The 109,747-nt window shown below is 69.9% G+C and carries 122 protein-coding genes, 5 tRNA genes, 1 pseudogene and 1 riboswitch (1 of these 129 only partly in view); of the genes and pseudogenes, 18 read left to right on the top strand and 110 right to left on the bottom strand.

Annotated features, from left to right (window positions below; translation table 11 throughout):
* Together AB0C12_RS25310 and AB0C12_RS25305 are read left to right on the top strand one after the other, a co-directional pair.
* Positions 1 to 1,895 carry the 3' portion of a hypothetical protein gene (locus AB0C12_RS25310; protein WP_360551861.1) on the top strand. Its footprint begins 85 nt before the window's first position, so the window shows 1,895 of its 1,980 coding nt (coding positions 86–1,980); the start codon falls outside the window, past its left edge; its stop codon occupies positions 1,893 to 1,895.
* Positions 1,896 to 2,030: 135 nt separating this feature from the next.
* Entirely contained in the window at positions 2,031 to 2,471 is a 441-nt protein-coding gene (locus AB0C12_RS25305) for a ribonuclease domain-containing protein (RefSeq protein WP_360551859.1), read from the top strand.
* A 30-nt stretch (positions 2,472 to 2,501) separates the two neighbouring features.
* Here AB0C12_RS25305 and thiC read toward each other — a convergent pair whose 3' ends face one another.
* The 9 genes from thiC to AB0C12_RS25260 form a co-directional block, all read right to left on the bottom strand.
* Complete coding sequence (gene thiC / locus AB0C12_RS25300; protein WP_360551857.1) at positions 2,502 to 4,082, bottom strand: phosphomethylpyrimidine synthase ThiC; 1,581 nt, start codon at positions 4,080 to 4,082, stop codon at positions 2,502 to 2,504.
* Positions 4,083 to 4,164: 82 nt separating this feature from the next.
* Entirely contained in the window at positions 4,165 to 4,932 is a 768-nt protein-coding gene (thiD, locus tag AB0C12_RS25295; RefSeq protein ID WP_360551855.1) for a bifunctional hydroxymethylpyrimidine kinase/phosphomethylpyrimidine kinase, read from the bottom strand.
* Complete coding sequence (locus AB0C12_RS25290; RefSeq protein WP_360551853.1) at positions 4,929 to 5,513, bottom strand: thiamine phosphate synthase; 585 nt, start codon at positions 5,511 to 5,513, stop codon at positions 4,929 to 4,931. The genes thiD and AB0C12_RS25290 overlap by 4 nt, the downstream gene beginning before the upstream one ends.
* A complete protein-coding gene (locus tag AB0C12_RS25285) occupies positions 5,507 to 6,247 on the bottom strand; it encodes a thiazole synthase (protein WP_360551851.1) in 741 nt (246 codons plus the stop codon). The genes AB0C12_RS25290 and AB0C12_RS25285 overlap by 7 nt, the downstream gene beginning before the upstream one ends.
* 1 nt (position 6,248) lies before the next feature.
* Entirely contained in the window at positions 6,249 to 6,446 is a 198-nt protein-coding gene (gene thiS / locus AB0C12_RS25280) for a sulfur carrier protein ThiS (RefSeq protein WP_360551849.1), read from the bottom strand.
* Positions 6,443 to 7,480: a glycine oxidase ThiO gene (gene thiO, locus AB0C12_RS25275; RefSeq protein ID WP_360551847.1), complete on the bottom strand. Its 1,038-nt coding sequence runs from the start codon at positions 7,478 to 7,480 to the stop codon at positions 6,443 to 6,445. The genes thiS and thiO overlap by 4 nt, the downstream gene beginning before the upstream one ends.
* Positions 7,477 to 8,121: a thiamine phosphate synthase gene (gene thiE / locus AB0C12_RS25270; RefSeq protein ID WP_360551845.1), complete on the bottom strand. Its 645-nt coding sequence runs from the start codon at positions 8,119 to 8,121 to the stop codon at positions 7,477 to 7,479. The genes thiO and thiE overlap by 4 nt, the downstream gene beginning before the upstream one ends.
* Positions 8,115 to 8,226: riboswitch (TPP riboswitch) on the bottom strand. It overlaps the preceding gene by 7 nt.
* A gap of 120 nt (positions 8,227 to 8,346) precedes the next feature.
* Positions 8,347 to 10,002 carry an ATP-binding cassette domain-containing protein gene (locus AB0C12_RS25265; RefSeq protein WP_360551843.1) on the bottom strand — a complete coding sequence of 552 codons (1,656 nt, stop codon included), beginning with the start codon at positions 10,000 to 10,002 and terminating at the stop codon, positions 8,347 to 8,349.
* 31 nt (positions 10,003 to 10,033) lie between these two features.
* Positions 10,034 to 10,648: a methyltransferase gene (locus AB0C12_RS25260; RefSeq protein ID WP_360551841.1), complete on the bottom strand. Its 615-nt coding sequence runs from the start codon at positions 10,646 to 10,648 to the stop codon at positions 10,034 to 10,036.
* A gap of 108 nt (positions 10,649 to 10,756) precedes the next feature.
* Here AB0C12_RS25260 and AB0C12_RS25255 point away from each other — a divergent pair, with 108 nt between their 5' ends.
* A complete protein-coding gene (locus AB0C12_RS25255) occupies positions 10,757 to 12,304 on the top strand; it encodes a hypothetical protein (protein ID WP_360551839.1) in 1,548 nt (515 codons plus the stop codon).
* Here the strand turns inward: AB0C12_RS25255 and truA are convergent.
* The 57 genes from truA to AB0C12_RS24970 all read right to left on the bottom strand — a co-directional run bounded on the left by truA (position 12,287) and on the right by AB0C12_RS24970 (position 54,720).
* Positions 12,287 to 13,108: a tRNA pseudouridine(38-40) synthase TruA gene (gene truA, locus AB0C12_RS25250; protein WP_360551837.1), complete on the bottom strand. Its 822-nt coding sequence runs from the start codon at positions 13,106 to 13,108 to the stop codon at positions 12,287 to 12,289. The two genes, AB0C12_RS25255 and truA, sit on opposite strands and share 18 nt — an antisense overlap.
* A gap of 102 nt (positions 13,109 to 13,210) precedes the next feature.
* On the bottom strand, positions 13,211 to 13,789 hold the full coding sequence (gene rplQ, locus AB0C12_RS25245) for a 50S ribosomal protein L17 (protein WP_360551835.1): 579 nt from the start codon (positions 13,787 to 13,789) through the stop codon (positions 13,211 to 13,213).
* Positions 13,790 to 13,854: 65 nt separating this feature from the next.
* Positions 13,855 to 14,877: a DNA-directed RNA polymerase subunit alpha gene (locus AB0C12_RS25240; protein WP_023358222.1), complete on the bottom strand. Its 1,023-nt coding sequence runs from the start codon at positions 14,875 to 14,877 to the stop codon at positions 13,855 to 13,857.
* Between the two features lie 96 nt (positions 14,878 to 14,973).
* Positions 14,974 to 15,600, bottom strand: a complete 627-nt coding sequence (gene rpsD / locus AB0C12_RS25235; RefSeq protein WP_203776576.1) for a 30S ribosomal protein S4 — start codon at positions 15,598 to 15,600, stop codon at positions 14,974 to 14,976.
* A 15-nt stretch (positions 15,601 to 15,615) separates the two neighbouring features.
* The gene (gene rpsK, locus AB0C12_RS25230; RefSeq protein WP_015619020.1) at positions 15,616 to 16,023 is read right to left on the bottom strand and encodes a 30S ribosomal protein S11; all 408 of its coding nucleotides are present in this window, start codon (positions 16,021 to 16,023) and stop codon (positions 15,616 to 15,618) included.
* 17 nt (positions 16,024 to 16,040) lie between these two features.
* Positions 16,041 to 16,421, bottom strand: coding sequence for a 30S ribosomal protein S13 (rpsM, locus tag AB0C12_RS25225; RefSeq protein WP_203776578.1), 381 nt, complete (start codon positions 16,419 to 16,421; stop codon positions 16,041 to 16,043).
* Between the two features lie 169 nt (positions 16,422 to 16,590).
* Complete coding sequence (gene rpmJ, locus AB0C12_RS25220) at positions 16,591 to 16,707, bottom strand: 50S ribosomal protein L36 (RefSeq protein WP_015619018.1); 117 nt, start codon at positions 16,705 to 16,707, stop codon at positions 16,591 to 16,593.
* Positions 16,708 to 16,759: 52 nt separating this feature from the next.
* A complete protein-coding gene (gene infA / locus AB0C12_RS25215) occupies positions 16,760 to 16,981 on the bottom strand; it encodes a translation initiation factor IF-1 (protein WP_007073013.1) in 222 nt (73 codons plus the stop codon).
* Positions 16,982 to 17,198: 217 nt separating this feature from the next.
* The gene (locus tag AB0C12_RS25210; protein WP_360551832.1) at positions 17,199 to 17,780 is read right to left on the bottom strand and encodes a DUF1707 domain-containing protein; all 582 of its coding nucleotides are present in this window, start codon (positions 17,778 to 17,780) and stop codon (positions 17,199 to 17,201) included.
* A 36-nt stretch (positions 17,781 to 17,816) separates the two neighbouring features.
* Positions 17,817 to 18,251 (bottom strand): DUF1707 domain-containing protein, encoded by a 435-nt coding sequence (locus AB0C12_RS25205; protein ID WP_360551830.1) that lies wholly within the window; start codon positions 18,249 to 18,251, stop codon positions 17,817 to 17,819.
* 7 nt (positions 18,252 to 18,258) lie between these two features.
* Positions 18,259 to 19,113, bottom strand: coding sequence for a type I methionyl aminopeptidase (gene map, locus AB0C12_RS25200; RefSeq protein WP_360551828.1), 855 nt, complete (start codon positions 19,111 to 19,113; stop codon positions 18,259 to 18,261).
* A gap of 2 nt (positions 19,114 to 19,115) precedes the next feature.
* Complete coding sequence (locus AB0C12_RS25195) at positions 19,116 to 19,769, bottom strand: adenylate kinase (RefSeq protein WP_125804098.1); 654 nt, start codon at positions 19,767 to 19,769, stop codon at positions 19,116 to 19,118.
* A gap of 74 nt (positions 19,770 to 19,843) precedes the next feature.
* Positions 19,844 to 21,190 carry a preprotein translocase subunit SecY gene (secY, locus tag AB0C12_RS25190; RefSeq protein ID WP_360551826.1) on the bottom strand — a complete coding sequence of 449 codons (1,347 nt, stop codon included), beginning with the start codon at positions 21,188 to 21,190 and terminating at the stop codon, positions 19,844 to 19,846.
* Positions 21,191 to 21,465: 275 nt separating this feature from the next.
* Positions 21,466 to 21,915 (bottom strand): 50S ribosomal protein L15, encoded by a 450-nt coding sequence (rplO, locus tag AB0C12_RS25185; protein ID WP_212987318.1) that lies wholly within the window; start codon positions 21,913 to 21,915, stop codon positions 21,466 to 21,468.
* Positions 21,915 to 22,097, bottom strand: coding sequence for a 50S ribosomal protein L30 (gene rpmD, locus AB0C12_RS25180; protein WP_203776584.1), 183 nt, complete (start codon positions 22,095 to 22,097; stop codon positions 21,915 to 21,917). Before rpmD ends, rplO begins: the two co-directional genes overlap by 1 nt.
* A complete protein-coding gene (gene rpsE / locus AB0C12_RS25175) occupies positions 22,097 to 22,717 on the bottom strand; it encodes a 30S ribosomal protein S5 (RefSeq protein ID WP_125811511.1) in 621 nt (206 codons plus the stop codon). The genes rpmD and rpsE overlap by 1 nt, the downstream gene beginning before the upstream one ends.
* A gap of 12 nt (positions 22,718 to 22,729) precedes the next feature.
* The gene (rplR, locus tag AB0C12_RS25170) at positions 22,730 to 23,113 is read right to left on the bottom strand and encodes a 50S ribosomal protein L18 (RefSeq protein ID WP_360551984.1); all 384 of its coding nucleotides are present in this window, start codon (positions 23,111 to 23,113) and stop codon (positions 22,730 to 22,732) included.
* A gap of 8 nt (positions 23,114 to 23,121) precedes the next feature.
* A complete protein-coding gene (rplF, locus tag AB0C12_RS25165) occupies positions 23,122 to 23,664 on the bottom strand; it encodes a 50S ribosomal protein L6 (RefSeq protein ID WP_360551822.1) in 543 nt (180 codons plus the stop codon).
* A gap of 13 nt (positions 23,665 to 23,677) precedes the next feature.
* Positions 23,678 to 24,085 carry a 30S ribosomal protein S8 gene (rpsH, locus tag AB0C12_RS25160; protein ID WP_203776587.1) on the bottom strand — a complete coding sequence of 136 codons (408 nt, stop codon included), beginning with the start codon at positions 24,083 to 24,085 and terminating at the stop codon, positions 23,678 to 23,680.
* A gap of 73 nt (positions 24,086 to 24,158) precedes the next feature.
* Positions 24,159 to 24,344, bottom strand: coding sequence for a type Z 30S ribosomal protein S14 (locus AB0C12_RS25155; RefSeq protein WP_014440734.1), 186 nt, complete (start codon positions 24,342 to 24,344; stop codon positions 24,159 to 24,161).
* Between the two features lie 2 nt (positions 24,345 to 24,346).
* On the bottom strand, positions 24,347 to 24,916 hold the full coding sequence (gene rplE / locus AB0C12_RS25150; protein WP_360551820.1) for a 50S ribosomal protein L5: 570 nt from the start codon (positions 24,914 to 24,916) through the stop codon (positions 24,347 to 24,349).
* On the bottom strand, positions 24,916 to 25,236 hold the full coding sequence (gene rplX / locus AB0C12_RS25145) for a 50S ribosomal protein L24 (RefSeq protein WP_212987499.1): 321 nt from the start codon (positions 25,234 to 25,236) through the stop codon (positions 24,916 to 24,918). The genes rplE and rplX overlap by 1 nt, the downstream gene beginning before the upstream one ends.
* Complete coding sequence (gene rplN, locus AB0C12_RS25140; RefSeq protein ID WP_360551818.1) at positions 25,233 to 25,601, bottom strand: 50S ribosomal protein L14; 369 nt, start codon at positions 25,599 to 25,601, stop codon at positions 25,233 to 25,235. The genes rplX and rplN overlap by 4 nt, the downstream gene beginning before the upstream one ends.
* 105 nt (positions 25,602 to 25,706) lie before the next feature.
* Positions 25,707 to 25,982 carry a 30S ribosomal protein S17 gene (gene rpsQ / locus AB0C12_RS25135; RefSeq protein ID WP_360551816.1) on the bottom strand — a complete coding sequence of 92 codons (276 nt, stop codon included), beginning with the start codon at positions 25,980 to 25,982 and terminating at the stop codon, positions 25,707 to 25,709.
* Positions 25,979 to 26,215 (bottom strand): 50S ribosomal protein L29, encoded by a 237-nt coding sequence (gene rpmC, locus AB0C12_RS25130; RefSeq protein ID WP_212987325.1) that lies wholly within the window; start codon positions 26,213 to 26,215, stop codon positions 25,979 to 25,981. The genes rpsQ and rpmC overlap by 4 nt, the downstream gene beginning before the upstream one ends.
* Positions 26,215 to 26,640: a 50S ribosomal protein L16 gene (gene rplP / locus AB0C12_RS25125; protein ID WP_360551813.1), complete on the bottom strand. Its 426-nt coding sequence runs from the start codon at positions 26,638 to 26,640 to the stop codon at positions 26,215 to 26,217. Before rplP ends, rpmC begins: the two co-directional genes overlap by 1 nt.
* A gap of 3 nt (positions 26,641 to 26,643) precedes the next feature.
* Entirely contained in the window at positions 26,644 to 27,498 is an 855-nt protein-coding gene (gene rpsC, locus AB0C12_RS25120; protein ID WP_360551810.1) for a 30S ribosomal protein S3, read from the bottom strand.
* On the bottom strand, positions 27,498 to 27,974 hold the full coding sequence (gene rplV, locus AB0C12_RS25115; RefSeq protein WP_360551808.1) for a 50S ribosomal protein L22: 477 nt from the start codon (positions 27,972 to 27,974) through the stop codon (positions 27,498 to 27,500). Before rplV ends, rpsC begins: the two co-directional genes overlap by 1 nt.
* Before the next feature lie 31 nt (positions 27,975 to 28,005).
* On the bottom strand, positions 28,006 to 28,287 hold the full coding sequence (rpsS, locus tag AB0C12_RS25110) for a 30S ribosomal protein S19 (protein WP_020513590.1): 282 nt from the start codon (positions 28,285 to 28,287) through the stop codon (positions 28,006 to 28,008).
* A 13-nt stretch (positions 28,288 to 28,300) separates the two neighbouring features.
* Positions 28,301 to 29,140: a 50S ribosomal protein L2 gene (gene rplB, locus AB0C12_RS25105; RefSeq protein ID WP_212987329.1), complete on the bottom strand. Its 840-nt coding sequence runs from the start codon at positions 29,138 to 29,140 to the stop codon at positions 28,301 to 28,303.
* A 14-nt stretch (positions 29,141 to 29,154) separates the two neighbouring features.
* Positions 29,155 to 29,457, bottom strand: a complete 303-nt coding sequence (rplW, locus tag AB0C12_RS25100) for a 50S ribosomal protein L23 (RefSeq protein WP_203776595.1) — start codon at positions 29,455 to 29,457, stop codon at positions 29,155 to 29,157.
* Entirely contained in the window at positions 29,454 to 30,104 is a 651-nt protein-coding gene (rplD, locus tag AB0C12_RS25095; protein ID WP_360551805.1) for a 50S ribosomal protein L4, read from the bottom strand. The genes rplW and rplD overlap by 4 nt, the downstream gene beginning before the upstream one ends.
* Positions 30,101 to 30,754 carry a 50S ribosomal protein L3 gene (gene rplC, locus AB0C12_RS25090; protein WP_360551803.1) on the bottom strand — a complete coding sequence of 218 codons (654 nt, stop codon included), beginning with the start codon at positions 30,752 to 30,754 and terminating at the stop codon, positions 30,101 to 30,103. Before rplC ends, rplD begins: the two co-directional genes overlap by 4 nt.
* 11 nt (positions 30,755 to 30,765) lie before the next feature.
* Entirely contained in the window at positions 30,766 to 31,074 is a 309-nt protein-coding gene (gene rpsJ / locus AB0C12_RS25085) for a 30S ribosomal protein S10 (RefSeq protein ID WP_097322778.1), read from the bottom strand.
* Between the two features lie 369 nt (positions 31,075 to 31,443).
* Positions 31,444 to 32,637 (bottom strand): elongation factor Tu, encoded by a 1,194-nt coding sequence (gene tuf / locus AB0C12_RS25080; protein ID WP_212987332.1) that lies wholly within the window; start codon positions 32,635 to 32,637, stop codon positions 31,444 to 31,446.
* A gap of 127 nt (positions 32,638 to 32,764) precedes the next feature.
* Positions 32,765 to 34,861: an elongation factor G gene (fusA, locus tag AB0C12_RS25075; protein WP_360551801.1), complete on the bottom strand. Its 2,097-nt coding sequence runs from the start codon at positions 34,859 to 34,861 to the stop codon at positions 32,765 to 32,767.
* A 90-nt stretch (positions 34,862 to 34,951) separates the two neighbouring features.
* Positions 34,952 to 35,422 (bottom strand): 30S ribosomal protein S7, encoded by a 471-nt coding sequence (gene rpsG, locus AB0C12_RS25070; protein ID WP_125812313.1) that lies wholly within the window; start codon positions 35,420 to 35,422, stop codon positions 34,952 to 34,954.
* 1 nt (position 35,423) lies between these two features.
* Entirely contained in the window at positions 35,424 to 35,798 is a 375-nt protein-coding gene (gene rpsL, locus AB0C12_RS25065) for a 30S ribosomal protein S12 (protein ID WP_014440718.1), read from the bottom strand.
* A gap of 389 nt (positions 35,799 to 36,187) precedes the next feature.
* Positions 36,188 to 36,682, bottom strand: a complete 495-nt coding sequence (locus AB0C12_RS25060) for a hypothetical protein (protein WP_360551798.1) — start codon at positions 36,680 to 36,682, stop codon at positions 36,188 to 36,190.
* An 89-nt stretch (positions 36,683 to 36,771) separates the two neighbouring features.
* Positions 36,772 to 37,086 carry a hypothetical protein gene (locus AB0C12_RS25055; RefSeq protein WP_360551981.1) on the bottom strand — a complete coding sequence of 105 codons (315 nt, stop codon included), beginning with the start codon at positions 37,084 to 37,086 and terminating at the stop codon, positions 36,772 to 36,774.
* Positions 37,087 to 37,196: 110 nt separating this feature from the next.
* A complete protein-coding gene (locus AB0C12_RS25050; RefSeq protein ID WP_360551796.1) occupies positions 37,197 to 41,087 on the bottom strand; it encodes a DNA-directed RNA polymerase subunit beta' in 3,891 nt (1,296 codons plus the stop codon).
* 108 nt (positions 41,088 to 41,195) lie between these two features.
* The gene (locus AB0C12_RS25045) at positions 41,196 to 44,636 is read right to left on the bottom strand and encodes a DNA-directed RNA polymerase subunit beta (protein WP_360551794.1); all 3,441 of its coding nucleotides are present in this window, start codon (positions 44,634 to 44,636) and stop codon (positions 41,196 to 41,198) included.
* Positions 44,637 to 45,248: 612 nt separating this feature from the next.
* Positions 45,249 to 45,632: a 50S ribosomal protein L7/L12 gene (rplL, locus tag AB0C12_RS25040; protein ID WP_203776602.1), complete on the bottom strand. Its 384-nt coding sequence runs from the start codon at positions 45,630 to 45,632 to the stop codon at positions 45,249 to 45,251.
* A 57-nt stretch (positions 45,633 to 45,689) separates the two neighbouring features.
* Positions 45,690 to 46,235 carry a 50S ribosomal protein L10 gene (rplJ, locus tag AB0C12_RS25035; protein WP_360551791.1) on the bottom strand — a complete coding sequence of 182 codons (546 nt, stop codon included), beginning with the start codon at positions 46,233 to 46,235 and terminating at the stop codon, positions 45,690 to 45,692.
* A 273-nt stretch (positions 46,236 to 46,508) separates the two neighbouring features.
* Positions 46,509 to 47,210, bottom strand: a complete 702-nt coding sequence (locus tag AB0C12_RS25030) for a hypothetical protein (RefSeq protein WP_360551789.1) — start codon at positions 47,208 to 47,210, stop codon at positions 46,509 to 46,511.
* Complete coding sequence (locus AB0C12_RS25025; protein ID WP_360551787.1) at positions 47,207 to 48,160, bottom strand: ABC transporter ATP-binding protein; 954 nt, start codon at positions 48,158 to 48,160, stop codon at positions 47,207 to 47,209. The genes AB0C12_RS25030 and AB0C12_RS25025 overlap by 4 nt, the downstream gene beginning before the upstream one ends.
* Positions 48,161 to 48,222: 62 nt before the next feature.
* Positions 48,223 to 48,939: a 50S ribosomal protein L1 gene (gene rplA, locus AB0C12_RS25020; protein WP_360551785.1), complete on the bottom strand. Its 717-nt coding sequence runs from the start codon at positions 48,937 to 48,939 to the stop codon at positions 48,223 to 48,225.
* A 70-nt stretch (positions 48,940 to 49,009) separates the two neighbouring features.
* Positions 49,010 to 49,738, bottom strand: coding sequence for a transcription termination/antitermination protein NusG (nusG, locus tag AB0C12_RS25015; protein ID WP_360551783.1), 729 nt, complete (start codon positions 49,736 to 49,738; stop codon positions 49,010 to 49,012).
* Between the two features lie 27 nt (positions 49,739 to 49,765).
* Positions 49,766 to 50,128 carry a preprotein translocase subunit SecE gene (gene secE, locus AB0C12_RS25010; protein ID WP_360551781.1) on the bottom strand — a complete coding sequence of 121 codons (363 nt, stop codon included), beginning with the start codon at positions 50,126 to 50,128 and terminating at the stop codon, positions 49,766 to 49,768.
* Positions 50,129 to 50,254: 126 nt separating this feature from the next.
* A tRNA-Trp gene (locus AB0C12_RS25005) sits at positions 50,255 to 50,327 on the bottom strand.
* A 97-nt stretch (positions 50,328 to 50,424) separates the two neighbouring features.
* The gene (locus AB0C12_RS25000) at positions 50,425 to 50,820 is read right to left on the bottom strand and encodes a MaoC family dehydratase (RefSeq protein WP_360551779.1); all 396 of its coding nucleotides are present in this window, start codon (positions 50,818 to 50,820) and stop codon (positions 50,425 to 50,427) included.
* A gap of 2 nt (positions 50,821 to 50,822) precedes the next feature.
* Entirely contained in the window at positions 50,823 to 51,269 is a 447-nt protein-coding gene (locus AB0C12_RS24995) for a MaoC family dehydratase N-terminal domain-containing protein (RefSeq protein ID WP_360551777.1), read from the bottom strand.
* 87 nt (positions 51,270 to 51,356) lie between these two features.
* On the bottom strand, positions 51,357 to 51,524 hold the full coding sequence (gene rpmG / locus AB0C12_RS24990; protein ID WP_015618978.1) for a 50S ribosomal protein L33: 168 nt from the start codon (positions 51,522 to 51,524) through the stop codon (positions 51,357 to 51,359).
* A 128-nt stretch (positions 51,525 to 51,652) separates the two neighbouring features.
* Positions 51,653 to 51,725 (bottom strand) — tRNA-Met (locus AB0C12_RS24985).
* 61 nt (positions 51,726 to 51,786) lie between these two features.
* Positions 51,787 to 51,862, bottom strand: a tRNA-Thr gene (locus AB0C12_RS24980).
* Positions 51,863 to 51,964: 102 nt separating this feature from the next.
* Positions 51,965 to 54,493 carry an EAL domain-containing protein gene (locus AB0C12_RS24975; RefSeq protein WP_360551774.1) on the bottom strand — a complete coding sequence of 843 codons (2,529 nt, stop codon included), beginning with the start codon at positions 54,491 to 54,493 and terminating at the stop codon, positions 51,965 to 51,967.
* A gap of 68 nt (positions 54,494 to 54,561) precedes the next feature.
* The gene (locus tag AB0C12_RS24970; protein WP_360551772.1) at positions 54,562 to 54,720 is read right to left on the bottom strand and encodes a hypothetical protein; all 159 of its coding nucleotides are present in this window, start codon (positions 54,718 to 54,720) and stop codon (positions 54,562 to 54,564) included.
* Positions 54,721 to 54,979: 259 nt separating this feature from the next.
* Between AB0C12_RS24970 and AB0C12_RS24965 the strand changes: the two genes are divergently transcribed.
* Complete coding sequence (locus tag AB0C12_RS24965) at positions 54,980 to 55,375, top strand: hypothetical protein (RefSeq protein WP_360551770.1); 396 nt, start codon at positions 54,980 to 54,982, stop codon at positions 55,373 to 55,375.
* 55 nt (positions 55,376 to 55,430) lie between these two features.
* Here AB0C12_RS24965 and AB0C12_RS24960 read toward each other — a convergent pair whose 3' ends face one another.
* Genes AB0C12_RS24960 through AB0C12_RS24950 form a run of 3 tightly spaced genes read right to left on the bottom strand, consistent with a single transcriptional unit; the run spans position 55,431 to position 57,088 of the window.
* On the bottom strand, positions 55,431 to 56,246 hold the full coding sequence (locus AB0C12_RS24960; protein ID WP_360551768.1) for a sulfurtransferase: 816 nt from the start codon (positions 56,244 to 56,246) through the stop codon (positions 55,431 to 55,433).
* A gap of 8 nt (positions 56,247 to 56,254) precedes the next feature.
* Positions 56,255 to 56,563: a hypothetical protein gene (locus AB0C12_RS24955; RefSeq protein WP_360551766.1), complete on the bottom strand. Its 309-nt coding sequence runs from the start codon at positions 56,561 to 56,563 to the stop codon at positions 56,255 to 56,257.
* Between the two features lie 30 nt (positions 56,564 to 56,593).
* Positions 56,594 to 57,088 carry a YajQ family cyclic di-GMP-binding protein gene (locus AB0C12_RS24950; protein ID WP_360551764.1) on the bottom strand — a complete coding sequence of 165 codons (495 nt, stop codon included), beginning with the start codon at positions 57,086 to 57,088 and terminating at the stop codon, positions 56,594 to 56,596.
* A gap of 149 nt (positions 57,089 to 57,237) precedes the next feature.
* Between AB0C12_RS24950 and AB0C12_RS24945 the strand changes: the two genes are divergently transcribed.
* Positions 57,238 to 57,318, top strand: a tRNA-Tyr gene (locus AB0C12_RS24945).
* Positions 57,319 to 57,505: 187 nt separating this feature from the next.
* Here AB0C12_RS24945 and AB0C12_RS24940 read toward each other — a convergent pair.
* The 5 genes from AB0C12_RS24940 to AB0C12_RS24920 all read right to left on the bottom strand — a co-directional run bounded on the left by AB0C12_RS24940 (position 57,506) and on the right by AB0C12_RS24920 (position 62,977).
* Entirely contained in the window at positions 57,506 to 58,024 is a 519-nt protein-coding gene (locus AB0C12_RS24940) for a hypothetical protein (protein WP_360551762.1), read from the bottom strand.
* A gap of 318 nt (positions 58,025 to 58,342) precedes the next feature.
* Positions 58,343 to 58,840 (bottom strand): hypothetical protein, encoded by a 498-nt coding sequence (locus AB0C12_RS24935; protein ID WP_360551760.1) that lies wholly within the window; start codon positions 58,838 to 58,840, stop codon positions 58,343 to 58,345.
* 14 nt (positions 58,841 to 58,854) lie between these two features.
* Positions 58,855 to 59,817, bottom strand: coding sequence for a hypothetical protein (locus AB0C12_RS24930; protein WP_360551758.1), 963 nt, complete (start codon positions 59,815 to 59,817; stop codon positions 58,855 to 58,857).
* Positions 59,818 to 60,614: 797 nt separating this feature from the next.
* Entirely contained in the window at positions 60,615 to 61,001 is a 387-nt protein-coding gene (locus AB0C12_RS24925) for a hypothetical protein (RefSeq protein ID WP_360551756.1), read from the bottom strand.
* The gene (locus AB0C12_RS24920; RefSeq protein WP_360551754.1) at positions 60,998 to 62,977 is read right to left on the bottom strand and encodes a hypothetical protein; all 1,980 of its coding nucleotides are present in this window, start codon (positions 62,975 to 62,977) and stop codon (positions 60,998 to 61,000) included. Before AB0C12_RS24920 ends, AB0C12_RS24925 begins: the two co-directional genes overlap by 4 nt.
* 444 nt (positions 62,978 to 63,421) lie before the next feature.
* Between AB0C12_RS24920 and AB0C12_RS24915 the strand changes: the two genes are divergently transcribed.
* The 6 genes from AB0C12_RS24915 to AB0C12_RS24890 all read left to right on the top strand — a co-directional run bounded on the left by AB0C12_RS24915 (position 63,422) and on the right by AB0C12_RS24890 (position 66,905).
* Positions 63,422 to 63,613, top strand: coding sequence for a hypothetical protein (locus AB0C12_RS24915; protein ID WP_360551752.1), 192 nt, complete (start codon positions 63,422 to 63,424; stop codon positions 63,611 to 63,613).
* Between the two features lie 105 nt (positions 63,614 to 63,718).
* Positions 63,719 to 63,797 (top strand) — tRNA-Tyr (locus tag AB0C12_RS24910).
* Positions 63,798 to 63,995: 198 nt separating this feature from the next.
* On the top strand, positions 63,996 to 64,553 hold the full coding sequence (locus AB0C12_RS24905; protein ID WP_360551750.1) for a hypothetical protein: 558 nt from the start codon (positions 63,996 to 63,998) through the stop codon (positions 64,551 to 64,553).
* A gap of 543 nt (positions 64,554 to 65,096) precedes the next feature.
* Positions 65,097 to 65,894, top strand: a complete 798-nt coding sequence (locus tag AB0C12_RS24900; RefSeq protein WP_360551748.1) for an ATP-binding protein — start codon at positions 65,097 to 65,099, stop codon at positions 65,892 to 65,894.
* Complete coding sequence (locus AB0C12_RS24895) at positions 65,887 to 66,480, top strand: STAS domain-containing protein (RefSeq protein ID WP_360551746.1); 594 nt, start codon at positions 65,887 to 65,889, stop codon at positions 66,478 to 66,480. Before AB0C12_RS24900 ends, AB0C12_RS24895 begins: the two co-directional genes overlap by 8 nt.
* A 74-nt stretch (positions 66,481 to 66,554) precedes the next feature.
* A complete protein-coding gene (locus AB0C12_RS24890) occupies positions 66,555 to 66,905 on the top strand; it encodes a YciI family protein (RefSeq protein ID WP_360551744.1) in 351 nt (116 codons plus the stop codon).
* Here the strand turns inward: AB0C12_RS24890 and AB0C12_RS24885 are convergent.
* From AB0C12_RS24885 to AB0C12_RS24850, 8 genes are all read right to left on the bottom strand, one after another.
* Entirely contained in the window at positions 66,859 to 68,106 is a 1,248-nt protein-coding gene (locus AB0C12_RS24885; RefSeq protein WP_360551742.1) for a DUF6596 domain-containing protein, read from the bottom strand. The genes AB0C12_RS24890 and AB0C12_RS24885 overlap by 47 nt on opposite strands.
* Positions 68,107 to 68,184: 78 nt before the next feature.
* Positions 68,185 to 68,337 (bottom strand): hypothetical protein, encoded by a 153-nt coding sequence (locus AB0C12_RS24880; RefSeq protein ID WP_360551740.1) that lies wholly within the window; start codon positions 68,335 to 68,337, stop codon positions 68,185 to 68,187.
* Entirely contained in the window at positions 68,337 to 68,999 is a 663-nt protein-coding gene (locus tag AB0C12_RS24875; protein WP_360551738.1) for an MOSC domain-containing protein, read from the bottom strand. The genes AB0C12_RS24880 and AB0C12_RS24875 overlap by 1 nt, the downstream gene beginning before the upstream one ends.
* Positions 68,996 to 69,820, bottom strand: coding sequence for a GNAT family N-acetyltransferase (locus tag AB0C12_RS24870; RefSeq protein ID WP_360551736.1), 825 nt, complete (start codon positions 69,818 to 69,820; stop codon positions 68,996 to 68,998). Before AB0C12_RS24870 ends, AB0C12_RS24875 begins: the two co-directional genes overlap by 4 nt.
* Positions 69,821 to 69,857: 37 nt before the next feature.
* Positions 69,858 to 70,874 carry an LLM class flavin-dependent oxidoreductase gene (locus tag AB0C12_RS24865; RefSeq protein ID WP_360551734.1) on the bottom strand — a complete coding sequence of 339 codons (1,017 nt, stop codon included), beginning with the start codon at positions 70,872 to 70,874 and terminating at the stop codon, positions 69,858 to 69,860.
* On the bottom strand, positions 70,871 to 71,461 hold the full coding sequence (locus AB0C12_RS24860) for a TetR family transcriptional regulator (protein WP_360551732.1): 591 nt from the start codon (positions 71,459 to 71,461) through the stop codon (positions 70,871 to 70,873). The genes AB0C12_RS24865 and AB0C12_RS24860 overlap by 4 nt, the downstream gene beginning before the upstream one ends.
* Positions 71,462 to 71,534: 73 nt before the next feature.
* A complete protein-coding gene (locus tag AB0C12_RS24855) occupies positions 71,535 to 71,999 on the bottom strand; it encodes a DUF1707 domain-containing protein (RefSeq protein WP_360551730.1) in 465 nt (154 codons plus the stop codon).
* 32 nt (positions 72,000 to 72,031) lie between these two features.
* Positions 72,032 to 72,769, bottom strand: coding sequence for an SDR family oxidoreductase (locus AB0C12_RS24850; RefSeq protein WP_360551728.1), 738 nt, complete (start codon positions 72,767 to 72,769; stop codon positions 72,032 to 72,034).
* Between the two features lie 78 nt (positions 72,770 to 72,847).
* On the opposite strand from AB0C12_RS24850, the gene AB0C12_RS24845 reads away from it, so the two are divergent.
* Positions 72,848 to 73,462 carry a TetR/AcrR family transcriptional regulator gene (locus tag AB0C12_RS24845; protein ID WP_360551726.1) on the top strand — a complete coding sequence of 205 codons (615 nt, stop codon included), beginning with the start codon at positions 72,848 to 72,850 and terminating at the stop codon, positions 73,460 to 73,462.
* 4 nt (positions 73,463 to 73,466) lie between these two features.
* On the opposite strand, the gene AB0C12_RS24840 is transcribed toward AB0C12_RS24845, so the two are convergent.
* The 13 genes from AB0C12_RS24840 to AB0C12_RS24780 all read right to left on the bottom strand — a co-directional run bounded on the left by AB0C12_RS24840 (position 73,467) and on the right by AB0C12_RS24780 (position 88,663).
* Complete coding sequence (locus tag AB0C12_RS24840) at positions 73,467 to 74,786, bottom strand: MFS transporter (RefSeq protein ID WP_360551724.1); 1,320 nt, start codon at positions 74,784 to 74,786, stop codon at positions 73,467 to 73,469.
* 78 nt (positions 74,787 to 74,864) lie between these two features.
* Positions 74,865 to 76,130 carry an MFS transporter gene (locus AB0C12_RS24835; RefSeq protein WP_360551722.1) on the bottom strand — a complete coding sequence of 422 codons (1,266 nt, stop codon included), beginning with the start codon at positions 76,128 to 76,130 and terminating at the stop codon, positions 74,865 to 74,867.
* A gap of 133 nt (positions 76,131 to 76,263) precedes the next feature.
* Positions 76,264 to 77,202 (bottom strand): zinc metalloprotease HtpX, encoded by a 939-nt coding sequence (gene htpX, locus AB0C12_RS24830; RefSeq protein ID WP_360551720.1) that lies wholly within the window; start codon positions 77,200 to 77,202, stop codon positions 76,264 to 76,266.
* A 68-nt stretch (positions 77,203 to 77,270) separates the two neighbouring features.
* Complete coding sequence (locus tag AB0C12_RS24825) at positions 77,271 to 78,779, bottom strand: proton-conducting transporter membrane subunit (RefSeq protein WP_360551718.1); 1,509 nt, start codon at positions 78,777 to 78,779, stop codon at positions 77,271 to 77,273.
* A complete protein-coding gene (locus AB0C12_RS24820; protein WP_360551716.1) occupies positions 78,776 to 80,323 on the bottom strand; it encodes an NADH-quinone oxidoreductase subunit M in 1,548 nt (515 codons plus the stop codon). Before AB0C12_RS24820 ends, AB0C12_RS24825 begins: the two co-directional genes overlap by 4 nt.
* Positions 80,320 to 82,221: an NADH-quinone oxidoreductase subunit L gene (locus AB0C12_RS24815; RefSeq protein WP_360551714.1), complete on the bottom strand. Its 1,902-nt coding sequence runs from the start codon at positions 82,219 to 82,221 to the stop codon at positions 80,320 to 80,322. The genes AB0C12_RS24820 and AB0C12_RS24815 overlap by 4 nt, the downstream gene beginning before the upstream one ends.
* Positions 82,218 to 82,589 carry an NADH-quinone oxidoreductase subunit NuoK gene (nuoK, locus tag AB0C12_RS24810; RefSeq protein ID WP_360551712.1) on the bottom strand — a complete coding sequence of 124 codons (372 nt, stop codon included), beginning with the start codon at positions 82,587 to 82,589 and terminating at the stop codon, positions 82,218 to 82,220. Before nuoK ends, AB0C12_RS24815 begins: the two co-directional genes overlap by 4 nt.
* A complete protein-coding gene (locus AB0C12_RS24805; protein ID WP_360551710.1) occupies positions 82,589 to 83,104 on the bottom strand; it encodes an NADH-quinone oxidoreductase subunit J in 516 nt (171 codons plus the stop codon). The genes nuoK and AB0C12_RS24805 overlap by 1 nt, the downstream gene beginning before the upstream one ends.
* The gene (locus tag AB0C12_RS24800; protein WP_360551708.1) at positions 83,101 to 83,685 is read right to left on the bottom strand and encodes an NADH-quinone oxidoreductase subunit I; all 585 of its coding nucleotides are present in this window, start codon (positions 83,683 to 83,685) and stop codon (positions 83,101 to 83,103) included. The genes AB0C12_RS24805 and AB0C12_RS24800 overlap by 4 nt, the downstream gene beginning before the upstream one ends.
* 107 nt (positions 83,686 to 83,792) lie before the next feature.
* Complete coding sequence (locus AB0C12_RS24795) at positions 83,793 to 84,908, bottom strand: serine hydrolase domain-containing protein (protein WP_360551706.1); 1,116 nt, start codon at positions 84,906 to 84,908, stop codon at positions 83,793 to 83,795.
* A gap of 109 nt (positions 84,909 to 85,017) precedes the next feature.
* The gene (gene nuoH, locus AB0C12_RS24790) at positions 85,018 to 85,977 is read right to left on the bottom strand and encodes an NADH-quinone oxidoreductase subunit NuoH (protein WP_360551704.1); all 960 of its coding nucleotides are present in this window, start codon (positions 85,975 to 85,977) and stop codon (positions 85,018 to 85,020) included.
* A complete protein-coding gene (locus AB0C12_RS24785) occupies positions 85,977 to 87,227 on the bottom strand; it encodes an NADH-quinone oxidoreductase subunit C (protein ID WP_360551702.1) in 1,251 nt (416 codons plus the stop codon). The genes nuoH and AB0C12_RS24785 overlap by 1 nt, the downstream gene beginning before the upstream one ends.
* Before the next feature lie 131 nt (positions 87,228 to 87,358).
* The gene (locus tag AB0C12_RS24780) at positions 87,359 to 88,663 is read right to left on the bottom strand and encodes a peptidoglycan DD-metalloendopeptidase family protein (RefSeq protein ID WP_360551700.1); all 1,305 of its coding nucleotides are present in this window, start codon (positions 88,661 to 88,663) and stop codon (positions 87,359 to 87,361) included.
* Between the two features lie 332 nt (positions 88,664 to 88,995).
* Between AB0C12_RS24780 and AB0C12_RS24775 the strand changes: the two genes are divergently transcribed.
* Together AB0C12_RS24775 and AB0C12_RS24770 are read left to right on the top strand one after the other, a co-directional pair.
* Complete coding sequence (locus tag AB0C12_RS24775; protein ID WP_360551979.1) at positions 88,996 to 89,499, top strand: SigE family RNA polymerase sigma factor; 504 nt, start codon at positions 88,996 to 88,998, stop codon at positions 89,497 to 89,499.
* A complete protein-coding gene (locus tag AB0C12_RS24770) occupies positions 89,492 to 90,487 on the top strand; it encodes a hypothetical protein (RefSeq protein ID WP_360551698.1) in 996 nt (331 codons plus the stop codon). Before AB0C12_RS24775 ends, AB0C12_RS24770 begins: the two co-directional genes overlap by 8 nt.
* Here the strand turns inward: AB0C12_RS24770 and AB0C12_RS24765 are convergent, their stop codons facing one another.
* Genes AB0C12_RS24765 through AB0C12_RS24750 form a run of 4 tightly spaced genes read right to left on the bottom strand, consistent with a single transcriptional unit; the run spans position 90,488 to position 95,167 of the window.
* On the bottom strand, positions 90,488 to 91,789 hold the full coding sequence (locus AB0C12_RS24765) for a DUF2252 domain-containing protein (protein WP_360551696.1): 1,302 nt from the start codon (positions 91,787 to 91,789) through the stop codon (positions 90,488 to 90,490).
* Between the two features lie 27 nt (positions 91,790 to 91,816).
* A complete protein-coding gene (locus AB0C12_RS24760; RefSeq protein WP_360551694.1) occupies positions 91,817 to 92,380 on the bottom strand; it encodes an NADH-quinone oxidoreductase subunit B family protein in 564 nt (187 codons plus the stop codon).
* A 17-nt stretch (positions 92,381 to 92,397) separates the two neighbouring features.
* Complete coding sequence (locus AB0C12_RS24755; protein ID WP_360551692.1) at positions 92,398 to 93,849, bottom strand: aminotransferase class V-fold PLP-dependent enzyme; 1,452 nt, start codon at positions 93,847 to 93,849, stop codon at positions 92,398 to 92,400.
* Positions 93,850 to 93,859: 10 nt separating this feature from the next.
* On the bottom strand, positions 93,860 to 95,167 hold the full coding sequence (locus AB0C12_RS24750) for an MFS transporter (protein WP_360551690.1): 1,308 nt from the start codon (positions 95,165 to 95,167) through the stop codon (positions 93,860 to 93,862).
* Positions 95,168 to 95,216: 49 nt separating this feature from the next.
* Between AB0C12_RS24750 and AB0C12_RS24745 the strand changes: the two genes are divergently transcribed.
* A complete protein-coding gene (locus AB0C12_RS24745) occupies positions 95,217 to 96,635 on the top strand; it encodes a gamma-glutamyltransferase (RefSeq protein WP_360551688.1) in 1,419 nt (472 codons plus the stop codon).
* Positions 96,636 to 96,646: 11 nt separating this feature from the next.
* Here the strand turns inward: AB0C12_RS24745 and AB0C12_RS24740 are convergent, their stop codons facing one another.
* From AB0C12_RS24740 to AB0C12_RS24730, 3 genes are all read right to left on the bottom strand, one after another.
* Complete coding sequence (locus tag AB0C12_RS24740) at positions 96,647 to 97,537, bottom strand: DUF3037 domain-containing protein (RefSeq protein WP_360551686.1); 891 nt, start codon at positions 97,535 to 97,537, stop codon at positions 96,647 to 96,649.
* Between the two features lie 19 nt (positions 97,538 to 97,556).
* On the bottom strand, positions 97,557 to 98,348 hold the full coding sequence (locus tag AB0C12_RS24735) for a HipA family kinase (protein ID WP_360551684.1): 792 nt from the start codon (positions 98,346 to 98,348) through the stop codon (positions 97,557 to 97,559).
* Between the two features lie 68 nt (positions 98,349 to 98,416).
* Positions 98,417 to 99,346, bottom strand: a complete 930-nt coding sequence (locus AB0C12_RS24730) for an NAD-dependent epimerase/dehydratase family protein (protein WP_360551682.1) — start codon at positions 99,344 to 99,346, stop codon at positions 98,417 to 98,419.
* Between the two features lie 102 nt (positions 99,347 to 99,448).
* Between AB0C12_RS24730 and AB0C12_RS24725 the strand changes: the two genes are divergently transcribed.
* Complete coding sequence (locus AB0C12_RS24725; RefSeq protein WP_360551680.1) at positions 99,449 to 100,126, top strand: TetR/AcrR family transcriptional regulator; 678 nt, start codon at positions 99,449 to 99,451, stop codon at positions 100,124 to 100,126.
* Here the strand turns inward: AB0C12_RS24725 and AB0C12_RS24720 are convergent.
* Positions 100,123 to 100,926, bottom strand: a complete 804-nt coding sequence (locus AB0C12_RS24720; RefSeq protein WP_360551678.1) for an SAM-dependent methyltransferase — start codon at positions 100,924 to 100,926, stop codon at positions 100,123 to 100,125. The genes AB0C12_RS24725 and AB0C12_RS24720 overlap by 4 nt on opposite strands.
* Positions 100,926 to 101,228, bottom strand: coding sequence for an MGMT family protein (locus AB0C12_RS24715; protein WP_360551676.1), 303 nt, complete (start codon positions 101,226 to 101,228; stop codon positions 100,926 to 100,928). Before AB0C12_RS24715 ends, AB0C12_RS24720 begins: the two co-directional genes overlap by 1 nt.
* 60 nt (positions 101,229 to 101,288) lie before the next feature.
* On the opposite strand from AB0C12_RS24715, the gene proB reads away from it, so the two are divergent.
* On the top strand, positions 101,289 to 102,401 hold the full coding sequence (gene proB / locus AB0C12_RS24710) for a glutamate 5-kinase (protein ID WP_360551674.1): 1,113 nt from the start codon (positions 101,289 to 101,291) through the stop codon (positions 102,399 to 102,401).
* Between the two features lie 88 nt (positions 102,402 to 102,489).
* The gene (locus AB0C12_RS24705; protein WP_360551672.1) at positions 102,490 to 103,728 is read left to right on the top strand and encodes a glutamate-5-semialdehyde dehydrogenase; all 1,239 of its coding nucleotides are present in this window, start codon (positions 102,490 to 102,492) and stop codon (positions 103,726 to 103,728) included.
* Positions 103,729 to 103,737: 9 nt separating this feature from the next.
* Here AB0C12_RS24705 and AB0C12_RS24700 read toward each other — a convergent pair whose 3' ends face one another.
* The 6 genes and pseudogenes from AB0C12_RS24700 to AB0C12_RS24675 all read right to left on the bottom strand — a co-directional run.
* A complete protein-coding gene (locus tag AB0C12_RS24700; RefSeq protein ID WP_360551670.1) occupies positions 103,738 to 104,565 on the bottom strand; it encodes a prenyltransferase/squalene oxidase repeat-containing protein in 828 nt (275 codons plus the stop codon).
* Between the two features lie 216 nt (positions 104,566 to 104,781).
* Positions 104,782 to 105,963, bottom strand: a complete 1,182-nt coding sequence (gene moeZ, locus AB0C12_RS24695) for an adenylyltransferase/sulfurtransferase MoeZ (protein WP_360551977.1) — start codon at positions 105,961 to 105,963, stop codon at positions 104,782 to 104,784.
* Between the two features lie 110 nt (positions 105,964 to 106,073).
* A complete protein-coding gene (locus AB0C12_RS24690; protein ID WP_360551668.1) occupies positions 106,074 to 106,904 on the bottom strand; it encodes a DUF3152 domain-containing protein in 831 nt (276 codons plus the stop codon).
* Positions 106,905 to 106,960: 56 nt separating this feature from the next.
* The gene (locus AB0C12_RS24685) at positions 106,961 to 107,737 is read right to left on the bottom strand and encodes a DUF3152 domain-containing protein (protein ID WP_360551666.1); all 777 of its coding nucleotides are present in this window, start codon (positions 107,735 to 107,737) and stop codon (positions 106,961 to 106,963) included.
* Between the two features lie 130 nt (positions 107,738 to 107,867).
* Positions 107,868 to 108,860, bottom strand: a complete 993-nt coding sequence (locus tag AB0C12_RS24680; RefSeq protein WP_360551664.1) for an alpha/beta hydrolase — start codon at positions 108,858 to 108,860, stop codon at positions 107,868 to 107,870.
* Positions 108,860 to 109,315 (bottom strand): annotated as a pseudogene (locus AB0C12_RS24675) (Daple); the annotation flags it as partial. The gene AB0C12_RS24680 and the pseudogene AB0C12_RS24675, both read right to left, overlap by 1 nt.
* Positions 109,316 to 109,747 lie beyond the last annotated feature (432 nt).

Raw genomic sequence — 109,747 nt, 5'->3', positions numbered from 1 at the left:
ACGGCCTCGGCATCGTACGGCTCACCCGCGTGCTGGACGTGACCACGCGTGATCAGTGGACGGCGCAGCTGGCCTGGGTCGCCTGGGTGCCGATGGTGGCCGCCGTGGTGGGCGCTCTGACCGGAGCCGTACTGCTGCGGCGCTGGTCGCCGGGCCCACCGGCCGCCGGTCCGGGCACCGAGCTGGCGCTGGCCCTCTCGGCCGCGATCGGTGCCGGCGTGGTGGTGCCGCTGACCATGCAGCCGGCCCGGACCGCGCAGGTCGCGGGCGTGAACCCGGTGGTCGTGATCGCCATCTGCGCCGGCCTGGGCACGCTGGTCGGCGTGTTCGCCGCGTGGGCCGCGCTGGCCCAGGCGGTCGCCCGGTGGAGTCTCGTGACGATGGGCGCGGCGGTGTGGACGATCGCGCTGGTCTCGGTGGCGCCGTCGCTGGCGCCGAGCGACCCGCTGCCCGCGATCCGGCTGGGTGTCTTCGACGCCGGCTTCCTGTCCCCGGCCGTGACCCAGCGGACGGCCCTGGCCACGATGCCGGCGCTGGCCCTGGTGATCGGCGCGCTGCTGGGCTGGACGGCCCGGCGGCGCGAGCTGCCGACACTGACGATCGCGCTGGCCGGGCTGCCCGGGCCGGCGCTGCTGACCATCGCCTACCTGATCGCGGGACCCGGCGGCGGCAACGACCGCTACCAGGTGGTGCCGTACTGGGCGGCGATGACCGCCACGGGTGCCGGGGTGCTCGGGTCGGTGCTGGCCGCGGTGCTGCGCCGTGGCCCCGAGCCGGACGACGACGGCGAGCCGGACGGCCAGGAGCCGGAGAAGCCGCCGCTGCCCAAACGCACCAACCAGCCGGAGTCGGCGATCGCCGCGGCGGGCGGCGGGCCGGCGGTTGATCAGCCGCTGCGCCCGGTCGACACCGGCGTCTTCGACCTGCCTCCACGCGGTCGCCCCGGCGACACGCCCACGCCCGCCTTCCCCACGGCCGATCCCACTGCCACTCCTTCTCACAGCGCCGGTCCCTCCGCGGGTACCGGTCCCTCCCTCGGGGCCCGGGCTGATCACGGTCCGGGGCCTGATGCCGATGGACCGGGGCCCGGCCACGGCCCGGGATCCGGTCGCGACTCGGGATCCGGCCACGGCCCGGGGCCCGGTCACGGTCCGGGATCTGGTCACGGTCCGGGATCCGGTCGTGACTCGGGATCCGGAGACGGGTCTGGGCCTGGCCGGGGTGCAGAGGCCGGTTACGGGTCGACCGCTGCCGGGCCGGCGGATCTCGGCGCCGGTCTCGGCGGACCGCCGCCGGTCGCGACCAAGCCCGAGAAGCCCCGCCGCCGCGGACGCCGTTCGAGCTTCGCCGATGCCTTCATCGGCCGCACCGGCGAGTTCCCGGCCGCCGCGCCGAGCGGCGCTCCCACACCCCGGCCCGCGGACACCACCGGCCGGTCCAGGCCCGACGACCACGAGCCGGCCCCGTTCGACGCCTTCAGCCGGCCCGACCCGGCGACGGCTCCCCGATCCGGCGGCGCCCCGTGGTCCCCGGCTGCCCAGGCGCCCCGCCCCGAGCCGCAGCCGTACGTCCCCGAGCCCGCCACCCGCCCACTGCCGCCCGGTGTCGGCACGTCGGTCCCGGAGCAGCCGCGCGGCGCCGGCGGCCGGCTGGGTCGTGGCCTGCGCCCGTTCGGCCGGGGCAAGTCCGCCGAGCCGCTGACGCCGGAACCGACGCCGATCAGCGCGCCGCTGCCGCAGCCCGATCCGGTCACCCCGCCGCTGTCGGTCACCCCGGCCCCGCGGGCCGAGGCGGCACCGAGCCCGGTCGACGGGACCCCGGACGGCAAGCGCCGGTCCAAGGGCGGCGGCAAGGACGAGGACTACGTGGACTGGGTCAGCGGCCTCGGCAAATAGCCGGCCAGCGGGAGCCGACGCATAGCCGAACGCCGATGGAATGATGCGTCGGGGATGTACCGCGGCGCGGCCCGGCGGCTCCAGGATGGGGGCACGGCCCGGCCTGGACGGGCCCCTGACGCTACGGAGTCCGCCATGTCCGTTGCCGCACCCCGCCCGTCCCGTCTGCGCCGCCTGCTGGCGGCGGTCGCCATCGCCTTCGCGCTCACCGGCGGCAGCCTCGTCGCCCCCGCCGTGGTCGCGCCGACGCACACCGCCGCCGCCGACGCCGCCGTCTACTCGACCTGCACGTTGTCCCGGTGCTCGGCGGCCCGGACCGCGCGCACCGGCTGGAGCTCACTCGGCTGGCCGACCGGCGCGGGCTGGTACAGCTGGCCGTACGGGCAGTACAACTACACCGGTGGCACGTTCCAGAACCGCGAGCGCCAGCTGCCGGTCAACGCCACCTACAGCGAGTACGACGTGTACCCGCGGGCGCGGGGTGCCGCGCGGGACGCGTACCGGATCGTGGTGAACCGGTCCACCCGAGAGACCTGGTTCACCCCCGACCACTACGCCAACTTCTACAAGCTCTGAACTGACCCGCGGCGGAAAACCCATGCAAATTCATTGAACGATCGGCAAGTACACCTTGCCGCCGGCGGAGACGAACTCCTCACTCTTGTCCTGCATGCCGCGGGCCGCGTACTCCTTGAGCTCCTGGGTGATCTTCATGGAGCAGAACTTGGGTCCGCACATCGAGCAGAAGTGGGCCGTCTTCGCCGGCGCCGCCGGCAGGGTCGCGTCGTGGTACGCCCGCGCGGTCTCCGGGTCGAGGGCCAGGTTGAACTGGTCCTCCCAGCGGAACTCGAACCGGGCCTTGCTCAGCGCGTCGTCCCACTCCTGCGCGCCCGGGTGCCCCTTGGCCAGGTCGGCGGCGTGCGCGGCGATCTTGTACGCGATCACCCCGGCCTTCACGTCGTCCCGGTCGGGCAGGCCGAGGTGTTCCTTGGGCGTGACGTAACAGAGCATCGCGGTGCCGAACATGCCGATCATCGCCGCGCCGATGGCCGAGGTGATGTGGTCGTACGCGGGCGCGATGTCGGTCGTCAGCGGGCCGAGCGTGTAGAACGGCGCCCCGCCGCACAGCTCCTGCTGCAGGTCGACGTTCTCCTTGATCTTGTGCATGGGCACGTGACCCGGCCCCTCGATCATCACCTGCACCCCGTGCTCCCAGGCGACGTGCGTCAGCTCCCCGAGCGTGCGCAGCTCGGCGAACTGCGCAGCATCGTTGGCGTCCGCGATGGACCCCGGCCGCAGCCCGTCCCCCAGCGAGAACGTCACGTCGTAGCGGGCCAGCAGCGAGCACAGCTCCGCGAAGTTCTCGTAGAGGAAGTTCTCCCGATGATGGGCCAGGCACCAGGCCGCCATGATCGAGCCGCCACGCGACACGATGCCGGTGACCCGGTCCACCGCCAGCGGCACGTACGGCAGCAGCACCCCGGCGTGCACGGTCATGTAGTCGACGCCCTGCTCGGCCTGCTCGATCACGGTCTCCCGGAACACCTCCCAGGAGAGCTTCACCGGATCGCCGTCCACTTTCTCCAGTGCCTGGTAGATCGGGACCGTGCCGATCGGCACCGCGGAGTTGCGCACGATCGCCTCGCGGGTCTCGTGGATGCGCTTGCCGGTGGACAGGTCCATGACGGTGTCGGCACCCCAGCGGGTGGCCCAGGTGAGCTTCTCGACCTCCTCGGCCACGGACGAGGTCACCGCGGACGTACCGATGTTGGCGTTGATCTTCACCAGAAACCGCGACCCGATGATCATCGGCTCGATCTCCGGGTGGTTGACGTTGGCCGGCAACACCGCGCGCCCGGCCGCGATCTCCGCCCGGACGACCTCGGGCTCCACGTTCTCCCGGATCGCGACGAACTCCATCTCCGGCGTGATGATCCCGGCCCGGGCGTACGCGAGCTGGGTGGGCCGGGTGCCGGCCAGCGGCGTTCCGGGACCGGCCACCGGGGCCACGTCACCGCGCTCGGCGATCCACGGCCCGCGCAGCGGCGGCAGGCCGACCTCCGGGTCACTGCCGGGGCCGGACGTGTCGTAGAGCCGGACCGGCGGATTGTCCCCGGTCAGGTCGATCTCGGCGAACGGCACCCGCAGGTCCGGACGGGAGCCCTCGACGTACACCTTGCACCTCATGGTTCCTCCTATATAGGGGCAAACAGGGCGGCACTCGGCAGCACGGAACCGCCGATCGCCGGTACAGCCGGTCAGTCGTTGCTCAGTGGGAGAAGCCGAAATGGTCCAGGGGGCCCGGTCCCGCGCCGAGCTTCCAGTCGCGGGAACCGGCCAGCGCCCGCCCCACGTAGTCCTTGGCGGCGCGCACGGCGACCGGCAGCGGGTCGCCCTGAGCCAGCCGCACCGCGATCGCCGACGAGAAAGTGCACCCCGAGCCGTGGTTGTTGCCGCTGGGCACCGGGTCACCGTCGAGCACAGTGGTCACCCCGTCCGCGTACAGCACGTCCACGGCGGATTCGCTGCCGGTGACCACGACGGCCCCCGGACCGCGGGCCGCCAGCTCGGCGGCCGCGCCGGCCGCCTCGGCCACGGTCGTGACCCGGCGACCGACCAGAGCGCCGGCTTCCTGCCGGTTCGGCGTCAGGACGCACCGGTACGGCAACAGCGGCGCAACCGCGTCCACTCCGGACAGGCGACTCCCGCTGGTGGCCACCAGCACCGGATCGACGACAAGATTGGGCAGCTGACCGGCCCGGGATGCGATGAGCTCAGCCACCGCGGGGTCCCCGATCATGCCCACCTTGACCGCATCGGGCGCCAGATCCCCGAGCACCGCGTCCAGCTGGGCCGCCACCACGTGCACCGGGACCGGGTGGATCGCCGTGACGCCGAGGGTGTTCTGCGCGGTGACGGCGGTCAGCACCGAGACGCCGTAGACGCCGAGCGCGGCGAAGGTCTTGAGGTCGGCCTGGATCCCGGCCCCACCCCCGCTGTCGGAGCCGGCAATGGTCAGCACCACCCGCGGCGTCACGCCCGTACCCCCGCCGATGCCCCCGCGAAGGCCCGGGTCAGGATCCGGGTCACCGACTCGGGATCGTCCGAGCCCATCACCGCACCCAGCACTGCGATCCCGCTGGCCCCGGCGGCCGCGCAAGCCGCAGCCCGCTGCGCCGAGTGCACCCCGCCGAGCGCCAGCCACGGCACCCCACCGGCCAGTGCCGCCGCCCGGTCCGGCCCCAGCGCGGGCCCATAGCCGGGCTTGGTGGGCGTGGGATACACCGGCGACAACGTCACATAGTCCTCACTGGACAGTCGCGGTACACCGTGGCAGGAACGCCCGACCAGGCTGACATCCGGCGGCACGGGGTCGGTGGCCGACAGGTGCACGGCGTCGCCACCGAGCGGATCAGGGCCCGCGATCACGAGTCGTCCCACCGGAACCACCGCGCGCAGAGTCTCCGCGAGGGCGTACCTCTCGCCGTACTCCAGGTCTTTGTCGCGCAGGATGACCCACTCGGCGCCGCCGCGGACCGCGGCCGCGACCACCTCGACGAGCGGCCGCGCCGCGAGCCGGCGGTCGGTGAGCACGACGACGCCGGACGGGATCACCATGCCGGCCGCCCCTCATCCGATGTGGACGCCAGCGCGTGGTAGCGCTTGGGGATCCGGCCGGCGCCGAAGGCGAGCCGCCCGGCCTCGACGGCGTGCCGCATCGCCGCGGCCATCCGCGCCGGATCGACGGCCCGGGTGACCGCACTGGCGATCAGTACGGCATCACAGCCCAGCTCCATCGCCAGCGCCGCATCCGAGGCGGTGCCGATGCCCGCGTCCAGCACCACCGGCACGTCCACGCTGTCGCGGATGAGCCGGATGTGATGGGGGTTGGAGATGCCCAGCCCCGACCCGATCGGCGCCCCGGCGGGCATCACCGCCGCACAACCGGCGTCGGCGAGCCGGCGCGCGAGGATGGGGTCGTCACTCGTGTACGGCAACACCCGGAACCCGTCCGCGACCAGCGTCTCGGCCGCCCGCAACAGCTCGACGCCGTCCGGCAGCAGGGTCCGCTCGTCCCCGATGACCTCCAGCTTCACCAGATCCGTCTCGAACGCGTCGCGGGCCAGATGGGCGGCCTTCACGGCATCGGCCGCGGTGTAGCAGCCGGCCGTGTTCGGCAGAATGCGCAGGCCCAGCCGGTCGAGCATCGGCAGCAGGCCCGGGCCCGCGGCGTCGACCCGGCGCAGCGCGACGGTGACCAGCTCGGTGCCCGAGGCGACGATCGCCGCCTCGAGCGCGGCGAGGCTCTCCGCGCCGCCGGTGCCCAGGATCAGCCGGGATTCGCCGAACATCTCAGCCTCCCTGCGCCGCGGTGAGGACCTCGACCCGGTCGCCGTCCCGCAGCCGCGCGACCGGCCACGACGACCGCGGCACGACCTCGCCGTTCACGGCGACCGCGACACCGCGACGAGCCGTGGTCAGCTGCTCGACCAGCCCTTCGACGCTGACCACATCGACGTCGCGGGCGGCGCCGTTGACGATGACCTTCATCCGAACCTCCCCGGTGCGAACGCGTCCAGCAGTGGCGCCGACTTCCCGGTCGCCACCAGCTCGGCGATCAGATCGGCGGTGACCGGGGCGAGCAGCACCCCGTTGCGGTGGTGCCCGGCGGCGACGACCACACCGGGCTGGTACGCACCGAGCAGCGGCGCGTTGTCGGGGGTGGCCGGCCGGTGCCGGACGAGCGTCTCGACCAGCTCGCACTCCCCCAGGTCGGGCACGAGATCGGTGGCGGCGCGCAGCAGGTCGAGCACCTGCCCGGCGGTCACCGTGGCATCCACCCGTTCCTCCTGGGTGGCGCCGACGACCACCTCACCGTCGGCGCGCGGGACGAGGTAGACGTGCCGCCCGTCGGCCCAGCCGCTGACCACGTGGCGCAGCAGTCCCGGCTCGCCGCGCAGCCGCAGCACCAGGCCCTTCACCGGTCGCACAGGCAGGCCGGTCAGTGCCGCCGTACCGGATCCCGCCGCGACCACCACCGGCCTCGCGGCCGGGAGATCCGCCACTCGTTCGCCCACGATCGCCGGGCCGAGGGCGGCCCGCAACGCTGCGACAACCCGCCGCGGATCGACCTGCCGGTCGTCGGGAGCGTGGGCACCGCCGCGCAGCCGTGGTGACAGCGCCGGCTCCAGCTCACGGACAGCGCTGGGCAGCAGCGGGCTCACCCCGAGGCCGTGCTCTCGGCGGTACTCCCACAGCCGGCGCGCCTCGGCGAGGTCGTCCGCGGTGAGGGCGACGCTCAGGGTGCCGACCGTGTCGTAGCCGACGTCGATGCCGGTCTCGCGCCGCAGCTCAGCGGCGAAGTCTGGCCACCGGGCGGCGGAGTCGACCATGAGCTCGGTCAGCGCTTCCTGACCGAATCCCGCCTCGCCGGCCGGCGCCAGCATGCCCGCGGCCGCGTACCAGGCGCCGTCGTCGCCGCCGCTGTCGTGGACGGTCACCGACAGCCCGCGCTGCGCGCAGCGCCATGCGATCGAAAGCCCGATGATGCCGCCGCCGATCACCACGACGTCGGTGCTGCTCATGCCAGCGCCCGCAGCAGATCCTCGGTCGCCCGGCCCGGATCCGCCGCGGCGGCAACGGCGCCGACCACCGCGACCGCGGCTGCTCCGGCGCCGACCAGCGACCGCGCATTGCCGGCGGTCACTCCCCCGATGGCGACGATCGGTGTGTCCGGTACGGCCGCGGCAACCCTGCCCACCGCGGCCGGCCCGAGCGGAGCCGGCAGTCCGGTCTTGGTGGTGGTGGCGAAGGCCGGACCGACACCGAGATACGACGCGCCGGCCCGCCGTGCTGCCCGGGCCGCGTCAACGTCCCGGCAGGTCGCGCCGAGCACGCCCACCGGCCCGAGCACCTTGCGGGCCACGGCGACCGGCAGATCGGCGGCGCCCACGTGCCCACCGTCCGCGCCGACCGCCAGGGCCACGTGCAACCGGTCATTGACCAGGCACAGCACGCCGTGCGGGCGGCACAGCTCCAGGACGGCGTCGGCCAGGTCGTAAGCGTCCCGGTCGCTGACGTCGTCCTCGACCCGGACCTGGATCGCCAGGCGCCGGCACGCGTCCAGCCGCCGGGCGGCAGCAATGGCGGCGGCCACCACAGTCAGCGGCTGCCGCCCGCGGCGGGCGTCCGTGATGATGTGCAGATGCGGAAAGGCAGGGCCCACAACACACTCCTCCCTGCGCCGGCATTACCCGGATCAGGTTCGACGGTCGGGGGCAGCGACAGCCCCCCTCTCAGCCCGGTGCACCGGGCTCCCGTGGGGTTGGTTCCGAGCAGACGGTAACCCGCGTCCCGCCGCCCGTAAACCCCCGGAGTGCTCCACTGTGGGTGGTCGCGTCCTGGCTCAGCGCCCGCACGCTGCGGGAACGGGCGCCGGAAATTCCATCCGCTAGCGGACGTCCCAGACCGGCTCCGGGGTCTCCACGACCTCGCCGTCGCCCTGGAAAAGGATGAAACGGTCGAAGCCGCGAGTGAACCAGCGGTCGTGGGTCACCGCGATCACCGTGCCCTCGAACGCCTGCAGCCCCTCCTCCAGCGCCTCGGCCGAAGCCAGGTCCAGGTTGTCCGTGGGCTCGTCGAGCAGCAGCACGGTCGCGCCGGACAGCTCCAGCAGCAGCACCAGGAACCGCGCCTGCTGCCCGCCGGAGAGCGTGCCGAAGAGCTGATCACCCTGGGCCGCCAGCTCGTAGCGGTTCAGGGCTTTCATGGCCCCCGCCCGGTCCATTCCGGAGCGGTGGTCGTCACCCCGCCAAAGGATCTCGACGAGAGTACGTTTCAGCAGCTCCGGCCGGTCATGCGTCTGCGAGAAGTGACCGGGGCGGACCCGGGCGCCGAGCCTTGCGACACCGTTGTGCGCCACGTGGGCCAGCGGCGCCCCGTCGACCGGCTTGTTGTCCACGTCGGGGGTGGTGCCGCCGGCCGCGAGCAGCCGCAGGAAGTGCGACTTGCCCGTACCGTTGGCGCCCAGCACCGCGACCCGGTCGCCGTACCAGATCTCCAGGTCGAACGGGAAGGTCAGATTCTCCAGCTCGAGTCCGGTGCACATCACCGCGCGCTTACCCGTACGCCCGCCGCGCAGGTTCATCCGCAGCGACTGCTCCTTGGGCGGCAACGGCGGCGGACCGGCCTCCTCGAATTTGCGCAACCGCGTCTGCGCCGCCTGATACCGCGACGCCAGCCCGTCGTTGTACGCCGCTTTGTTCTTCAGCGTGAAGACCAGCTCGCGCAGCTTCTCGTGCTCCTCGTCCCAGCGCCGGCGCAGTTCCAGCAACCGTTCGTGGCGGTCGGAACGGGCCTCGTGCCAGGAAGCGAAGCCACCCGGATGCGTCCACGCGCTGCCACCCTCGACGGCCACCACCCGGCTCGCCGTCTGGGCCAGCAGCTCCCGGTCGTGCGAGACGTAGAGCACCGACTTCGACGACTCCTTGAGCCGCGCCTCGAGCCAGCGCTTGCCGGGCACGTCGAGGAAGTTGTCCGGCTCGTCGAGCAGCAGCACCTCGTCGCTGCCGCGCAGCAGCAGGTCGAGCGCGAAGCGTTTCTGCTGGCCGCCGGAGAGGGTGCGCACCGGCCGGTGCCGGACCTCCTCCCACGGCTTGCCCAGGATGGCCACGGCCACGACGTCGAAGAGCACCTCGGCGTCGTAGCCACCGGCCTCGCCCCAACCGGCGATCGCGTTGGCGTAGGCCAGCTGCGCCTTCTCGGCGTCGGGGTTGGTCTCCAGCGCGGACTGGGCCGCGGCCAGGACCGCGCCGGCGGCCCGCAGCGGCGGCGCGACCAGCGACAGAGCCAGGTCGTCAAGGGTACGGTCGTCGCCGATCATCCCGATGAACTGGCGCATCACCCCGAGCCCGCCGGCCCGCGCGATGGTGCCGATCGGGGTGGACGTGTCCCCGGCGACCATCCGCAACAGCGTCGTCTTGCCGGCCCCGTTCGGCCCGACGAGCGCCACCTTCGCACCCTCGCCGACCCGGAACGACACGTCGGAGAAGAGCTCCCGGCCATCCGGCAGCACGAATCCGACCCCTGACACGTCTACGTAACCCACGTGGGCATCCTCCCCGACGACCCGCCGGTGGTCAGCCGGTTTTTCCGGTCACCCGCAGCACCCGGAAGCCGCGCTGGCTGGCCGTACGCGTCACTTCCCAGCCCAGCGACACGAGCCAGGTGTGCAGCGAATCACCACCGAGGTTGCGGTTGATCACCAGCCAGGCGACTCCGCCGGGCGTGAGCCGGGGCAGCCAGCGTTCCATCAGCGCGCGCAGCTCGGCCTTGCCGACGTGGGTGGGCGGGTTGCTCCAGATCTGCGCGAAGGTGACGTCGTCCGGCACCTCGTCGGGGGCGGCGACCCGCACCCGGCCGGCCAGCCCGAGGGCGGCGGCGTTCTCCGCGGTCAGCTCCCGGGCCCGGGCGTTGACGTCGATCGCGTAGACCGTGGTTTCCGGCGCCTCGCTGGCGAGCACACAGGCAATCGGACCGTAGCCGCAGCCGAGGTCAAGCAGGGTGCCAGTGGTCGCGGCCGTGGGCAGGTCGCCCTTGCGCAGCAGTACGGCGGTCCCCGGGTCGAGCCGCCCGGCGGAGAACACCCCGCCCGCGACAACCAGGTCGTAGGCCCGGCCGGCGGCGGTGAACTCGATGCGGCTCCGCTTGGCGGGCGCGGCGGGCTCCGCGCTGAAGTAATGGTCGGCGGTCACACCACCCATCCTCCCCCAATACCCACGACCGCAACGACGGGAGGCCACCGGAGGGTGCCGCACACGCTGTGCGTCCATCGATCAGGGTGCCCTCCTACCGTGGCCTGCATGCCTGGCGATCCGCACCCCCGCTCCGCCCACCGCGCCGGCCCGGCGGGCGGACTCGCGTCGCTGACCCCGCAGGGCCTGGTGCGCCAGGCGCAGGCGGGACACGCCCGGGCCCGGCAGGCGATCATCCGCCAGGCCATGGCCCGCCAGACCCGCGGCCGCCGAGCCGCCGACCGGCACGCCCACACCCCGGCCAGGACAGCCACCGTCACCGCCCCTGGCGAGCACGCCGACCTGCACCATCCGGACCCGCACCACCGGGACCTCCACCACCCGGACCTGCCGTCCTCAGCCCGGCATTGCCCGGACTTGCACCACCCGGACCTGCACCACCCGGACCTGCCGTCCTCAGCCCGGCATTGCCCGGACCCGCACCACCCGGACCTCCACCACCCGGACCTGCACCACCCGGGCCGGCAGCCCTCCGCCCGGCATCGCCCGGACCCGCGGCACTCGGAGCCGCGGCACTCCGGACGTGAGACCGCAGGACTTCGGACGGTCCGGTTGCGACCGGTCGGGTTGCAGACCGTTGTGCGGTTGGCCGCCGAGTTCCAGGCCGCCCAGGTCCGAGCGGCCCGGCTACCGGCAGCCCGCATCCCGGGGCCCCGGATCGCGGGACGCCAGATGCCTGGGCGCCGGACCTCAGGGCGCTGGCTTTCCGGAGGCCGATCGCTGGGCACCCGGCCCCCGGCGGACGACCTGCCACCGGCCGAGTCTCCGGCCGTGGAGTGGCTGGGATCGGACCCCGTGGTCACCGACCGGCCCGCGACAGCGCAGCACGGGCAGCATCGCAGCGGCCAGTGGCCGGCCCCCGCCGCCCATCAGCGGCACACGCCGCAGCGCCGGGCACCCCGGGAACCACAGCAGGCTCTGCAGACACTGTTGCGCGGGCTCGCCGCGCTGATCGTCCTGGCGATCGTCGGACTGAGCGCGTTCTTCATCATCGCCGAGCAGCGCCGCGGTGACGGGCGGGAATCCGCCGCCACCCCCGGCTCCGAGCCGGGCATCGCCTCCCGGGCCGTCGACGCCGAGCCGCTGACCCAGCACGAGGTGTTCCCGGAGCCCGCGGTCCGGCTCGCCACCGGTGACACGGGTTACCGGGTGGACCTCACCCACAGCGACAGCGTGTGCCGGACCGCCACCACGGGTGACCTCGGCGCGCTCCTCGACGACTACGGCTGCGAGCACGTCGTCCGGGCCCGGATGCTGGCTCCCTACGGCGGCTACCAGGTCACCGCAGGCGTCTTCAACCTCGCCGACGAGCAGGGCGCCGCGCAGGTCAGCGAGCTGACCGGGACTCTGGTCGAGAACGGCCGGGGCACCTTCGCCATGCTGGGCGGCGCGACCGGCGACCCGCTCGGCGAGCCCCTGGCCCAGGTGGGCTGGCACAGCCGCGGTCACTATCTGCTGTACTGCGTCATCGCCCGGCCCGACGGTCAGCTCGTCACCGACGACGACCCGTACGCGGCCCGGATCACCGCCGAGCTCGTCGAGCGGTACCTGGGCGAGCAGGTCATCGGGAAGCGGACGCTATCCCTCAACCCGTAGCCGGCGGGTGGCGTCGGCGCGGTCCGCGTATTCGGTCTCGTCGGGATAGCCGACCGCGATCAGAGTGAGCCCGTGGGCCGGCGCGACGGTGACCTCGCTGGACCGCTCGCGCAAGGTCAGCAGCTTGGCCGGCCAGCCCGGGTCGCGGCGGCCGTCGCCCACGCTGAGCATCGCCCCGACCAGGCTGCGCACCATCGCCTGGCAGAACGCGTCGGCCTGCACGGTGGCCACGGCGACCCCGTCGGGCTCACGGCGCCACTCCAGCCGGGTGATGGCCCGCACGGTGGTGGCGTGCTCCTTGCGCTTGCAGAACGCCGCGAAGTCGTGCAGTCCGACCAGCCCGGCCGCCGCCTCCTGCAACCGGTCCAGGTCCAGGGGCCGCAGCCACCCGATGGTGTCGTAGCGCCGCAGCGGCTCCGGCCCGAAAACGGTGTCGGCCACCCGGTATTCGTACCGCCGGAAGGTGGCGGAGAACCGGGCGTCGAAAGTCGACGGTACGGGCGTGACGGCCCGCACCCGCGCGTCCGGCGGCATCAGCCCGGCGAGCCGCCGCACCAGCGAATCCGACAACGACTCCCACGCCGCCGTCGGCAGGTCTATGTGGCACACCTGACCGGTCGCGTGCACGCCCGCGTCGGTGCGGCCCGCCACGGTCAGACCCAGGTCGTGATCAGCGCCGACCAGCCGCTCCAGCGCCTCGACGAGCACGCCGGCGACCGTACGCCGGGACGGCTGCACGGCCCAGCCCGAAAACTCGCGGCCGTCGTAGGAGACGTCCAGGCGCAGGCGGGTCGCGTCGGTCATGTGGGGGCAGTCCTCCGCTGATTCGTGGACAAGGAAGCCGTACGGGAAAAAGAAAGCCCGGCACCCACGAAGGGTGCCGGGCCTTTCCTGCCTTGCTGAAGATCAGGCCTTGGCGTCGGCGGGGTCTTCGCCCTCGGCCTGGTCGCCCGGGCCCTCGGCACCCTTGTCGCCGGAAGCGTTCACCGGCGGCTCGGAGTCCTGGTCGGCAGCGGTGTCGGTCTTGGCCGGAGCCTCGTCCTCGCGGGCGAGCGCCTCCACCTTGTCCTGCTGCGCGGCGGCCTTGCGGGCCGCCTTCTTGGCCGGCGCCGTGGTGGCCGCGACCTGCAGCTCCTCGACCAGCTCGATGACGGCCATGGGAGCGGCGTCGCCCTTGCGGATACCGACCTTGGTGATCCGGGTGTAGCCACCCGGGCGGTTGGTGTACCGGGGCGCGATCTGCTCGAACAGCGAGTAGACGACGTCCTTGTCCTTGACGACACCCAGGACCCGGCGGCGGGCGTGCAGGTCGCCGCGCTTGGCCTTGGTGATGAGCTGCTCCGCCAAGGGGCGCAGGCGCTTCGCCTTGGTCTCGGTGGTCTTGATCTTCCCGTGCCGGAAGAGCTCCGTGGCCAGGTTGGCCAGCAGCAGCTTCTCGTGCGCCGGGCTGCCGCCGAGGCGGGGACCCTTGGTGGGCGTGGGCATCTTCTTGCTCCTCGTTGAAATTCCTGCCGGGCGGCTCAGCCGCCCAGCTCACGCGGCAGCCGGGATTAGAGCTGCTCGGTCTCGCGGTAGTCGTCGGTGTCGTAGTCCACGTCGCCGAACGAGTCGACCACGTGCGCGGGGTCGAAGGACGGCGCGCTGTCCTTGAGGCCCAGGCCCATGCCGGCGAGCTTCATCTTGACCTCGTCGATCGACTTCTGACCGAAATTCCTTATATCCAGAAGGTCGGCCTCCGTCCGCCCGATGAGTTCACCGACGGTGTTGATGCCCTCGCGCTTGAGGCAGTTGTACGACCGGACGGTGAGGTCCAGCTCCTCGATCGGCAGCGCCAGATCGGCGGCCAGCTGCGCGTCCTGCGGGGACGGGCCGATGTCGATGCCCTCGGCGGTCTCGTCCAGCTCACGGCAGAGACCGAACAGCTCGACCAGGGTCGAACCGGCGGAAGCCAGCGCGGTACGGGGCGAGATCGACGCCTTCGACTCGACGTCGATGATCAGGCGGTCGAAGTCGGTACGCTGCTCGACCCGGGTCGCCTCGACGCGGTAGGTCACCTTCATGACCGGCGAGTAGATGGAGTCGACCGGGATGCGGCCGATCTCGGCGCCGGCGCTCTTGTTCTGCGCGGCCGTGACGTAGCCACGACCCCGCTCGACGGTGAGCTCCATGTCGAGCCGGCCCTTGCTGTTGAGCGTGGCCAGCTTCAGGTCGGGGTTGTGCACGGAGACGCCGGCCGGGGGCTGGATGTCGCCCGCGGTGACGTCGCCCGGGCCCTGCTTGCGCAGGTACATGCTGACGGGCTCGTCGTGCTCGGAGCTGACGGTGAGCTCCTTGACGTTCATGACGAGCTCGACCACGTCCTCCTTGACACCGGGGATCGTGGTGAACTCGTGCAGCACGCCGTCGATCTTGATGCTGGTGACCGCCGCGCCCGGGATGGACGACAGCAGGGTCCGGCGCAGCGAGTTGCCGAGGGTGTAGCCGAAGCCCGGCTCCAGGGGCTCGATGGTGAACCGGGAGCGGGTCTCGCTGAGCGACTCTTCCGAGAGGCTCGGGCGCTGGCTGATGAGCACGCGTTTCTTCTTTCGTTCGGGGCTTCCGCTATATGAAGCCCGTCCTGTGGTGGTGCAGTCCCGGCACCCTCCGCGGAGGGTGCCGGGACCAGAGCGCTACTTGGAGTAGAGCTCGACGATCAGCTGCTCCTGGACCTGGGTGTCGATCACCTGGCGGGCCGGGAGCGAGTGGATCAGGATCTTCATCTCGCTCGGGATCGGCTCCAGCCACGCCGGCACCGGGCGGGAACCCGCCTGGGCCTGCGCGACCACGAACGGCGTCATCTCGCGGGACTTCTCCCGGACCTGCACGATGTCGTGGTCCTTCACCCGGTACGACGGGATGTCGACCTTGACTCCGTTGACCAGCAGGTGGCCGTGCTTGACCAGCTGACGGGCCATGTCGCGGGACGCGGCGTAGCCGGCCCGGTAGACGACGTTGTCGAGACGCGACTCGAGGATCTGCAGCAGCACCTCACCGGTCTTGCCGGGCTTGGTGACAGCCTCCTCGTAGTAACCGCGGAACTGCTTCTCGAGCACGCCGTAGGTGCGGCGGGCCTTCTGCTTCTCGCGGTGCTGGAGCAGGTACTCGGTCTCCTTGGTCCGACCGCGGCCGTGCTGGCCGGGCGGGAAGGGACGCGACTCGAACGGGCACTTCGGCCCGTCGCACTTGCTGCCCTTGAGGAACAGCTTCATCTTCTCGCGGCGGCAGCGCTTGCAGTCCGCCCCTGTGTAACGAGCCATGCTTCGATCTCTCCCTTAGACCCGGCGACGCTTAGGCGGACGGCAACCGTTGTGCGGCTGCGGCGTGACGTCGGAGATCTGCCCGACCTCGAGGCCCGCGGCCTGCAGCGAACGGATGGCGGTCTCCCGGCCGGAACCGGGGCCCTTGACGAACACGTCGACCTTGCGCATGCCGTGCTCCATGGCCCGGCGGGCGGCGGCCTCGGCGGCCAGCTGCGCGGCGAACGGAGTCGACTTGCGGGAGCCCTTGAAGCCCACCTGGCCGGACGAGGCCCAGGAGATCACAGCACCGGTCGGGTCGGTGATCGACACGATGGTGTTGTTGAAGGTGCTCTTGATGTGCGCCTGCCCGTGGGCGACGTTCTTGCGTTCCTTGCGCCGGACCTTCTTGACGGGTGCTCCGGCGCGTGCCTTCGGTGGCATAAGTCAGTGCGCTCCTATTACTTCCGACCGGGCTTCTTCTTGCCAGCGACCGTGCGCTTCGGACCCTTGCGGGTACGAGCGTTGGTCCGCGTCCGCTGTCCGCGGACGGGGAGACCCCGGCGGTGGCGGATGCCGGCGTAGCAGCCGATCTCGACCTTGCGGCGGATGTCGGCGGCGACCTCGCGGCGCAGGTCGCCTTCAACCTTGAAATTGGCCTCGATGTAGTCGCGGAGCTGGACCAGCTCCTCGTCCGTGAGGTCCTTGGCGCGCTTGTTCAGGTCAATGCCGGTCGAGGTGAGCGCCTCCACGGCGCGGGTCCGACCGACCCCGAAGATGTAGGTGAGCGCGATCTCCATCCGCTTCTCGCGGGGAAGATCGACGCCGACGAGTCGAGCCATAAGTGGGCGTACTCCTCAGGTGTCTCACGGAGGTCTGTGCCCGGCCCATCCCCGCCTGCCCGGGCGGGGCCCCGGCCTCCGACCGGGGGTGAAACCGCGCTTCATCGCGAGATGACGCCGCGGCTGGGACGAGCTTGTTCAGTGGTACGGATCTGGCAGCGAGCTGGACTCAGCCCTGGCGCTGCTTGTGACGCGCGTCGGTCTTGCAGATGACCATGACGCGGCCGTGCCGCCGGATGACCCGGCAGTTGTTGCAGATCCGCTTGACGCTCGGCTTGACCTTCACGGTTGTGCCTTGACTCTCTGTCAGACGGGACTAGGCAAAGCCCCCGCGACCCTTACTTGTAGCGGTAGACGATTCGCCCGCGGGTCAGGTCGTACGGCGAAAGCTCGACGACGACCCTGTCCTCCGGGAGGATGCGGATGTAGTGCTGCCGCATCTTGCCGCTGATATGAGCCAGTACCTTGTGACCATTCGCAAGCTCCACACGGAACATGGCGTTCGGCAGAGGCTCGATCACTCGGCCTTCGATCTCGATGGCTCCGTCTTTCTTTGGCATGTCCTCCGCTACCTGACATCGGGTTCTGGGGCGGGCTCACAACGTTCATCCCGGGTTGAGGGTTCGCACCGGGACCAGCCGCGGCTCCTCCGCCACCGAAGCGCTGGTGGACATGGAAGAGTGGACGCTGCGCGCCAGCTAGCCAGTGTACGCGCGAGGAGCATTGACACCAAACCGAGGTCCCCGTAACCCGGGGTCGGGTGTGTCGGACGGCCGGTCAGCCCGCCGTTTTGTCCTTCTTCGGACGCTCGAGGAGCGTTTCGTCCGGTGGGTTCGGGTCGGATTCGAGCGCCCGGCGTTCCCGTTTGGCCTGCTTCGCCTGGCGCTTACGGGCCTTCTTCTCCGCCTGCTTGCGCGGCTCACCGGAGGCGAGGCCGGTCAGGGTGACGAAGACCAGGACCACACCCCACGGACCGGCCACCCAGATGGGCCAGAAGTCGAGCAGCTCCCCGGAGGCGATGCTGGAGATCAGCCAGATCGCGGTGGTGATCCCGACCACCGGTATCCAGCTGGCCCAGACCTCGAGGACCCAGCGGCGGGCCAGCTCGGCGTTCGAGGCGTCGAGGCCGGGGGTGGCGACGGAACCGGACGGGCGGCGCTGCGCCGGCACCGGCAGCGCGGCCGCCGGCAGATCGCTGAGCAAGGGATGCAGTTCGCCGTACGTCTTGGCCGCGTACGCCTGCTGCAACCGCTCGTCGTACTCGTGCAGATCCAGCCGGCCCTCGTCGAGCGCGGCCTTCAGCTGATCCGCCACGGCCTGCCGATCGGCGTCGGCCGCTCTCATCTCGTCCCGGCCCATACCTTCCAGCATGCCAGCAGCGGGCCACGACCCGCATCAGCGATCGCGCTTGCCCCACCGGCCGAGCACTCCCAAGACCAGCGGGATCAGCATCCAGAGCGGCCAGGGGTAGATGAAGTCGCGCGAGGCGATGCAGGAAATGCCCCAGATGATGAAGCAGACCAGCACCACGCCGCCGTACGAGGCCAGGAACGGCGGGCCGCCCGGCTGGGGCACATCGCCCGCCCCCGGCGCCGGTGAGGGCGCAGCGGGCGGCTGATAGGGCTGGACGCGTGACTGCTGGGCCGGGACGGTGCCGGGCAGATCGGTCACCAGGGAGTCGAGCTCGCCGAAGGTCTTGGCGCCGTACGTCCGCTGCAACCGCTCGTCGTACTCGTGCAGATCCAGCCGGCCCTCGTCGAGCGCGGTCTTGAGCTTGTCGGCGATGGCCTGGCGGTCGCTGTCGCCGGCCCGCATCTCGTCACGGCTCATCGGTCTTTTACTCCGCCAGGGAGTCAACGGCCGGCTGACGGGCGGTGACCAGCTCGCCCAGCCGGGCCCGGCCACCGTCGGCCGCCGTGGTGACCCAGACGCCGTCGTCGAGCAGGCACATGGTGTGCTCCACGTGCGCGGCCATCGAGCCGTCCCGGGTGACCACGGTCCAGCCGTCGTCGAGCTCCACCGTGCGGGGCGAGCCCATGGTGATCATCGGCTCGATCGCCAGGCACAGGCCGGGCACCAGGCGCGGGCCCTTGCCGGGCTTGCCGTGGTTGAGCACGTGCGGGTCCTGGTGCATCTCGGTGCCGATGCCGTGCCCGCCGTAGCCGTCCACGATGCCGTAGCGGCCCGCCTTGCGGACGGCCTTCTCGACGTTGAACGAGATGTCGGTCAGCCGGCCCCGGCCGTTGGCGGCACCGCGGGCGGCGGCGGCGATGCCGGCCCACATCGCGTCCTCGGCCACCTGGGCCATGGTCAGCAGGGCCGGGTCGGTCTCACCGACGCCGACGGTGATCGCGGAGTCGCCGTGCCAGCCGTGCAGGATGGCGCCGCAGTCGAGGGAGAGCAGGTCGCCCTCCTTGAGCACCTGCTCGGCGGCGGGGATGCCGTGCACGACCTGCTCGTTGACCGAGGCGCAGATCGAGGCCGGGAAACCGTGGTAGCCCTTGAACGACGGGACCGCGCCGGCGTCCCGGATGACCTTCTCGGCGATCGCGTCCAGGTCAGCGGTGGAGACGCCCGGGGCGACCGCTTCGCGCATCGCCGCCAGAGCGGCGGCGACGACGAGGCCGGCACCGCGCATCAGCTCGATCTGCTCCGGGGTCTTCAGCTGAATGTCCAGCTGCGGACGGCGCATCGTTATCCCCCGTAAGACCGCAGGGCGTCGATGGCGCGCACCGTCACGTCCTCGACCGGCCCGGTGGCGTCGATGCCCACCAGCTTGCCCTGGGCGCCGTAGAAGTCGACCAGCGGCGCGGTCTTGTCCGCGTACTCGACGAGGCGGTTGGCGATCGTCTCCGCCTTGTCGTCGTCACGCTGGAACAGCTCGGAGCCACACCGGTCGCAGATGTTCTCCTTGCTGGTCGGGTCGAACTCGACGTGCCAGATCTTGCCGCAACCACGGCAGGTCCGGCGGCCCGAGAGCCGCCGGATCACCTCGTCGTCGTCGACGACCAGTTCCATCACCAGATCGAGCGCGATGCCGAGGTCGGCCAGCAGCTTGTCGAGCGCCGACGCCTGCGGGACGGTCCTCGGGAAACCGTCCAGCAGGAAGCCGTCGCCGGCGTCGGGCTCGGCGAGCCGGTCGCGGACCATGTTGATGGTCACCTCGTCAGGGACGAGATTGCCCGCGTCCATGTAACGCTTCGCCTCGACGCCGAGCGGTGTCCCCTGCGAGACGTTGGCCCGGAAGATGTCACCGGTCGAGATCTTCGGTACGGCGAGATGGGCAGCGATGAACTCAGCCTGGGTCCCCTTGCCGGCCCCCGGGGGGCCCACCAGTACCAGCCGCACCTACATCGCCTCGCTTCGGTGAGAACGAGCCTCGCAAACCACAGACGCAAGAGCCCCCCGGCTCCGCGCCCCCACTACCGGAGGAACCCTTCGTAGTTGCGCTGCATCAGCTGGCTCTCGATCTGCTTGACCGTCTCCAGGCCCACACCCACCATGATCAGCACCGCCGTACCACCGAACGGGAAGTTCTGGTATTGCGCGCTGTTCAGCCAGATGAAGAAGAAGTTCGGCAGGACCGAGATCAAGCCGAGGTAGAGCGCACCCGGCAGGGTGATCCGGCTGAGGATGAAGTCCAGGTAGTCGGCGGTCGGCTTACCGGGCCGGATGCCCGGGACGAAACCACCGTACTTCTTCATGTTCTCCGCGACCTCGGTCGGGTTGAACGTGATCGAGACGTAGAAGTACGTGAAGAAGATGATCAGCAGGAAGTACGTGGTGATGTAGATCCAGTGGCTCGGGTTGGCCAGGTTGTTCTGGATCCACTGCTGATAACCCTTGAGGTTGTTCTGGTCGAAGAACTGCAGGTACAGCTGCGGCAGGTAGAGCAGCGAGGACGCGAAGATCACCGGGACGACACCGGCCTGGTTGACCTTCAGCGGGATGTACGTCGAGGTGCCGCCGTACATGCGCCGGCCGATCATGCGCTTGGCGTACTGCACGGGGATGCGGCGCTGGGCCTGCTCGATGAAGACGACCGCACAGATGACGATCAGCACGAGCGCGATCACCAGGAGGAACTTGGCGACGCCGCTGCTCTCCTTGATCGTCCAGCCCTCGCCGGGAAGGCGGGCGGCGATCGAGGTGAAGATCAGGACGGACATGCCGTTGCCGACGCCGCGGTCGGTGATGAGCTCGCCGAGCCACATGACCACGCCCGTGCCGGCCGTCATCGTGACGACGAGCATGACGAGGGTCAGCCAGACCGGGATGCCGGTGTTCTCCGGCACGATCTGGAAGTTCGACTGGTCCTGCGGGCACGCGTTGGCGAAGAGCTGGCCGGAGCGGGCCAGCGCGACGAACGCCGAGGACTGCAGGACCGCGAGGCCCAGGGTGAGGTAACGGGTGTACTGGGTGATCTTGGCCTGGCCGGACTGGCCTTCCTTGCGGAGCTGCTCGAGGCGGGGAATCACCACGGTCAGCAGCTGCAGGATGATCGATGCCGTGATGTACGGCATGATGCCCAGCGCGAAGACGGACAGCTGGAGCAGCGCGCCACCGGAGAAGAGGTTCAGCAGGTTCAACACCCCGCCGCCGGCGTTGGTGCTGTTCACCACGTCCAGACAGTTACGGACGTTGGTGTAGGACACGCCTGGGCTGGGCAGAGTGGCGCCGAGCCGATAGACCGCGATGATCGCTACTGTGAACAGCAACTTCTTGCGCAGGTCAGGCGTCCGGAACGCACTGGAAAAGGCGGAGAGCAACTTCTTCCTCCTGCGCGAGGTGACCGCCAAGTATCCGGCGGATGGGGGGAGGCATCGGTCCGGACGACCGATATCCCTAGCTGGGAACGGACTTTAACAGTCTGACGTGCCTGTTGTGAGGCACGGTCGCCCTATGTGCAACACCCTGGGACGAAGGGCAACCGGACGACCTGGGGAGCAGCGGCCCCCGGCCCGGCGAAATGCCAGGTCAGACGCCACAACGGGGATGCCGCCCGAGCATCTCGCGATGCCCGGGCCAGCATCCCCGGAAAACCTCACAGCTCGGTGACGGAACCGCCGGCGGCTGCGATCTTCTCTTTGGCGGACTCGCTGAAGGCGTGCGCCGAGACCTGCAGCGCCACGCCACCCAGTTCGCCCGAGCCGAGAACCTTCACCGGCTGGCCCCGACGGACCGCGCCGGCGTCGGCCAGCTCCAGCGGACCGATCTCGCCACCGTTCGGGAACAGCTCGGCGAGCCGGTCCAGGTTGACAACCTGGAAGACGACCTTGTTGCGCGGGCGGTTGCCCAGGCCCTTGATCTTCGGCAGGCGCATGTGGAGGGGCATCTGCCCGCCCTCGAACGCCGCCGAGACCTGGTAACGGGCGCTGGTGCCCTTGGTACCGCGGCCCGCGGTCTTGCCCTTGGAGCCTTCACCACGACCCACGCGGGTCTTGGCCTTCTTGGCGCCGGGCGCCGGGCGCAGGTGGTGGACCTTGATCGCCATTATTCGACCTCCTCGACACTGACGAGGTGGCTGACGGCGAAGATCATGCCCCGAATCTCGGGACGGTCTTCCTTGACCACCACATCGTTGATCCGCTTCAGCCCGAGCGACCGCAGGGAGTCCCGCTGGTTCTGCTTACGGCCGATACCGGACCGGAGCTGCGTGACCTTCAAGCGTGCCATCACCGCACCGCCGCTTCCGCGCGCGACGCCAGCATGGCCGCAGGGGCGACGTCCTCGACCGGGAGGCCACGGCGGGCCGCAACGGCCTCCGGGGACTCCAGGCCCTTCAGGGCCGCCACCGTCGCGTGCACGATGTTGATCGGGTTCGACGAGCCGAGGCTCTTCGAGAGCACGTCGTGGATGCCGGCGCACTCCAGGACGGCACGCACCGGGCCACCGGCGATGACGCCGGTACCGGCGGACGCCGGCTTGAGGAGCACGACGCCGGCGGCGGCCTCACCCAGGATCGGGTGGGGGATCGTCGCGGCGATGCGCGGCACCTTGAAGAAGTGCTTCTTGGCCTCCTCGACACCCTTGGCGATCGCCGCGGGCACCTCCTTGGCCTTTCCGTAGCCGATACCGACGGTGCCGTCGCCGTCGCCCACGATCACCAGGGCGGTGAAGCTGAAGCGACGACCACCCTTGACGACCTTGGCGACACGGTTGATCGCTACGACCCGCTCGAGATGCGGGGTCTTCTCGACGGGCGCGTTACCGCGACCGCCCTCACGGCGGTTGTCGCGGCGGCCACCTTCGTTGTTACCGCCGGACCCGCCGCCTCGGCGCTGCTGACCAGGCATAGGTCTTCCCTCCTAGAACTCGAGTCCGGCTTCGCGGGCGGCTGCGGCAAGCGCGGCGATCCGCCCCGCGTACCGGTTACCGCCGCGGTCGAAGACGACCTTGGAAATGCCCGCGGCCTGGGCCCGCTCGGCGAGGAGAGCTCCGACCTTGGCGGCCTGCGAGCTCTTGTCACCCTCTCCGCCCCGCAGGGACGGGTCGAGGGTGGAGGCCGACGCGAGCGTGTGGCCCTTGAGGTCGTCGACGATCTGCGCGGTGATGTTCCGCGTGGACCGGGTGACGACCAGACGGGGGCGCTCGGCGGAGCCGCGGACGTTCTTGCGGACCCGGAAGTGCCGACGTGCCTTGCCGACGGCGCGCTTGTACGACGCACCGCCGCCATTGCGGCGCTTGAGCAGCGTGGCGGTCACTTCTTACCTGCCTTTCCAGCCTTGCGGCGGATGACCTCGCCCTGGTACTTGACGCCCTTGCCCTTGTACGGCTCCGGCGGGCGGATCTTCCGGATGTTCGCAGCGACCTCGCCGACGAGCTGCTTGTCGATACCGGTGACCGTGAACTGCGTCGGCCGCTCCACCGTGAAGGTGATGCCAGCCGGCGGGACCACGTTGACCGGGTGCGAGAAGCCCAGGGCGAACTCGAGGTCCTTGCCCTTGGCGGTCACGCGGTAACCGGTGCCGTTGATCTCCAGCGTCTTCTTGTAGCCCTCGGTGACGCCGACGATCATGTTGGCGACCAGGGTACGCGAGAGTCCGTGCAGCTCCTTGGCCCGACGTTCGTCGTTGGGCCGGTTGACCGCCAGCTCGCCGTTCTCCGCCTTCTCGACGGTGATCGGCTCGGCGACGGTGTGCGACAGCTCGCCCTTGGGGCCCTTGACCTTGACGGTCTGGCCCGTGATGGTGACGTCGACGCCGGCCGGGACCGGGATCGACTTACGTCCGATTCGCGACATGTCTAAGTCTCCGTTACCAAACGAAGGCGAGGATTTCCCCGCCAACGCTCCGCTTGCGGGCCTGCCGGTCGGTCAGCAGCCCCTGGGACGTCGAAACGATCGCGACGCCCAGGCCGCCGAGCACACGCGGGAGCTCGTCGGACTTGGCGTACACCCGCAGGCCGGGCTTGGACACGCGCTTGATACCGGCGAGGCTGCGCTCACGGTTCTGGCCGTACTTCAGCTCAACCACCAGGCGCTTGCCGACTTCGCCTTCCGCGGGCTCCTCGGCCGACCAGGAAGCGATGTAGCCCTCTGCCTTGAGGACCTCGGCGATACTCGCCTTGATCTTCGAGAAGGGCATGGTCACCTTGTCGTGGTACGCCTGGTTGGCGTTACGCAGACGCGTGAGCATGTCTGCGATCGGGTCCGTCATCGTCATGGGTATTCGTCAACCTTTCTCGCCGGGGTTCCCAGGGAAGTCCCGGGCCTACGGCGAAGCGGTATTACAAGGATTACCAGGAAGCCTTCGACACGCCGGGCAGCTCACCGCGGTGGGCCATGTCCCGGACACACACCCGGCACAGGCCGAACTTGCGGTAGACCGAGTGCGGACGTCCGCACTTCTGGCAGCGGGTGTACGCCCGTACGGCGAACTTGGGCTTCGCGGCCGCCTTGATGATCAGCGCCTTCTTAGCCATGCTCAGTTCTCCTTGAACGGGAAGCCCAGAAGCTTGAGCAGCTGCCGGCCCTCCTCGTCGGTCGTGGCGGTGGTGACCACCGTGATGTCCATGCCCCGGGTCCGATCGATCCGGTCCTGGTCGATCTCGTGGAACACCGACTGCTCGGTCAGACCGAACGTGTAGTTGCCGTGGCCGTCGAGCTTGCGCCCGTCCAGGCCGCGGAAGTCACGGATACGCGGCAGCGCGATCGACAGCAGCCGGTCCAGGAACTCCCACATCCGGTCGTTGCGAAGGGTGACCTTCGCGCCGATCGGCATGCCCTCACGCAGCTTGAACTGCGCGATGGACTTGGTCGCCCGCCGCACCAGCGGCTTCTGACCGGTGATGGTGGTCAGGTCACGCACGGCGCCGTCGATCAGCTTGGCGTCGCGGGCAGCCTCGCCGACACCCATGTTCACGACGACCTTCACCAGGCTGGGGATCTGCATGGGGTTGCCGTACTTGTACTGCTCCTGAAGCGCAGAGATGACCTCACTGCGGTACTTCTGCTTCAGCCGGGGCAGCGTCTTGGTTTCGGTAGCGGCAGTCATCACAGGTCCTTACCGGTGCTACGCGCGATACGAACCTTCTGGCCGTTCTCGTCCCGCCGGAAGCCGATGCGAGTCGGCTTGCCCTCGGAGTCCACGATCTGCACGTTCGAGATGTGGATCGGGGCTTCCTGCGTGACGATGCCGCCGGTCTTGGAACCGCGCTGCGTCGTGCGGATCTTCTCGTGCTTCTTCATACGGTTGACGCCCTCGACCAGGACCTTGTCCTGCCGCGGGAAGGCGGCGATGACCTTACCCTTGGCGCCCTTGTCCTTGCCGGCGATGACGACGACCGTGTCGCCCTTCTTGATCTTCACGGTCAGAGCACCTCCGGCGCCAGGCTGATGATCTTCATGAACCGCTTGTCGCGCAGCTCGCGGCCGACCGGGCCGAAGATGCGGGTACCGCGGGGGTCGCCACCGTCCTTGATGATGACGGCGGCATTCTCGTCGAAGCGGATGTACGAGCCGTCGGGACGGCGCCGCTCCTTGGCGGTGCGGACGATGACGGCCTTGACGACGTCACCCTTCTTCACACCGGCACCCGGAATGGCGTCCTTGACCGTGCACACGATGACGTCACCGATGCTCGCGTAACGGCGACCGGAGCCGCCCAGAACGCGGATGCACAGCACTTCCTTGGCACCCGTGTTGTCGGCGACGCGCAGTCGCGACTCCTGCTGGATCACGTCTGTCTCCTATGTCTGCCAGTTCTCCGGCACGGGGACGTACCAGAGCTTGGCGGAACGATGGTCCGCTGGGCCGGCCGGGATGTCCCGGCCGGCCCAGCAAACTCACTTGGCCTTTTCGAGGATCTCCACGACACGCCACCGCTTGGTACGCGACAGCGGACGGGTCTCCATCAGGGTGACCCGGTCACCGACGCCGCACGCGTTCTGCTCGTCGTGCGCCTGGAGCTTGCGGGTGCGCCGCAGGACCTTGCCGTAAAGGGCGTGCTTGACGCGGTCCTCGACCTCGACGATGACGGTCTTGTCCATCTTGTCGCTGATCACCAGACCCTCACGCACCTTGCGCTGGGTCCGGGGCGCAGCTGCTGCGTTCTCGCTCATGCTGTAGTCACCTCAGTCGGCGCGGCCGAGAGCCCCAGCTCACGCTCACGCATGATCGTGTAGATCTTCGCGATGTCCTTACGGACGACCTGCAGACGACGGTGGTTGTCGAGCTGACCGGTCGCACCCTGTACGCGGAGGTTGAACAGCTCCGCCTTGGACTCACGCAGCCGCGAGATCAGCTCCTCCTCGGAGAGCTCCCGCAGCTCGGAAGCCTTGACGCCGGCTGCCATCAGCCTTCACCACCTTCGCGCGTCACGATGCGGCACTTCATCGGGAGCTTGTGGATGGCGCGACGCATAGCCTCGCGCGCGATCGTCTCGTTCGGGAACGACATCTCGAAGAGAATGCGTCCCGGCTTGACGTTCGCCACCCACCACTCCGGCGAGCCCTTGCCGGAACCCATGCGGGTCTCGGCGGGCTTCTTGGTCAGTGCCTGGTCCGGGAAGATCGAGATCCACACCTTGCCGCCACGCTTGATGTGGCGGGTCATGGCGATACGAGCCGACTCGATCTGCCGGTTGGTCACGTACGCCGGCTCCAGGGCCTGGATACCGAACTCACCGAAGACCACCCGGTTGCCGCCCTTGGACGCGCCGTGGCGGTCCGGGTGGTGCGGCTTGCGGAAGCCCTTCGGGGGCTTACGCGGCATCAGCATGTGTCAGCCCTCCTGCTGCGTTTCGGCCGCAGCCGGAGCAACGGCGGTGTCGGTCGTGGGCGCAGCCTCCGCCGGAGCGGGGGTAGCAGCCGCGGCCTGAGCGGCGCGACCGGCCTCGGTGCCACCCGCGGTCGTACCGGACGAGCCGGAACGGCCACGACGCGGACGGTCGGGACGCTCGGCGCGGTCACGGCGCGGACGCGCGGGCGCCTCGGGGGCCACCTCACGTCCGGGCACGTAGTCGCCCTTGTAGATCCAGACCTTCACGCCGATGCGGCCGAAGGTCGTACGGGCCTCGAAGAAGCCGTACTCGATGTTGGCGCGCAGCGTGTGCAGCGGAACGCGACCCTCACGGTAGAACTCCGTGCGGCTCATCTCCGCGCCACCGAGGCGGCCGGAGACCTGCACCCGGATGCCCTTGCAGATCGGGTTCTTCATCGCCGACTGCATCGCCTTGCGCATGGCCCGGCGGAAGCTGACCCGGCTGGACAGCTGCTCGGCGACGCCCTGCGCCACGAGCTGCGCGTCCGACTCGGGGCTCTTCACCTCGAGGATGTTCAGCTGGACCTGCTTGCCGGTGAGCTTCTCGAGCTCGCCGCGGATCCGGTCGGCCTCCGCACCCTTACGGCCGATGACGATGCCCGGCCGGGCGGTGTGGATGTCCACGCGGACCCGGTCCCGGGTGCGCTCGATGTCCACCTTGGAGATGCCGGCGCGCTCGAGGCCCTTGGACATCATGCGGCGGATCTTGACGTCCTCGCCGATGTAGTCCTTGTAGAGCTTGTCCGCGAACCAGCGGCTCTTCCAGTCGGTGGAGATGCCGAGGCGGAACCCGGTGGGGTGAACTTTCTGACCCATTACTCGGCGCCTTCCGTGCTGCTGCTCTGGGACTCGGCCGGCTGGGCCGCCGGAGCAGCCTTCTTGGCCGGCGCGGCCTTCTTGGCCGTGGCCTTGCGGGCCGGCGTGGTCACCTGGACCGCCTCGACCGCCACGGTGATGTGGCAGGTCCGCTTGCGGATCCGGTACGCCCGGCCCTGCGCCCGCGGCCGGAACCGCTTGAGCGTCGGGCCCTCGTCCACGAAAGCTGCGCTGACCAGGAGCGCGTCCGGGTCGAGCCGTTCGTTGTTCTCTGCGTTCGCAATCGCGCTCGCGAGCACCTTGTAAACCTGCTCACTCGCAGCCTGCGGCGCGAACTGCAGGACCGTGAGAGCCTCCTTCGCGGGCAGACCGCGGACGAGGTTGATCACACGGCGCGCCTTGTTCGGCGAGATGCGCACGTGGCGCGCAACTGCCCGAGCGCCCGGCAGGACCGGAGCATCGCTCTTGACTGGCATCGCTGTAACCCCTTTCTGATCCGTGGACTGATTAGCGGCGACGGCTCTTGCGGTCGTCCTTCTCGTGACCCTTGAACGTGCGGGTCAGAGCGAACTCGCCGAGCTTGTGACCGACCATGGCCTCGGTGATGAACACCGGGACGTGCTTGCGCCCGTCGTGCACGGCGATCGTGTGCCCGAGCATGTCGGGAATGATCGTCGAGCGTCGCGACCAGGTCTTGATGACGTTCTTCGAGTTCTTCTCGTTCTGGACTTCCACCTTCTTGAGCAGGTGGTCGTCGACGAACGGGCCCTTCTTCAGGCTGCGAGGCATCTTTTAACTCCCGTTACCCGCGCTTGCGGGTGGCGTAGCGGCGGCGAACGATCATGCGGTCGCTCTCCTGGCCCTTGCGGCGGGTACGGCCCTCCGGCTTACCGGCGGGGTTGACCGGGTGGCGACCACCTGAGGTCTTACCCTCACCACCACCGTGCGGGTGGTCCACCGGGTTCATGGCGACACCACGGACGGTCGGGCGCTTGCCCTTCCATCGCATGCGGCCGGCCTTGCCCCAGTTGATGTTCGACTGCTCGGCGTTGCCGATCTCGCCGACCGTCGCGCGGCAGCGGATGTCGACGCGACGGATCTCACCGGAGGGCATACGCAGCGTGGCGTACACGCCCTCACGACCGAGCAGCTGGATGCCCACGCCGGCCGAACGGGCCAGCTTGGCGCCACCGCCGGGACGAAGCTCCACACCGTGGATCGTCGTACCGACCGGGATGTTGCGCAGGGGCAGGTTGTTGCCCGGCTTGATGTCCGCGCCCACGCCGGACTCGACGCGGTCACCCTGCTTGAGGTCCTTCGGCGCGAGGATGTAGCGCTTCTCGCCGTCGGCGTAGTGCAGCAGGGCGATGCGGGACGTGCGGTTCGGGTCGTACTCGATGTGAGCGACCTTGGCCGGCACGCCGTCCTTGTCGTTGCGCCGGAAGTCGATCAGCCGGTACTGCCGCTTGTGGCCGCCGCCCTGGTGCCGCGTGGTGATGCGGCCGTGGACGTTGCGACCACCCTTCTTGGGCAGCGGAACCAGCAGAGACTTCTCCGGCGTCGACCGGGTGATCTCGGCGAAGTCGGCGACGCTGGAGCCGCGACGGCCCGGCGTGGTCGGCTTGTACTTACGGATAGCCATGATTTACAAACCCCTTAGCTGACCGGGCCGCCGAAGGCCTCGATACGGTCACCGTCAGCCAGCTTCACGAGAGCACGCTTGGTCGCCTTGCGCTGACCGAAGCCCGTCCTGGTGCGCTTGCGCTTGCCCTGGCGGTTGATGGTGTTCACCGTCAGCACACGGACATCGAAGATCTGCTGGATCGCGATCTTGATCTCGGTCTTGTTCGCGTCCGGGTGGACCAGGAACGTGTACCAGTTCTGGTCGAGAACGCTGTAGCTCTTCTCGGAGACCACGGGCGCGACGATGATGTCGCGCGGGTCGGCGATCGTGCTCACTTGTCCCCCTCCTCGGCAGCCTCGGCCGGCACGCCCAGGAACTCGTCGAGAGCTTCCTTGGTGAAGACGACCTCGTCGGCGACCAGCACGTCGTAGGTGTTCAGCTGGCCGGCCTCGATGAGGTGCACGGTCGGCTCGTTGCGCAGCGAGATCCAGTTCAGCTCGTCGTAGCTGCTGAGCACGACCAGGACCTTGGTGGACTGGGTCGCCTTGCGCAGCGTCGCGACCGCGGCCTTGGTCGACGGCTTGTCGCCGACGATGAACGCCTCGATCACGTGGACGCGGCCGTCGCGGGCCCGGTCCGAGAGGGCGCCCCGCAGAGCGGCGGCCTTCATCTTCTTCGGGGTCCGCTGGCTGTAGTCGCGCGGCACGGGGCCGTGCACCACGCCACCACCGGTGAACTGCGGCGCGCGGATCGAGCCCTGACGGGCGCGACCGGTGCCCTTCTGCTTGTACGGCTTCTTGCCGCCACCGGCGACCTCACCGCGCGTCTTGGCCTTGGCCGTGCCCTGACGGGCGGCGGCGAGCTGGGCCACGACGACCTGGTGCATCAGCGGGATGTTCGCCTGCACGTCGAAGATGTCGTCGGGCAGCTCGACCGAGCCGGCCTTCGTGCCCTCGGCGTTGATCACGTCAACCGAGCTCACTTGGCACCACCCTTCTTCTTCGCCGCCGTGCGGACCAGGATCAGCGCGCCCTTGGGACCGGGCACCGCGCCCTTGACCAGCAGCAGGTTGTTCTCGAGGTCGACTGCCTGCACCGTCAGGTTCTGCACGGTGAAGCGCTTGTTACCCATGCGACCCGCCATCCGGGTGCCCCGGAAGACACGGCCGGGGGTCGCGCAGGCGCCGATCGAACCGGGCGAGCGGTGCTTGCGCTCGACACCGTGGCTGGCCTTGAGGCCGTGGAAGCCGTGCCGCTTCATGACGCCGGCGTAGCCCTTGCCCTTGGTCTTACCGGTGACGTCGATCGGCGTGCCGACCGGGAACGTCTCGACGGTGACCTCCTGGCCGAGCTCGTACTCGGTGGCGTCGGTGGTGCGCAGCTCCACGATGTGGCGCCGCGGCGACACACCCGCCTTCGCGTAGTGGCCGCCCTCCGGCTTGTTGACCTTGCGCGGGTCGATGGCGCCGTACGCCAGCTGAACCGCGGTGTAGCCGTCAGTCTCGGAGGTGCGGACCTGGGTCACGACGCACGGGCCGGCCTGCACCACGGTTACCGGGACGACCTTGTTGTTGTCCCAGACCTGGGTCATGCCGAGCTTGGCGCCCAGGATGCCCTTCACTTGCCTGTCCATTGTCCGGATCCCTACAGCTTGATCTCGATGTCGACGCCAGCCGGCAGGTCGAGGCGCATCAGCGAGTCGACCGTCTTCGGAGTCGGGTCGATGATGTCGATCAGACGCTTGTGCGTGCGCATCTCGAAGTGCTCGCGCGAGTCCTTGTACTTGTGCGGCGAACGGATGACGCAGAAACGGTTGATCTCCGTGGGCAGCGGCACCGGGCCCGCGACCGAAGCTCCGGTGCGCGTGACCGTCTCGACGATCTTGCGTGCCGACGAGTCAACGACCTCGTGGTCATAGGCCTTGAGCCGGATGCGGATCTTCTGTCCCGCCATGGTGGCTTCTGTTTCCTTCTCTCGATGCCGCTACGTGCGAAAGCTGTGGCCCTCGCATGCCCGCAGGACCGTTGGTCCTGCGATGTCCGACCCCCGCGGTCGGGCGTGTCGCGCTCTGGAATCAAGCTCCGCCCCAGGTCTCTGGAGCGATCTTGCCCGCAAGGATTCCCCCGGAGGGAAGCCCTTGATCCGTCGGGATCGGGGATGCCGGCGGCCAGTCAAAACACGCCGGACACCCGGCGAGGGTGGCTGACCGCCCTCTCTCAAGAGCGAGAGCAGCCAACCACCCTGCGCGGACGCAACCTGACTAGTATGCCGTATCGATCCCGGCAATGCTAATCGGGGTCACCATTGAGGCGGAGGCCTCAATCAGACGTTGATCTTCGTGACCGTACCGGCGCCGACGGTGCGGCCACCCTCACGGATCGCGAACTTCAGGCCCTGCTCCATGGCGATCGGCTGGATCAGCTTGACCGACATCGAGGTGGAGTCGCCCGGCATGACCATCTCGGTGCCCTCGGGCAGCGTGACGACGCCGGTGACGTCCGTGGTGCGGAAGTAGAACTGCGGGCGGTAGTTCTGGAAGAACGGCGTGTGCCGGCCGCCCTCCTCCTTCGAGAGGATGTAGACCTGGCCCTCGAACTCCGTGTGCGGAGTGCTGGAGCCCGGCTTCACCACGACCATGCCGCGCTCGACGTCCTCGCGCTTGATACCGCGCAGCAGGAGGCCGACGTTCTCACCCGCGCGGGCCTCGTCGAGCAGCTTGCGGAACATCTCGATGCCGGTGCAGACGGTCTTGGTCGACTTCTCGCGGATACCCACGATCTCGACCTCCTCGTTCGGCTTGAGGATGCCGCGCTCGGCCCGGCCGGTGACGACCGTACCGCGACCGGTGATCGTGAAGACGTCCTCGATCGGCATGAGGAACGGCTTGTCGGTGTCGCGCTCGGGCTGCGGGATCGCGGTGTCGACCGCGTTCATCAGCTCGAGCAGCTTGCCGGTCCACTCCGCGTCGCCCTCGAGCGCCTTGAGCGCCGAGACGCGCACGACCGGAAGGTCGTCGCCCGGGAACTCGTAGGTGCTCAGCAGCTCGCGGACCTCGAGCTCGACGAGCTCCAGGAGCTCCTCGTCGTCCACCATGTCGCTCTTGTTCAGGGCGACGACGATGTACGGCACGCCGACCTGGCGGGCCAGGAGCACGTGCTCCTTGGTCTGCGGCATCGGGCCGTCGGTCGCGGCGACCACCAGGATCGCGCCGTCCATCTGGGCGGCACCGGTGATCATGTTCTTGATGTAGTCGGCGTGGCCGGGGCAGTCCACGTGCGCGTAGTGCCGCGACGCGGTCTGGTACTCGACGTGCGCGATCGAGATCGTGATGCCGCGGGCCTTCTCCTCCGGCGCCTTGTCGATCTCGTCGAACGGCGTGTAGGGGTTGAGGTCCGGGTACTCGTCGTGCAGGACCTTCGTGATGGCCGCAGTCAGCGTCGTCTTACCGTGGTCGATGTGACCAATGGTGCCGATGTTGACGTGCGGCTTAGTCCGCTCGAACTTCGCCTTCGCCACTGGTGTCCTCCTGTGGACTGTGTCTTTTCTTCTCGTCCGGCACGCCGATAAGGCGATCAGGACTCTGTCGACTGCTCGTGCACGTGCGGTCCTCGACGGACCGCACGTGCCTCATCAGGCTGGGAGCTTACGCGCCCGTGGCCTTGGCGATGATCTCCTTCGCCACGCTCTGAGGAACCTCGGCGTAGGAGTCGAACTGCATGCTGTAGCTCGCCCGGCCCTGGGTCTTCGACCGGAGGTCGCCGACGTAGCCGAACATCTCCGAGAGCGGCACCAGAGCCTTGATGACGCGAGCGCCGGAGCGCTCCTCCATCGACTGGATGATGCCGCGGCGGGAGTTGAGGTCACCGATGACGTCACCCATGTTGTCCTCAGGGGTGGTGACCTCAACGGACATCATCGGCTCGAGGAGCGCGGGGTCGGCCTTGCGGGCCGCCTCCTTCATCACGATCGAGCCGGCGATCTTGAATGCCATTTCCGACGAGTCGACCTCGTGGAACTGACCGTCCACCAGGGTCAGCTTGACGCCGACCATCGGGTAGCCGGCGAGGACGCCGTACTGCAGCGAGTCCTGCGCGCCCGCGTCCACCGAAGGGATGTACTCCTTGGGGATACGGCCACCGGACACCGCGTTGACGAACTCGTACGTCGGGCCGTCCGCCGCGAGCGGCAGGGGCTCGACGGTGACGACGACCTTCGCGTACTGGCCCGAGCCACCGGTCTGCTTCTTGTGCACGTACGTGAGCTTCTCCACGGTGCCGCGGATCGTCTCGCGGTACGCCACCTGCGGCTTACCGATGTTCGCCTCGACGTTGAACTCGCGACGCATGCGGTCCACGAGGATGTCGAGGTGCAGCTCGCCCATGCCGGCGATGACGGTCTGCCCGGTCTCCTCGTCGTTGAAGACGCGGAAGGTCGGGTCCTCCTCGGCCAGGCGCTGGATGGCGACACCCAGCTTCTCCTGGTCGGACTTGGTCTTCGGCTCGATGGCGACCTGGATGACCGGCTCCGGGAACGTCATCGACTCCAGGATGACCGGGTGCGCCGGGTCGCTGAGCGTGTCGCCCGTGGTGGTCTGCTTGAGCCCCTGCACGGCGATGATGTCGCCGGCCCACGCCGTCGGACGCTCTTCGCGCTTGTTGGCGTGCATCTGGTAGATCTTGCCGATCCGCTCCTTGCGGTCCTTGGTGGAGTTGACCACCTGGGAACCGGACTCGAGCGTGCCGGAGTAGACCCGGACGTACGTCAGCTTGCCGAGGTGCTTGTCCGTCTGGATCTTGAACGCCAGACCGGAGAACGGCTCGTCGTTCGACGGCTTGCGGACGATCGGCGTCTCGCCGTCGGTCGCGGTGCCGTCGATGGCCGGGACGTCCAGCGGCGACGGCAGGAAGTCCACGACGGCGTCGAGCATGGGCTGAACGCCCTTGTTCTTGAACGCCGAACCGCAGAGCACCGGGTTCGCCTTGCTGGCGATCGTGGCGCGCCGGATGGCGGCCTTGATCTCGTCCTGGGAGACCTCTTCGCCCTCGAGGTACTTCTCCATGACGGAGTCGTCCACGTCGGCGAGCGTCTCGATCAGCTTTTCGCGCCACTCGTTGGCGGAGTCGACCAGGTCGGCCGGGATCTCCTCGATCGCGTAGTCCTCACCCTTCTGGGTCTCCCCGCGCCAGGTGAAGGCCTTCATCGTGATCAGGTCGACGACGCCGATGTGCTCGCTCTCGAGCCCGATCGGGATCTGCAGAACGAGCGGGGTGGCGTTGAGCCGGTCGATCATCATCTGCACGCAGCGGAAGAAGTCGGCGCCGGTCCGGTCGAGCTTGTTGACGAAGCACATCCGCGGGACGTGGTACTTGTCCGCCTGCCGCCAGACGTTCTCCGTCTGCGGCTCCACGCCGGCGACACCGTCGTAGACCGCGACGGCACCGTCGAGCACCCGCAGCGACCGCTCGACCTCGACCGTGAAGTCGACGTGGCCGGGCGTGTCGATGATCTGGATCGTGTAGCCCTTCCACTCGCACTTCGTGGCGGCGGAGGTGATGGTGATGCCGCGTTCCTGTTCCTGTTCCATCCAGTCCATGACGGCCGCGCCCTCGTGGACTTCACCGATCTTGTACGTGATACCGGTGTAGAACAGGATCCGCTCGGTCGTCGTGGTCTTACCAGCGTCGATGTGCGCCATGATGCCGATGTTGCGTACCTTGGCGAGCGCGTCTGCGGCAGCCACTTCAATCCCTACTTTTCTTCGTCGTCGTCTCTGCAGGACCGGTACGACTGAACTGCGACGGCCCGGCGGGAACCGGGCCGGCAGCGGGTCTTACCAGCGGTAGTGCGCGAAGGCCTTGTTGGACTCCGCCATCTTGTGGGTGTCCTCGCGCCGCTTCACAGCTGCGCCGAGGCCGTTGCTGGCGTCGAGCAGCTCGTTCTGCAGCCGCTCGATCATGGTCTTCTCACGGCGGGCCTTGGAGTACTGGACCAGCCAGCGCAGACCGAGGGTGGTCTGGCGCGGGGTGCGCACCTCGACCGGCACCTGGTAGGTCGCGCCACCGACGCGGCGGCTGCGGACCTCGAGGGTCGGCTTGACGTTGTCCATGGCCCGCTTGAGGGTGACCACGGGGTCGGTGCCGCTCTTCTCACGGCAGCCCTCGAGGGCGCCGTAGACGATGCGCTCGGCGAGCTGACGCTTGCCGCCGACCAGGATCTTGTTCACCAGCTGGGTGACCAGCGGCGAGTTGTAGACCGGGTCCGCAACCAGCGGGTGTTTCGGCGCTGGGCCTTTACGGGGCATGTCAGCTCTTCTCCTTCTTCGCGCCGTAACGGCTGCGGGCCTGCTTGCGGTTGCGGACACCCTGGGTGTCCAGCGAACCGCGGACGATCTTGTAGCGGACGCCCGGGAGGTCCTTCACACGACCGCCACGCACGAGCACGATCGAGTGCTCCTGCAGGTTGTGGCCGACGCCCGGGATGTACGCCGTCACCTCGATCTGGCTGCTGAGCTTCACACGAGCGACCTTGCGCAGCGCAGAGTTCGGCTTCTTGGGGGTAGTGGTGTACACGCGCGTGCACACGCCGCGCCGCTGAGGGCTTCCCTTCAGCGCCGGCGTCTTGGTCTTGCTCGTCTTCGCCTGGCGGCCCTTTCGGACCAGCTGCTGGATCGTGGGCACCGGGTTTCTCCGCTCCCTTCGGCCGCCCTTCAGCGGCCGCACCGTCTTCGTTCTGCCTTGTGCACCGAGAGATCCCGTTTGGATCCCCGGCACCCGCGGTCGGGCGTGTCGTCCGGCTCACGGTCCCGCCGCGCGCTTGACGCACGCCGCGGATGTTCTGTCTTTGTCAGGGCTGTAACCCTGTCGTGCCACTGCCCCGTCGGTTACTACAGACTCGGGCGCACGCACGAGTTGCCCGGGCTAGCCCGGGCACGAGGGGAAAGAGTACCCACCACAGGGACACAGGTCAAAACGAGAACTGTTTCCCCTGATGGACATCTCCAGCTAACAAGTGTACCGGGTGCCTCGGCGTGACGACGCCTCGGTATCGGATCCGGCTGCACAAGGCCTCACGAGAACTGCAACACCACTACCAACAGCAGAGTCAGCGCCGCAATTCCCAGTCCCGCGGCGCCGCAGGAGATCCCCGCGGTGGCCACGCCCCGGCCCACGAAACGGACCTTGCCGTCCTGCCCGGAACGCTTGATCTGGCGCCGGGCGGCCAGCCCGACACCCACCGCACCCCCGCCGACCAGCACCCCCAGCAGCGCAAACGCACCCGCCACCACGGCACCCCAGCCCTCGGACTGACCGAGCAGGCCGAAGCAGAGCACCAGCGTGGAGATCATGATGGCGCCGATGCCGGCGATGAGCGAGCCGGTGGCCAGGCCGGACGTGATCGGCGCCACCCGCAGCTGGACCAGGGCGAACTCGGTGCCGGCGACCGGCTCGACGCGTTCCGGGGTCCACGCCTCGCTCGGCTTGGGCAGCAGCACCGGCGGAGGCGGGCCGGCCATCGACACCGGCTGTCCGGCCGGTGGCCACGAACCTGGTTGCTGCGTCACCGGACCGTCCCTCTCGCCGCGTACCCCTGGATCTTCGAGCATGTCACCCGAACGTGGTCCGGCGCAGCCCTGGGGCCGCTACCGGGCGCTCAGTCGGTGTTGGAGTCGAAGTCCTGGCCGCCGGTCGGGCCGGCCAGGTGCAGCAGGCCGGCGATCGACGCGACGACCAGCGCGGTCAGCGCCAGCACGATTCCGGCCCAGGCCAGCCGCTCCCCGCGGCGGACCCAGGCGCCCCCGAGGAGATAGCCGCCGGCGGCGTAGGCCTGGCGCCGGACCTGCCGGGCCAGGACCAGGGCGACCGTGGCGGGAATCACGCCGCCGACCAGTGCCCCGGTCAGCAATGCCACGACCCCCAGCGCGAAGACCGCCCGGGCCTTGGTCGACGGCGCCGGTTCGGGATCCATCGGGTGCCGGGTGGGTGCGGTCGTCGCGGGGTAGCTCACCCGTCCATCTTAGGAACACGAACGGGCGGCCGCGCATGATGCGCGACCGCCCGTGCTGCCGTGGGAAACCCTTAGCGGTAAGACCCGAAGTCGAAGTCGTCCAGCGGCACAGCCTGCCCGCTGGCCGGCCCGAAGCCGTAGTCGGTCTCGGGGTACCCGGTCATCGAGTACACCTTCGCCTTGGCCTCCTCGGTCGGCTCGACCCGGATGTTGCGGTACTTGCTGATGCCCGTACCGGCCGGGATGAGCTTGCCGATGATGACGTTCTCCTTGAGGCCCACCAGCGAGTCGCTGCGCGAGTTGATCGCAGCGTCGGTGAGCACCCGGGTGGTCTCCTGGAAGGAGGCCGCCGAGAGCCAGGAGTCGGTCGCCAGCGAGGCCTTGGTGATACCCATCAGCACCGGGCGACCGGCGGCGGGCTCGCCACCCTCGCCCACGAGCCGGCGGTTCTCCGACTCGAAGAGCGCCCGGTCGACCAGCACGCCCGGCAGGAACTCGGTCGCGCCGGAATCGATGACCGTGACCCGCTTGAGCATCTGGCGGATGATGATCTCGATGTGCTTGTCGTGGATGAGCACACCCTGCGAGCGGTAGACCTCCTGGACCTCACTGGTCAGGTGGACCTGGACCGCCCGCGGACCCATGATGCGCAGCAGCTCGTGCGGATCGATGGTGCCCTCGGTGAGCTTCTCGCCGACCGCCACGTGGTCGCCGTCGTGGGCCCGCAGCTTGACGCGCTTGGAGATCTTGTCGTACACGATCTCCTCGCTGCCGTCGTCCGGGATCACGATGATCTTCCGCGAGCGCTCGCCGTCCTCGATGCGGATGCGGCCGGGGGTGTCGGCGATGGGCGCCTTGCCCTTCGGCACGCGGGCCTCGAAGATCTCCTGCACACGCGGCAGACCCTGGGTGATGTCCTCACCCGCGACACCACCGGTGTGGAAGGTACGCATCGTCAGCTGCGTACCGGGCTCACCGATGGACTGGGCCGCGATGATGCCGACGGCCTCGCCGATGTCGACCGCCTTGCCGGTCGGCAGCGAACGGCCGTAGCAGGCCGCACACACACCCAGCTTCGACTCACAGGTCAGGACGCTGCGCACCCGGACCGTCTCCACGCCGGCCGCGACCAGCTTGTCGACCATGATCGAGTTGAGGTCGTCGCCACGCGACACCACCCGGTTGCCCTGGGCGTCGTCGATGTCGTCGGCCAGCGTCCGGGCGTGCACGCCGGTCTCGGCGTGCGTGTGCACCACGAGGGTGCCGTCCGGCTCGCGGTCCGCCACCTGCATCGGGATCGCGCGGTCGGTGCCGCAGTCCTCCTCGCGGATGATGACGTCCTGCGAGACGTCCACCAGACGCCGGGTCAGGTAACCCGAGTCGGCGGTACGCAGCGCGGTGTCGGCCAGACCCTTACGGGCACCGTGCGTGGAGATGAAGTACTCCAGCACGGTCAGACCCTCGCGGTACGACGAGGTGATCGGGCGCGGGATGATCTCGCCCTTGGGGTTGGCCACCAGACCACGGATCGCGGCGATCTGCCGGAGCTGGAGGAGGTTACCGCGAGCGCCGGAGTTGATCATGACCCAGAGCGGGTTCTCCTGCGGCAGCGCCGTCTCCATCTCCTTCGAGATGTCCTTGGTCGCGTTGGTCCAGATGTCGATGAGCTCGCCGCGACGTTCCTCGGCGGTCATCAGACCACGCTGGTACTGCTTGTCGATGCGGTCGGCCTCACCCTGGTAGCGGGCGATGATCTCCGGCTTGCGCGGCGGGGCGACGACGTCGCCCATACCGATCGTCACACCGGACCAGGTGGCCCAGTGGAAACCGGCCTCCTTGAGCGCGTCCAGGGTCGCCGCCAGGGCGACCTTGGGGAAGCGCTCGGCGAGGTCGTTGACGATCGCGGAGAGCTGACCCTTGCGGATCTCGTAGTTGACGTAGCGGTAGCCCGGCGGCAGCGTCTCGTTGAAGAGCACCCGTCCCAGGGTGGTCTCCACGGTCAGCTTGTCGCCCGACTCCCAGCCCTCCGGACGCTCCCAGGCGGGGGCGCCGGCGCCGTTGTCGACCTCGAGCACCTCGGGCAGGCGGATCTTCACGAGCGCCTGCAGGTGCAGCTCGCCGTTGTCGAACGCCATCCGGGCCTCGGCGTCCGAGCTGAACGTCCGGCCCTCACCCTTCGCACCCTTGGTGAGGTGCGTCAGGTAGTACAGCCCGATGACCATGTCCTGGGTGGGCATGGTGACGGGCTTGCCGTCGGCCGGCTTGAGGATGTTGTTCGACGACAGCATGAGGATCCGGGCCTCGGCCTGCGCCTCGGCCGACAGCGGCACGTGCACCGCCATCTGGTCACCGTCGAAGTCGGCGTTGAACGCCGTACAGACGAGCGGGTGGATCTGGATCGCCTTGCCCTCGACCAGCTGCGGCTCGAAGGCCTGGATGCCCAGGCGGTGCAGCGTCGGTGCGCGGTTCAGCAGCACCGGGTGCTCGCTGATGACCTCTTCCAGGACGTCCCACACGACCGCGCGCTGCCGCTCGACCATGCGCTTGGCCGACTTGATGTTCTGCGCGTGGTTGAGGTCCACCAGGCGCTTCATCACGAACGGCTTGAACAGCTCCAGCGCCATCTGCTTCGGCAGGCCGCACTGGTGCAGCTTGAGCCGGGGGCCGACGACGATGACGGAACGGCCGGAGTAGTCGACGCGCTTGCCGAGCAGGTTCTGACGGAACCGGCCCTGCTTGCCCTTGAGCATGTCGGACAGCGACTTCAGCGGACGGTTACCCGGGCCGGTGACCGGCCGGCCGCGGCGGCCGTTGTCGAACAGTGCGTCGACGGCCTCCTGCAGCATCCGCTTCTCGTTGTTGACGATGATCTCGGGGGCGCCGAGGTCGATCAGCCGCTTGAGCCGGTTGTTCCGGTTGATCACACGGCGGTAGAGGTCGTTCAGGTCGGACGTGGCGAAGCGGCCACCGTCGAGCTGCACCATCGGGCGCAGGTCCGGCGGGATGACCGGGACGCAGTCCAGGACCATGCCGAGCGGCGAGTTGCGGGTGTTCAGGAACGCCGCGACGACCTTGAGGCGCTTGAGCGCACGGATCTTCCGCTGGCCCTTGCCGCTGCGAATGGTCTCGCGCAGCGACTCGGCCTCGGCGTCGAGGTCCATGTTCTGCAGCAGCGCCTTGATCGCCTCGGCACCCATGCCACCGGTGAAGTACTCACCGAAGCGGTCGCGCAGCTCGCGGTAGAGCAGCTCGTCGGTGACCAGCTGCTTGCTGTCGAGCTTGCGGAAGGTGTCGAGCACCTCGTCCAGGCGGTCGATCTCGCGCTGCGCCTTGTCACGGATCTGGCGCATCTCGCGTTCGCCGGCCTCCTTGACCTTGCGGCGCACGTCCGCCTTGGCCCCCTCGGCCTCCAGCTCGGCCAGGTCCTGCTCGAGCTTGCCGGCGCGCTTCTCGATCTCGGAGTCACGGCTGTTCTCGGACTGCCGCTTCTCGGCGAAGATCTCGTTCTCGACCGTGGACATGTCGCGGTGACGCGCTTCGGCGTCCACGCTCGTGATCACGTACGAGGCGAAGTAGATGATCTTCTCGAGATCCTTGGGCGCCAGGTCGAGCAGGTAGCCCAGCCGGCTCGGCACACCCTTGAAGTACCAGATGTGCGTGACCGACGCGGCCAGCTCGATGTGACCCATGCGCTCACGACGGACCTTGGACCGGGTCACCTCGACGCCGCAGCGCTCACAGATGATGCCCTTGAACCGGACCCGCTTGTACTTGCCGCAGTAGCACTCCCAGTCCCGCTGAGGACCGAAGATCTTCTCGCAGAAGAGTCCGTCCTTCTCGGGCTTGAGCGTGCGGTAGTTGATCGTCTCGGGCTTCTTGACCTCGCCGTGAGACCACTGCCGGATGTCGTCAGCGGTAGCAAGGCCGATACGCAACTCGTCGAAGAAGTTGACGTCGAGCACTTGGACTATCCCTCGTGTTTCGTTGCTCGGATAAATTCCAGGCCGGCGGGGGCGTCCCCGGCGCTCGGCTCACCTTGCAGTGGGCCGGACCGCCGGGGACGCTCTCCGTCAGATCTCTTCGACGCTGCTGACGCCCTCGTTCGGGCGCCGGGACAGGTCGATGCCGAGTTCTTCCGCGGCCCGGAAGACCTCGTCGTCCGTCTCGCGCATCTCCAGGGCAACACCGTCGCTGGAGAGCACCTCGACGTTCAGGCACAGCGACTGGAGCTCCTTGAGAAGCACCTTGAAGGACTCGGGGATTCCCGGCTCCGGGATGTTCTCGCCCTTGACGATCGCCTCGTAGACCTTCACGCGGCCGAGTACGTCGTCGGACTTGATGGTGAGCAGTTCCTGCAGTGCGTAGGCCGCACCGTAGGCCTGCATCGCCCAGCACTCCATCTCACCGAAGCGCTGGCCACCGAACTGCGCCTTACCACCCAGCGGCTGCTGCGTGATCATCGAGTACGGGCCGGTGGACCGCGCGTGGATCTTGTCGTCGACCAGGTGGTTGAGCTTCAGGATGTAGACGTAGCCCACCGAGATCGGGTCCGGCAGCGGTTCACCGGAACGACCGTCGAAGAGCTGCGCCTTGCCGTCGCCGTTGACCAGCCGCTTACCGTCGCGGTTGAGCAGGGTCGACTCCAGCAGGCCCTTGATCTCGTCCTCCTGGGCACCGTCGAAGACCGGGGTCGCCACGTTGCTGTCCTTCGGCGACTCGTGGGCCTCGATGGCGCGCAGCTGGCGCTTCCAGTCGGCGTCCTCGCCCTCGACCTCCCAGCCCGTCTTGGCGATCCACCCGAGGTGGGTCTCCAGGACCTGGCCGATGTTCATGCGCGAGGGCACACCCAGCGGGTTGAGCACGATGTCGACCGGGGTGCCGTCCTCCAGGAACGGCATGTCCTCGATCGGCAGGATCTTGGAGATGACGCCCTTGTTGCCGTGCCGGCCGGCGAGCTTGTCACCGTCCTGGATCTTGCGCTTCTGGGCGACGTAGACCCGGACCAGCTCGTTCACGCCGGGGGGCAGCTCGTCGCCGTCCTCCCGCGAGAACGTGCGGACACCGATGACCGTGCCGGTCTCGCCGTGCGGCACCTTCAGCGAGGTGTCCCGGACCTCCCGGGCCTTCTCACCGAAGATCGCGCGGAGCAGCCGCTCCTCCGGGGTCAGCTCGGTCTCGCCCTTGGGCGTGACCTTGCCGACCAGGATGTCGCCGGGCACGACCTCGGCACCGATCCGGATGATGCCGCGCTCGTCCAGGTCGGCGAGCATTTCCTCGCTGACGTTGGGGATGTCGCGGGTGATCTCTTCCGGGCCGAGCTTGGTGTCGCGGGCGTCGACCTCGTGCTCCTCGATGTGGATCGAGGTGAGGACGTCCTGCTGCACGAGGCGCTGCGACAGGATGATCGCGTCCTCGTAGTTGTGGCCTTCCCAGCACATGAACGCGACGAGCAGGTTCCGGCCGAGGGCCATCTCCCCTTCGTCGGTGCACGGACCGTCGGCGATGACCTGGCCGGCCTCGACCCGGTCGCCTTCGAAGACGACGGGCTTCTGGTTGACGCAGGAGCCGGCGTTGCTGCGACGGAACTTGTGCAGCAGGTAGGTCCGGCGGTGGCCGTCGTCCTGGTGCACCGTCACGTAGTCGGCGCACAGGTCCTCGACCAGACCGCCGACCTCGGCCACGACCACGTCGCCGGCGTCGACCGCGGCACGGTATTCCATGCCCGTGCCGACCAGCGGCGCCTCGGCCTTGACCAGCGGAACGGCCTGACGCTGCATGTTCGCACCCATCAGGGCGCGGTTGGCGTCGTCGTGCTCGAGGAACGGGATCATCGCCGTCGCGACCGAGGTCATCTGCCGCGGCGAGACGTCCATGTAGTCGACCTCGGTGCCGGGCACGTAGTCGACCTCACCGCCCTTACGGCGGACCAGAACGCGATCCTGCGCGAAGGTGCCGTCGGACGCCAGCGTCGCGTTGGCCTGCGCCTTGACGAAGCGGTCCTCCTCGTCCGCGGTGAGGTAGTCGACCTGGTCGGTGACCCGGCCGTTCTCCACCTTGCGGTACGGGGTCTCGATGAATCCGAACGGGTTGACCCGCGCGAACGTCGAGAGAGCACCGATCAGGCCGATGTTCGGGCCCTCCGGCGTCTCGATCGGGCACATCCGGCCATAGTGGGACGGGTGCACGTCACGGACCTCGAAGCCCGCCCGCTCACGGGACAGACCACCGGGGCCGAGCGCGCTCAGCCGGCGCCGGTGGGTCAGGCCCGCCAGCGGGTTGGTCTGGTCCATGAACTGCGACAGCTGCGACGTGCCGAAGAACTCCTTGATCGCGGCCACCACGGGGCGGATGTTGATCAGGGTCTGCGGCGTGATCGCCTCGACGTCCTGGGTCGTCATGCGCTCGCGGACGACGCGCTCCATCCGGGACAGGCCCACGCGGACCTGGTTCTGGATGAGCTCGCCCACGGTGCGCAGGCGCCGGTTGCCGAAGTGGTCGATGTCGTCGGCCTCGTAGCCCTCCTCACCGGCGTGCAGCCGGCAGAGGTAGTCCACGGTCTTGACGATGTCTTCCTCGGTCAGCGTGCCCCGGACGATCGGGACGTCGATGTCGAGCTTCTTGTTGAACTTGTACCGGCCGACCTTGGCGACGTCGTACCTCTTCGGGTTGAAGAAGAGGTTATCGAGCAGGGTCTGCGCGTTCTCACGCGTCGGGGGCTCGCCGGGACGGAGCTTGCGGTAGATGTCGAGCAGGGCCTCGTCCTGCCCGCCGATGTGGTCCTTCTCGAGCGTCGTCATGAGCAGCTCGGACCAGCCGAACCGCTCCCGGATCTGGTCCGCCGACCAACCGATCGCCTTCAGCAGGACGGTGACGGCCTGCCGGCGCTTGCGGTCGATGCGGACACCGACGGTGTCGCGCTTGTCGATGTCGAACTCGAGCCAGGCACCCCGGCTCGGAATGACCTTGACGCTGGAGAGGTCACGGTCGGAGGTCTTGTCCGGCTCCTTGGTGAAGTACACGCCCGGCGAGCGGACGAGCTGACTCACCACGACGCGCTCGGTGCCGTTGATGACGAACGTCCCCTTGGGGGTCATCATCGGGAAGTCACCCATGAACACCGTCTGGCTCTTGATCTCGCCAGTGGTGTTGTTGGTGAACTCCGCGGTCACGAACAGCGGTGCGCAGTAGGTCAGGTCCTTCTCCTTGCACTCTTCGATGGAGGCCTTGACCTCGTCGAAGCGCGGCGCTGAGAAGGACAGCGACATGGTGCCGGAGAAGTCCTCAATGGGACTGATCTCTTCGAGGATCTCTGCGAGGCCCGAGTGGGCATGTGGATCGTCCGTAGAGCGCGTCTGCCAAGCCTCGTTCCCGACCAACCAGTCGAAGGACTCCGTCTGGAGGGCGAGGAGGTTGGGGACTTCGAGTTGCTCGTCGATCCTGCCGAACGAGATACGGCGGGGAGCGTAAGCGCTCGACGTACGACTGGTCTTCGCAGGGCGGGAAGCTGCCAAGATGCGTCCTTCCGAGGACCGGTGCTGCTGATGCGGCTGAGCTGCTGATGCAACTGTCTGCGTCACTTGTGTGCGTGCACTCCAATGAACCCCCAGGAAATCATCCGGATCGATGTTCCTGCAGGGCTCATGACAGAAGGCAGCGCAAACTAGCAGTGTAGCCGCTCGGCTAACCGCTGTCCAGCCCACACCGGAGGGGGCCTGCGGAACGGTGTCCCCGCGGCCTCTGACCTGCGCCTTCATGGTCAGTGCCTCGTGCGGGGCCGCTCGGAACGCGGCGTCTCTCCCTCGGGTGCCGGTCTGTGAGAACCCGGTTGGATCGGGTGTACCCACAGGACGGCTGTCGCAAGCGCGGAAACTTGCTGATGTCAGCGTGCCTGTCAGCGGACACACAGTCAAGGGTTCCGCCACGGGTCGGTCCCGCGCCATCGTCCACCGGACGTGGCATAGCGACTTTAGCGTACGAAAAGCGGGGGCTGGCCACATTTGTCCGTCAGCCATCCGACGGCCGGCGAAACCGCCTCTGACCAGGTATTTCATTGTCCGGAAACAGGGCAGGCGAGGACCCTAGCGGGTCCTCGCCTGCGCCGAGGTGAAGCGGTGGAGCTCAGGTCACTTGAGGGTGACCTTGGCGCCCTCGCCCTCGAGCTTGGCCTTGGCGGCCTCGGCCTTCTCCTTGTTGACACCCTCGAGGATCGCCTTGGGGGCGGCCTCGACGGCGTCCTTGGCCTCCTTGAGGCCAAGGCCGGTCAGCTCACGCACGACCTTGATGACCTGGATCTTCTTGCCGCCGTCACCCTCGAGGACGACGTCGAACGAGTCCTTCTCAGCCTCGGCCTCGGCCGGGGCAGCAGCGCCACCGGCGGCGGCGACGGCGACCGGCGCGGCCGCGGTGACCTCGAAGACCTCTTCGAACTGCTTCACGAACTCGGACAGCTCGATCAGCGTCATTTCCTTGAACGCGTCAAGCAGCTCGTCGGTGCTGAGCTTCGCCATGTCTGGCAACCTTTCGTTGTTTCTGTGAATGGAAAGTCGAACTTCCGCGCGGCCTGATCAGGCCTCGGCGGAACCGTCCTGTGCGCGCTTGTCCTGCAGAGCCGCGGCCAGCCGGGCGACCTGGGCGAGCGGGGCCTGGAACGTGGCCGCCGCCTTGGTCAGGTTGCCCTTCATGGCGCCGGCGAGCTTCGCCAGCAGCACCTCACGGGACTCGAGGTCGGCGATCTTGCTGACCTCTTCGGCCGAGACGGCCTTGCCCTCGAAGACGCCGCCCTTGATGATCAGAACGGGGTGGGCCTTGGCGAAGGCACGAAGGCCCTTGGCCGCCTCGACCGGGTCCCCGCCCACGAAGGCGAGCGCGGTAGGACCGGTGAACAGCGTGTCGAGGCCCTCGATACCCGCGTCGGTCGCCGCCCGCTTGGCGAGCGTGTTCTTCGACACGGAGTACTTGGTGTCGTTGCCCAGCGAGCGCCGCAGCTCGGTGATCTCGGAAACCGTGAGGCCGCGGTACTCGGTCAGCAGGGTGGCCGCGGAGTTACGGAAGTTCTCCGTGAGCTCGGCGACGGCAGAGGCCTTGTCGGCCCGGACCGGCTTGTCCGCCATGTCCCTCCTCTCTCAGTGCTCAGCCGCTGGCCGGAACTTCTCAGCGGGCCCGAGCACGAGAAACGCCCCGGCGCAGGGCGCACGGGGCGGGACATGGACACGTTGCCGCGTCGACATGATCACGAACCGTTCTCCCCTGCGCGGGCCGCCCGAATGCTGCGGGACCTTCGACCGCCACTTCCGTCCAGGACAGGAAGGGCGACGACCAGCGGTCTATGGGTGGAACTTCTCGGCAAACTGTACGCGAGCGCGAGCGCTACCTCCAAATCACCGTCATGAGCGGCTGCGGCGCAGGCGCCCGTAACCGCCGAGGGCAACCGCGCACCACAGCGTCGTCCAGCCGGCGAGCAGCCAGAACGTCCTCGCCGGGGGCAGGTGGTCGGCGCTCAGCGCACGGGCCGTCGCCATCACCGGCGGCACCAGCCACGGGGCGACCGAGCCGCTCAGGCCGAGCACGACCACCAGCACGGAACCGGTCACCAGGACGATGAGGCCGTTACGGACCGTCCGGGTCACGGCTCGGCTGGCCAGGGCACCGAGCGCCACGGCGGCGGGCACTGCCAGCAGATGAGCCAGGACGCCGAGCGCGATGCCGGCCGCCAGGGACGGCTCGGCGGAACCGGGCTCCGGGGAGCTGATGGCGTGGAACGGCCACCACGGCACGAGCAGAGCCACGACGCAGAACCCCAGGCCCAGGATGGTTGCGGCCAGCAGCCCGGCTGCTGCCTCGCGGCGGGCGCCGACGGCGAGGCGGGCCAACCGCCGCTGGCCGTCCGGCTCGGTGTCCAGCACGAGTTTGGCCTGCCAGGCCAGCATCGGGAAGAGCATCACGGCGGAGTAGCCGTAGGCCGGGGCGGCCGGTGACGGGCCGCCCCCGTGGATGACGCCGAGCAGGGCCAGGGCGGCGATCAACGGGGCGAGAGCACGACCACCGCGCACAAAGGCGGTGAGGCGCATGCGGACGAGGGCGGTCACCGGGGCGCCTCCCCGTCTGCCGGTGCGCGGCCGGTTCGGCGTATCCCCAGGACACGGTGACCGTCGGCACGCAGCCGGGCCACCGTGTCGTCGGCGTTCGCCCGGCGGACGGCGACCTCGACCACGACCTCGTCGCGGTCACCGACCCGGTCGGCCGCCACGTCGACGTAGACGGCACGGTCGGCCACGACCTCGTCGCGGTCACCGGCCAGGTCAGGCGCCACGTCGAGATGGACGGCGCCGTCGACCACGACCTCCTCGCGGTCACCGGCCAGGTCAGGCGCCACGTCGAGATGGACGGCGTCGTCGACCACGACCTCCTCGCGGTCACCGACCGGGTCAGGCGCCGCGTCGACGTGGACGGCGCCGTCGGCCACCGTCCAGCGGACTGCGTCCGGCAGGCCGGCTATCTCGCCGCGGTGGTCGCTGACCAGCACCGCTCCCCCGGCCGCGGTGACCTCACCGACGATGAGCGGGATCAGCGTGCGGGCGACGGAGTCGAGGCCCTCCCACGGCTCGTCCAGCACCAGCAGGCCAGGGGTGACGAGCAGGGCCTGGGCCAGGCCGACCTTCTGCGCCGTGCCCTTGGAGAGGTCGGCCAGCCGGGTGTGCCGGTGCTCGGCGAGGCCGAGGCGCTCGACCCAGTGCTCGACCCGGGCAGTGCCGCGCAGCCCGCGCAGGGCCGCCATCCGCGTCAGGTATTGCCCGGCGGTGAAGGGCTGGTCGGCCGGGAAGCGCTCGGGCACCCAGCCGACGATCGGCGGTCTCTCCCGCACAGCGCCTCGGCCCGGGCGCAGCACTCCGGCGGCGAGCTGGAGCAGCGTCGACTTGCCGGCGCCGTTGCGGCCGAGCACGACCACGGTGGAGCCGGGCTCGACAGTGGCGTCCACCGTCCGCAGGGTCCACTCGGCCCGGCGTGCGTACCGGAACCAGACCTGGTCGAATCGCACGCCGGACAGCTTGGCACAAAGAAAGCCCCCGGGATGATCCCCGGGGGCTTCCTGTGGACAGGTCAGGCGTCGGCGTTGTCGCCGCGCAGGTTCTTGACGACGTTCGGGTCGACCGGCACGCCGGGGCCCATGGTGGTGCTGACGGTGACCTTCTTGAGGTACTTGCCCTTGGCCGCGGACGGTTTGGCCCGCAGGACCTCGTCGAGGACCGCGCCGTAGTTCTCCACCAGCTGCTCCTCGGAGAACGAGGCCTTGCCGATGATCAGGTGCAGGTTCGAGTGCTTGTCCACCCGGAACGTGATCTTGCCGCCCTTGATGTCCGAGACCGCCTTGGTCACGTCCATGGTGACCGTGCCGGTCTTCGGGTTCGGCATCAGGCCACGGGGGCCGAGGATGCGGGCGATCCGGCCGATCTTGGCCATCTGGTCCGGCGTCGCGATCGCGGCGTCGAAGTCGAGCCAGCCGCCCTGGATGCGGGCGACGAGCTCGTCCGTGCCGACCTCGTCGGCGCCGGCCGCGACGGCCTCCTCGGCCTTGGCGCCCTGGGCGAAGACGATCACGCGGGCCGTCTTGCCGGTGCCGTGCGGCAGGTTGACCACGCCGCGGACCATCTGGTCGGCCTTGCGCGGGTCCACACCGAGGCGCATCGCGACCTCGACCGTGGCGTCGAACTTGGTGGGGCTGGCGTTCTTGGCGATCTTGACAGCCTCGGCCGGCGCGTAGAGCGCGTTGAGGTCGATCTGCTCAGCTGCCTTGCGGTACGCCTTGCTGCGCTGCATGTCTCTCTTACTCCTGTGGTAGATGGCGGGACGCGCCGTTCGCGCCCCTCCCACGACTTCCGTCTGTGAACTAGATCTTGGCGACCTGGTTGAAGTTGAGCTCCACCGGCGTCTCGCGACCGAAGATGGAGACCAGTACCTTCAACTTCTGCTGGTCGGCATTGATTTCACTGATCGAGGCCGGCAGCGACGCGAAGGCGCCGTCCGTGACGGTGACCGAGTCGCCGACCTCGAAGTCCAGCACGCGGACCTCAGGCTTGGCCTTCTTCTCCTCGGCCTCGACGGCCGGGGCGAGCCACTTGAGCACCTCGTCGAGCGAGAGCGGGGCCGGGCGGTCCACCCGGTCGGTCGCACCCACGAAGCCGGTCACCCCGGGCGTGTTGCGCACGCACGAGTACGACTCGGGGGTGAGATCCATCCGGACCAGGATGTAACCGGGGAAGACCTTGTTCTGCACCTGGAGGCGCTTGCCGTTCTTGACCTCGACCTCTTCGCGGGTCGGCACCTCGACCTGGAAGATGAACTCCTCCATGTCGAGGCTCGTGATCCGGGTCTCGAGGTTGGTCTTGACCTTGTTCTCGTAACCGGCGTACGAGTGCACCACGTACCAGTCGCCGGGGGCGTAGCGCAGCTTCTGGCGCAGCTCGGCGACCGGGTCGTAGTTCTCGTCCACCTCCGGGGCTTCCACCTCGGCGGCTGGCTCTTCGCTGGCGGCCTCGACCGACTCGGCATCGTCCGCCGTCGCGACCGCGGACTGCTCGTCGGCGGCCAGGGCGGTCTCGTCGTCGTACTCAGGCACGCTTGCTCACTTCCGTAACTCTCAGCTTCAGTTGCCGAACGTCGCCAGGATGGCCTTGCCGAACCCGTAATCCAGGAGCGCCACGATGGTGGTCATCACGGTGACGAAGGCGATCACGACGCCCGTGTAGGTCAGCAGTTCCTTGCGGGTCGGCCAGATGACCTTACGCAGCTCGCTGACGACCTCGCGGAAGAAACCGCCGATGCGGTTGCCACCGCGCCGGCCCTCACGCTTGGTCGACACGCTGCCGGACTCGGCCTTGTCGCCGCCACGGCTCTCGGACTCGTCGGCCGCCTCGATGGCGTCGTCCTGGACGTCGCTGTCGGTGTAGGCCTCATCCTCGGGGCGGTCGCCTGCAGCGTCGTCACCGGGTCGCTTCCTCTCGGCCACTTCCGCCCTCTTCCGTCGTCGATGGGATGTCGCATCGGCGCCGTATGCGGCGGTCGGTCAAGCCGGCCGCCCGCCGCCGGGCGAACCGGCCATGGGGCCGGTCCGGTTACTGGGCCGATCGGTGCGCAGGGGTGACAGGACTTGAACCTGCAGCCTGCGGTTTTGGAGACCGCTGCTCTGCCAATTGAGCTACACCCCTTTGTGAGGCATCCTGCCCGTCGCAGCGCGAAAGGCAGGGTTCATTACCCCACGGCGGACCAGTGTACGGGTAGGTCCGCGTGATTCCCAACCCGGGCCTACCTCTTGCGGATGGTGGCCCTCGCGAGCGACAGCACCTTCTCGCCGCCGCAGGTCGCGGTCAGTTCCAGCTTGGTCAGCCCGTCGTCGGTGACCTCCTTGATCACCCCGCTGACCACCACTTCGGTGCCCTCGTCGGTGTCCGGCACCGGCACCGGCCGGCTGAACCGCACGCCGAACTCGACGACTGCGTCGGGCGCACCGGCCCAGGCGGTGACCGCACGGCCGGCGAGAGCCATCGTGTACATCCCGTGGGCGATGACGCCGGGAAGGCCGACACTCTTGGCGATCCGGTCGCTCCAGTGGATCGTGTTGAAGTCGCCGGAGGCACCGCAGTAGCGGACCAGGTCGGCCCGGGTGACCGTGAACGTCTGGGTGGGCAGCGTGTCCGTCATGATCAGTTCTCCCCGCGCTGGACGAGCTTGGACCAGACCGTGACCACCGGCTCGCCGGCCTCGGTGGTGACCTCGGTGCGGGTGGTCAGGAAGTCGTGACCGCCCCGCGAGGTGATCTCGTCCACCGTGTTCACACAGACGAGGGAGTCGCCGGCCACCACCGGGCGGGTGTAGGCGAACTTCTGGTCGCCGTGCACCACCCGGCTGTAGTCCAGGCCGAGGGCCGGGTCCGCGACGATCTGCCGGCTGGCCGCCATGGTGATCACGACCGGGAAGGTGGGCGGGGCCACCACGTCGGGATAGCCGGCCGCGCGAGCAGCCTCCGGGTCGTGATACTCGGCGTCGGTGGCACCGATCGCGGCGGCGAACTCGCGGATCTTCTCGCGGCCCACGAGATAGGGCGCGGTGGCCGGCCAGCTGCGGCCGACGAAGGACTGGTCGAGGGGCATGAGGCGAAACTACCTGCCCGTCACCGCCCGGGTAAACAGAAGTGGCGGCGACCCCGGAGGGTCACCGCCACGCCGTCGTACGGAAGATCAGCGGGTCTCGCGGTGCAGGGTGTGCCGGCCGTCCCGGGGGCAGAACTTCTTCAGCTCGATGCGGTCCGGGTCGTTGCGGCGGTTCTTACGGGTGATGTAGTTGCGCTCCTTGCACTCCGTACACGCCAAGGTGATCTTGGGACGGACGTCGGTCGCCTTGGCCACGGCGGGGTGCCTTCCTGCTAACGGGATTCACATACGACATACCAGCGTAGACGCTAGTCACGCGGACATGCAAAACCGGCGGACGGATGCCCGGGTTCGTACGGCATCCGGGACGGGTCCCGGATGAGTAGCGGTGGCCGGACTTGAACCGGCGACACAGCGATTATGAGCCGCTTGCTCTGCCATCTGAGCTACACCGCCGCGCCAGGCTCACGATCGAACGCCCTCACCGATCTTGGCGAGGGCGAAGGACGAACCCGGTTGGAGCCCCCTTACGGAATCGAACCGTAGACCTTCTCCTTACCATGGAGACGCTCTGCCGACTGAGCTAAGGGGGCGCGCGCGATCTCTCGCGTGATGCGCAGACAGAAGCTTACACGGCTGGCCAGCCCAGGTGAAATCGCCTCCCCGGTGTGGCGAAATCGCTGGTCAGCGGCCTGTCATCCGACGGCCCGCAAGCGGCGCACCTCGCCGGTCGGTGTCTCCTCCGGCTCGGTCTGGGCGCTGAGCCAGGTGTTCAGCCGCTCCACCGGCAGCGGCCGGCTGAAGAAGTAGCCCTGCCCGATCTCACAGCCCATCTCGGCCAGCAGGTCGAAGGTGAGCTCGCTCTCCACGCCCTCGGCGACCACGGTGAGCCCGAACTCGCGGGACAGCCCGACCACCGCCCGGACGATCGCCAGATCCCCGGAGTCGGTCGCCATCCCCTGCACGAAGCTGTCGTCGATCTTCACCTCGTGCACCGGCAGCTGCCGCAGGTACGACAGCGAGGAGGCGCCCGTGCCGAAGTCGTCGACCGAGAGCCGGACACCGAGGTCGCGCAGCCGGTACAGGGTCGGCAGGGCCCGTTCGATCTCGCCGAGCATGCTGGGCTCGGAGATCTCGAAGGTCACCTGCTGCGGCGGCACTCTGTATTGCTTGAGCAGCTCGTGCACCTGGTCGGGGAAGCGTGGGTCCAGCAGGGTGCGCGCGGACAGGTTCACCGCGATGGAGAGCGGCCGGCCGGCGTCGGCCCACTCCCGGCAGTGCCGCAGGCCCGCGGTGAGCACCACCTCGGTCAGGCGGTGCAGCTGACCGGTGTGCTCGGCGACCGCGACGAAGTCCTCCGGGGACACCTCCCCGTGGGCCGGGTGCTGCCAGCGCGCCAGGCACTCGACCCCGATCAGGTGCCGGTCCTGGATGGTGACCTTCGGCTGGAAATGCACCTCGAGCTCGCCGGAGTCCAGGGCCCGGCGCAGATCGGCGGCCAGGCCCAGGCGGCGCACGGCCCGGGACTCCAGCGCGGGGTGGAAGAGCTGAACGCCGTACGGCAGCGCCTTGGCCGCGTTGGCGGCCAGCTCGGCGCGGCGCAGCAGGGCGTCGGGGTCGTCGCCGTGGTCCGGCTGCACGGCCACGCCCGCAGCGGTGTCCACGTCGAGCGTGAGCGTGCCGACGGCCATCGGGCCGCGGAGCTGCTCCCGCATCTCGGTGGCCAGCCGTACGGTCTCCTCGGTGCTCTCCGCCCGCAGGGTGACCACGAACTCGTCACCGCCGATCCGCCCGACGAGCGCACCCGCGCCGGCGATCTTGCGCAGCCGTACGGCGACCTCGGTGAGCAGCTTGTCGCCGGCGTCGTGCCCCATCGACTCGTTGACGTCACGCAGCCCGTCGACGTCGAAGAGGATGACCGCCACCACCTCACCGGGGGTACGGATCTTGACGGACTCGGTGAGCGCGTCGGTGATCCGCCGGCGGTTGGGCAGCGACGTCAACCGGTCGTGGTACGCGTCGTAGCGCAGCCGTTCGACGAGGCGCGAATTCTCGACCGCGGCGGCGGCGTGCGCGGCGATCGTCTCGACGACGCGTACGTCCGTGGTGGTGAAGTGTTTGAGATCGCCGAGCCGGTTGATCACCTCGAGGGTGCCGATCACCGCCTGCCCGGACCGCAGCGGCACGACGATGCAGTCCTTCAGGCCGGCCTCCTGCAGCGCCGGCAGCAGGTCCTGGTCGGTGTCCAGCCGAGACCCCACCGCGACACTGCGCCGCTCGGTGGTGGCCCGCCGGGTCAGCTCCGGCGGCGTGCGGCTGAGGTCGAGCAGTCCCTGCGCCTCCACCTTGGAGGTCAGCAGGACCTCGGGATGGCGCCCGGACTCAGGAAGACGGAAGGTCGCGTACTCGGCCTGCATCAACGCCCGGGCCCGCACCAGCAGCGAGTCGATGAGGCTGACCCCCTGGCTGGACTCGACCACCGCGTTGGCCAGCTCGTAGAGCTCGGCGAGGGTGTGGTGCTGGCGCAGGAAGTCCGAGTAGGACCGGTAGGCCAGGCTGAGCACTCCGGCCAGCACGAAGAGCAGGAACGCGGACCACCAGGTGGCGTCGAGCGCGACGATGAAGACGAGCCCGATGACGATGCAGACCTCGGCGGCGAGCAGGCCCGGCCACGCGACGCGCAGCATCTCCAGGCCGGCCTGGACACCTTGCAGGGTTGCCATCAGAGCGACCATGGCCAGCAGCGTCACCAGCGTGGTGACCGTGGCCGCGACGCCGAGCACCAGCCAGGTGCCCGGGCCGGTGCCGTGGATGTCCGGCAGGACCTCGAGCACGATGCCGCCGGTCGCGACACCCGCGCCGGCGCGGGCGACGTTGAAGGCCAGCTTGTCGACGCCCGCCCGCAGGCGTAGCTCCTTGATGAGCATGGCGGTCACGGTGACCGCCACCACCAGCACGGCGGGCGCGAAGAAGAACCCGATGACGATCGGAATCTCGATCAGGCCCAGCGCGACGCCGTGCCGGCGGATCTGGATGTACCGCGAGCCCATGCCCAGCAGCACGAAGAACGGCAGGCCGAGCACGGCCAGCAGCCAGTAGTCGGACCAGTCGTCGTGGCGCAGAGCGAGCACGACGCTGAAGACGATCGTGATGATGGACAGAGTCCCGGTGATCAACCAGACGTACTCAGCTGATCGCCGCGGTGGGGACTGACGCCCTGCCATCCAACGCCCCTACCGGTCGGTGTGCTCCAGACGTGGTGTCGAGTGAAGCGGCCGTGGTCCGGCCTCGATCAGTGCCACTCGAAGTCGAACTGGGCCTCGATCACGGAGATGGGCGCGGCGACGGTGGCGTTGCTGCCCACGGCATTCGTTGCGAGCAACCCACCGAATGACAGACCGAGCGCCACGAACAAGCCGGCGGTGAAGCGGCCGAGCTTCTTTGTGAACATCTATGGCTCCTGTGCTGAAGGTGTCAGTCGGGGTGGGGGTTCCATGATGGTGCCACACGCTGAGTACGTCAGACACCGCCGAACGGCGGGTCGGAACCGCACATCCCGAAATCTTGACTGAACGGCTGAGGTGTTCATGAAGTTAGGGCACACAAAATTGAGGCCTTTGGGCCCGATTTATCGCGAGAAGTGAGCGCAATTCGCTTCGGTTTGTCAGGCCAGCTTGACGTCAGGGAAACCTGACGGAAGACTCCGATTCATGACTACTCCCGACGAACTGGAGCAACAGCACACGCTCTCCACCGCCACAACGCGTTACGACGAGCTGAGGATGCGGGATGCCCTCGCGGCGATGACGGCGGACGCCGACAACCCGCCGCTGTCCCGCGAGGAAGCGCTGGAGTTGCTGGCCCTCAGTGAGGTGGTCATCCGCAAAGCCGGCTATGGACGGCAGGCGATGGTGCGATCCGCGCGGGGCAGCGGGGCGTCGTGGAATCAGATCGGGGCGGCGCTCGGCACGAGCAAGCAGGCCGCGTGGGAGGCGCACAACCGGTGGATCGAGGAGCAGGCGCGGCAGCATGAGCTGACCGGGTTCGAGGGACTCGACCCGGACGAGGCCTCCAACGCCCGCGGGCTGGCCGGTCCCCCCGACTGAGAACGCCCGGGTCCAGCCGGCCGGCTGAGCACGGTCGCCGCCTGCCGGCGGCGGGTCAGGCGCGGTCGCCGGTCGCGGCTGGGCGGTCGGTGGCGCTGTACTGCGACCAGGAACCCGGATAGAGCCGCCCCACTCCGAGGCCGGCGTGCTCCAGGGCGAGCAGGTTGTGGCAAGCGGTCACGCCTGAACCGCAGTAGGAGACAACGTCCGCGCCCTCCCCCACCCCCACGGCGGCGAACCGCTCGCGGAGCTCGGCGACGGGCAGGAAGCGGCCGTCGCCGCCGAGATTCTCCCGGCACGGCAGATTCCGCGCGCCCGGGATGTGACCCGGCCGCGGATCGACCGGCTCGGTGTCACCCCGGAACCGCGCCGCGTCGCGCGCGTCGAGGACCACGGAGGAACTGCCGGTCGCGTCGTCGATGCCGGCCAGGCGGTCGGTGGGCCAGGGCCGCGGCGTGAAGACCGCCGGCGGCCGGTCCGGCTCATCACGGACCAGTTCCCCCCGGTACGCGGCGAGCCCGCCGTCGAGCAGCGCAGCCTCGTGCCCGGTGGCGCGCAGCATCCAGACCAGTCGAGCCGCGATGACACCGCCCGCGTCGTCGTACCCGATCACCGTGTCGTCGTCGCCGATGCCCGCCGCGGCCATGCCCGCCGCGAAGACCTCGGGATCCGGCAGCGGATGCCGGCCGTCGGCCGGCGAGCCGGGCCGGGCCAGCCAGCGATCCAGATCAACGAAGACCGCACCCGGCAGATGCCCGGAGTCGTACGCGGCGCGCCCCGACCGGCCGTCCAGATACCAGCGGACGTCGGCGAGGACCACCCGGCCGCCCTGCTCCCGCACCCACGCCTGGTCGACGACCGGATCGATCACGTTGACTCCTACTTACTTACGTCTTCCGCGGACCTGCGCCTGCGTGGCCGGAAACGCACCAGCGCGACGGCGACCAGGGCGACGGCCAGCACAGTCGCGGCGAGTCTCGCGGAGCCAGTGAACAGGGCCTGCCCCAGCACCATCAAGAGCAGGGCCAGGCCGAAGAGCAAGTGGTACAGGGCGGCGGCGCGCACGCCGGGGAAGTTTCGCGCCGTGCTGGCCGGGGCGTGGCCGGTGACCAGCATCCTGACCCCGAACAGGGCCAGGACGAGCCCGATCACACCACCGACCAGCAGCGTCGCCGTACCAAGGTTCATGGCCCTCAGTCTGCGCCGCCGCCGGCGCGCTTACCGGTAGTTCGTGAACTGCAGCGCGACGCCGAAGTCCTCGGCCTTGAGCAGGGCGATGACGGCCTGCAGGTCGTCCCGCTTCTTGCCGGTGACCCGGAGCTGGTCGCCCTGGATCTGCGCCTGCACGCCCTTGGGACCCTCGTCCCGGATCTTCTTGCTGATCGCCTTGGCCTTGTCGGCCTCGATCCCCTCGATGACCTGGCAATCGATCTTGTACGTCTTCCCGGACTGCCGCGGGTCGCCGGCCTCGAGAGACTTCAAGGAGATGTTCCGCTTGACCAGCTTCTCCTTGTAGACGTCGAGCGCGGCAACGGCCCGCTCCTCGGTCTCGGAGGTGATGGTGACGCCGTTCTCCCCCGACTTGGCGATGACGGTGCCGGTCCCCCGGAAGTCGAACCGGGTCCCGAGCTCCTTCTCCGCCTGGTGGAAGGCGTTGTCGACCTCCTGGCCGTCGACCTTGCTGACGATGTCGAACGACGGGCTGGCTGCCATGATCAGACTCCTGCTGGTGGGCCACGTATCGATGTCCGCGGAAGGCCGCGACGGGCCCCCGACATGCCGACCGTACCCGGTTGTGAATCCCGCCGTCGGTATGGCTATCCTGTTCTTCGTCGCTGCGGGGGACCGCGGCGGCATGCCCAGGCGGGTTGCCCGAGCGGCCAATGGGAGCGGACTGTAAATCCGTCGCGAAAGCTACAGAGGTTCGAATCCTCTACCCGCCACAGGCAAGCAAAAGAGGCCCCTGACCAGCAGAGATGCCGGTCGGGGGCCTCTTTCGTGTGTCTCACTGGGTCTCAGTCAGTCCCGTTGAATCTCGCGATCTGTCCCCCATACGTCCCCCGAAAATCCCGGACTTGATCATGCGCTGCTACTGACCCCGTTCGGTCCCTTGAGGCCAGCAGCGCAGGCTCACCGCTGTAGCACGACGGCCCACAGCGGCTGCATGGCCGCGCGTGCATGGGCGGGTGCATGTTCGGTATGGAAGACGAGGCCACCGTCCCAGTAGATGCAGTCGACTCCGTGGTTGTGCAGAAGCGCGATGTCGGGATCACTCGGACGGGCTGGCAGCAGGGCGGCAAGGTTGGTGACGGGAACCGTCACGTTCACCGCGTAGTCGAGCAACTGGCCGAGCGCTTCCCGTACGTAGCGGTGGTCGGCCCCGCGCTTCGCTTCGATGTTGGTGCCGTCCTCGCCAAGGTAGAGGTCAGTGTGGCCGACCGCCGATCGCAACCGATGCTCGCCCTTGTCTGCGAGTGTCTGCCTGTAGAGCCCGACGAGAATGGTCTCCGCACGGCGGACCTTCACTGTGCCCGCCCTACGTTCGTACTCGGTCTCAGTGACGTTGGCTTTCTCGGCGGCCACGATCTCGGCCGCCGAACGCAATGCAGCCAACAGCTTCTCTTCTGCCGCTTGATCCCGGTCCTGCATGTCTGGCGTTGTGTCCGCCTCGCTCGGCGCCGCCAGGTCTACTGCTAGCTGGTGGGCGTCGGTAGGGCTGTAGCCAGGAACCCTCACTCGTAGCCGGATCCGTTTGGTGCTGTTGCCGCCGCGGACGCCTGGCCGCTGCGCGATCGTGGCTTGCGCGGTAGTAAGCCTTCGCCTTAAGGCACCAAGGTCAGGAACGCCCACGAGAGGAAACGGACCAGCCAGGATGGTCCGTTCAGTCTCAGGAATTCGGTGACGACGCTTTCACTGCCCTAGGCTTCAAGCCGGCCGCATCAGCAGCAAATTAGCAACGGGCGTCGCTCACTCTCCCGGTCGGCGCGGGTGGGCATTTACAACCACCTTGACCACTTTTTCAGTTATATAGAGAACGCGCGCCAGGCGAACGGCTGCCAGTAAAGCACTTAACATCAGCATCAGGGCAAGTGGCGAGTTCGGGGCATCGTCGGTATCTGCAAACAACGCCACCAGCCCATAGATGAGAGCTACGGCTGTCCATTTTGAGGCGATGGTATACGATCGAAAGATCGCAGCCCAGTGGCGAGTACCTCGCAGAATCTCAAACCGCGGCGCGCTGGCATAGCCAATCACAATAGTTAGCGAAGCCATCACGAATCCCAAGATCGTACCCTCGAGACCAACGATCGCCGGGTAGACGTCGCCTCGGCGTCCAGCGAGGTACTCATGTATAGCCTTATTGACAGGCGCCCACTGAGCAAGCGGTATAGCCACCATGGTCATCATGATGAATTCAACCCATAGAGATATGTCGCGCTTCCAGGTCGTGGTCGCCGCCCTCATTGTCGCCCCTGCCTTCACGTCCGCTCGGGTGGAGCCCTCTCGACGCTAGCAGTGGGGGCTGACAAAAGATCTTGGCGCAGCTCTACGTACGCGTCCTCAATGTTCCGAAATGCGTCTTCTGAGTCAAGTACGCGAGTTCGCTCGCCGAGACGCAGGATCTTCCGCGAGCTGATCAACTGGTCTTGAAGCAGGTTGATCTCGTCCACTTTAGTGCTGCCCTCTTCGACAACAGACGCTTTAAACTGGGAGACGTTGTCACGAAGATCATCACGACGCACCATGTCGCGAATGAACTGCAAAGTACGATCAGCGAGGTTCACGCGCTGGTACGGCTCCGGCCCTAACATGACACCAATTGTTTCGGCATCATTGCCTTCAGCCAAAGCCTCCAAAGCATTCCCGGTGCGCTGATCCAACTCTTTTACGGTCTCGATGTAGGAACGCCTCACCTTGAGTTCCATCGCTCGAACACCAGTTTTGCTCCTGAGCTTTTCTAGCATATCATGACGCAGAATGGATTCGAGCGTAAATTCCGGAACACGTCCCGGTGCAATTCGCTCTAGATATGCCGGGAATCGAGAGGCACGTGGGCCGTAGAAGTTGTACTCCATTCCCACCACGCCTTCGGGAAATATGCAAATGTGACACACCTCGCATAGGCCCTCCTCTTCCGCAAGAGCCAAGTCCTTGAGCTTCCCGTAAGCCTCGGACTGAGGAAGGGCGTTGCGCCTGATTGTTCCGAACTGAACCCGGAAGACCGACCCGAGAGCGCCAATCCAGGCACACAGGAGGCTTCCGTCAGATTGCATGAAATACCGGCCACCGCCTTGCTCAAAAGGCAATCCGTCTACGTACTGCAGGACGGGACGAAAATCAATTGAGCGCGGCTTCAGCGACTCGTCTGCACCCGCATCGACACGGTAAAAGTAGATCTTTCGATCTGCTGTCGGTCTCGTCGACCTGGCCGGTGTACTCACGCATCCACATTGGCATATCGAACCTGCACTGTCACGATGATCAAGAACTGAACGCGGCGCATGCCGCAAAGCGTCAAGTACCTGACTGATGCCTTGCGCTCAAGGCTGGCACCAGAATGTCCCATTTATTTCCGTTACCACCCTCCTGTCCCCAAGTCTCCCCCGAATCATTGACGCGAGCGGGCGTAGCCGTGGGTGTTTGGCCGAGGCTGCAACCTCGGGCCTGTATCAGTAGGAAGCATGACCACGACGCCGCCCGAGCCGTCTAGGAACCCACAGGACTGGCCGGACAACGTGCACCTATTTGCCAGGGCAGAAGATCATCTTGAAGCCTGGAAATACGTGCTGCTAACCAACCCAGACGGATCGGCCAAGGTTTTGGACGAGACGAATTTCCGCCGAGGATATGGCTCCGAGCGAAGCCGCCCGGCCACAAGGGATCCGATGCAGATCTACCCATTTGCACGTTCAAAGACATCGGGGAAGAGCCGGGGCGCCCTAACGTCCACTCCTACGAGATTCACGGAATGGTAGATACCACAGACCCAGCGTATCTATTGTATTTGATCTTCGACCCTCCCAAATAATGCAAGGCCAGGTCAACGCCTTCAGCTCGTCGGACATCGTGGTGACCTCTATGAGAGACCTAGCAGATGCGCCTGCCCCCGTGTCCCCAGTGTTCTCGCAGACCCGATTGAACCGGGAAACGCCGGGGACATCTGCAAGGAAGACGGTCCCCGGCGTTAGGGCGTACGACCAGCCGCGATCAGCGATTCACTTTCGTCGCCTTGGTCCCCTTAGCGCTTTCCGCCAGGTACACGCTTGCACCAATGCGGCACGTCGAGCGCTCGCGCGACGGAGCCTTCGAGCCGGCGGACCTCCGGCAGCGCGGTATCTACCCGCAGCGGGATGATCACCTGGCAGGTGAGGCGCAGTCGCTTCGCCTCGTTGCGCAGGTGCTCCCGAGTGCGAGCCGCCACGTCAGTGCTGAGACGGACGGCGCTGCCGACGTAGTCGATGAGCAGCTTGGACGAGACCGGATGACGGTGACCGAGCAAGTACACCGCGACCGGCCAGGCACAGTGCGAGCCGACCGGCTGGACCAAAGGATTCGGGTGGTCCAGCGCGTCCTCAGCGAGGGAGCACAGATCCCGATAGAGGCTCGCCGTGAGGCGCATCGTCACTCGTCGTCCTCGGTGTCGTCCTGCACGGTGGGTGCGCCGACGTCGGGCAGGTCGTCCTCCTCGCCGAGGGCGTCGAGCACGTCTTCGGGGCCGTACTTGGCGTAGAGCTGGGTGAGCAGTGGGGGGAGTTTGGTGTAGATGTCCTTCTTGCTCAGGCGGAGCCGGGGCATCAGCTTGCGCTGCTGGTCGTCCACGGCGGCGGCCATGTCCAGGAGCCGCTGCCTCGCCGCGATCAGGTTCTCGATCAGCCGCTGTTCCTTGTAGCGGTAGTCCTCCTCCGGCGACTTCGGCGTGTCGTCGTCCGGGGTGTCGTTCTTGTCGGTCGGCTTGGGAAGCTCGCCGTCGGCGATGAACGCGAGGGCACGCACGCGCATGTTGCCTTCCCACCAGGGCGTGGAGTAGTGCAACTGGTCGCCGTTGCCGTCCTTCTTAGGGGTGCCCTCGATGTCGAACTGACGCGGCCGCTCCAGCATCTCGCCGTCGGCCCACGCTACGGCGTCGGCGAGGACGTTGATACCGCCGGCCGTCTTGGCGAGGGCTTCGACGACCTTGTCGACGCCGCCGCGAAGCTCCTTGATGCCCCGCACGGTGGACTCCTGGTCGCTCAGCAGCAGTCCGGCGGCGCACAGGGCCGGCCCGCCCCGAGCCATGAGTTCGGCGATCCTGTTGGACACTTCCGCCTGACCGTTGTCCAGATCGTTGAGGCACTGTTCGCGCAGGGTATCGCTGTCGACACCGGTCAGCTCCCATTCCCAGAGCAGCCGGTCCGGGGTGAAGGCCCGCATGAGGGCGCGTTCGGCGGTGGCGGCCGGGTCCTCGAACTGCCGGACGACCAGCGGGCCGATCAGCCTGGCGCGCTTCACTTTCGTGAGCCTGGCCCCATCCTCGGTGATGACGAAGTCGCGGACCAGGGCATCGTTCGCCCCCGCGGTGACGGCTTCCACGAGCGTCGCTGCCCGCATCGAGGGCTTCCCGCCCACGTCGGGCTCGCGGCCGAGGATGGCCCGCGACTCGTCCTCGTTCAGCCATCCCTCCTTCTCCAGGGTGAGGACGAACCGCTCACCGATCACGTTGCTCTGTGCGGCCTCGCTGAAGGGCCGCGGCTGGACGTGCACGCTCTCGACATAGTCGTTGACCACGACCGGGAAGCCGCTGGAGATGGGCGTGACGCCGTCGGCCTCGACCACGCCGACGACGATCAGGGCGGGCATCGTCGCGGCGCGGGCCGCAGCCAGGCTCCGCGGCGAGGTGGGGATGGTGTTGAACTTGTCGATCAGACGCGCATGGGTGGTACGCAGGAAGTCCAGCGGCGCTTCGCTGTGCTGGATCGGCGCTGTGGGCGAGACGTCGATCAACTCGTGGCACGCCTCGACGCGGGTGCTGCCGTCGATGGTGTGCAGGAACCAGAACTCCTTGACGCCCCCACCGGGCAGCTTGATGTAGGCGCGCGCCAGTACGACGACGGGCGGGTTCCAGACGCCACGGGGGTTACGAGCGATCTGCGTCATGAGGTCCTGCGAGCGGATCTCCTCGGCGCTGAGCTTCACGGCCGCGGTCATGTCGTCGAAGCTCGTCGGGTGGTAGTCGATGATGGCCGGCTTGTGGTGCCGACCGATCGGCCACGGACGCGGGCGCACACCGTTGCCAGCGCTGGTCTGGATCACGTACCGGCTCCGGCCGTTGCCGCCGTCGCCGGACACGAGCGCCGGCCACACCCGAGTGCTGAGCGCCAGCAGGAAGTTGCCATCGGGCGTCTGGATCGCCCGCAGGTGGCCGACGACGTCCTTGGGGTCGATGGCTGTCCGCTCACTGGCGGGGTCGACCAGCGCTGCGGCCAGGGCGAAGGCAGCCTCGGGCGGCAGGCTCCAGGCGGATTCGAAGCGCTTGGCGGCGTTCTTCACCGCTGTGCCGTTGGCGAGGTTAGGGAAGTCGATCGGCTGCTTGTTGAGCACGAACGGGGTCGTTGACGTAGACATACGAGTCCTTAGAAGAGTGGGAACAACGGACGCCCAGACGTAGGGGCGTAGTCCCGCGGACTCGTGTCCCAGTGGCCCTTCCAACGCGTGGCGTGGGTCCGATCTGGCGACCGAGCTAACTCGAAGACCACCGGCGGTGGACGGGATCAAGACCTGGCGTGCGGCGAGACGGTCCGGAGACCTCGCGCCTACCCCAGACCCCGACGACCCCGCTCGTTCGGCGGACTCGACTAGGTCAGTCGCTTCCGACAGTAACACCCGACTGCGACAAGTCGCTGCCGGCGACTCCCGATAGCGATCTACCGCGTATCCACTGTCCCTCCTGTCCCCGCTGTCCCCGAGGTGGGTTGAGCAGGAAAAACGCCGGGGACATCCGCACGACACACTGTCCCGCGCTCGGGATCCACGACCGCCGAGGCTAGCTCTCCGCCTTGTCAGTCGAACGTGCCCGGCCCGGTCCTCCCTTGCCGGATCGGGAGCCGCGAGGTCGAGGACGCCCGCGAGCAAGCCGCGAAGCGCTCCGCCGCCAAGGCGGGCGCCACCCGCAGGGCGAACAAGGCCGCGGCTGACCGGATAGTCAAGACCGGCAAGCGCCGGATGCGCAAGGAGCTGGACGAGATCCTGACCGCCGCCTGACCGACACCGGAGCTGAAACAGAGGGCAGCGATCCCTTCTGTTTCAGCTCCCCTGAGTTCGAATTTCCCCCATACCTCCCCCAGATGCGTGTCGCTACCGCGTTTCGGCAGTTCAACGGGGGGTGCGCAACACGGACTGTAAATCCGTCGCGAAAGCTACAGAGGTTCGAATCCTCTACCCGCCACAGGCAAGGTGAACGGCCCCGGAAGCTGCGGAAACGCGCTCCGGGGCCGTTCTCGTTCAAGCCGAGCAGACCCGCCGAAGCACCAGCAGCCCGCACCAAGGCCCCGGACGCGCCTTCTGAGACACCCCAATGCCAAGCCCACCGGTCCGCTCGGCGTGCCGGCGAGGCTGCCCGGTCGTTGCATCCTCGGGGGGCGACGTGGATTTCACACCGGCTGTTTTTCTCAACCTGGGCGGCGGGCTGGCCGAGGTCGGCGGGCTGTGGGTGGCCGCTCTCGGCTTTCGGCGTACGTGGCGGGATTTCAGCGGCGAGCAACAGCGCTTTCTGCCCTCGGTCACTCCGACTTTGGACCGGCTGACCACCTGGCTCACTCGGCTGTTCCGAACGGGTCTACCGGATCGCGCCACAGCGATTGACCTCTCTGGCAGCGTCCACTTCAGCGATACGGCGACCGCCACCATGACGTACGCCCGGCTTCCCTCGATCGCCGACGACCCGGCCGGTTTCGCCCAGATGGTTCAGACCCGCGTGGACGGACTACTGCAGCGCACAGATGAACTTGCGGCGGGTCTTGCTCGTGCCACTGCGGCTGCTGATGCGCGGCAGAGAGAGCTGACGGCCGTCGTCGAGAAGTTGCGAGCGGAGGCGGAGAGTCGCGTGCGACAGATCGCAGTGGGCGGTCTCCGCGCGCAGGTGCTGGGCTGGCTCATGCTGATCATTGGAGTCGTGCTTCAGACCGTCGGGAACATCGTCTAGAGCCGCCCTGCCGATCATGGCGGTCATCCCGCTACCGCCACGGGGAGCCGTTCAGGCGGCGCGCGAACCGTACGCCGGGCCGAAGATCACCAGCAGGGCCAGGTCTTCGGTCACGTCCACGAAGCGGTGCTCCTCGCCCGCCGGTACGAAGATAACCGCGCCCGGGCTCACCTCGGCCCGGCCGTCGGGGGGTGACGATGGTGGCCCGGCCGGCGGTGACCACGTAGATCTCGTCCTCGGTGTGCGGGCTCTGGTCGTCGACTCCCCCGGCCGGGATGCAGTACGTCCCCACCGACAGGTCCGGCACAGCCAGGTGTTCCACCCAGTCGTTGACGGCCCCAGAAGGCGACGTCCACACCCCTGCGCCCTTGATGATCTGCATGGCGGCAGCCTAGGGGGTGTCGAGGTTCGGGCCATGCCGTTCGTCAGCTCGGTGTGCGCAGGATGGCACGCGGTCGAGAGGAATCCGCACCTATCCGGGGATGGCCAGGCCGCGCGCCGGGAATAGTCTGGTGTGAGACGCATCGGCCCAGAAGACAGACCATGGACACGTCAAATCTCGTACGCAACACGGACCAGGTCAGCTGCCTCAATGACCGGGACGAATGCGTGACCACCGTGGTGGTCCGCGGACCCTGGGGCAACCAGCTGCGGACCTTGATGTCGCGCGTGCTCCGCGCGTGTGTGGCTGAGACGCCTCGGGTGATCGTCGTGGATCTGTCGGAGCTGTCCGACGACCAGGGCGAGTCCGCCATGACCTGGCAGACGCTCACCCGGTTCGCCGCCCAGCGGCGCGCTCCCATCGGGCTCATCGTGTGTTCCAGCCCGCCTCGGGTGGCCGAGCGACTGCAGGCCAGTTCCACCGGAGCCGCCGTGACGACGGCCGAGACGGTGGCCGCGGCACGAGCTGCCGGCGCCGGCTATCTGCAGTGGCCGCATCAGCATCGGTTGCCGCTACCACCGGATCGGGTCGCCGTCTTCCTGGGTGGCCGGACAGTCCACGATCTCTGCATCAGTTTCGGCCTGCCGGCGCTCGCCCCGACCGCCCGGCTGATCGCGTCCGAGCTGATCAGCAACGCCGTCGACCACGCCCGGACCGATCTGGATGTCGCCCTCTCGGTCCGCGGGGACGTGCTCCACCTGGGCGTGTACGACCGGCATTCCGGGCTCCCCGTGGTCGCCGAGGCCGAACCGTGGCATCCCGACCAGCTGCGTGACAAGCATGGCGCCGGTCTGTGGCTGGTCGACGCCGCCGCCACGGCCTGGGGTGCGCTGCCCTGGCACAGCGGCAAACTGGTGTGGGCCACCCTCGCCATCGACGGCTGGGCGATCGATGAATGACCGGGCCGGCCCCGCCGCGGGTGCTGATCCCCTGCGCTTCCGGGTGAGCCACGGCGACGATCGGGTCACCGTCGTGCTGTCCGGCGATCTCGACCGGCTGACCGGCCCCACCGTGCTGGATCTCGTGGACCTCGTCATGCAGCACCCGGTCCGTCGCATCGACATCGACCTGGCCCAGGTCGAGTTCCTCGACCTGGGCGGACTCCGCACGCTGCTGCGCGTGCACCAGCGCGCCGCCGGTGACGGCATCCTGGTGGTCATCCGGAACCCGCGGCACTACGTCCGCTGGCTCCTGGAGACCACCGGCGCCGCAGAGTTGCTGCTGGAGAACCATCCTTCTTCCCGGGGTCCGGCCGGGTCGGCACTGACCTGGGTCAGTCGGCACACCGAGCCCGACGCGTACGCACGTCGTATGCGGGAACGCAGCGGCCGCGCCGACGATCGGGACCGCCTCGCGGACGAACGCGAGAAGATGCTGGACGAACGGCAGCAGCGGGTCGCCGACCATCAGCAGTGGGAGGACATCCGGGAAGACCTCGCCGATCAGCGTGAGATGGACCTGGAACGGCGGGAACGCGACGACTGAGTTCGCCGCTGCTGTCGAGGTGCCGGTCACGACGTTCGTCATCACGGTGTACGCCTACCGAGAGGAGCACTGTCATGCGGTACGTCATGATCATCACCGGGGACGAGTCGCACTGGTTCGGGGCGGCCGCCGCTTCCGGGCTGCTCGATGAGGTCAACGCCTGGTGGCAGAAGTGGCACGACGCCGGCAAGGTTGTTCGGGGCGGCGCTGAGCTGCAGCCCTCCAGCACCGCCAAGACTGTCGGTCCCGGTGCTGACGGGCAGCCGACCGTCACCGACGGACCGTTCCTGGAGCTGAAGGAGGTCGTCGGCGGGTTCATCCACCTGGTCGCCGACGACATCGACGACGCGGTGGCCGTGGCCGCCACCTGGCCCGGGATCACCGCGGCGGGTGATCGGATCGAGGTCCGCCCGATCGTGGAGTAGTCACCAGGGCGTCGAGGCGGCGCGCCAGCAGTTCCCGTTCGGCCGGGTTCGTGGCCAGGGCCAGGGCTCGGCGGGTCGCCTCGATCGCCTCCGGTTCGCGGCCCAGCCGGCTCAGCAGGTCGGCCCGGGTCGCGTGCCAGAGGCGGTAGCCCGCGAGCCGGTCCGCCAGGTCGTCCACCTCGGCCAGCGCGGCCGCCGGACCGTCGACATAGCTCGTGGCGACCGCCCGGCCCAGCAGGACCACCGGCGACGGACGCATGATCCGCAGGTGGTCGTAGAGCCGGCGGAGCGCGACCCAGTCGGTGCGCGCGTAGGACGGGGCCGCCGCATGCTGGGCGGCGATGGCCGCTTCCAACTGGTACGGGCCGGGGCGATCGTGACCGGCCGCACGGGCCAGCCGCCGTACCGCGGTGTGGATCAAGGTTTGGTCCCAGCGGGACCGGTCCTGGTGCTCGAGCAGCACCAACCGCTCCTCGGCGTCGAAGCGGGTGCCGGAACGGGCCTCGTGGAGTTCGAGCAGCGCGGCGAGGCCGGCCACCTCCGGCTCGGCGGGCATCAGAACGCTCAGCTGCCGGGCCAGGTCCAGGCCTTCGCGGGCCAGGTCGCGGCGTTCGTGAGCGTCGCGGGACGAGGCCAGGTAGCCCTCGTTGTAGATCAGATAGACGACGGCGAGCACGGCCGGCAGCCGGGCGGCGTACTCCTGGGGCGGGGGTGGCTCGAACCGGACGCCGCTGTCCCGCAGCCGGCGTTTCGCCCGGGTCAGGCGTTGCGCCATGGTCGTGGCCGGCAGCAGGAACGCCGCGGCGACCGTCTCCGCCGGCAGGCCGGCCACCGCGTTCAGGGTCAGCGCGAGCTGGGCCGGCTCGGCGAGCGCCGGGTGGCAGCAGGCGAAGATCAGGGCGAGCCGGTCGTCGCCCGTCGGTTCCGGCGGCGGGGTGCTCGCCAGCGCGGCGAGCTTGTCGCGGCCGGTGGCCTCGCGGCGGAGCCGGTCGACGGCCTTGCGCCAGGCGGTGGTCACCAGCCAGCCGGCCGGATTTTCCGGTACGCCGTCGCCGGGCCAGCGGTTCAGGGCCTCGGCGACCGCGTCCTGCAGGGCCTCCTCGGCCCGGTCGAGGTCGCCGAGCCGGCGGGCCAGCACGCCGAGCATCCCGGCCGCGTCCGCCCGCCAGACCTCGTCCAGCACAGTCCGCGCGTCACCCACCCGGCCAGTCTGCCGAGTCCTGGCCAGTCTGCCGAGCGACCCGGCCCGCCGAGCTGGACCTGGTCCGCCGGCCGAGCTTCAGTCCGGTCGGTTGCCGAGCCGTCGACCTTCGCCCGGCGGGGCGTCATCGTCGCGCCGCGGCCGGCGGCGGACGAGCGCCACCAGCACAGCCACCAGCGCGATCACCGCCACGTGGGCCACGACCACGCCGACCACCTGGGCCGGCGACATCAGAGCTTGAGCTTGCGGCGGATGTCCGCCCGCAGTTCCGCGGGCAGGTCGTCGAGCTCCAGATAATCCCGGAGCCGGCCCGAGTCGTGCATCCACGCGTGATAGCTGTCGCCGATCGTCACGCCGTGCGCGGGACGGTCCACGATCCGTACCTCGTCACCGGCCCGGACGTCGCCCGGCCGCACCACCCGCAGGTACGCGCCCGGCCGGCGTTCCGCCGCGAACCGCTTCACCCAGCGAGGCTCGCCCATCTTCCACTGGAACGTCGCGCACGGGATGCGCCCGAACGTCGTCTGTAGCACCAGTTCCGCGCCGATGGCCCAGGTCTCGCCGAGGACCGCGCCGTTGACGTCGAGTCCTTCGGTGGTCAGATTCTCGCCGAAGATGCCGCCCGGCAGGCTGCGGCCGAGCTGCTGCTCCCACCAGTCGTAGTCCTCCCGGGCGTACGCGTAGACCGCCTGGTCGTCGCCGCCGTGGTTGTGGGTGTCGAAGATCTGGTCGCCGACCAGGCCGCTGTGCAGGCCGGTCCGTTTCGGACCAGGGGCACGCACCGGGACCGGGTGGTCGACCGGCTGCTTGTTGATGCCCGTCATGCCGACGTTCTTGGCATCGCTCTGCTCCGGGACAGCCAGGTTGACCTGCAGGACGGTGGCTCTGCTCATGCGGGGAACTCCACGGTGCGGCGGTCCTCGATCGGGGTGTAGCCGAGGCGTTGGTAGAGGGCGTTGCTGGTCGGGTTGCCCAGGTCCGTGAAGAGGACCACGTCGGTGGCCCCGGCGGCCAGCGCAGCCCGGGTGACTGCCACCGTAGCGGCACCCGCGTAGCCCTGGGCGCGGTGCTCGGGGGGCGTGTAGACCGCCTGCACCCGCACCATGCCGGCGGCCGGCCTGGTGATTCCGGCCATCGAGACCGGGCGGCCGTCGACCTCCCAGAGCAGCAGACCACCGTGCGAGAGCTTGTCGTCGACGAGCTCGGCCGAGGGGTCCGCATCCTCGCCGAGGTCCTCCTGGAACGCGATCATCCAGTCGATCAGGAGGTCGCGGTCGCGGGCCTCGGCGACCCGGCCGGCGCCGGGAGCCGGCGGGTCGGGCGGAGTCAGGTCGGCGAGCCGGTACAACCGCTGCCGGCCGGTGACCCGCGGGGTGACACCGGTGAGGCGCTGCCATTCGGCGGCGAACGCCTCCACCACCTTCTCCGGTCCGGCGATGCCCGGCAGGTCCGTCCCGGCAAGGCTGACGGCCAGCTCGGCGGCGGCCGCCGGAGGCATCTCGGAGAGCAGAGCACCGCGCGGCGGCGTACGCAAGAACGCCCCGTCGCCACACCAGCCGAACACCGCCGCGCCGTCGCCGAAGGCGTGCGGCCCGCGTTCCCGCAGCGTTCCGGTGATCGTCAGCAGCACGGTGTTCTCCACCGGGCGAGCGCGCAGGAACTCCCCCGCCCCGCTCAGGAACTCGTCCACGTTGTTGGTGATGTGCCAGGCCATGCCGTCATCCTCGGCCCCGCCGGAGCCCGGCGCATCCCTAATTCGGCAGGCCCCACGCCTTCGCGATCCGGGCCAGCGAGTCCCGCCGCGTGGCCGGGTCGTAGACCGTGCCGGCCAGGATGAGTTCCTTGGCCGCGGTCCGTTCGACCAGCTCGTCCAGCGCCTGCACCACTTCCTCGGCGGTGCCCGCGTACTGGGTGCCGGGGAGCTGGTCGAGCAGCTGGCGATCGAGGTCGGACAGCTCGCGGGTGGCGGCCTGCTCGGGCGAGACGATCGGGCCGAGCCGGCCGGTGCGCAGGCTCAGCGCCATGATCCGGCTGGGGCCGGCCAGGAACTGCGCCTCCTCGTGCGTCTCGGCGGCGATCACCGAGGCGCTGACCATCAGGTGCGGCTCGGGGAAACGCGGCGACGGCTGGAAACCGTCGATGTAGAGCCGGGCGGCGGTGTCCACGTCGGAGCTCATGGCGAAGTGGTACGCGTAACAGAACGGCAGTCCGAGCGCCGCCGCCACCTGGGCGCCGTACGTCGACGAGCCGAGCATCCAGACCTCCGGGTAGGTCGCCGGGGCCGGTGTCGCCCGCAGCCGTTCGATCCGCTCGGGGGCGACCCGGTCGTCGCCGAGCAGCGCGAGCACCATGCCCAGGTGGTCGGGGAACTGCTCGACGGTCAGGTGCGGCGACACCCCGCGCAGCGCGGCCGCCGTGGCCTGGTCGGTGCCGGGCGCGCGGCCGATGCCGAGGTCGATGCGGTTCGGGTGCAGGGCCTCCAGCAGCGCGAACTGCTCGGCCACCACGAAGGGCATGTGGTTGGGCAGCATGACGCCGCCGGAGCCGACCTTGATGCGCCGGGTGTTCGCCGCGAGGTGGGCGATCAGCACCGGCGGTGAGGTGGACGCGACGGCCGGCATGTTGTGGTGCTCGGCGACCCAGAACCGCGAGTAGCCGAGGTCGTCGGCGGCCTGGGCGATCTCGGTGGTCCCGCGCAGGGCGTCGGTGCTGTCGTGACCCTCGCGGACGGTGGCGAGATCGAGCACGGACAGGGGTACGCGACTCATGAGGTGATCCGTTCCGGAAGAGATGGCGTGACGAAGGCGAAACCGGCGCGGAGCAGCTCGTGCAGCCCGGTGATGCCGGTGTCGGCGTCCCAGTGCGGGCAGGAGGTGTTCAGCACCGTACGGGCGGCATTGATGGTCAGGTCGAGCCGCAGGCCGTCCAGGTCGGCGTGGCCGGCGGCCCACTCCCGGACCGCGACCCAGAACTGGTCGGCCAGCTCCCGGGAGCAGCCGGCCAGCTCGGGCGAGGCGAGCCGGACCCGGCGCTGCAGCAGCATCCGGTCGGCCGCGGCCGTGGTGTAGCCGATCAGGACCTCGCGCAACGACGACCAGAGCGGCTCGCCGGCCGGGCGCTCGGCCAGCAGCGTGGCCCAGAGGGCGGGGTCGTCGGGGTCGGGGTCGAAGACGACCGACTCCTTGCCCGCGAAGTAGTTGAAGAACGTGCGCCGGGAGATGCCGGCGGCGGCCACGATGTCGTCGACCGACACGGCGTCGAAGCCGCGCTCGGTCATCAGCCGCAGCGCGGCCGCGTGCACGAGACGCCAGGTCTCGCGTTTCTTACGCTCGCGGACGGGACTGGAAACCACCACAACCCCGACCGTACGCCGGGTGCACTGGGTGCAACTTGCACTCGGTGCATGAACTGCGCCACACCCGCCGGGGTCAGCGTCGGCGCTGCTGCCGCCGGATCGCCTGCACGCCGACCGTGGAGGCGCCCAGGGCCGCTCCGGGCACCAGCAGCCAGATCGGCCACGGGTAGACGTACCCGTCGACGGTGACCGCGACCAGGAACCAGACCATCAGGTTGACGGCGGTGACCGCGCCCCAGATCGTCCACAGCACGAGCAGCGCCATCGGCAGCTTGCGTTCCGCGCGGCGCACCTCGGCGGCCTTGCGGGCGCTCACCTCGGCCGCGCTCACCCCCGGCCGGGGCAGATCGGCGACGATGATCAGCAGCTCGGCGTAGGTACGGGCGGCGTAGGCCTGGCGCACCCGGTCGTCGTACTCGTTCAGCGAGAGACGGCCCTCGTCGAGAGCCGTCTTCAGCTGGTCAGCGATCTTGTGACGGTCGGCGTCGGCCGCCCGCAACGTCTCGGCATCACGGTGCGGCACGACGTCCTTGGCCATGACAGCAGGTTAGTGGAGCGGCACGCCCTGCTCTAGACCTGAACCTGGCCGCCGTCCACAAAGACCTCACTGCCGGTCATGAAGCTGCTCTGCGACGAGGCGAGGAAGAGCGCGGCGTTCGCGATCTCGTCCGGGTGACCCATCCGGCCCATCGGCACGTCCTCCGTGAGCTGCTCGTGCAGGGCAGCGACCTGGGTGGCGTCGGCCGCGAGCCCGCTGAGCCCAGGGGTGTCGGTCGGGCCCGGCGTCAGCGTGTTGACCCGGATGCCGCGGCCGGCCAGCTCCGCGGCCCAGGTGCGGCCGAAGGAACGGATGGCGGCCTTGCCCGCGGCGTACGCACCGAAGGCCGGCGAGCCCCCGGCAGCCGAGGTGGACCCGGTCAGGATGATCGACGAGCCATCCTTGAGCAGGGGCAGCGCCTTCTGCACGGTGAAGATCGTGCCCCGGACGTTGCGGTCGAACGAGCCGGCCAGGTGCTCCGGCGTCGTCTGCTCCAGGGTGGCGAACTCGCCGCCACCGGCGTTGGCGAAGACCACGTCCAGCGCGGTGATCCCGGCGAAGAGGCGGTCCAGGTCGTCGGGGTGGCTCGCGTCGCCCTGCACGCCGGTCGCGTTCGGCCCGAGCTGGGCCACGGCGTCGTCGAGCTCCCGCTTGCGGCGGCCGGTGATCACGACCCGCGCCCCCTCCGCGACGAAGCGCTTCGCGGTGGCCAGGCCGATGCCGCTGGTGCCGCCGGTGACCAGGGCCGTCTTGCCGTCGAGCTGTCCCATGATGTTCCCTCCGATTAACGTACCGCTCGGTACAGAAAGCACGCTACACCGTTCCGTACCGAGCGGTACAGTAATGTGATGAGCACTGCACCGGAGCGCGGGCGGCCCCGCGGGTTCGACACCGCGGTCGCCTTGGAGCGCGCCAAGGAGGTCTTCTGGAAGTACGGCTACGAGGGCGCCTCACTGACCGAGCTGACCGCGGCGATGGGCATCAACAAGCCCAGCCTGTACGCGGCCTTCGGCAGCAAGGAAGAGCTGTTCAAGCAGGCCGTCCAGCTCTACGCGGAGCAGGACATGGCGTACGCCCGCAACGCCCTTGATCAGCCGACCGCGTACGAGGTGGCGGCGGCACTGCTGGGTGACAACGTCCGCGCCCTCACCCGGGAGGACACCCCACCCGGCTGCCTGTCGATCCAGGGCGGCACGGCCTGCGGGGCCGACAACGCCGGCATCTCCGCGTTCCTGGCGCACAGCCGGCTCGCCGGGGAGGCCGCACTGGCCGCCCGCTTCGCCCGCGCGAGGGACGAGCGTGACCTGCCTGCCGGCACGGACCCGGCCGGGCTGGCCCGCTTCGTGATGATCGTGGCGGAGGGCCAGGCGGTGCACGCCGCCGCCGGCATCAGCCGGGAGCAGCTGGAGCAGTCGACCGACCTGGCCCTGCGGGCGTTCCCTCAACCCGGCGCGGAGCACTGACGACTCAGGGCAGCCGCTCCAGGTACGCGGTCGAGCCGTCCAAGGGGTCGGCCACCCCACGGCCGGGCGGCTGCTCCCGCATGGCCGGCAGCAGCCGGGCCACGTCCTGCGCGGCGCGAGACCGCGCGGCGACCACCTCGTCCGCCCGCCCCAGCGCGCCGCCCGACCGGCCCGCGACCGCGGCCGCGGCGAGCGCCAGGCCACCGGCCAGCGCGAACGCCCACCGCGCGGCACCCGACCGGTCGACCACCGTCCCCGCGGCAGCGCTGCCGACCGCGCTCGCGGTGACGGCCATGGTGATCACCCAGGTGTACGCCTCGTTCAGCATCTCGCCCGGGGCGATCCGGCTGACCAGATTGTTCTCCACGGTCAGCGCGGGCGCCATCGCGACGCCGCCGACGATCAGCACCACCGCCAGCCACCAGGGTCCCGGCGCGGCGACCAGTGCCAGGAAGCCGATCCCGATCGCCGCGAGCAGGACGGCGTACCGGCGGCTGGGTTCCGTGGCCGGGCGGCGGGTCCCGAAGTACACACCGCCGCCGGTGCTGCCCAGCGCCCAGACACCCAGCAGCACCCCGCCGAGGCCGGCGCCTCCTCCGTGGGCAGCGGCGAAGGCGGGCACGCCGACGGTGACCGCGCCGAAGCCGGCCCCCAGCAGCCCGGTGCAGAGCAGCAGCGAGCCGAACCCGGGGGTGCGGCGCATCGGGCGACGGGCCGTCCGCCGGGGGAACCGCAGCACCGGCACCCGGGCGACCGCCAGGCCGCCGAGCAGCGTGACCGCCGCCGCGACCAGCAGCGCCGGGCCGTAGCCGAGCCGGAGCACGGTCAGCGCGGCCACCAGCAGCGGGCCGATGACGTAGATCAGCTCGAACAGCGACGTCTCGGCGGCCAGGGCGGCCTGCCGCACCCGTGGCCCGACGGCGCCTCCGGTCATGGTCGTCCAGGCTCCGCGGATCGCCCCGGTCAGCGGCGGATAGGTGGCTCCCGCGATCGCCGAGACGACCAGCAGCAGCGGTAACGCCGCGTCGGTCAGCAGGGCCAGCGCGGTCAGGACGAGGGCGTGGGCCAGGGCGCAGAGGCGCAGCACCGGCGCGGGGCCGATCCGGTCGGCGACGCGGGCGGTCAGCGGGTTGACCACTGCGCCGGCGAGCGCGTAGCAACCCGCGGCGAGGCCACCGGCGGCGTACCGGCCGGTGGCCTCCTCGACGAGCAGCAGCAGGGCCAGCGGGGTCATGGCGATGCCGAGCCGCGACACCATCCCGGCCATCAGGAGCGTGGGGGCGTACGGAATCCGCCATACCGTCCGATAACGACCTGCTGCCATCACCGGAACGTAGCGGCGCGGAGCCGCAATTCCCCCTTCTATCAGGCTAAAGGGGTGATGACGACAATCCGACAGGCGTCAGTGCGCCGCCGCCATCGCCTGCTCCAGCCGCTCGGCCGCACGCCGGTCCGCCCGGGCCATGGGTCCGCTCGGTACTGCGGCCACCAGCGAGGCCAGGACGAGCACCGCGGCCGCGAAGACGAAGGCCCACGGCAGCCCGCCCGGCTGGTCCACGATGGTTCCCGCCACCGCGCCACCGGCCGCGCTGCCCGCCACGGACACGGTGACCACCCAGGTGTACGCCTCGTTCAGCATGCCGGCCGGGGCGATCCGGCCGACCAGATTGTTCTCCACGGTCAGGGCCGGAGCGATCGTCGCGCCCCCCACGACCAGGGCGATGCCCAGCGACAGCGGATTCGGCATGGCGGCCAGCACCAGGAAGCTCAGGGCGACCCCGCCGAGCAGCCAGGCGAACTGGCGGGGCAGGGCCATCGCGGGCCGCCGGGTGCCGAACCAGATGCCGCCGATCGCGCTGCCCACACCCCAGACACCGAGCAGGACACCGCCGAGGCTGTCACCGCCGCCGTGCTGGCCGGCGTACGCGGGCACGATCACGCCGGCGGCGCCGAAGGCCGTACCGAGCGCGGCGACACAGACCAGCAGGGCGCCGAAGCCGCCCACCTTGAGCGGGCCCAGGCCGCGGGTCGTGTCGGCGTCGACGTGGCGGACCCAGTGCCGCATGATCGGCAGCGACGCGATCCACAGAGTGCCCGCGAAGGTCGCCACAGCCGAGGTGGCCAGCGCGGTCGCGGGATCGTGGGTGAGCACGAGCAGGGCCGCGACCAGCATCGGGCCCAGCACGAAGACCAGCTCGAAAAGGGACGTCTCGGCGGCCATCGCGGCCTCCCGCAGGCCGTGCCGCCCGCTGCCCACCGCGGTGGCGTCGGTCCAGGCCCGGCGGATGGCCGCGGTCAGCGGCGGGTACGTCGCACCGGCCAGCGCCGACGCCACGAAGATGCCCGGCAGCGCCGCCTCGCCACCCCGACTGACCAGCAACAGGCCGACCAGGGCGAGCGGATGCAGCACCGCGGTCGTCCACAGCACCGGTGACGGGCCGATCCGGTCGGCCAGGCGCCCGGCGACCGGGCTGATCGCGGCTCCGGCCAGCGCGTACATGCCGCCGGCCAGGCCTGCGGCGGCGTACCGGCCGGTGGTCTCCTGGACGAGCAGGAGCAGGGCGAGCGGGGTCATGCCGATGCCCAGGCGGGCGAGGATGCCGACGATCAACAGGACCCGGCCGCCCGGCATCTGCCACACGCCAAGGTACTGACGCAGTGCGGTCATCAGGTCCTACCTCCTCGTGGTGAGCGTCGAACGTAACTGTCGGCGGGCAGGTAACACACGTGAAACAAGGCTGGGTGTCACAGACGTCACCCCCGCCTCGGCATGCGAGACGGGGGTGACGGTCGGGGCGGGGTCAGCGCTGGAACTGCACCGGCCCGGTGCCGGTGATCGCGGCCAGCTGGTGCAGCCGCTTGATCCGCTCGGCCATCGGCGGGTGCGTCGAGAACAGCGACGCGATGCCGCCGCCGCGCAGCGGGTTGGCGATCATCAGGTGCGCCGAGGTGGCGAGCTGACCGTCGGCCGGCAGCGGCAGCCGCTGCGCGCCGTACTGGATCTTCTCCAGGGCGCTGGCCAGAGCCAGCGGGTCACGGGTCAGGGTCGCGCCGGACGCGTCGGCCTGGTACTCCCGGTTGCGGCTGATCGCGAGCTGGATCACCGATGCGGCCAGCGGGCCGAGGATCAGCATGAGCAGCAACGACGCGGGGTTCGGGCCGTCCTCGTCGTCCGAGCCACCGAACGGCAGGAAGATCGCCAACTGGGCGAACATCGTGATGATGCCGGCCAGCGCCGCGGCGACGCTGGAGATCAGGATGTCGCGGTTGTAGACGTGGGACAGTTCGTGGCCGATGACGCCGCGCAGCTCACGCCGGTCCAGCAGCTGGGTGATGCCGACGGTGACCGCCACGGCGGCGTGCTGCGGGTTGCGGCCGGTCGCGAACGCGTTCGGCTGCATCGCCGGGCTCACGTACAGGCGTGGCATCGGCTGGCCCGCCTCCGTGGCGAGCTCGCGCACGATCTGGTGCAGCGCGGGGAACTCGGCCTCGGAGACCGGGCGGGCCCGCATGGACCGCAGGGCGATCTTGTCGGAGAAGAAGTAGCTGCCGGCGTTGAGCGCCAGCGACAGGACGACGGCGAAGACCAGCCCGCCGCTTCCTCCGAGCCAGTAACCGACGGCCAGGATCATGGCGGTGAGCAAGCCCAGCAGAGCGGCCGTCTTGAGGCCGTTGTGATGGCTGTGCACGATGGTGCTCCTTCGACGTTGGGGCCGGTGGGCCCACGTCTCATGGAACATCGACAGGATGTGGATTCATCCAGCTGTAGCTGTGAGTTCGCTGTAGGTGATCATCGATACACCCCGGGTCATCCGAGCAGCGCGTCGAAGATCCACTGTGGGGCGAAGCCCAGGACGACGGTGACCGTGACAGCCACCGCGACCGCCGCGGCCACCGGGCGGGGCACCGGCACCCGGGGGTGGGTGGCCGCCTGGAGCAGCTCCGGGTCGGCGACCGCGGTCACGGTGGATCCGGTCGTCGCCGGTTCGGGGGCGGGGAGGTCGGCGAAGTGCACGCCCACCGGCTCGGGGCGGGTGTAGAGCAGGGCAGCCACCCGGACGTAGTAGGCCAGGGCGATGAGGGCGTTCAGGGCCACCACCGCGGCCAGCCAGCCCCAGCCCGCGTTGATCAGGGCGGCGACCACGGTCACCTTGGCGAACAGACCGGCCAGGCCCGGGGGTAGACCGGCCAGACCCGCCAAGGCCAGCACGAGCGCCGCGCCCAGCCACGGCTGACGACGGCCCAGGCCGCGAAGATCCGCCAGCTCGCCACCGTCGGCGTCCGGGCCGCGCAGGGCCACCACCACGGCGAACGCCACGAACTCGAGCACGACGAAGAAGACCGCGTACGCGATCGCCGCCGGCACCCCCGCCGAGCCCACCGCCAGCGCCGCCAGGATGTAACCCGCCTGGGCCACCGACGACCAGGCCAGCAGCCGTACCGTCCGGGTCTGGCGCAGGGCGACCAGGTTGCCCACCGTCATGGTCAGCACGGCGAGGACCGCCACCAGCGGCCCGGTGTCCAGCCGCTGCACAATCGCGGCCAGGGCCACCACGCCGCCGAGCTTGGAGGCCGTCGACAGGTACGCCGCCACCGGCACCGGTGAGCCGTCGTAGGTGGCCGGCGCCCAGGCGTGCAGCGGGACCGCCGCTACCTTGAACGCGAAGCCGATCACCAGCAGCGCCGCGCCGACTGCCCCCAGGGGCGCGAGCGGGCCCGAGCCCCCGGTGAGCACGGCCAGGTGCAGCATGCCGGTGGACGCGAAGAGCAGCGCCGCGCCGAGCAGGGCGATGGCCGTGGAGATCACGCTGACCAGGAAGAACGTGACCGCGGCGGAGGCGCCGGTGGTGGTCACCCGCTCGCGGGGCGCGAAGCGGCGCAGGCCCACGAGCACGTACAGCGGCAGGGTCAGCGTCTCCAGCCCGACGATCAGGGTGATCAGGTCGCCCGCGTACGCGATGACCACTCCCCCGGCCATCGAACTCACCAGCAGGAAGCAGAACTCGCCGGCCGGGGCGATGCCCGCGCGCAGCGCCGGGGCCGACAGCGCGAGCACGCCGATCGTCAGCGCCGCGAAGAGCACCGCCACCACCGCCGCCTGCGGGCCGCTCACCCAGGAGCAGTGCTCGGCGCCGCAGAAGGTCGAGGCCGGGCGCAGCCCGAGCGCGACCGCCCCGCCGATCGTGACGAGCCCGCCGGCGATGCCCGCCGGCAGCACGAACCGGCCGAAGGCCAGCTCCAGCACCAGGACGAGCAGCGCGGTGCCGCCCGCCGCGTACAGCGGGAACAGGGCGAAGTGGTTCACGGTCTGGGTCATGGCAGGGCTCCGGTCAGGGCGGCCACCGGGTCGGCGGTCGCGGCGAGCACCAGCGCCGGCACCAGTCCGATGGCCAGCGCGAGCAGCACCAGCGGCGACCACGCCAGCCATTCGGGGCGGGTGATGCCCGCGAAGCCGGCCACCGCCGGGCTCGCCGGGCCGTGGGTGACCCGGCGCAACAGCCGCAGGAAGTACGCCGCGGTCAGGGCACCGCCGATCGCCGCCAGCACGGCCAGCGTGATCCACAGGGGGCCGCCGCGCTCGGTGGCGGCCACCACGGCGAACGCCTCGCCCCAGAAGCCGGCCAGGCCGGGCAGCCCGAGGGAGGCGATCGACGCGAAGGCGAGCAGGCCGGCCAGCCGCGGTGCGGTCTCCCGCAGCCCGCCGAGGTCGGCCAGGGCGCCGGTGTGGGCCCGGTCCTTGATCGCCCCGGCCAGGAAGAACAGCAGGCCGGTGATGACGCCGTGGGCCACGTTGCCGACCAGCGCGGCCTGCAGGCCGGTCGCGGTCAGCGTCGCGATGCCCAGCAGGACGAAACCCATGTGCCCGACGCTGGAGTAGGCGATCAGCCGCTTCAGCTCGGTCTGCCGCAGGCACACCAGCGACCCGACGAGGATCGCGGCGACGGCGAGGACCCCGAGCACCGGGGCGGCCCAGGCCGCGCCGAGCGGGGCCACGCCGACCCCGACCCGGATCAGGCCGTACGTGCCCATCTTCAGCAGCACGCCGGCGAGGATCACGCTGCCGACCGTGGGCGCCTCGGTGTGCGCGTCGGGGAGCCAGGTGTGCAGCGGCCAGAGCGGCGCCTTCACCGCGAACGCGACGGCGAACAGGGCGAACGCCGTGCACTGCACTGTGCGGGACAGGCCGGTGCCGCCGGTCAGCGCCATCAGGTCGCCGGTGCCGGCCGCGATGACGACGGTGAAGACGCCCAGCAGGAGCAGCAGCGAACCGAACAGGGTGTAGAGCACGAACTTGCGGGCCGCACGGCGGCGGTCCGGGCCACCCCAGCCGGCGATGACCGCGTACATCGGCAGGAGGACGACCTCGAAGAAGATGAAGAACAGCACCAGGTCCAGGGCCAGGAACGTGCCGAGGATGCCGACCTCGAGCACCAGCAGCAGCGCCGCCAGCGTCCGGCCGCGACCGCCGTCGGGCACCTTGCCCACCGTGTACGCGCAGCAGAGCAACGTCAGCAGCCCGGTCAGCACCACCAGCGGGTACGAGATCCCGTCGACGCCGAGGTGGAAGTCGACCCCGAGCGACGGCACCCACGACGCGGACACGTCGATCCACGGCAGCAGAGCCGGCGGCTGGTCACCGTAGGCGAACCAGCCGTAGTCGGCGTTCGGCATCGCCAGCAGCGCGGTGAGCACGAACGTCACCGCGGCGAAGACCATGGCGACGATGCGGGCGCCCCGATCGATCCGCGCCGGCAGCAGCGCTACCACCAACGCGCCCAGCGCCGGCACCGCCAGGACGGCGATGAGCAGCACCTGCGCGAGTGAGCCGCCGCTGGTGACGTAATCGCGGTAGGGGGTCATGAGGCTGCTCCGTAGATCGCCGCGACGACACCGAGCACGAGCGCACCGGCGAAGACCGCGACCGCCGCCCGGGGCAGCGCCGCGCGGTGGGCGTTCGCCAGCACGACGCCGAGCCGGGTGGTGGAGGAGCCGGTGCCCTCGACGGCCGCGTCGACCACCCGCTCGTCGAGCAGGCGCAGGGCGGTGGCGAGGGCGCGTACCGGGCGTACCACCAGGCGGTCCTGCACGTCGTCGAGCCGGAAGCCGGCGGCGAACAACGGCCGCCACCGGCCCAGGGCCTGCGCCGGGTCCACGCCGGGCGCGGTGTGCCACAGCCACCACGAGCTGCCGGCGCCGAGCGCGAGCAGGACCAGCGGCAGCACGATGCTGATCTCCAGGTGCGGGGCCTCCAGCTCGAGCGCGCTGCGGAACCCGGGCAGGAAGGCGGCCAGCCCGAGCAGCGCCGCGGGGATCGCGAGGAGCTGCACCGGCCACAGCATCAGGCCGGGCGGATCGTGCGCGGCGCCGGGACCACGCTCGTAGCGGGCGTCGTCGAAGCCGACGTGCCACTCGTCGGTGCGGGACCGGGCGTGGCCGAAGAAGGTGCGCAGCAGCAGGCGGGTCGCGTACCAGGCGGTGATCGCGACGCCGAGCAGCCCGGCCACCCAGACCACCCAGCCGACCCAGGCCGGGGCCGGGCCCTGGCCGTCGGCCGCGTGCGCGGCGGCGACCAGGACGTTCTCCTTGGACCAGAAGCCGGCCAGCGGCGGCAGCCCGGCCAGCGCGCCGAGCCCGATCACGAACGCCCAGAAGGTGCGGGGCAGATGCGTGCGCAGACCGCCCATCCGCGACATCAGGTTGGTGCCGACCGCGTGGATCACCGCGCCGGCCGCGAGGAACAGCAGCGCCTTGAACGCGGCGTGGGTGAGCAGGTGGAACAGGGCCGCGGCGGGCGAGCCGACGGCCAGGGCGCCGGTCATGTAGCCGATCTGCGAGACCGTGGACCAGGCCAGCACCCGCTTGAGGTCGTCCTGGGCGGTGGCGGCGAGCGCGCCGAGCAGCAGCGTGATCGCCGCCATGACACCGAGCGTCGCCAGCGCGCCGGGCGAGCGGGCGAAGAGCGGGAAGAGGCGGAAGACCACGTACACGCCCGCGGCGACCATCGTGGCCGCGTGGATCAGGGCGGAGATCGGCGTCGGGCCGGCCATCGCGTCCGGCAGCCAGGTGTGCAGCGGGAACTGGGCGCTCTTGCCCGCCACCCCGGCCAGGATGAGCAGCAGCGCCACGGTCAGGTGGGCCGGTGAGCTCGCCAGCACGGCGGAGATCTCGAAGCTGCCGGCCGAGACGCCCAGCAGCGCGATGCCGAGCAGGAAGCCGACGTCGCCGACCCGGGTCACCAGGAACGCCTTGACCGCGGCCCGGGGCGCCTCGGGCAGCCGCCGGTCGTGGCCGATGAGCAGATACGAGCAGACGCCCATCACCTCCCAGCCGACCAGCAGCATGATCAGGTCATTGGCCGACACGACCAGCAGCATCGCCCCGGTGAAGATGCTGATCTGCGCGGCGTAGGGCGCGTAACGCGGGTCGTCGTGCAGGTAGCCGACCGAGTAGACCTGCACGAAGAGCGCGACCACGGTGACGGCGAGCGCGACGTAGAGCGCGGCCGGGCCGAGCGAGACGCCGAAGGTGACCGGCAGGTCGCCGAAGCGCACCGCCTGCACCCCGAACTCGACCGGGTCGTCCGCGACCACCAGCAGGAAGACCACGTCGGCCAGGGCCAGCGCGGCACCCGCGATGCCGAGCGTGGCGGCCCGGCGGCGTCGCGCGCGGCCACCGTCGCCGGCCGGCAGCAACAGACCCAGCAGCCCGGCCAGCACCGGTACGCCGAACAGCGCCGTCCCGAAGACCTCCGCGATCACCGGCTGACCTGCTCATCGTCATGGTGCAGGGCGACCTCGTCGACGTGCACCGCCCGGCGCATCCGGTAGTACTGCAGCACGATGGCCAGGCCCACGCCCACCTCGGCGGCGGCCAGCACGATGACGAACAGGGCGAACACCCCGCCGGAGTGCGCGGGCCGGCCGTTGGGATACGCCCAGGACTCGATCTGCACGCCGACCAGGGTGGCCCGGACCGCGGCGTCGGCGGTCACGAAGATCAGGTTGACCGCGTTGAGCATCAGCTCGACGGCCATCAGCACCAGGATCGCGTTGCGCCGGCGCAGCACGCCGTAGACGCCGAGCCCGAACAGCAATGCACCCGTCACGTACGGGATCACGGCATGCATCAGGCCTCATCCCCCTTGCGGGCGCCGATGTCCGGACGCGACAGCACGATCGCACCCACCAGGGCGGCGAGCAGCAGGATCGACAGCACCTCGAACGGCAGCACCCACTGGCCGAAGATCTGCGTGCCCATCCGCTCGGTCGTGCCCGGGGCGGGCCGGTCGTAGAGCGTCCAGCGGAACGCGTCGGCCAGCAGCACCGCCAGGCCCAGCCCGACCCCGCCCCCGACGATCAGCGCCGGCCAGGCCGGGCGGTCCAGGTCACGGGAGGGGCCGATCGGCGCGCGGGTCAGCATGACCGCGAACAGCAGCAGCACGACCACCGCGCCGACGTAGACCAGGATCTGCACCCACGCGACGAGCTCGGCCCCGAGGACCAGGTAGAGCCCGGCGACCGCGCCCAGGCTGATCACCAGGTAGAGCCCGGAACGGACCAGGTGGGTGCTGGTGACGACCGCCGCGCCGGAACCCACCGCCACGGCTCCGAGCGCCAGCAGCAGCACGTCGGCGACCGTCACTTCTCCGGCTCCGGGCGTACGGCCGGACGCGCGGTCTTGGCCGGGGTGGCCGCACCGGGGCCGGCGGCCTTGCGCGCGGCGGTGGCCTCCTCCTTCGACGGCTCGCCGAGCACGTCGTGGGCCGGCGGCGGCGGGACGGTCCGCATCCAGTCGCCGAGGCGGTCCTTGTCGTGCAGCAGGTTCAGCACGTCGGTCTCCGCGTACTCGAACTCGGGGGTCCAGTGCAGCGCGTCGAACGGGCAGACCTCGATGCAGATGCCGCAGTACATGCACAGGGAGAAGTCGATGTCGAACTTGTCGAGGACGTTGCGCTGCCGAGCCCGGGCGGCACCGGGAACGACGACCTCTTCCTTGTGCGAGTCGATGTAGATGCACCAGTCCGGGCACTCGCGGGCGCACAGCATGCAGACCGTGCAGTTCTCCTCGAGCAGGGCGATGACCCCGCGGGAGCGCGGCGGCAGGTCCGGCTCGACGTCCGGATACTGCTGGGTGCTGCTGCGCTTGGTCATCGTCTTGAGCGTGACGGCCAGGCCGTTGATCAGGCCCTGGCCCGGCGTGTGCCGATCTCCCTGCTCGCTCATAAGGGCATATCCTGCCCGGTCGCACCGGCGGAGGCGAGCACACCCCCGCTTCTGTCGTTCGACAGTTACGGCCGGGGCCCCCAAGACGCCCGGCCGCACCTCCCCCGCTATGCGCAGAGCGCGGTATCCACCGCCTTCAGCACCTTGTCGGCCGATGCCTCGTCGACCGGCATCGAGGTCACGGCCACCGTCGCGGCGCGACCGTCCTCGGTGACGCCGCCGCGGGTCTCGTAACCCGGGATGTCACCGCCGTGACCCCAGGCCAGACCGCCGCAGCTGAGCGGGTAGCTCAGCAGGCCCAGGCCGTACCGGGCGCCGGGCCACATGTCCGCCGGGACGGTCCTGCGCATCTCCTTCAGCTGCGCGGCCGGCAGCAGGCGGCCGGCCAGCAGCGCGCCGAAGAACTTGTTCAGGTCGGTCGGGGTGGCGATCATCTGCCCGGCGGCCCAGCCCCAGGACGGGTCCAGCGTCGTGACGTCACGCGGCTTGCCCGCGGCGTCCGGGTGGTAACCGTGCGGGTGCCGTTCCCGGATGCCCTGCTCGCCGACGGCCGGGAAGTAGGTGTGCCGCAGGCCGGCCCGGCGGATCACCCGCTCGGTGAGCACCTCGGCCAGCGGGCGCCCGGTCACCTTCTGGATCAGCAGACCTGCCACCACGTAGTTGGTGTTGCTGTATGCCCACTTGGCCCCGGGCGCGAAGTCGGCCGGATGCGCCAGCGCGAGATCGAGCAGCTCACGCGGCTCCATGTAGGTGTGCTGCAGGGCGAACGAGCCGTCCGTGTCGAGGTGGTCCGTGTAGTTGGGCAGACCGCTGGTGTGCTGCAGCAGCTGCCGCACGGTGATGTGCCGGCCGTCGATCCCCTCGCCCCGCACCAGGCCCGGCAGGTAGGTGTCGATCGGCGAGTCCAGGGCGACCTTTTTCTCGGCCACGAGCTGCAGGACCGCCACGGCCACGAACGTCTTGGTGTTGCTGCCGATCCGGACCTGGCCGTCGGCCGGGACGCGAGCGCCGGTGCGCAGGTCACCGACTCCGGCGGTGAGATCACGGGTGCGGCCGTCGCGGCCCTGCACCGCGGCCAGCGCACCCGGGGCACCGCCGTGCCCGACGAGCTGCTGCAACTGGTCACGGACCGGATCACGTGGGGCGGCACTGACCGGCTGGGCGACGCCGGCGACCAGGGCGCCGGTGGTCAGGACGGCTGCTGCGAGATGACGCAGGGACATCGGTGAGAGCTCCTCGGCAGGGGTTGCTGGGACCCCTCAAGCCTTTCGGAGACGGCCCGCCGGGACGAGCCGGCCAGCCACCCAACCGAGGGTGGGGCCAGCCCCACCCCTACAGTGCGAGTTTCACCACGGCGGTCAGCACGAGCTGGGCCAGGGCCACCGGGACCAGCACCAGCCAGCACAGCCGCTGCAACTGGTCCTCGCGCAGCCGCGGATAGCTGACCCGCAGCCAGATGACCACGAAGGACACCGCGAACACCTTCACCAGCGTCCACAGCCAGCCGAAGTGGGCCGGGTCCGGGCCGTGCCAGCCGCCCAGGAACAGCACGGTGGTCAGGGCGGCGATGACGACGATGCCCACGTACTCGGCGAGCAGGAAGAACGCGAAACGCAGCCCGGAATACTCGGTCATGTAGCCGAAGACCAGCTCGGAGTCGGCGATCGGCATGTCGAACGGCGGCCGCCGGATCTCGGCCAGCCCGGAGACGAAGAAGACCAGCGCGGCCGGCGCCTGCCAGATCAACCACCACGGCGACCAGGCCTCGACGATGCCGGGCAGGCTCAGCGTGCCCGCGGCCATCGCGACACTCGCGGCCGACAGCACCAGCGGCAGCTCGTAACCGAGCAGCTGGGCCGCGCCACGCAGACCGCCGAGCAGGCTGTACTTGTTCGCCGACGCCCACGCCGACATCAGCACGGCGACCACACCGACGCCGAGGACGGCGAGAACGAAGAACAACCCGATGTCCATCGGCTGGGCGACCAGGCCGCCGGGTCCCAGCGGGATGGCCAGCAGGACGATGAGGTACGGGAACAGCGCCACGATCGGGGCCAGCTGGAACACCCGGCGGTCGGCGTCGCGCGGGGTGACGTCCTCCTTCTGCACGAACTTGACGCCGTCGGCGACGAGTTGCGCCCAGCCGTGGAAGCCGCCCGCGTACATCGGGCCCAGCCGGCTCTGCATGTGGGCCATGACCTTGTGTTCCATCTGGCCGACGATCAGCGGCACCACCAGGAACGCGGCGACCACGGCGACGACCCGGACTCCCAGATCGAGCCAGAGCGGCATCAGGTGTCCTTCCCGTCGCTGGACTCCGGCGCGGCCCCGGTCTCCGGCGGCGTGCCGGGGGTCTCCGGTGCGGTCCCGGTCTCCGGCGGCGTGCCGGGGGTCTCCGGTGCCGGCGTGGCATCCGCGGCGGCCTTCGCCGCGCCGGCCTGGTCGGCGGCCTCGGCTGCCTCGGCCTGGCCGGCACCGATCGTCTCAGCCGGTCCGGCTGCTGCCGGATCCACCGTGGGCGGTGCCGCATGTCCGGGCGCTGCCTGTCCGCCGGGTCCGGGCGGCGCCTGCTCCCCCGCCCCGGCCGGGACCGCTTGCGGGTCCGGTCCGGGCCGGGTCGCGTGCGAAGCCGTTCCCGGCTCGGCCGTTCGCGGACCGGTTCCCGGCGCGGCCGTTCGCGGACCGGTTCCCGACTCGGCCGTTCGCGGACCGGTTCCCGACTCGGCCGTTCGCGGGCCGGTTCCCGGAGCTGCCCCACGTTCCGGGCGGGCCGGACGATCTCCCGCCGGGCGGGCCGGACGATCTCCCGCCGGGCGGGCCGGACGATCTCCCGCCGGGCGGGCCGGACGATCTCCGCCGGGGACGGCTCCGCCCGCGCGCGCGGGCCGGTCGCCCGGGCCGCGCCGGGCCGGGGTCTCCGGCGGTGGGACCTTGCCCTTCATCGGACCCCACTCGTTCGGATCAGGTACGCCCGGCGGCCGCATCGGGGCCCGCTTGGCCGTGCCCGCCTCCGACTCCCCCGGCTCCTTCGCGCCCGGCCAGGCCTTGGCCACCCGGGACGCCAGCACGAACTCCTTGCGCAGCGGGTTGCCCTCGAAGCCCGGCGGCAGCAGCAGCGGCCGCAGGTCCGGGTGGCGGGTGAAGCTGATCCCGAACATCTCGTGGGTCTCCCGCTCGTGCCACGCCGCGCCCGGGAACAGGTCGATCACCGATTCGACCACCGGGTTGTCCCGGGTCACCCGGGCGCGCAGCAGCAGCCCGTGCTTGCGGCGGGTGGACCACAGGTGCGCGACGACGGTGAAGCCCTCGTCCAGTTCGTCGACCGCTGACAGCCAGTCGAAGAAGTCGCAGCCCAGCGCACCCGGGTCGCGGGCGGCGCCGACCGCGGTCCACCACAGCGCGGCCGGCACGTCGATCACGGCCCGCTCGTGGCCGGGGCCGCCACCGGAGACTCCGGCGACGATCGTGCCCTCGGCGGGGGCGTCGTCCGCGTCTGCCGTCAGCAGGGCGACCATCCGCTCGCCGACCTCTTCGGGGGTCATGCCGCACATCCTATGATCCGGCCCGGTTCCGTCCCCGGCCCGCGCCCGGAAAGCCGCGGCCGGCAGACAGACGCCGGGTGAGACACCGGCGGATCGACGGCGTCTCACCCGGCTGAGCTCAATGAGCTCGGTCAGTCCTGTCCGCCGCCGAAGAACGTCGCGTCCCCGAAGGTGAACACTCCGCCGTCCCGGGCGACCATCCAGTAGCCGGCGCCGGTGGTGGTCGAGGCGATGCCGACCATCGGCGCGTTCAGCGGCTTGCCGCCCATGCTGCCGTAGAACGGCGCGTCACCGAAGGCGAAGATGCCACCGTCAGCCGCCACCAGCCGGTAGCCCTTGCCGTTCGCGGTAGGCGCGATGCCGACCATCGGCGCGTTCAGCGGCTTGCCACCCATGCTGCCGTAGAACGGCGCGTCACCGAAGGCGAAGATGCCACCGTCAGCCGCCACCAGCCAGTAACCCTTGCCGGACGGGGTCGCCGCCAGGCCGACCACCGGGGCGTTCAGCGGCTTGCCGCCCATGCTGCCGTAGAACTGCGCATCACCGAACGCGAAGATCCCGCCGTCGCGGGCCACCGTCCAGTACCCGCGCCCGGTCGCCGTCGGCGTGATGCCGACCATCGCGGCGTTCAGCGGCTTGCCGCCCATGCTGCCGTAGAACTGCGCATCACCGAAGGCGAAGATGCCACCGTCCTTCGCGACGAGCCAGTAGCCCTTGCCGGACGGGGTCGCCGCGATACCGACCACCGGCGCGGCGAGTGGTTTGCCGCCCATGCTGCCGTAGAACTGGGCGTCACCGTACGAGAAGACGCCACCGTCCGCAGCCGCCAGCCAGTAGCCCTGCCCGGCGGCCGTCCGGGCGATCGCGACGTCCGGTGGTGCCGCCGCCGGGCCGCCGTTGCCCAGTCCGGCGAACGCATAGCTGATCGCCGCGCCGGCCGACACCCGGGAGTTGCGGGCCGTCGCCGGGGCGAAGGAGACCGACGAGCCGTTCTGCCGGATCTCGAAGTGCAGGTGGGCACCCGTGGTGCAAGTGCCCGTGTTGCCGGAGACCGCGATCTTCTGCCCCTGGCTGACCTGCTGGCCGACGCCGACCGAGAAGCTGCTCAGGTGCAGGTAACGGGACTGGTAACCGTAGGCGTGCGCGATATAAATGGTCTGCCCGCCGCAGGAGTCCTTGAAGGCGTTGGTGACCTTTCCGTCGTAGGTGGCATAAACCGGCGAGCCCGTCGGCGCGCCGATGTCGACGCCCTGATGGCTATGGCCGGCGCGCTTGTCACCGACAATTCCGGTAATCGGACCGGAGGTCGGCCAGTTCATGTGCGCATTGTCGGCCAGGGCCGGAGAGGCCACTGCGACCAGCATCGACGTGGCGAGAGCGGCGACGGTCGCAGCGGCCCGGGCCACGGTGGCGGGTCGTCGGGAAATGGTCGGCAAAACAAACTCCTCAAAGGCGCGCAAAATTCCCGTACACCGCAGAACCTTAATTGCGATTTGCGGTTTGGGGCAGCTCCTGAAAGAGCGACAGCCGTTGTGCGCGCCCGTGCCGACGAACGGAACAATGCGCATCACCGGCGGGCGGGCACCGCGCCCCGGACGGTCTAATCCTCTTGAGTGATCTTGGGAGTCGCCGGTCGCCCGGGGCAACGACCCTCGCCGATCTGTGGCAGGGTGCGCCGCAACCCCTCGCCCCGGTGGCACGTGTAGTGCCCGTGACAGCGCAGGCAATCACCCTGGGCGCCAGATCCCGACCGGAGACGCCAGCAGCCGTGCCCGACGACCCGCCGACCTTCGACGAGGTGTACGCCGTGCACTTCGGGGATCTCACTGTCCAGCTCTACGCCTATTTCGGGGACCGCCAGGAGGCGCAGGACGTCGTCCAGGAGGCCTTCTGCCGGGCCTACAGCCGGTGGAAGACGGTGAGCCGGTACGACGACCCGGTGGCCTGGATCCGGCGGGTCGCCTGGAATCTGGCCGTCAGCCGCTGGCGGCGTTCCCGTACGGCACTGAACTTCCTGCGTAAGCAGCGGCGCGACGAGGCCCAGCTCGAGGGGCCCGGCCCGGACCGGGTGGCGCTGGTCGCCGCCCTGGCCACGCTGCCGGCCACCCATCGGCGGGCCGTGGTGCTGCGGCACCTGGCCGACCTGAGCGTCGCCGAGATCGCCGACCGGGAGGGCGTCGCCGAGGGCACGGTCAAGTCCTGGCTGCACCGGGGCCGGGCCGCACTCGCCGTCCAGCTCGGCGCCGACTCCGCGGAGGTGCACGGTGGCTGAGAAGTTCGAGGACCTCTTCGCGGAGTTCCGCGCCGACACTGTCTGGCAGGTGCGGCCGCCCGGGGCTGATCGCGTACGCCGTACCGTGCGACGCCGCCGCACCGCCACCGCGGCCTTCGCCGGTGTCCTGCTGCTGGCGCTGAGCGGCACCGTGGCCCTGCTCGGTTTCCCGTCCCGGCCCACCACCCCCGCCAACCGTGACTCGCTGACGCAGGCCGAGCTGGACCGCCTCACCGGCGTGGCGGACCGGGCGGTGACGGCCGGCAATCCCGGGCCTGCCGTGTTCTCCCGCCGGGGACCGGTCGCCGGCATCATGTCCGCGACCCAGCAGATCTATCTGGGCGAGATCGATCTGCGGATCGCCTGCGCGGGCACCGGTTCGGTGACTTTGCTGGTCCGGGGCCGGCCCGGCAGCGAGAGCGGTTCGACCGCACCGGTGGAGGTGGCTCGGATCACCGCCCGGTGCTCGGCCGCTCCGGTGCCCGCGGGCACCACCTTCGTGCTGGGCCAGTTCATCGACATCACGGTCGAGCTGGTGGACGCCGAGAGCGCGCGCGGGCGGGCGGGCTTCGCCTACCGGGCCACCAGCGACACCGGCCGGCCCGCGGCCCGGAGCGAGGCGAACGATCCGAGCGGCGTACTGCCCCGGGACCCCCTGCCGCCGGGCTCGGGTGGGGGCGGCGGCGGCGAGGTGGGTGACCGGCGCCTCCACGTCGGCTGGGAGCCGCTGGACGGCGACTTCCGGCTGGCCGTGGCCTGCGCCGGCACCGGCACGTTGCGGATCCGGCTCCGGCAGGCCCGCAGCGCCGCCGATCCGGAGGGCACGGTGTTCGCGACGAAGACCTGGACGGCGCCGTGCCAGTATCCGCCCCGGCGGCAGGACCTCGTTGTCGGTGTCATCCGCAACCGGCAGGTCGATCTGTCGCTGAGCTACGAGAGCACGTCACCGGCGCCCGGGGACGCCGCGTACCAGTTCCTGCCGCGCTGATCAGAGACCGGGGAGGCGCCCGTTGCGGAACAGGTCGACGAAGTCCTGGTGGTCCTCGCGGGCCTGGTCGCCGTACTGGTGGGCGAAGTTGACCAGCAGCGTGAGGAAGCCCGCCTCGTCCTTGTCGACCGCGGCCACGATGGCCTCCTCGGTGGAGAAGTCGACCAGGTCGTGGCTGGACTCGTCGTCGGCCACCGAGTGCATCCGGGCCACCGCGCGGCCCAGGTCGGCGACGACACCGCTGAGCTCCTCGGACTCGTTCACGTCGGCCCAGTCCAGGTCGGCCGCGTACGGCGACACCTCGGCGACGAGCTGGCCGACGCCGTTGAGCTCGGTGTAGCCCAGCCACGGGTCGGCGTGCGCCTGCAGGGCCCGCTGCGACTCGGCCGTACGGTGTCCCTGGTGCCGGAAGTAGGACCGGACCCGTTCGTCGTCGATCCACCGGGCGACGGCCGGCACCTGGGCCTGCTTCATGTAGATGATGACGTCGTTCTCCAGCGCCTGGGTGTGCCCCTCCAGCAGCAGGTTGTACGACGGCAGGCCGGCCGAGCCGATGCCCACGCCCTTGCGCAGCTTGATGTCCTTGATCCCGGTGGAGATGCCGTGACCGTGCGAGGGCAGCGTGTCCAGGTAGTCGGAGAAGGCGGCCCGGACGGTGGCGGCGGTCGGCTCGTCCACCTCGTAGACGCCGTCGCCGAGGGAGAAGCGCCGCTCGTAGTCGTCGATCGTGGTCTGGCCGGCGAGCAGGTCGACCCGGGTGTTGAGCCGGGCCTCCTGGAGCACCCGGCGCAGCACCCCGTCGGCGTTGTCCAGGGTGATCGAGCCGATCGCGTCGTCACCACCGGCAGCGATCGCCCGCAGTTCGGTCAGGTAGCCCCGGGCGAACGTGCCGACCAGCTCGCCGATCACCTGGTCGGACAGGGCCTTGCTGTAGCCGATCAGGGCCACGCTGGCACAGAACCGCTTGAGGTCCCAGATGAACGGGCCGACGTACGCCTCGTCGAAGTCGTTGACGTTGAAGACGAGCTGGCCGGACGAGTTCATGTAGGTGCCGAAGTTCTCCGCGTGCAGGTCGCCGTGGATCCACACCCGGCTGGTCCGCTCGTCGAGGAACGCGTCGTCGCGGTAGGCACCGGTCTGGTCGGCGTAGAACAGCGAGGCGCTGCCCCGGTAGAACGCGAACGGCGATGCGGCCATCTTGCGGAACTTGCGCCGGAAGGCAGCCGGGTCCAGCGCCATCAGGTCGCCGAACTCCCTGGTCAATACGTCGATGATGAAGTCCGCCCGGGACTGCTCGCTCATGATGGGCAGACTAGCTGTATCCCACCATCAAACGGGGCGCTTGACCGACGGTGCCGTCAGTGAGCCGGCGTCGCGGGGGCGGGCCGGGGGCGGCCCCGGGATCAGCGGGTCGGGCCGTGACACCCCGCCGGGACCGGACTGCTCGGCGGCGATCTGCTCCTGCAGGCGCAGGATGCCGTGCAGCAGCGCCTCCGGCCGCGGCGGGCAGCCGGGCACGTAGACGTCGACCGGGATGAGCTGGTCGACGCCCTTGGTCACCGAGTACGAGTCCCAGTACGGCCCGCCGCAGTTGGAGCAGGAGCCGAACGAGATCACGTACTTGGGCTCGGGCATCTGGTCGTACAGCCGGCGGATCGCGGGGGCCATCTTGTCGGTGACCGTGCCGGAGACCACCATCAGGTCGGCCTGGCGCGGGCCGTGCGCGAACGGGATCACGCCGAGCCGCATGAAGTCGTGCCGGCCCATGCTGGCCGCGATGAACTCGATCGCGCAGCAGGCCAGACCGAAGTTGAAGACCCACAGCGAGTAGCGGCGACCCCAGTTCAGCACGAACTTGATGGGATCCCCGAGGACTCCTGGCAAGGCGGACACAGTCGTCAACCTACCCCTCACCACGCGGGACGCTGGAGCTGGCTCAGGAAGCCGGCCAGCAGAGCCTCACGCAGGGCGGGCGGGGCCACGTTCAGCAGCGAGTTGACGGCGGCCATGCTCCGGCCGATGTCCCCGCCCAGCCCGAGGCCGGCCGCCAGCCCCTCGATCAGCTCCGGCGTCACCATCTGCGGGGTCAGCGCGCCGGCGGCCTCGAGCAACGCGGGCGGCAGCTCGACCGGGCCGCGGGCGCGGGTCGCGGCCACCGCCGCGGCGAGGTCGGGCGCGAACTCGGCGACGGTCCCGGCGACCGCGGCGGTCACCGTGAGGTGGATGGTCGCGGGCAGCTCCGCGTACGCGAGCTGAGGCTGGGTGTGCCAGCCCCGCGCGGCCAGCTCGTCGGCGAGCACGAACAGATCGACGTCGGGCTCGGCGGCCAGGCACACGACGCTGGTCTCGGGCGGGGCGAACAGGCGTACGCCGGCAGTGGCCTCGACCGCGGCCGCGAGCACGGCGACCGCGTCCCGGGTGTGCCCGGCCAGCCGCAGGTAACCGTCGTCGCCGAGGTGCCGCAGCGTGGCCAGGGCCGCCGCGATCGGGCCGCCGGACCGGGTGGAGGAGATCACCGGGTTGATCATCGTGTAGCCGGGCCAGTCCGCGTACGCGAAGAACTGCGGCAGCCGCAGCGCCGCGTCCCGGTGCAGCAGCACGGAGACACCCTTGGGGGCGTACGCGTATTTGTGCAGATCGACCGAGATGCTGGTGACGCCGGGCACGGTGAAGTCGAAGGCCGGCAGGCCGGCGCCGAGCCGCCGCAGGTAGGGCAGCACCCAGCCGCCGAAGCAGGCGTCGACGTGGAACCGCACACCTCGCTCGGCGGCCAGGGCGGCGAGCTGGGCGATCGGGTCGACGACACCGTGCGCGTAGCTCGGCGCCGAGGCCGCCACCAGCACCGTCTCGGGACCGATCGCCGCCGCCATGGCGGCGGGGTCGGCACGCAGGTCCGGGCCGACCGGCACGACGTCGAGAGCGATCCGCAGGTAGTGCGCCGCCTTGGCGAACGCGGCGTGCGCGGTGGACGGGACCACCAGCCGCGGTCGCTCGATCTCCGGGTGCGCGTCCCGGGCCGCCTTCACGGCCAGGATCAGCGACTCGGTGCCGCCGCTCGTGACGCTGCCGACCACCTCCGGGGCATCCGTGCCGGGGCCGCCGCCGAGCAGCCGGCCGGCCGCCGCGACCAGTGCGTTCTCCATCGCCAGCAACGACGGGAAGGCGGTCGGGTCCAGGCCGTTGACGTGCGCGGAGATCGCGTACGCGGCCCGGGCCAGCTCGTCGAGCCCGTCGACGGCCGGGTCGAAGACATAGGCGAACAGCCGCCCACCGTGCGTGGGCAGGTCCGCGGCCCGCAACTCACGCAACTCGGCAAGCACCTGCTCACCCGGAACGCCGGTGCCCGGCAACGCCTCGATCATGGTCCCCAAGTTAGTCCTGGTAGCGGCGCAGCAGGGCGACCGCCGCCCCGACCAGCAGGGCGGGGACCACGGTGAAGCCCAGCAGGACGCCGAGGCGGGCCGTCGGATCCTGGGCCGCCGCCTCGCCGGTCGACGACGACGCGTAGCCGAACAGCTGGAGGACCAGCGCGTAGATCCCCGGACCCAGGGCCAGGCCCAGCGTCTCCCCCGCGGTCCACAACCCGGTGAACACCCCGGCCTGGCGGCGCCCGGTGCGTACGGTGTCGCGTTCGATCAGGTCGGGGAGCATCGCCAGGGCGAAGACCTGCTGGCCGGCGTACCCGCAGCCGATCAGGGCCACGACCAGGTAGATCACCGTCGCGGGCAGCGTGGGTGCGGCCAGCAGGACCAGGGCACCGATCGCGAAGAGCAGGGAGGCGGCGATCAGGCCGCGGAGTTTGCCGTGGCGGGCGCCGACGCAGCTCCACAGCGGCATGACCAGCAGCGCCGGGCCGACGAAGGCGGCGAACAGGAAGGTCGCGCCGGACTTCTGGCCGATGACGTGGTCGGCGAAGTACTGCACGCCGGCGAGCATCGTGCCGATGCCGGCCGCCTGGATCACGTAGCAGAGCAGCAGGGAGCGGAACGATGCGTTGGCCGCCGCGATCCGTAACTGGGCGCGGAGGCTCGGCTCCTGGTCGGCTGCGGTGCGGGACTCTGCTGTGCGCGTACCGAAAAAGGCACCCAGGGTGCCCACGACGATGAGCGCGCCGACGAACGCGCCGGACCATCGGTGGCCGCTCAGGCCGCCGCCGGCCAGGTCGACGACCAGCGGGGCCAGCGCGCCGGAGATCAGGATGGCCAGGGCCAGGACCGCGACCCGCCAGGTCATCAGGCGGGTGCGCTCGGCCCGGCCGGAGGTCAGCTCGGCCGGCATGGCGACGTAGGGCACCTGGAAGAACGCGAAGGCGGTGGCCGCGGCCAGGAAGGCGACCGCGACGTAGGCGCCCGCCGCGGCGCCGGCGGCGAACGGCCCGGCGAAGATGGCCGCGAACAGCACACCCAGCGCCAGGCCGGCGCCGAGCAGGAAGCCGCGCCGATCACCGCTGCGGTCGGAGATCCGGCCCGCGACCGGGTTCACCAGTACGTCCCAGGCCTTCGGCAGCAGCACCAGCAGTCCCGCGACGCCGGCCGCAACGCCGAGCGTGTCGGTCAGATAGGGCAGCAGGAGCAGGCCGGGCACTGTCCCGAAAGGTCCGGTCACCAGTGAGCCCAGCGAATATCCGGCGACGACGCGGCGGGAGAGCCGTACGTCGTGCGAGGGACCGGCGACCGTCATGGACGCGGATGGTAACCATCGGCGGGCCGCTGCGCCTACGCTTCGCCGAATGGAGATTTCCGCACCGCCGTCCCGGGTCGCCGCCGGGGTCGCCGCGAGCCATCCCGCGACGGCCCAGGCCGGCCTGCGGGTGCTGAGCGCCGGAGGTACGGCCGCCGATGCCGCCGTCGCCGCCGTGCTCGCCACCTGTGTCGCCGAGACGGTCTACACCGGGCTGGGCGGGGGCGGTTTCGCCACCTACTTCGACGCCGCCACCGGCGCGGTCACCTGCCTGGACTTCTTCGTCTCGGTGCCCGGCACGGACGGCGACCGGGTGGCCGGGCCGATGCTCGCGGTCGACGTGTTCTTCGGCGGGGTCCCGCAGGTGTACTCGATCGGCGGGGCCAGCGTGGCCGTGCCGGGTGTGCCGGTCGGCTGCGGCGAGGTGCACCGGCGCTGGGGCCGGCTGCCCTGGGCGGAACTGGTCGCGCCGGCGTTGGAGCTGGCCCGCGCCGGGGTCCCGCTGCCGGCCGCCCACTCCCGGACCCTCGAATCCTGCGCCCCGGCGCTGGCCCACGGCGAGGGTGCGGCCATCTACGCACCGCAGGGCAAGCTGCTGCAGGGCGGCGACCTGCTCTTCCACCCGGGACTGGCGACGGCGATGGCGGCACTCGCGGCCGAGGGGCCCGGACTGTTCCACACCGGTTCCTACGCGCCGCTGCTGGTCGAGACGGTCCGCGCGGCCGGCGGGGTGCTCGGCCCGCGCGACCTGGCCGGCTACCGGGTGCTGGAGACGCCGGTCGACCGGGCCACGCTCGCCGGGCACCAGGTCCGGGCCCGCCACGATCTCAACCGGACCGTCGACACCATCGCGGCTCTGCCCCGGGACCTGACCGTGCTGCCCCGGCCGGCCCGCGCGGCCGCGGTGGCCGCGGCCCTGCGTGACCGGGGCCGGCAGAAGATCGGTGACACCACCAACGTCTCGGTGGTCGACCGCGACGGCAACGCCTGCGTGATCACCACGACGATGGGGCTGGGCGCCGCGGTGTGGCTGCCCGGGCTGGGCGTCAACCTCAACTCCATGCTCGGCGAGGGCGAGCTGATCACCGAGGACCTCGGGCCTGGCGTACGGATGTCGTCCAACATGTGTCCGCTGGTGGTCATCGACGACGAGGGCGCGCTGGCTGTCGCGGCGGGCTCGGCGGGTGCCTCGCGGATCCGTACGGCGCTGGTCGACACGCTGCTCGGGGTGCTGGTCGACGGGGTGGACATGCCCACCGCGATCGCCCGGCCGCGTTTCCACGTCGTGGACGACACGGTCCACGCCGAGCCGGGCTACCCGCGCGACGAGCTGGCCGCGCTGGCCGTCGCGGGCTGGCGGATCAACGAATGGCCGGAGCTGAACCACTACTTCGGCGGCGTCACAGCGGTGGGTGTCGGCGGTGCGGCCGGCGACCCCCGCCGCGACGGCGTCGGGTTGCTGCTGTAGCAGCAGCGCGATTACGACGTTGTCGGGTCCAGCAAGTCGATCGCTATGCCGTTGGCTTGCAGTTGCTTCCTCGCCTCGGCCGCGACCCTTGCCACGTCCTCTTGACGGACAGTTGTGACCCCCAGATCGCCGAAGACCCTCTCGGCCTCAGTAAAGGCATCCTCCTGGACCGTCGTCATCGGCGGGGCGAACACGACATCTACCGGCACCCCTACCGGGATCTCAGCCGGGTTCTCGTCCGAGGTGCGACCTCCATACCTCTGGAGTCGCTCCACAGTGAAACCCCAGGACTTGACATCCTTGGCAACCTCAGTCAAAGACTGGATCTGAAAAGACCAGGTATGTGCCAACTGGACAGCCACCCCGTTGCCCACGACGAAATCCATCGGAGCATACAAACCGTCGGTCGAGACCACCGATTTTTCTCTGATCAGATCTGCGCGAATATTGGCCCGCCGGTAACTTGTCCGCAACTCCGAGAAGAGACGGAGCCGCGTGGCATAACCGCGAGAGAGCCCACCCACGACATTGCTGTCATCAGTGATCACCTGCGAGAACACGAATTCCAGCGCTTCCTCCGCAGAGTCGGCTATGACAGGCGCCGGAACACTCAGCTGAACGACGTTTCTCTGCCGGCTCTGAAGGTCACTGAGCCAGGTCTCGGAGATGTCGTCACTCTGCATCAAAGCGAAGGTGTCCAGCTTGCTGCCGATGTCATTCATGAACGCGTCAACCGCGTTCAGGCTCTCCAGCGGGCCGAACAGACGGGCACGCCGAGGGTTGCCCGCTCGACGGAGACTCCAGTCCCCCGTCTCGTCGCTGCCGGCAATCGCCCCGATGTTGACGAACTCGCCTGTCGCAGGGTTGGGCACATACCTGACCACGCTGTACACGAACCTCATGACACACCCCCTCCCATGGTCAGAGTAGTTCCCGCAGCCGTGACGCAACGGCCCCCGCACGACGCTCCAGGAACCAGCCTAAGGTCTCCAGCTGCGAGTCTGAGACCGGCCAGGCCTGCGGCACTCTTCGAAGAATTCCCAGGAGCGCCGCCTTGTCGACCTTATCGATCTCGTCAGCGACGGACCAGAGATCGCTCTGCGCCAAGCCTTCGGCTGATTGCATCAGTGGCCGGGGCCGATCGACGTACGCACGAAGAGCGTCGACGTCCCACCCCCAGCCGCTGGGTGGCAGAAAAAATCCATGATCATGGCTGTAGATACTGTTCTGATTCGTTGTTGAATGCAGCCACTGCTGGTCAGACCCCCAACAGAGATCATGCAACGCAAAGATTCCCGCGTGACGCACCCTGTTGTCATCGTCATTGCGGTACTTCAGGTTGGGACGTTCTTCGATCGCGGCCTCGACTTCGACCGTGCCGTGACCGAAACCGGCCTTCAGCGTCTTTCCGCGGGCAAATTCCCAGCCGGTGAAGACATCGGGAATCTCGACCACGGAGTTTTCGCACGTCGGCGCACCTATCAAAGCGCCTACTCGGCCCACGACGAACTCCGTCACCAGGCCTCGATCCGGGTCTCCTTGATGCGGCGGCTTGACCCACCAGCGGCGACCGTCCATGCCCAAAGCCAGGAACGAGCCGGCAAGGCCATGCTCAGAAGGCCGAAGCACCAACCGAATTCCCACTGCATCCGGCGGTTCGCGATTACCCGTCACGAGCCCAGACCAACTCGACTCCCGCAGGGGACTTGTCATGGGTACATGGTGCCAGCTCCCGCCGGCGCGTCGCCAAACGATTGTGAGCCGGCGCCCACACGATGCGCTCACATCGTGCGGGCCAGGGTGGCCTCCGAGTGGGCCGCGACCTCGGCCAGCGACACGTCCAGGTCGGTGGCGGTCAGGCCGAAGGTGCGCTCGGTCAGGGAGCTGTCCATGATGAACGGTGCGTAGAACTGGTAGTCCATCTCGGCCAGCTCGCGGGCCATCGGCACCGCCAGGCCCGCGGTGCGCATCACGAAGCGGGGCAGCTGCCGGATCGCGACGGGCTTGGTGCCGGTCAGCGTGAAGTAGCGGCCGGCCAGCGCGCGGGCGCTGATCGCCGGGACGGACGGCACGTGCCACGCCCGGCCGTACGCCCGGTCGTCGGCGGCCAGCGCCACCAGGGCCCGGGCCATGTCACCGGTGTAGGTGAAGGTGTGCGGCGCGTCGATGTCGCCCGGCATCCATGCCGCCCGGCCCTTGGCGATCGCCGGCAGCAGCACCTGAGAGAAGATCGACGACGCCCCGGCCCCGATGTAGTCGGACCCGCGGACCTCAACCGTGCGGATCCCGGCAGCCAGGGCGTCCTGCCACATCTTGATCCGCACGCGGCCCTTGCGGCCGGTCGCGGCGAGCGGGCTGTTCTCGGTCATCCGGCCGCCGGGGACCGGGCCGTAGACGTACAGGTTGCCGGTGATGGCGAGGACCGCGCCGGTGCGCTGGGCGGCGGTCAGCATGGCTCCGGCCAGCGGCGGCCAGAGCGCCTCCCACTGGGTGTACTTCGGGTTGGCGCAGTTGTAGAGGGCAACCGCGTCGCGGGTGAGCTCGGTGAGCCGGTCCGCGTCGGTGGCGTCGGCGGCGATCCGCTCGATCAGCGGATGGGTAGGGCCGGTGCCGCTGCGGGTGACGACGTGTACGGACTCGCCGCGCTCGGCGAGCAGGCGGGCCACCGAGGAGCCGACCGGGCCGGAACCGACGATCACGTGCTTCGACATTGCGATCTCCTTTGTGAGCACTGCTCTCTGTTGAGAACAACAATCTCACCCGCCTCCCGTTTTGGCAAGAGCAGTGCTCTCTTTTGTGGCAGACTTGCCGGCATGACCGCCGCATCGATCCGGGCCCGCGTACGCGCCGAGATGACCGACGAGATCAAGGCCGTGGCCCGGCGCCACCTCGCCACCGACGGCGCGAACCTGTCGCTGCGCGCGGTCGCCCGGGACCTGGGCATGGCCTCGTCCGCGGTCTACCGCTACTTCGCCAGCCGGGACGAGCTGCTCACGGCCATGATCATCGACGCGTACGACGCCCTGGGGGCCACTGCCGAGGCTTCGGTGAGCGGCAGCGGCTTCACCGACCGGTTCCTGAGCGTCGGCCACTCGGTCCGCGACTGGGCGCTGGCCCATCCGCACGAGTGGGCGCTGATCTACGGCAGTCCGGTGCCGGGCTACCAGGCGCCCCGGGACACGGTCGCCCCGGCCATCCGGGTCATCCTGGTGATCGGCCGGATCGTGGGCGACGCGTCCGCCGCGGGCGAGGCCGCGGCCGGCGAGCCGATCACCGGCAAGCTCGGCGACGAGCTGGCGTACGTGGCCGAGCAGGCCGCCCCGGGCACCCCGCCGCAACTGGTCGCCCGGGCCATCGGAGCCTGGATCCACCTCTGCGGCGCGGTCAGCGCGGAGCTCTTCGGGCAGCTCAACAACACCATCGACGCGCGTCGCGAGTTCTTCGAGCTCCAGATGCGCGGCGCCGCGGCCACGATCAGCCGTCCGGTCTAACGCCGCCGGGCGTGGATCACGTGGCCACCCGGGGTGTCCGGCGGCACGTCGGGACGGCCGAACCAGCGGGCCGCCAGCTGGGCCGGCCCCAGGTCCTCCAGCTCGTCGAAGCCGAGCCCACGCAGCTCGGCGGCCAGCTCGTCCGGCAGGAAGTACGTCCGCCAGGGCTCACCGATGCTCGCCACCCGGGCCGCGCGCGCCTCAAGGGCGGCCTGCCGCTCGGGTGACATCGACGAGGGCGGCATCGCGTAGTCGAACACCACCTGCGACCTCGGCGTGGCCGCGATCAGCGACAGCGTCTCGTCGAAGCCCGCCCGGCTCAGATACGGCACGACGCCCAGCCACAGGAAGAACGCCGCCTCCTCCGGGACGAGCCGGTCCGCGAGCGACTCCCGTTCGAAGTCCACCGGCAGGTACGTCAGCGACTCCGGCACCGTGATGCCCGCCGCGGCCAGCCGTTCCCGCTTGAACGCCTGGGTGTCCGGGTGGTCGACCTCGACGACCCGCAGCTCCGGCCACGGATTGCGGTACGCGAACGTGTCCAGCCCCGCGCCCAGCACGACCACCTGACGGGTGCCGTCCCGCACCGCCGCGGCCAGGGCGTCCTCGGCGAACCGGGTGCGGGCGGCGATGAACAGGCGCATCGCCCGGCGGCCCGGTGCCTCCTCGGCGTCCGGCGGCACCCCGAGGATGCGTACGGCCAGCGGGTCGGTGAAGATCCCGCCGCCCTCGATGAGCTGGTGGGCCGCCCGGTAACGGGCCGCGCTGAACGCGGTGCGGCTCGGCTGTCCGGTCTCCATCAGGGCGTCCAGCTCGCTCGGGCCATGTCCACGTACTCCCCCTTCAGCGGCACGCCCTCGCTGAGCAGCCGTTGCCGTGCCTCCTGCTCGTGCCCGGGCGGCATCCGGCCGGAGCTGGTGACGACCCGGTGCCAGGGCACGCCGCCGCCGTGCCGGGCCATGATCGTGCCGACCTGCCGCGCCGAGTTGCGGCCCGAGATGTCCGCCAGCGCGTCCGCGACAGCCCCGTAGGACATGACGTGACCCTCCGGGATGCTCTCCACGAGCCGGAGGACCTCTTCGACGTACTCCTGCGGTGTCACCGACGCCACGATATGGGATCTCCGCTCGGTGCCGCAGGGCCCGACGCGCAGAATGGGCGGGTGCGGGAACAGGTGACGGGTGCGCGACGGATCGTGGTCAAGGTGGGCTCGTCCTCGCTGACCACGGCGGCCGGCGGGATAGACGAGCAGCGGGTGGACGCCCTCGTCGATGCCATCGGCGGTCTCGCCGCGCAGGGCCGGGAAATGGTGCTGGTCTCCAGCGGCGCCATCGCCGCCGGCCTGGCCCCGCTGAAACTGCGCCGGCGTCCGCGCGACCTGGCCACCCAGCAGGCCGCGGCGTCCGTGGGCCAAGGGCTGCTGATCGGACGGTACGCGGCCGGCTTCGCCCGGCACGGGCTGACCGTGGGGCAGATCCTGCTCACTGTCGACGACGTCACCCGGCGCGCCCACTACCGCAACGCGTACCGCACCCTCCGCAAGCTGCTCGACCTCGGCGCCCTGCCGATCGTCAACGAGAACGACACGGTGGCCACCGAGGAGATCCGCTTCGGTGACAACGACCGGCTCGCCGCCCTGGTGGCCGCCCTGGTCCAGGCCGATCTGCTGGTGCTGCTCTCCGACGTGGACGCGCTCTACACCGGTGACCCGGCGTCGCCGGCCGCCCGCCGCATCACGGTGGTCCGCAACGAGACCGACCTGGCCGACGTCTCGGTCGGCACGGCCGGCCGGTCCGGCGTCGGCACGGGCGGGATGGTGACCAAGGTCGAGGCGGCCCGGATCGCCACCGGCTTCGGCATCCCGGTGGTGCTGACCGCCGCGCCGCTGGCCGCCGCCGCGCTGTCCGGCGACGAGGCGGGCACGCTGTTCCACGCGGTCGAGCACCGCCCGGCGGCCCGGCTGTTCTGGCTGGCCCACGCCACGTCGCCGCGCGGGCGCCTGCACCTGGACCCGGGCGCGGTGACCGCGGTCGTGGCCCGGCGCAAGTCGCTGCTGCCGGCCGGGATCACCGCGGTGGACGGTTCCTTCGTCTCCGGCGATCCGGTGGACCTGGTGGACGCGGGCTCCGGCACGTCGGTCGCCCGCGGCCTGGTCAACTACGACGCGGTCGAGCTGCCGGCGCTGCTGGGCCGGTCGACCCCGGAGCTGGCCGCCGCGCTGGGCCCCGGCTACGAACGCGAGGTCGTCCACCGCGACGACCTCGTGCTGCTGTGAGCGACGCGCGGGGGCATGACTTAGCGGGCCCGACAGGGCAGGATTGAGCGGTCGCCGGCCGTCACGGCGCAACGAACGAGGAGTCTTCATGACTGTGCTTCAGCAGGCCGCCGAGGCCCGGGTGGCCGGCATCGAGCTGGCCGCCGCCACCCGCGCCGAGAAGGACGCCGCGCTGCTGCTGATGGCGGACCGGCTGGTCGAGCGCACCGAGGACATCGTCGCCGCCAACGCGGTGGACGTGCAGAACGCCCGTACCGGTGGGCTGTCCGAGGCCATGATCGACCGGCTGACGCTGACCGCCGAGCGGATCGCCGCGATGGCCGACGGCCTGCGGCAGCTGGCCGCCCTGCCCGACCCGGTCGGCGACGTGGTGCGCGGCTCGACCCTGGCCAACGGCCTGGAGCTGCGCCAGGTCCGGGTGCCGTTCGGCGTGGTCGGCATCATCTACGAGGGCCGGCCCAACGTGACGGCGGACGCCGCGGGCATCTGCCTGAAGTCCGGCAACGCGGTGCTGCTGCGCGGTTCCGGCTCGGCGCAGAGCTCGAACGCGGCGATCGTCTCGGTGCTGCGCAAGGCCGTCGCCGACGCGCACCTGCCGGCCAACACCATCCAGCTGCTGGACGCCACGACCCGCGACTCGGTCAAGGAACTGATGCGCGCCCGCGGCCTGGTCGACGTGCTGATCCCGCGCGGCGGCGCCTCGCTGATCAAGACCGTGGTCGAGGAGTCGACGGTCCCGGTGATCGAGACCGGCGTCGGCAACTGCCACGTGTACGTCGATGAGGGAGCGGACCTGGAGAAGGCCCTCGGCGTGGTGCTCAACTCGAAGACCCAGCGGCTGTCCACCTGCAACACGGCGGAGTCGCTGCTGGTGCACTCCGCGCTGGCCGAGTCGTTCCTGCCGCTGGTGATCGAGGAGCTGGTGGCGGCCGGCGTGACCGTGCACGGCGACCCCCGGGTGGCCGGCTTCGAGGGCGTGGTGCCGGCGACGCCGGAGGACTGGGGCAAGGAATACCTGTCGGCCGACATCGCCGTCGCGGTGGTCGACTCCCTGGACGACGCGCTGGACCACATCCGCCGCTACGGCACCGGCCACACCGAGGCGATCGTGACCGAGAGCCTGGTGGCGGCCCGGCGCTTCGCGGCCCGGGTGGACGCGGCCGCCGTGATGATCAACGCTTCGACCCGCTTCACCGACGGCGGCGAGTTCGGCTTCGGCGCGGAGATCGGCATCAGCACCCAGAAGCTGCACGCCCGCGGCCCGATGGGCCTGCCCGAGCTGACCTCGACCAAGTACATCGTCACGGGCAACGGCCACACCCGCTGACAACGGAGCTCAGTGCCGGGCGGGAGTCCACGTCCGGCAGGCGCGGATGGCGGTCAGCGTGGTGTTCACGTCGAACAGCGGCCCTTCGTCGCTGTCCCAGCCGCCGTCCGTGCGCTGGGTCTCGCTCAGCCGCTTGCGGGCGCTCTGCAGCAACCAGTCGTCACAGAGATTGACCCGGCGCAGGGCGGCCGCCATGTTCGCCGCGTCCGCCGGGGACATGTCGGGCAGCCGGTCGCCGAGCACCAGCTGCACCCGGGCCGACTCGTAGAAGAACTGCTGCTCGTGCAGCAGCCCGGCGGCGTGCCAGCCGGTCGCCAGGAAGGAGGGCCAGGTGCCGTCCGGGCGCAGCTGGGCGACCACGAACCGGGCGGCGGCCTGCAGCGTCTCCGCATACCGGGCCGGCGCCTCGTGGTGCGGGTGGGCCTCGACCTCGGCGACGGTGAGCCAGAAGCCGGCCACCGCCGTCAGGTAAAGGGTCGCCTCCGGATCACCGGGCATCGCCCAGGCCGGCGCCTCGGCGGCCAGGGACTCGTCCTCCTGCCAGGTGCCGTCCCGCCGCTGCACGGAGGCCAGCCAGGCCAGCGCGCGCTCGACCGGGGGACCGTGCAGCCCGCCGAGATCGTCGAGCTCGGCCAGGCGGAAACAGGTGGCATCGACCGAGGGCACGGAACCGTCCCCGGCCGCGGGCCAGCCACCCGCCGGGGTCTGCTCGATCTCGATCCGTTCCAGCGCCGAGGCCGGCGGCGGCGTACCCGTACGCAGGTAGGACAACCGGGCCCGTTCCACCGGGTCGCCGTGCGCTACGACGTATCCGATCGCCGCATCGATGTCGACCACGACGGTGACGCTACAGCTCGGCCCCCCGTTCCGCTGCGGTGTCTCGGTAACTGTCTAATAGGTCCGCTCCGTCCGCCTTGGTCACGTCCGATCGACGCAGAGTGACTGTCGGGAGGAAGAGATGCAGAAGCCGATCCGGTTTCCGTGACACGCCGTATACAGAGCGACGGCCGCCGACCCCGAAAGGGATCGACGGCCGTCACGCTGACGGATGACTCAGTAGGACGGGAGAGACGGGTCCACGGTGTTGACCCAGGACACGATGCCGCCCTGGACGTGCACGGCGTCCTTGAACCCGGCCGCCTTCAACGCGGCGAGCGCCTCGGCCGAGCGGACACCCGACTTGCAGTGCAGCACGATCTGCCGGTCCTGCGGGAAGCGCGCCAGCGCCTCACCGGACAGGATGTCGCCCTTGGGGATCAGGGTCGCCCCCGGGATGCTGACGATCTCGTACTCGGCGGGCTCGCGGACGTCGACCAGGAACATGTCCTTGCCGGAGTCCTGCCATTCCTTGAGCTCGCGCGCCGTGATCGTCGCGTTGAGGGTGGCCTCCTGCGCCTCCTCGGAGACCGCGCCACAGAAGTCGTCGTAGTCCTCGAGCAGGTCGGTGACCGTCGGGTTCTCACCGCAGAGCGCGCAGTTCGGGTCCTTGCGCACCTTGATCTTGCGGTATTCCATCTCCAGGGCGTCGTAGACCATCAGCCTGCCGACCAGCGGCTCACCGATGCCGGTGATCAGCTTGATCGCCTCGTTGACCTGGATGGAACCGATCGACGCGCAGAGCACGCCCAGCACGCCACCCTCGGCGCAGGACGGGACCATGCCGGGCGGAGGCGGCTCCGGGTAGAGGCAGCGGTAGCAGGGACCGTGCTCCTCCCAGAACACCGACGCCTGACCGTCGAAGCGGTAGATCGAACCCCAGACGTACGGCTTGCCGAGCAGGACCGCCGCGTCGTTGACCATGTAGCGGGTCGCGAAGTTGTCGGTGCCGTCGACGATCAGGTCGTACTGGCTGAAGATCTCCTTGACGTTGTCGCGGTCCAGCGCGGTGTTGTGAATGATCACGTTCACCAGCGGGTTGATCTCCCGGATGCTGTCCGCGGCGGACTCGGCCTTGGGCCGGCCCACGTCGGAGACGCCGTGGATGATCTGGCGCTGGAGATTGGACTCGTCGACGGTGTCGAAGTCGATGATGCCGAGCGTGCCCACCCCGGCGGCGGCCAGGTAGAGCAGGGCGGGAGAGCCGAGACCGCCCGCGCCGACGGCCAGGACCTTGGCGTTCTTCAGCCGCTTCTGCCCGTCCATCCCGACGTCGGGGATGATCAGGTGACGCGAGTAACGGCGGATCTCGTCGATGCTCAGCTCGGCGGCCGGCTCGACGAGCGGGGGCAGTGACACGGTGAACTCCCCGGGATCGACGGTGTGTGGACCCCATTGTTGCTCGTCGGCCGCCGGATCGGACATGACGTGGAACACCGGCCCGACATGCGGGACAGGGGAATGCGGGATCAGTCGGCGGGGTTACCGGCGTACCGTTCGCCGTCCACGTACGGCCAGGGGTTGGCGACGCACCCCTTGAGCCCGTAGGTCTGCTGCATCATGACCGGCGCGAGCTCACCCTCGCCGGGACAGAGCTCATGACCGTGGCCCAGCTGGTGGCCGACCTCATGGTTGATCGCGTACGCCCGGTACGCCGCCAGCGGTGCGCCGTAACCGGGCACCGCGGCCTGCCAGCGGTCGTTGTTGATGACCACCTGACCGGGCAGCCGGCACGACGTGAAGCCCTCGGTACGCAGACCGCCGTCGGCGCACATCTTCTCGGAGGTGGCGGCCGAGGCCAGGTAGACGGTGAACTCGGCGGCGGCCGGGGCGGGCACTCGCTGCAGCCGGAACTGCCGCCCGGCGATCCAGCTCCGCGGATCACCCAATATCCGATCGATCTCCTCGGCGAAGTTCCCGCCGTCGCCGGAGGCGAGCCGCTTCTCCACCGCCACCTTGAACCGCCGCAGGGTCCCCGAGCGGCCGAGCACGGGCCCATAGCCACCGGCGAAGGCGAACCTGGCCGCGGCCGGCCGGCTCGGCGCCTGGTCGGCGGCGTCGGGCGGCTTCTCAGCACGCGCGGGCGTGGTCACCGCGGCGGCGACCGGCTCCGGCCGGCCGGCGGCCGGCGATGATGGGGCGGGGGCCGGCACAGCACCGGCGTCGGCGGTCTCGTCACGCACGGCCTGACCTATCACGAGGACGATGACGGTGAGCAGCAGGAAGAACAGGACCACGGCACGGCGGCGGCGCGCCAGCATCCTGGCGGCCGGCGTGGAGTAGCGAGGCGCGATGGGCATGACAGGTGCCACGTTGCCAGAGGCAGTAGCCCGTCACAGGCGTTTGGCGTGACTCCTCAGAGGGACGGGCCCACGAAACGGTGACCGTTGCGGCGGGGCCACGCGTACGGCACACACCCCCGTACGGTCAGGGTCTGTTGCACCATGACCGGCGCCGGACCGCCGCGCTTCGGGCAGCCCTCGTGGCTGTGGCCCAGCTCGTGGCCGGTCTCGTGATTGATCACGTACTGCCGGTAGACCGTGATCGGCACCTTCGCGTCGCGGTACGGCTTGGCCGACAGCCGCCAGCGGTCCAGGTTGATGATCACGCGCCCGGTGGACCGGCACGACGTGTACGGCCGCCCGTTCACCGTGACATTGACCCCGCCGATCCGGCACATCCGCCCAGCGGTGTCGCGGGTGGCCAGGAAGACCGTGAAAGTCGCCTTCTCACTGCCGGACACCCGTTGCAGCCGCAGCCGGCCGTCCCCGATCCAGCTGCGCCGGTCCCCCAGCGTCGCCTCCACCTGCGCCGCGAAGGCCGCCACGTCCTCGTTGCTGCCCCGCTCGACCGCGACCCGGAAGCGCCGCAACTCGCCCTTGGTGCCCAGCACCCGGCCCCGCCCGGTCGCGTACGTGAACTTGCCCGTGCCCCTGGTCGGCACCGCGCCGGACAGCGCGAGAAGATCCTGCGGCACTGCCGCCGAGGTCGCCGAGACGGAAGGTGCCGGCGCGACCGGTGACGAGACGACAGCCGAGGGCGGCGGAGCCGGCGGGGCCACGGTGGGAGGCGGCGGATCGGACGGCCGCACCAGCCAGGCCACTCCGAGCAGAACCACGATCACCAGGGCCACGAGCCACCAGCGGCGCCGGCGTGCACCCCGTCCGGCGGCCGCTACGGGGAGGCGTGACTCGATTATCGTGAGCCAGCGTGCCACACCCCACCGGCGCTGTCCGCCCGGCCGTTGCTCCGGGCGACCTTGCTCACGCCGGGGGCGCCACCCGGCGCGCGCCGCCCCAGCCGACCGGCGAGCCGACGTCCGCGAGCATGCCCACCACAGCCCGCGCGACCAGGCGCGGAACCTCCATCTGGGCGACGTGGCCGACGCCCGGCAGCACCAGCAGCCGGCTGTCGGGGATCGCCTTGGCCACCTGCGCCGGCACCCGCGGGTCGACCAGCTCGTCCTTGAGGCCGCCGATCACCAGGGTGGGCGCGGTGATCCGCGCGGCCAGCCGCCACTGCGAATTCACCCCCGGCAGGTACGCCCGCAGGAAGCTCGACACCAGCCCGCGCAACGTCCCGAGATAAGCCTTCGAATAGTGCTCGACCGTGTAGCGGAGCTTGATCTCCTCGATGGCCTCCGCGCGGCGCTGCGGGCTCACCTTCGTGGTGTCGCCGAAGCAGGCGAGCAGCACCTGCTGGGCCATCTGCTCCGGGGTCAGGCGGGCCATCCCCCAGGCCAGGAGGCGGTCAGCGCGTGGCAGCGCGAGCAGCGGCAGCACCGGGCCCTGAGCCGTGCGCCGGGGGTCGAGGAAGGGCATGGCCGGGGAGATCAGCGTCAGGGTCCGGATCAGGTCGGGGCGCAGGGCGGCCACGCGTACGCAGATGGAGCCGCCGAGCGAGTTGCCGATCAGGTGGACCGGGCCGCGTCCGGCGTACTCCAGGTAGCCGATCAGCTTGTCGGCGAACGCCGCGATGGAGTAGCGCGGGCTGGGATCGCTGTAGCCGAAGCCGGGCAGGTCCACGGCCTGGCCGTCGAGCCGGTCGGCGAGCAGACCGGCGAAATCGGTCCAGTTCTGCGAGGAGCCGCCCAGGCCGTGCACGTAGACGGCGGGCTCGGCCTCCGGCGTGGTGCCCGGGGTGTCCCGGACATGCAGCATCGCCCCGTCGATCATGACCCGCCGGGCCGGCCACGGTGGCGGCACGGCACCGTCCGGAGGCAGGACGTCGTCGCCGGCGAGGATCGCACCCTTCATCAGGACAACAGTGCCTCAAGACGACGGTTGACCGCATTGAGTGTGGCGCGCACCATGGCGTGCCGATCGTCACCGGTGATCACCGCGGAGCCGGAGAGCTGCTCGACCCAGCCCCCGACCGACAGCAGCATGACCACCACGGCGACCTGCATCGAACCGAACGGCACGGCCGCGGCGTGCTCGACGAAACACTTCGCCGGGCCGTCCGCGTGGTCGGAGGTGGTGAGCAGCTCATCGACGGCCCGGGCGGTGGCCAGCGCGCACAGCCGCAGCAGGTAGCCGTCGACGGCGGGCCCGGTGGCCTCACCGGCGGCGATCTGGCCGTTGACGGTGAGCCGCACCTCGACGGTGGCCTCGGTGCCGAACGTGTTGACCCGGACGTTCTCGATCATCACCCGCGGGCCGGGGCGCTCCCCGATGTCCAGGGGGCGGGGTGGGGCGGGCTCGACGCTGGTCGGGGCCTCGCTGAGGGTCGGGCGTTCGTCGGAGCCCGGCCGGTCGTCCGGGGCCTGCCGTGTTCCGGTGCCTTGGCGGGTGCTCGGGCCTTGGCGCCCGCCCAGGCCTTGCCGGTCACTCACGCCTTGCCGGTCACTCACGCCCTGACGGGCGCTCGGGCCCCGGTCGTCCTGGCCTCGGTCGCCCAGGCCTTGGCGGTCGCTCATGCCCGACCGCTCGCTCGTGGCCTGCCGCTCTTCGGCATCCTGCCGCTCGCTCGGGCGAGTCAGCTCATCAGCCGCCCGCCGCTCACCGGGCCGTGACAGCTCATCAGAACCCCGCCGCTCACCAGGACGAGTCAGCTCATCAGCCGCCCGCCGCTCACCGGGCCGTGACAGCTCATCAGAGCCCCGCCGCTCGCCGGGGCGGGTCAGCTCATCAGCCGCCCGCCG

The sequence above is a fragment of the Actinoplanes sp. NPDC048967 genome, from assembly GCF_040649415.1.
GTDB lineage: Bacteria > Actinomycetota > Actinomycetes > Mycobacteriales > Micromonosporaceae > Actinoplanes.
The sequence above is the reverse complement of the archived record's forward strand: the minus strand, read 5'-3'. Positions and strand labels throughout refer to the sequence as shown.

Coding starts and splice junctions, on each gene's coding strand:
- rplV (WP_360551808.1), bottom strand. CDS start 27,974: ATGCCAGTCAAGAGCGATGCTCCGGTCCTGCCGGGCGCTCGGGCAGTT.
- AB0C12_RS24955 (WP_360551766.1), bottom strand. CDS start 56,563: ATGAACCTTGGTACGGCGACGCTGCTGGTCGGTGGTGTGATCGGGCTC.
- AB0C12_RS24935 (WP_360551760.1), bottom strand. CDS start 58,840: ATGAGGGCGGCGACCACGACCTGGAAGCGCGACATATCTCTATGGGTT.
- nuoH (WP_360551704.1), bottom strand. CDS start 85,977: ATGCCGCTCTGGCTCGATCTGGGAGTCCGGGTCGTCGCCGTGGTCGCC.
- AB0C12_RS24720 (WP_360551678.1), bottom strand. CDS start 100,926: ATGGAGACCGGACAGCCGAGCCGCACCGCGTTCAGCGCGGCCCGTTAC.
- AB0C12_RS24865 (WP_360551734.1), bottom strand. CDS start 70,874: ATGAGTCGCGTACCCCTGTCCGTGCTCGATCTCGCCACCGTCCGCGAG.
- AB0C12_RS24890 (WP_360551744.1), top strand. CDS start 66,555: ATGCGGTACGTCATGATCATCACCGGGGACGAGTCGCACTGGTTCGGG.
- AB0C12_RS24850 (WP_360551728.1), bottom strand. CDS start 72,769: ATGGGACAGCTCGACGGCAAGACGGCCCTGGTCACCGGCGGCACCAGC.
- AB0C12_RS25155 (WP_014440734.1), bottom strand. CDS start 24,344: ATGGCTAAGAAGGCGCTGATCATCAAGGCGGCCGCGAAGCCCAAGTTC.
- AB0C12_RS25205 (WP_360551830.1), bottom strand. CDS start 18,251: ATGAGCCGTGACGAGATGCGGGCCGGCGACAGCGACCGCCAGGCCATC.
- AB0C12_RS24855 (WP_360551730.1), bottom strand. CDS start 71,999: ATGGCCAAGGACGTCGTGCCGCACCGTGATGCCGAGACGTTGCGGGCG.
- AB0C12_RS24735 (WP_360551684.1), bottom strand. CDS start 98,348: ATGACAAGTCCCCTGCGGGAGTCGAGTTGGTCTGGGCTCGTGACGGGT.
- rpsM (WP_203776578.1), bottom strand. CDS start 16,421: ATGGCTCGACTCGTCGGCGTCGATCTTCCCCGCGAGAAGCGGATGGAG.
- AB0C12_RS24840 (WP_360551724.1), bottom strand. CDS start 74,786: ATGGCAGCAGGTCGTTATCGGACGGTATGGCGGATTCCGTACGCCCCC.
- AB0C12_RS24800 (WP_360551708.1), bottom strand. CDS start 83,685: ATGAGCGAGCAGGGAGATCGGCACACGCCGGGCCAGGGCCTGATCAAC.
- thiO (WP_360551847.1), bottom strand. CDS start 7,480: ATGAGCAGCACCGACGTCGTGGTGATCGGCGGCGGCATCATCGGGCTT.
- rplA (WP_360551785.1), bottom strand. CDS start 48,939: ATGCAGCGCAGCAAGGCGTACCGCAAGGCAGCTGAGCAGATCGACCTC.
- thiS (WP_360551849.1), bottom strand. CDS start 6,446: ATGAAGGTCATCGTCAACGGCGCCGCCCGCGACGTCGATGTGGTCAGC.
- AB0C12_RS24940 (WP_360551762.1), bottom strand. CDS start 58,024: ATGCAGGACCGGGATCAAGCGGCAGAAGAGAAGCTGTTGGCTGCATTG.
- rplP (WP_360551813.1), bottom strand. CDS start 26,640: ATGCTGATGCCGCGTAAGCCCCCGAAGGGCTTCCGCAAGCCGCACCAC.
- AB0C12_RS24965 (WP_360551770.1), top strand. CDS start 54,980: ATGACTACTCCCGACGAACTGGAGCAACAGCACACGCTCTCCACCGCC.
- rplO (WP_212987318.1), bottom strand. CDS start 21,915: ATGGCGATCAAGGTCCACCACCTGCGCCCGGCGCCCGGCGCCAAGAAG.
- htpX (WP_360551720.1), bottom strand. CDS start 77,202: ATGTTCCATGAGACGTGGGCCCACCGGCCCCAACGTCGAAGGAGCACC.
- AB0C12_RS25210 (WP_360551832.1), bottom strand. CDS start 17,780: ATGGGCCGGGACGAGATGAGAGCGGCCGACGCCGATCGGCAGGCCGTG.
- AB0C12_RS24895 (WP_360551746.1), top strand. CDS start 65,887: ATGAATGACCGGGCCGGCCCCGCCGCGGGTGCTGATCCCCTGCGCTTC.
- map (WP_360551828.1), bottom strand. CDS start 19,113: ATGCGCCGTCCGCAGCTGGACATTCAGCTGAAGACCCCGGAGCAGATC.
- infA (WP_007073013.1), bottom strand. CDS start 16,981: ATGCCAAAGAAAGACGGAGCCATCGAGATCGAAGGCCGAGTGATCGAG.
- rplQ (WP_360551835.1), bottom strand. CDS start 13,789: ATGCCCACGCCCACCAAGGGTCCCCGCCTCGGCGGCAGCCCGGCGCAC.
- AB0C12_RS24745 (WP_360551688.1), top strand. CDS start 95,217: ATGGAGATTTCCGCACCGCCGTCCCGGGTCGCCGCCGGGGTCGCCGCG.
- rpsS (WP_020513590.1), bottom strand. CDS start 28,287: ATGCCTCGCAGCCTGAAGAAGGGCCCGTTCGTCGACGACCACCTGCTC.
- AB0C12_RS24680 (WP_360551664.1), bottom strand. CDS start 108,860: ATGAAGGGTGCGATCCTCGCCGGCGACGACGTCCTGCCTCCGGACGGT.
- AB0C12_RS25055 (WP_360551981.1), bottom strand. CDS start 37,086: ATGGATCCCGAACCGGCGCCGTCGACCAAGGCCCGGGCGGTCTTCGCG.
- rplJ (WP_360551791.1), bottom strand. CDS start 46,235: ATGGCGGACAAGCCGGTCCGGGCCGACAAGGCCTCTGCCGTCGCCGAG.
- rplC (WP_360551803.1), bottom strand. CDS start 30,754: ATGGACAGGCAAGTGAAGGGCATCCTGGGCGCCAAGCTCGGCATGACC.
- AB0C12_RS24845 (WP_360551726.1), top strand. CDS start 72,848: ATGAGCACTGCACCGGAGCGCGGGCGGCCCCGCGGGTTCGACACCGCG.
- AB0C12_RS24970 (WP_360551772.1), bottom strand. CDS start 54,720: ATGTTCACAAAGAAGCTCGGCCGCTTCACCGCCGGCTTGTTCGTGGCG.
- AB0C12_RS24740 (WP_360551686.1), bottom strand. CDS start 97,537: ATGAGGTTCGTGTACAGCGTGGTCAGGTATGTGCCCAACCCTGCGACA.
- rpmD (WP_203776584.1), bottom strand. CDS start 22,097: ATGGCACGCTTGAAGGTCACGCAGCTCCGGTCCGGTATCGGCCGTAAG.
- AB0C12_RS24795 (WP_360551706.1), bottom strand. CDS start 84,908: ATGTCCCTGCGTCATCTCGCAGCAGCCGTCCTGACCACCGGCGCCCTG.
- AB0C12_RS24785 (WP_360551702.1), bottom strand. CDS start 87,227: ATGACCCCCGAAGAGGTCGGCGAGCGGATGGTCGCCCTGCTGACGGCA.
- AB0C12_RS24750 (WP_360551690.1), bottom strand. CDS start 95,167: ATGACGGTCGCCGGTCCCTCGCACGACGTACGGCTCTCCCGCCGCGTC.
- AB0C12_RS25285 (WP_360551851.1), bottom strand. CDS start 6,247: ATGTTCGGCGAATCCCGGCTGATCCTGGGCACCGGCGGCGCGGAGAGC.
- AB0C12_RS24875 (WP_360551738.1), bottom strand. CDS start 68,999: ATGAGCAGAGCCACCGTCCTGCAGGTCAACCTGGCTGTCCCGGAGCAG.
- AB0C12_RS24920 (WP_360551754.1), bottom strand. CDS start 62,977: ATGTCTACGTCAACGACCCCGTTCGTGCTCAACAAGCAGCCGATCGAC.
- truA (WP_360551837.1), bottom strand. CDS start 13,108: ATGACCGACGCGACCCGCCTGCGCCTGGACGTCTCCTACGACGGCCGC.
- AB0C12_RS24880 (WP_360551740.1), bottom strand. CDS start 68,337: ATGTCGCCGGCCCAGGTGGTCGGCGTGGTCGTGGCCCACGTGGCGGTG.
- nuoK (WP_360551712.1), bottom strand. CDS start 82,589: ATGCATGCCGTGATCCCGTACGTGACGGGTGCATTGCTGTTCGGGCTC.
- AB0C12_RS24995 (WP_360551777.1), bottom strand. CDS start 51,269: ATGCCCCTCGACCAGTCCTTCGTCGGCCGCAGCTGGCCGGCCACCGCG.
- AB0C12_RS24730 (WP_360551682.1), bottom strand. CDS start 99,346: ATGTCGAAGCACGTGATCGTCGGTTCCGGCCCGGTCGGCTCCTCGGTG.
- AB0C12_RS25305 (WP_360551859.1), top strand. CDS start 2,031: ATGTCCGTTGCCGCACCCCGCCCGTCCCGTCTGCGCCGCCTGCTGGCG.
- AB0C12_RS24765 (WP_360551696.1), bottom strand. CDS start 91,789: ATGAGCGAGCAGTCCCGGGCGGACTTCATCATCGACGTATTGACCAGG.
- AB0C12_RS24725 (WP_360551680.1), top strand. CDS start 99,449: ATGACCGCCGCATCGATCCGGGCCCGCGTACGCGCCGAGATGACCGAC.
- AB0C12_RS25290 (WP_360551853.1), bottom strand. CDS start 5,513: ATGGTGATCCCGTCCGGCGTCGTCGTGCTCACCGACCGCCGGCTCGCG.
- rpsH (WP_203776587.1), bottom strand. CDS start 24,085: ATGACGATGACGGACCCGATCGCAGACATGCTCACGCGTCTGCGTAAC.
- rplB (WP_212987329.1), bottom strand. CDS start 29,140: ATGGCTATCCGTAAGTACAAGCCGACCACGCCGGGCCGTCGCGGCTCC.
- AB0C12_RS24835 (WP_360551722.1), bottom strand. CDS start 76,130: ATGACCGCACTGCGTCAGTACCTTGGCGTGTGGCAGATGCCGGGCGGC.
- rpsJ (WP_097322778.1), bottom strand. CDS start 31,074: ATGGCGGGACAGAAGATCCGCATCCGGCTCAAGGCCTATGACCACGAG.
- AB0C12_RS24870 (WP_360551736.1), bottom strand. CDS start 69,820: ATGGCCTGGCACATCACCAACAACGTGGACGAGTTCCTGAGCGGGGCG.
- rpsQ (WP_360551816.1), bottom strand. CDS start 25,982: ATGAGCGAGAACGCAGCAGCTGCGCCCCGGACCCAGCGCAAGGTGCGT.
- rpmC (WP_212987325.1), bottom strand. CDS start 26,215: ATGGCAGCCGGCGTCAAGGCTTCCGAGCTGCGGGAGCTCTCCGAGGAG.
- rplF (WP_360551822.1), bottom strand. CDS start 23,664: ATGTCGCGAATCGGACGTAAGTCGATCCCGGTCCCGGCCGGCGTCGAC.
- AB0C12_RS24755 (WP_360551692.1), bottom strand. CDS start 93,849: ATGATCGAGGCGTTGCCGGGCACCGGCGTTCCGGGTGAGCAGGTGCTT.
- rpsD (WP_203776576.1), bottom strand. CDS start 15,600: ATGGCTCGTTACACAGGGGCGGACTGCAAGCGCTGCCGCCGCGAGAAG.
- rpsK (WP_015619020.1), bottom strand. CDS start 16,023: ATGCCACCGAAGGCACGCGCCGGAGCACCCGTCAAGAAGGTCCGGCGC.
- AB0C12_RS24820 (WP_360551716.1), bottom strand. CDS start 80,323: ATGACCCCCTACCGCGATTACGTCACCAGCGGCGGCTCACTCGCGCAG.
- AB0C12_RS24975 (WP_360551774.1), bottom strand. CDS start 54,493: ATGGCAGGGCGTCAGTCCCCACCGCGGCGATCAGCTGAGTACGTCTGG.
- AB0C12_RS25255 (WP_360551839.1), top strand. CDS start 10,757: ATGCCTGGCGATCCGCACCCCCGCTCCGCCCACCGCGCCGGCCCGGCG.
- AB0C12_RS25000 (WP_360551779.1), bottom strand. CDS start 50,820: ATGACGGACACGCTGCCCACCCAGACGTTCACGGTCACCCGGGCCGAC.
- AB0C12_RS24690 (WP_360551668.1), bottom strand. CDS start 106,904: ATGCCCATCGCGCCTCGCTACTCCACGCCGGCCGCCAGGATGCTGGCG.
- rpsC (WP_360551810.1), bottom strand. CDS start 27,498: ATGGGTCAGAAAGTTCACCCCACCGGGTTCCGCCTCGGCATCTCCACC.
- AB0C12_RS24900 (WP_360551748.1), top strand. CDS start 65,097: ATGGACACGTCAAATCTCGTACGCAACACGGACCAGGTCAGCTGCCTC.
- thiC (WP_360551857.1), bottom strand. CDS start 4,082: ATGAGGTGCAAGGTGTACGTCGAGGGCTCCCGTCCGGACCTGCGGGTG.
- rplE (WP_360551820.1), bottom strand. CDS start 24,916: ATGACTGCCGCTACCGAAACCAAGACGCTGCCCCGGCTGAAGCAGAAG.
- AB0C12_RS24825 (WP_360551718.1), bottom strand. CDS start 78,779: ATGACCCAGACCGTGAACCACTTCGCCCTGTTCCCGCTGTACGCGGCG.
- rpsG (WP_125812313.1), bottom strand. CDS start 35,422: ATGCCCCGTAAAGGCCCAGCGCCGAAACACCCGCTGGTTGCGGACCCG.
- rplL (WP_203776602.1), bottom strand. CDS start 45,632: ATGGCGAAGCTCAGCACCGACGAGCTGCTTGACGCGTTCAAGGAAATG.
- AB0C12_RS24950 (WP_360551764.1), bottom strand. CDS start 57,088: ATGGCAGCCAGCCCGTCGTTCGACATCGTCAGCAAGGTCGACGGCCAG.
- AB0C12_RS24705 (WP_360551672.1), top strand. CDS start 102,490: ATGACTGTGCTTCAGCAGGCCGCCGAGGCCCGGGTGGCCGGCATCGAG.
- rpsE (WP_125811511.1), bottom strand. CDS start 22,717: ATGCCTGGTCAGCAGCGCCGAGGCGGCGGGTCCGGCGGTAACAACGAA.